The 114,967-nt window shown below is 64.4% G+C and carries 108 protein-coding genes, 1 tRNA gene and 1 pseudogene (1 of these 110 cut by a window edge); 38 read left to right on the top strand and 72 right to left on the bottom strand.

The features are described from left to right. The 4 genes from aat to SB749_RS08785 all read left to right on the top strand — a co-directional run. Window positions 1-666 carry the 3' portion of a leucyl/phenylalanyl-tRNA--protein transferase gene (gene aat, locus SB749_RS08800; RefSeq protein WP_410710023.1) on the top strand. The gene continues 12 nt to the left of window position 1, outside the view, so the window shows 666 of its 678 coding nt (coding positions 13-678); the start codon falls outside the window, past its left edge; its stop codon occupies window positions 664-666. 110 nt (window positions 667-776) lie between these two features. After that, window positions 777-1,649, top strand: a complete 873-nt coding sequence (coxB, locus tag SB749_RS08795) for a cytochrome c oxidase subunit II (RefSeq protein WP_139467187.1) — start codon at window positions 777-779, stop codon at window positions 1,647-1,649. After that, a complete protein-coding gene (ctaD, locus tag SB749_RS08790) occupies window positions 1,646-3,343 on the top strand; it encodes a cytochrome c oxidase subunit I (protein WP_139467188.1) in 1,698 nt (565 codons plus the stop codon). Before coxB ends, ctaD begins: the two co-directional genes overlap by 4 nt. Then, window positions 3,340-3,741, top strand: coding sequence for a cytochrome c oxidase subunit 4 (locus tag SB749_RS08785; RefSeq protein WP_264801688.1), 402 nt, complete (start codon window positions 3,340-3,342; stop codon window positions 3,739-3,741). Before ctaD ends, SB749_RS08785 begins: the two co-directional genes overlap by 4 nt. A gap of 1,130 nt (window positions 3,742-4,871) precedes the next feature. Here SB749_RS08785 and SB749_RS08780 read toward each other — a convergent pair. Genes SB749_RS08780 through SB749_RS08765 form a run of 4 tightly spaced genes read right to left on the bottom strand, consistent with a single transcriptional unit; the run spans window position 4,872 to window position 8,999 of the window. Continuing rightward, entirely contained in the window at window positions 4,872-6,497 is a 1,626-nt protein-coding gene (locus tag SB749_RS08780; RefSeq protein ID WP_410710022.1) for a cytochrome b, read from the bottom strand. Continuing rightward, on the bottom strand, window positions 6,494-7,537 hold the full coding sequence (locus SB749_RS08775; RefSeq protein ID WP_410710021.1) for a Rieske 2Fe-2S domain-containing protein: 1,044 nt from the start codon (window positions 7,535-7,537) through the stop codon (window positions 6,494-6,496). The genes SB749_RS08780 and SB749_RS08775 overlap by 4 nt, the downstream gene beginning before the upstream one ends. Window positions 7,538-7,586: 49 nt before the next feature. Further along, complete coding sequence (locus SB749_RS08770; protein ID WP_101544143.1) at window positions 7,587-8,372, bottom strand: c-type cytochrome; 786 nt, start codon at window positions 8,370-8,372, stop codon at window positions 7,587-7,589. Between the two features lie 57 nt (window positions 8,373-8,429). Beyond that, window positions 8,430-8,999 carry a heme-copper oxidase subunit III gene (locus SB749_RS08765; RefSeq protein ID WP_264801801.1) on the bottom strand — a complete coding sequence of 190 codons (570 nt, stop codon included), beginning with the start codon at window positions 8,997-8,999 and terminating at the stop codon, window positions 8,430-8,432. A gap of 302 nt (window positions 9,000-9,301) precedes the next feature. On the opposite strand from SB749_RS08765, the gene trpD reads away from it, so the two are divergent. Then, on the top strand, window positions 9,302-10,405 hold the full coding sequence (gene trpD, locus SB749_RS08760; protein ID WP_410710494.1) for an anthranilate phosphoribosyltransferase: 1,104 nt from the start codon (window positions 9,302-9,304) through the stop codon (window positions 10,403-10,405). On the opposite strand, the gene SB749_RS08755 is transcribed toward trpD, so the two are convergent. From SB749_RS08755 to SB749_RS08745, 3 genes are read right to left on the bottom strand one after another with little or no spacing between them, the layout of a single operon-like run. Beyond that, window positions 10,373-12,130, bottom strand: a complete 1,758-nt coding sequence (locus SB749_RS08755; protein WP_410710020.1) for a DEDD exonuclease domain-containing protein — start codon at window positions 12,128-12,130, stop codon at window positions 10,373-10,375. The two genes, trpD and SB749_RS08755, sit on opposite strands and share 33 nt — an antisense overlap. 47 nt (window positions 12,131-12,177) lie before the next feature. Beyond that, window positions 12,178-12,630, bottom strand: coding sequence for a hypothetical protein (locus tag SB749_RS08750; protein WP_173152169.1), 453 nt, complete (start codon window positions 12,628-12,630; stop codon window positions 12,178-12,180). Between the two features lie 45 nt (window positions 12,631-12,675). Beyond that, window positions 12,676-13,464, bottom strand: a complete 789-nt coding sequence (locus SB749_RS08745) for an alpha/beta hydrolase (protein ID WP_410710019.1) — start codon at window positions 13,462-13,464, stop codon at window positions 12,676-12,678. A gap of 106 nt (window positions 13,465-13,570) precedes the next feature. On the opposite strand from SB749_RS08745, the gene SB749_RS08740 reads away from it, so the two are divergent. Then, on the top strand, window positions 13,571-14,323 hold the full coding sequence (locus SB749_RS08740) for a lysophospholipid acyltransferase family protein (RefSeq protein ID WP_410710018.1): 753 nt from the start codon (window positions 13,571-13,573) through the stop codon (window positions 14,321-14,323). A 248-nt stretch (window positions 14,324-14,571) separates the two neighbouring features. Next, a complete protein-coding gene (locus SB749_RS08735) occupies window positions 14,572-15,153 on the top strand; it encodes a MerR family transcriptional regulator (RefSeq protein ID WP_101544153.1) in 582 nt (193 codons plus the stop codon). Between the two features lie 200 nt (window positions 15,154-15,353). Here SB749_RS08735 and SB749_RS08730 read toward each other — a convergent pair whose 3' ends face one another. Then, the gene (locus SB749_RS08730; protein ID WP_173152175.1) at window positions 15,354-16,199 is read right to left on the bottom strand and encodes an AAA family ATPase; all 846 of its coding nucleotides are present in this window, start codon (window positions 16,197-16,199) and stop codon (window positions 15,354-15,356) included. 176 nt (window positions 16,200-16,375) lie between these two features. Here SB749_RS08730 and SB749_RS08725 point away from each other — a divergent pair, with 176 nt between their 5' ends. The 3 genes from SB749_RS08725 to SB749_RS08715 are packed head-to-tail and all read left to right on the top strand — an operon-like array spanning window position 16,376 to window position 21,181. Then, the gene (locus tag SB749_RS08725; protein WP_410710017.1) at window positions 16,376-19,777 is read left to right on the top strand and encodes a pyruvate carboxylase; all 3,402 of its coding nucleotides are present in this window, start codon (window positions 16,376-16,378) and stop codon (window positions 19,775-19,777) included. Continuing rightward, complete coding sequence (locus SB749_RS08720) at window positions 19,770-20,276, top strand: peptide deformylase (protein WP_410710016.1); 507 nt, start codon at window positions 19,770-19,772, stop codon at window positions 20,274-20,276. Before SB749_RS08725 ends, SB749_RS08720 begins: the two co-directional genes overlap by 8 nt. 50 nt (window positions 20,277-20,326) lie before the next feature. Further along, window positions 20,327-21,181 (top strand): 3-hydroxybutyryl-CoA dehydrogenase, encoded by an 855-nt coding sequence (locus SB749_RS08715; RefSeq protein ID WP_410710015.1) that lies wholly within the window; start codon window positions 20,327-20,329, stop codon window positions 21,179-21,181. 84 nt (window positions 21,182-21,265) lie between these two features. Here SB749_RS08715 and SB749_RS08710 read toward each other — a convergent pair whose 3' ends face one another. Beyond that, on the bottom strand, window positions 21,266-22,525 hold the full coding sequence (locus SB749_RS08710) for an aminotransferase class I/II-fold pyridoxal phosphate-dependent enzyme (RefSeq protein WP_410710014.1): 1,260 nt from the start codon (window positions 22,523-22,525) through the stop codon (window positions 21,266-21,268). A gap of 129 nt (window positions 22,526-22,654) precedes the next feature. Between SB749_RS08710 and SB749_RS08705 the strand changes: the two genes are divergently transcribed. Next, window positions 22,655-23,389, top strand: coding sequence for a class I SAM-dependent methyltransferase (locus SB749_RS08705; RefSeq protein ID WP_410710013.1), 735 nt, complete (start codon window positions 22,655-22,657; stop codon window positions 23,387-23,389). 112 nt (window positions 23,390-23,501) lie between these two features. Here the strand turns inward: SB749_RS08705 and SB749_RS08700 are convergent, their stop codons facing one another. After that, complete coding sequence (locus tag SB749_RS08700; RefSeq protein ID WP_410710012.1) at window positions 23,502-23,972, bottom strand: Hsp20/alpha crystallin family protein; 471 nt, start codon at window positions 23,970-23,972, stop codon at window positions 23,502-23,504. A gap of 82 nt (window positions 23,973-24,054) precedes the next feature. Here SB749_RS08700 and SB749_RS08695 point away from each other — a divergent pair, with 82 nt between their 5' ends. Further along, complete coding sequence (locus tag SB749_RS08695; RefSeq protein ID WP_410710011.1) at window positions 24,055-24,987, top strand: AEC family transporter; 933 nt, start codon at window positions 24,055-24,057, stop codon at window positions 24,985-24,987. A 147-nt stretch (window positions 24,988-25,134) separates the two neighbouring features. On the opposite strand, the gene SB749_RS08690 is transcribed toward SB749_RS08695, so the two are convergent. The 14 genes from SB749_RS08690 to SB749_RS08625 form a co-directional block, all read right to left on the bottom strand. Next, entirely contained in the window at window positions 25,135-25,650 is a 516-nt protein-coding gene (locus SB749_RS08690) for a ferritin (RefSeq protein ID WP_410710010.1), read from the bottom strand. A 159-nt stretch (window positions 25,651-25,809) separates the two neighbouring features. After that, a complete protein-coding gene (locus SB749_RS08685; RefSeq protein ID WP_410710009.1) occupies window positions 25,810-27,243 on the bottom strand; it encodes an amidase in 1,434 nt (477 codons plus the stop codon). Next, entirely contained in the window at window positions 27,240-28,481 is a 1,242-nt protein-coding gene (locus SB749_RS08680) for an amidohydrolase (RefSeq protein WP_410710008.1), read from the bottom strand. Before SB749_RS08680 ends, SB749_RS08685 begins: the two co-directional genes overlap by 4 nt. A 94-nt stretch (window positions 28,482-28,575) precedes the next feature. Then, on the bottom strand, window positions 28,576-29,313 hold the full coding sequence (locus tag SB749_RS08675) for a hypothetical protein (protein ID WP_410710007.1): 738 nt from the start codon (window positions 29,311-29,313) through the stop codon (window positions 28,576-28,578). A gap of 9 nt (window positions 29,314-29,322) precedes the next feature. Beyond that, a complete protein-coding gene (locus SB749_RS08670; protein ID WP_410710006.1) occupies window positions 29,323-30,069 on the bottom strand; it encodes a DUF5058 family protein in 747 nt (248 codons plus the stop codon). A 360-nt stretch (window positions 30,070-30,429) separates the two neighbouring features. Further along, window positions 30,430-30,948, bottom strand: coding sequence for a hotdog fold domain-containing protein (locus tag SB749_RS08665; protein ID WP_410710005.1), 519 nt, complete (start codon window positions 30,946-30,948; stop codon window positions 30,430-30,432). A 48-nt stretch (window positions 30,949-30,996) separates the two neighbouring features. Continuing rightward, window positions 30,997-31,422 carry a DUF1801 domain-containing protein gene (locus SB749_RS08660; protein WP_410710004.1) on the bottom strand — a complete coding sequence of 142 codons (426 nt, stop codon included), beginning with the start codon at window positions 31,420-31,422 and terminating at the stop codon, window positions 30,997-30,999. A gap of 314 nt (window positions 31,423-31,736) precedes the next feature. Next, complete coding sequence (locus tag SB749_RS08655) at window positions 31,737-32,207, bottom strand: transglycosylase family protein (RefSeq protein ID WP_410710003.1); 471 nt, start codon at window positions 32,205-32,207, stop codon at window positions 31,737-31,739. Window positions 32,208-32,377: 170 nt separating this feature from the next. Continuing rightward, window positions 32,378-34,750, bottom strand: coding sequence for an ATP-binding cassette domain-containing protein (locus SB749_RS08650; protein WP_410710002.1), 2,373 nt, complete (start codon window positions 34,748-34,750; stop codon window positions 32,378-32,380). A gap of 5 nt (window positions 34,751-34,755) precedes the next feature. After that, complete coding sequence (locus SB749_RS08645; RefSeq protein ID WP_410710001.1) at window positions 34,756-35,166, bottom strand: VOC family protein; 411 nt, start codon at window positions 35,164-35,166, stop codon at window positions 34,756-34,758. A gap of 19 nt (window positions 35,167-35,185) precedes the next feature. Next, a complete protein-coding gene (locus tag SB749_RS08640; protein ID WP_410710000.1) occupies window positions 35,186-35,593 on the bottom strand; it encodes a helix-turn-helix transcriptional regulator in 408 nt (135 codons plus the stop codon). Further along, window positions 35,590-37,113: an APC family permease gene (locus SB749_RS08635; RefSeq protein WP_410709999.1), complete on the bottom strand. Its 1,524-nt coding sequence runs from the start codon at window positions 37,111-37,113 to the stop codon at window positions 35,590-35,592. The genes SB749_RS08640 and SB749_RS08635 overlap by 4 nt, the downstream gene beginning before the upstream one ends. Window position 37,114: 1 nt before the next feature. Next, window positions 37,115-38,473: a flavin monoamine oxidase family protein gene (locus SB749_RS08630; protein ID WP_410709998.1), complete on the bottom strand. Its 1,359-nt coding sequence runs from the start codon at window positions 38,471-38,473 to the stop codon at window positions 37,115-37,117. A gap of 104 nt (window positions 38,474-38,577) precedes the next feature. Beyond that, window positions 38,578-39,561 (bottom strand): SDR family oxidoreductase, encoded by a 984-nt coding sequence (locus SB749_RS08625; RefSeq protein ID WP_410709997.1) that lies wholly within the window; start codon window positions 39,559-39,561, stop codon window positions 38,578-38,580. A gap of 63 nt (window positions 39,562-39,624) precedes the next feature. On the opposite strand from SB749_RS08625, the gene SB749_RS08620 reads away from it, so the two are divergent. Next, window positions 39,625-40,560 carry a helix-turn-helix transcriptional regulator gene (locus SB749_RS08620; RefSeq protein WP_410709996.1) on the top strand — a complete coding sequence of 312 codons (936 nt, stop codon included), beginning with the start codon at window positions 39,625-39,627 and terminating at the stop codon, window positions 40,558-40,560. A 29-nt stretch (window positions 40,561-40,589) separates the two neighbouring features. On the opposite strand, the gene SB749_RS08615 is transcribed toward SB749_RS08620, so the two are convergent. Together SB749_RS08615 and SB749_RS08610 are read right to left on the bottom strand one after the other, a co-directional pair. Continuing rightward, on the bottom strand, window positions 40,590-41,390 hold the full coding sequence (locus tag SB749_RS08615) for a septal ring lytic transglycosylase RlpA family protein (protein ID WP_410709995.1): 801 nt from the start codon (window positions 41,388-41,390) through the stop codon (window positions 40,590-40,592). 242 nt (window positions 41,391-41,632) lie between these two features. Beyond that, window positions 41,633-41,956, bottom strand: coding sequence for a hypothetical protein (locus tag SB749_RS08610; protein WP_410709994.1), 324 nt, complete (start codon window positions 41,954-41,956; stop codon window positions 41,633-41,635). A 56-nt stretch (window positions 41,957-42,012) separates the two neighbouring features. On the opposite strand from SB749_RS08610, the gene SB749_RS08605 reads away from it, so the two are divergent. Then, window positions 42,013-42,777, top strand: a complete 765-nt coding sequence (locus SB749_RS08605) for a glycerophosphodiester phosphodiesterase family protein (RefSeq protein WP_410709993.1) — start codon at window positions 42,013-42,015, stop codon at window positions 42,775-42,777. A 185-nt stretch (window positions 42,778-42,962) separates the two neighbouring features. Then, complete coding sequence (locus SB749_RS08600) at window positions 42,963-43,304, top strand: RNA polymerase-binding protein RbpA (RefSeq protein WP_098731087.1); 342 nt, start codon at window positions 42,963-42,965, stop codon at window positions 43,302-43,304. A gap of 128 nt (window positions 43,305-43,432) precedes the next feature. On the opposite strand, the gene SB749_RS08595 is transcribed toward SB749_RS08600, so the two are convergent. Together SB749_RS08595 and SB749_RS08590 are read right to left on the bottom strand one after the other, a co-directional pair. After that, window positions 43,433-44,191: a polyprenol monophosphomannose synthase gene (locus tag SB749_RS08595; protein WP_410709992.1), complete on the bottom strand. Its 759-nt coding sequence runs from the start codon at window positions 44,189-44,191 to the stop codon at window positions 43,433-43,435. Window positions 44,192-44,468: 277 nt separating this feature from the next. Continuing rightward, window positions 44,469-45,395, bottom strand: coding sequence for a metal-dependent hydrolase (locus tag SB749_RS08590; RefSeq protein WP_410710493.1), 927 nt, complete (start codon window positions 45,393-45,395; stop codon window positions 44,469-44,471). A gap of 76 nt (window positions 45,396-45,471) precedes the next feature. Between SB749_RS08590 and SB749_RS08585 the strand changes: the two genes are divergently transcribed. Next, entirely contained in the window at window positions 45,472-47,184 is a 1,713-nt protein-coding gene (locus SB749_RS08585) for a 5'-3' exonuclease H3TH domain-containing protein (protein ID WP_410709991.1), read from the top strand. Between the two features lie 42 nt (window positions 47,185-47,226). Beyond that, complete coding sequence (gene secA2, locus SB749_RS08580; RefSeq protein WP_410709990.1) at window positions 47,227-49,488, top strand: accessory Sec system translocase SecA2; 2,262 nt, start codon at window positions 47,227-47,229, stop codon at window positions 49,486-49,488. A 54-nt stretch (window positions 49,489-49,542) separates the two neighbouring features. Here the strand turns inward: secA2 and SB749_RS08575 are convergent, their stop codons facing one another. The 5 genes from SB749_RS08575 to SB749_RS08555 form a co-directional block, all read right to left on the bottom strand. Continuing rightward, window positions 49,543-52,263: a DEAD/DEAH box helicase gene (locus SB749_RS08575; RefSeq protein WP_410709989.1), complete on the bottom strand. Its 2,721-nt coding sequence runs from the start codon at window positions 52,261-52,263 to the stop codon at window positions 49,543-49,545. Next, on the bottom strand, window positions 52,256-53,098 hold the full coding sequence (gene tatC / locus SB749_RS08570) for a twin-arginine translocase subunit TatC (protein WP_308423766.1): 843 nt from the start codon (window positions 53,096-53,098) through the stop codon (window positions 52,256-52,258). The genes SB749_RS08575 and tatC overlap by 8 nt, the downstream gene beginning before the upstream one ends. After that, window positions 53,095-53,379: a Sec-independent protein translocase subunit TatA gene (gene tatA, locus SB749_RS08565; protein WP_410709988.1), complete on the bottom strand. Its 285-nt coding sequence runs from the start codon at window positions 53,377-53,379 to the stop codon at window positions 53,095-53,097. The genes tatC and tatA overlap by 4 nt, the downstream gene beginning before the upstream one ends. A gap of 86 nt (window positions 53,380-53,465) precedes the next feature. Beyond that, a complete protein-coding gene (locus SB749_RS08560) occupies window positions 53,466-54,353 on the bottom strand; it encodes a WYL domain-containing protein (protein ID WP_410709987.1) in 888 nt (295 codons plus the stop codon). Beyond that, window positions 54,337-55,359 carry a helix-turn-helix transcriptional regulator gene (locus SB749_RS08555; RefSeq protein WP_410709986.1) on the bottom strand — a complete coding sequence of 341 codons (1,023 nt, stop codon included), beginning with the start codon at window positions 55,357-55,359 and terminating at the stop codon, window positions 54,337-54,339. The genes SB749_RS08560 and SB749_RS08555 overlap by 17 nt, the downstream gene beginning before the upstream one ends. A 40-nt stretch (window positions 55,360-55,399) precedes the next feature. Here SB749_RS08555 and SB749_RS08550 point away from each other — a divergent pair, with 40 nt between their 5' ends. Next, window positions 55,400-56,533, top strand: coding sequence for a DUF3866 family protein (locus SB749_RS08550; protein WP_410709985.1), 1,134 nt, complete (start codon window positions 55,400-55,402; stop codon window positions 56,531-56,533). A 139-nt stretch (window positions 56,534-56,672) separates the two neighbouring features. Here SB749_RS08550 and SB749_RS08545 read toward each other — a convergent pair whose 3' ends face one another. From SB749_RS08545 to dop, 7 genes are all read right to left on the bottom strand, one after another. Further along, a complete protein-coding gene (locus SB749_RS08545; RefSeq protein ID WP_025778366.1) occupies window positions 56,673-57,047 on the bottom strand; it encodes an FKBP-type peptidyl-prolyl cis-trans isomerase in 375 nt (124 codons plus the stop codon). Window positions 57,048-57,089: 42 nt separating this feature from the next. Then, window positions 57,090-58,046, bottom strand: coding sequence for an FKBP-type peptidyl-prolyl cis-trans isomerase (locus tag SB749_RS08540; protein WP_410709984.1), 957 nt, complete (start codon window positions 58,044-58,046; stop codon window positions 57,090-57,092). 64 nt (window positions 58,047-58,110) lie between these two features. After that, on the bottom strand, window positions 58,111-59,514 hold the full coding sequence (pafA, locus tag SB749_RS08535; RefSeq protein WP_410709983.1) for a Pup--protein ligase: 1,404 nt from the start codon (window positions 59,512-59,514) through the stop codon (window positions 58,111-58,113). Next, entirely contained in the window at window positions 59,515-60,204 is a 690-nt protein-coding gene (gene prcA, locus SB749_RS08530) for a proteasome subunit alpha (RefSeq protein WP_410709982.1), read from the bottom strand. Window positions 60,205-60,238: 34 nt separating this feature from the next. Continuing rightward, window positions 60,239-61,036: a proteasome subunit beta gene (gene prcB, locus SB749_RS08525; RefSeq protein ID WP_410709981.1), complete on the bottom strand. Its 798-nt coding sequence runs from the start codon at window positions 61,034-61,036 to the stop codon at window positions 60,239-60,241. Between the two features lies 1 nt (window position 61,037). Beyond that, the gene (locus SB749_RS08520) at window positions 61,038-61,229 is read right to left on the bottom strand and encodes a ubiquitin-like protein Pup (RefSeq protein ID WP_039207623.1); all 192 of its coding nucleotides are present in this window, start codon (window positions 61,227-61,229) and stop codon (window positions 61,038-61,040) included. 11 nt (window positions 61,230-61,240) lie between these two features. Continuing rightward, window positions 61,241-62,770, bottom strand: coding sequence for a depupylase/deamidase Dop (gene dop / locus SB749_RS08515; protein WP_410709980.1), 1,530 nt, complete (start codon window positions 62,768-62,770; stop codon window positions 61,241-61,243). Between the two features lie 32 nt (window positions 62,771-62,802). Here dop and SB749_RS08510 point away from each other — a divergent pair, with 32 nt between their 5' ends. Next, window positions 62,803-63,207, top strand: a complete 405-nt coding sequence (locus SB749_RS08510) for a DUF3054 domain-containing protein (RefSeq protein ID WP_410709979.1) — start codon at window positions 62,803-62,805, stop codon at window positions 63,205-63,207. 102 nt (window positions 63,208-63,309) lie between these two features. Here the strand turns inward: SB749_RS08510 and arc are convergent, their stop codons facing one another. From arc to SB749_RS08495, 3 genes are read right to left on the bottom strand one after another with little or no spacing between them, the layout of a single operon-like run. After that, window positions 63,310-64,962, bottom strand: a complete 1,653-nt coding sequence (gene arc / locus SB749_RS08505; protein ID WP_410709978.1) for a proteasome ATPase — start codon at window positions 64,960-64,962, stop codon at window positions 63,310-63,312. Further along, window positions 64,959-66,032 carry a tRNA (adenine-N1)-methyltransferase gene (locus tag SB749_RS08500; protein WP_410709977.1) on the bottom strand — a complete coding sequence of 358 codons (1,074 nt, stop codon included), beginning with the start codon at window positions 66,030-66,032 and terminating at the stop codon, window positions 64,959-64,961. Before SB749_RS08500 ends, arc begins: the two co-directional genes overlap by 4 nt. 45 nt (window positions 66,033-66,077) lie before the next feature. Beyond that, window positions 66,078-67,238 carry a site-2 protease family protein gene (locus SB749_RS08495; RefSeq protein WP_173152266.1) on the bottom strand — a complete coding sequence of 387 codons (1,161 nt, stop codon included), beginning with the start codon at window positions 67,236-67,238 and terminating at the stop codon, window positions 66,078-66,080. Window positions 67,239-67,365: 127 nt separating this feature from the next. On the opposite strand from SB749_RS08495, the gene SB749_RS08490 reads away from it, so the two are divergent. Beyond that, window positions 67,366-68,175 (top strand): RecB family exonuclease, encoded by an 810-nt coding sequence (locus SB749_RS08490; RefSeq protein WP_410709976.1) that lies wholly within the window; start codon window positions 67,366-67,368, stop codon window positions 68,173-68,175. 3 nt (window positions 68,176-68,178) lie between these two features. Here SB749_RS08490 and SB749_RS08485 read toward each other — a convergent pair whose 3' ends face one another. Then, complete coding sequence (locus tag SB749_RS08485) at window positions 68,179-68,853, bottom strand: HAD family hydrolase (RefSeq protein ID WP_410709975.1); 675 nt, start codon at window positions 68,851-68,853, stop codon at window positions 68,179-68,181. A 22-nt stretch (window positions 68,854-68,875) separates the two neighbouring features. Between SB749_RS08485 and SB749_RS08480 the strand changes: the two genes are divergently transcribed. Next, window positions 68,876-69,706, top strand: a complete 831-nt coding sequence (locus tag SB749_RS08480) for a proteasome assembly chaperone family protein (protein ID WP_139908044.1) — start codon at window positions 68,876-68,878, stop codon at window positions 69,704-69,706. A gap of 56 nt (window positions 69,707-69,762) precedes the next feature. Here the strand turns inward: SB749_RS08480 and mshC are convergent, their stop codons facing one another. Genes mshC through SB749_RS08465 form a run of 3 tightly spaced genes read right to left on the bottom strand, consistent with a single transcriptional unit; the run spans window position 69,763 to window position 72,465 of the window. Continuing rightward, window positions 69,763-71,022 (bottom strand): cysteine--1-D-myo-inosityl 2-amino-2-deoxy-alpha-D-glucopyranoside ligase, encoded by a 1,260-nt coding sequence (mshC, locus tag SB749_RS08475; protein ID WP_410709974.1) that lies wholly within the window; start codon window positions 71,020-71,022, stop codon window positions 69,763-69,765. Window positions 71,023-71,082: 60 nt separating this feature from the next. Then, window positions 71,083-71,895 carry an SCO1664 family protein gene (locus SB749_RS08470; RefSeq protein WP_410709973.1) on the bottom strand — a complete coding sequence of 271 codons (813 nt, stop codon included), beginning with the start codon at window positions 71,893-71,895 and terminating at the stop codon, window positions 71,083-71,085. Between the two features lie 6 nt (window positions 71,896-71,901). Further along, complete coding sequence (locus SB749_RS08465) at window positions 71,902-72,465, bottom strand: DUF3090 family protein (RefSeq protein WP_410709972.1); 564 nt, start codon at window positions 72,463-72,465, stop codon at window positions 71,902-71,904. A 57-nt stretch (window positions 72,466-72,522) separates the two neighbouring features. Here SB749_RS08465 and SB749_RS08460 point away from each other — a divergent pair, with 57 nt between their 5' ends. Next, complete coding sequence (locus tag SB749_RS08460; RefSeq protein WP_025778383.1) at window positions 72,523-72,783, top strand: hypothetical protein; 261 nt, start codon at window positions 72,523-72,525, stop codon at window positions 72,781-72,783. Between the two features lie 29 nt (window positions 72,784-72,812). On the opposite strand, the gene SB749_RS08455 is transcribed toward SB749_RS08460, so the two are convergent. Then, window positions 72,813-73,727, bottom strand: coding sequence for an aldo/keto reductase (locus SB749_RS08455; protein ID WP_410709971.1), 915 nt, complete (start codon window positions 73,725-73,727; stop codon window positions 72,813-72,815). Between the two features lie 69 nt (window positions 73,728-73,796). Between SB749_RS08455 and SB749_RS08450 the strand changes: the two genes are divergently transcribed. Beyond that, window positions 73,797-74,633, top strand: coding sequence for an undecaprenyl-diphosphate phosphatase (locus SB749_RS08450; protein ID WP_410709970.1), 837 nt, complete (start codon window positions 73,797-73,799; stop codon window positions 74,631-74,633). Between the two features lie 78 nt (window positions 74,634-74,711). Here the strand turns inward: SB749_RS08450 and SB749_RS08445 are convergent, their stop codons facing one another. After that, window positions 74,712-75,425, bottom strand: coding sequence for a histidine phosphatase family protein (locus SB749_RS08445; protein WP_410709969.1), 714 nt, complete (start codon window positions 75,423-75,425; stop codon window positions 74,712-74,714). Between the two features lie 58 nt (window positions 75,426-75,483). On the opposite strand from SB749_RS08445, the gene SB749_RS08440 reads away from it, so the two are divergent. Together SB749_RS08440 and SB749_RS08435 are read left to right on the top strand one after the other, a co-directional pair. Continuing rightward, window positions 75,484-75,666, top strand: coding sequence for a DUF5703 family protein (locus SB749_RS08440; protein WP_410709968.1), 183 nt, complete (start codon window positions 75,484-75,486; stop codon window positions 75,664-75,666). Between the two features lie 4 nt (window positions 75,667-75,670). Beyond that, window positions 75,671-76,678 (top strand): DMT family transporter, encoded by a 1,008-nt coding sequence (locus tag SB749_RS08435; RefSeq protein WP_410709967.1) that lies wholly within the window; start codon window positions 75,671-75,673, stop codon window positions 76,676-76,678. Here SB749_RS08435 and SB749_RS08430 read toward each other — a convergent pair. The 5 genes from SB749_RS08430 to SB749_RS08410 form a co-directional block, all read right to left on the bottom strand. Next, a complete protein-coding gene (locus SB749_RS08430; RefSeq protein ID WP_410709966.1) occupies window positions 76,632-77,939 on the bottom strand; it encodes a M20/M25/M40 family metallo-hydrolase in 1,308 nt (435 codons plus the stop codon). The genes SB749_RS08435 and SB749_RS08430 overlap by 47 nt on opposite strands. Before the next feature lie 145 nt (window positions 77,940-78,084). Next, window positions 78,085-78,172, bottom strand: a tRNA-Leu gene (locus SB749_RS08425). Window positions 78,173-78,256: 84 nt separating this feature from the next. After that, on the bottom strand, window positions 78,257-79,108 hold the full coding sequence (locus SB749_RS08420; protein ID WP_410709965.1) for a MaoC family dehydratase: 852 nt from the start codon (window positions 79,106-79,108) through the stop codon (window positions 78,257-78,259). Beyond that, a complete protein-coding gene (locus tag SB749_RS08415) occupies window positions 79,105-80,457 on the bottom strand; it encodes a 3-oxoacyl-ACP reductase (protein WP_410709964.1) in 1,353 nt (450 codons plus the stop codon). Before SB749_RS08415 ends, SB749_RS08420 begins: the two co-directional genes overlap by 4 nt. Then, window positions 80,454-81,743 (bottom strand): acetyl-CoA C-acetyltransferase, encoded by a 1,290-nt coding sequence (locus SB749_RS08410; RefSeq protein ID WP_410709963.1) that lies wholly within the window; start codon window positions 81,741-81,743, stop codon window positions 80,454-80,456. The genes SB749_RS08415 and SB749_RS08410 overlap by 4 nt, the downstream gene beginning before the upstream one ends. Window positions 81,744-81,801: 58 nt before the next feature. Here SB749_RS08410 and SB749_RS08405 point away from each other — a divergent pair, with 58 nt between their 5' ends. Both SB749_RS08405 and SB749_RS08400 read left to right on the top strand, forming a co-directional pair. Continuing rightward, window positions 81,802-82,413: a TetR/AcrR family transcriptional regulator gene (locus tag SB749_RS08405; RefSeq protein WP_410709962.1), complete on the top strand. Its 612-nt coding sequence runs from the start codon at window positions 81,802-81,804 to the stop codon at window positions 82,411-82,413. After that, complete coding sequence (locus tag SB749_RS08400) at window positions 82,410-84,449, top strand: acyl-CoA dehydrogenase family protein (RefSeq protein WP_410709961.1); 2,040 nt, start codon at window positions 82,410-82,412, stop codon at window positions 84,447-84,449. Before SB749_RS08405 ends, SB749_RS08400 begins: the two co-directional genes overlap by 4 nt. Window positions 84,450-84,578: 129 nt before the next feature. Here SB749_RS08400 and SB749_RS08395 read toward each other — a convergent pair whose 3' ends face one another. The 6 genes from SB749_RS08395 to SB749_RS08370 all read right to left on the bottom strand — a co-directional run bounded on the left by SB749_RS08395 (window position 84,579) and on the right by SB749_RS08370 (window position 94,685). Further along, window positions 84,579-85,613 (bottom strand): homoserine O-acetyltransferase, encoded by a 1,035-nt coding sequence (locus SB749_RS08395; protein WP_410709960.1) that lies wholly within the window; start codon window positions 85,611-85,613, stop codon window positions 84,579-84,581. A 1-nt stretch (window position 85,614) separates the two neighbouring features. Further along, entirely contained in the window at window positions 85,615-86,937 is a 1,323-nt protein-coding gene (locus SB749_RS08390; protein ID WP_410709959.1) for an O-acetylhomoserine aminocarboxypropyltransferase/cysteine synthase family protein, read from the bottom strand. A gap of 170 nt (window positions 86,938-87,107) precedes the next feature. Further along, the gene (locus tag SB749_RS08385; protein WP_410709958.1) at window positions 87,108-90,557 is read right to left on the bottom strand and encodes an error-prone DNA polymerase; all 3,450 of its coding nucleotides are present in this window, start codon (window positions 90,555-90,557) and stop codon (window positions 87,108-87,110) included. Window positions 90,558-90,604: 47 nt separating this feature from the next. Continuing rightward, entirely contained in the window at window positions 90,605-92,230 is a 1,626-nt protein-coding gene (locus tag SB749_RS08380; RefSeq protein ID WP_410709957.1) for a DNA polymerase Y family protein, read from the bottom strand. Next, entirely contained in the window at window positions 92,220-92,990 is a 771-nt protein-coding gene (locus tag SB749_RS08375) for a porin (protein ID WP_410709956.1), read from the bottom strand. The genes SB749_RS08380 and SB749_RS08375 overlap by 11 nt, the downstream gene beginning before the upstream one ends. Window positions 92,991-93,029: 39 nt before the next feature. Further along, entirely contained in the window at window positions 93,030-94,685 is a 1,656-nt protein-coding gene (locus tag SB749_RS08370; RefSeq protein ID WP_410709955.1) for an HNH endonuclease, read from the bottom strand. Between the two features lie 247 nt (window positions 94,686-94,932). Here SB749_RS08370 and SB749_RS08365 point away from each other — a divergent pair, with 247 nt between their 5' ends. Genes SB749_RS08365 through SB749_RS08355 form a run of 3 tightly spaced genes read left to right on the top strand, consistent with a single transcriptional unit; the run spans window position 94,933 to window position 96,956 of the window. Next, window positions 94,933-95,601 (top strand): class I SAM-dependent methyltransferase, encoded by a 669-nt coding sequence (locus SB749_RS08365; protein ID WP_410709954.1) that lies wholly within the window; start codon window positions 94,933-94,935, stop codon window positions 95,599-95,601. A 20-nt stretch (window positions 95,602-95,621) separates the two neighbouring features. Next, window positions 95,622-96,086: a tRNA (cytidine(34)-2'-O)-methyltransferase gene (locus tag SB749_RS08360; RefSeq protein ID WP_410709953.1), complete on the top strand. Its 465-nt coding sequence runs from the start codon at window positions 95,622-95,624 to the stop codon at window positions 96,084-96,086. Window positions 96,087-96,131: 45 nt separating this feature from the next. Next, the gene (locus SB749_RS08355) at window positions 96,132-96,956 is read left to right on the top strand and encodes a PfkB family carbohydrate kinase (protein ID WP_410709952.1); all 825 of its coding nucleotides are present in this window, start codon (window positions 96,132-96,134) and stop codon (window positions 96,954-96,956) included. 152 nt (window positions 96,957-97,108) lie between these two features. Here SB749_RS08355 and SB749_RS08350 read toward each other — a convergent pair whose 3' ends face one another. Next, a complete protein-coding gene (locus SB749_RS08350; protein WP_101544255.1) occupies window positions 97,109-97,363 on the bottom strand; it encodes a type B 50S ribosomal protein L31 in 255 nt (84 codons plus the stop codon). Between the two features lie 177 nt (window positions 97,364-97,540). Between SB749_RS08350 and SB749_RS08345 the strand changes: the two genes are divergently transcribed. Continuing rightward, on the top strand, window positions 97,541-98,092 hold the full coding sequence (locus SB749_RS08345; protein ID WP_410709951.1) for a YbaK/EbsC family protein: 552 nt from the start codon (window positions 97,541-97,543) through the stop codon (window positions 98,090-98,092). Between the two features lie 63 nt (window positions 98,093-98,155). On the opposite strand, the gene SB749_RS08340 is transcribed toward SB749_RS08345, so the two are convergent. Genes SB749_RS08340 through SB749_RS08325 form a run of 4 tightly spaced genes read right to left on the bottom strand, consistent with a single transcriptional unit; the run spans window position 98,156 to window position 101,556 of the window. Continuing rightward, a complete protein-coding gene (locus SB749_RS08340; RefSeq protein WP_410709950.1) occupies window positions 98,156-98,926 on the bottom strand; it encodes a phosphatase in 771 nt (256 codons plus the stop codon). Window positions 98,927-98,971: 45 nt separating this feature from the next. Further along, window positions 98,972-99,901 (bottom strand): TrmH family RNA methyltransferase, encoded by a 930-nt coding sequence (locus tag SB749_RS08335; protein WP_410709949.1) that lies wholly within the window; start codon window positions 99,899-99,901, stop codon window positions 98,972-98,974. Window positions 99,902-99,931: 30 nt separating this feature from the next. Further along, on the bottom strand, window positions 99,932-100,768 hold the full coding sequence (locus SB749_RS08330; RefSeq protein WP_410709948.1) for a sulfite exporter TauE/SafE family protein: 837 nt from the start codon (window positions 100,766-100,768) through the stop codon (window positions 99,932-99,934). A 2-nt stretch (window positions 100,769-100,770) separates the two neighbouring features. Continuing rightward, window positions 100,771-101,556: an ABC transporter ATP-binding protein gene (locus tag SB749_RS08325; protein WP_410709947.1), complete on the bottom strand. Its 786-nt coding sequence runs from the start codon at window positions 101,554-101,556 to the stop codon at window positions 100,771-100,773. A 44-nt stretch (window positions 101,557-101,600) separates the two neighbouring features. On the opposite strand from SB749_RS08325, the gene SB749_RS08320 reads away from it, so the two are divergent. After that, window positions 101,601-102,335, top strand: coding sequence for a hypothetical protein (locus SB749_RS08320; protein WP_410709946.1), 735 nt, complete (start codon window positions 101,601-101,603; stop codon window positions 102,333-102,335). Beyond that, window positions 102,332-103,009 carry a phosphoserine phosphatase SerB gene (gene serB, locus SB749_RS08315; protein WP_410709945.1) on the top strand — a complete coding sequence of 226 codons (678 nt, stop codon included), beginning with the start codon at window positions 102,332-102,334 and terminating at the stop codon, window positions 103,007-103,009. Before SB749_RS08320 ends, serB begins: the two co-directional genes overlap by 4 nt. A 124-nt stretch (window positions 103,010-103,133) precedes the next feature. Here serB and SB749_RS08310 read toward each other — a convergent pair whose 3' ends face one another. The 3 genes from SB749_RS08310 to SB749_RS08300 all read right to left on the bottom strand — a co-directional run bounded on the left by SB749_RS08310 (window position 103,134) and on the right by SB749_RS08300 (window position 105,265). After that, window positions 103,134-103,640 (bottom strand): SixA phosphatase family protein, encoded by a 507-nt coding sequence (locus tag SB749_RS08310; RefSeq protein WP_172169584.1) that lies wholly within the window; start codon window positions 103,638-103,640, stop codon window positions 103,134-103,136. Window positions 103,641-103,648: 8 nt separating this feature from the next. After that, window positions 103,649-104,407 carry an enoyl-ACP reductase FabI gene (gene fabI / locus SB749_RS08305; RefSeq protein WP_101544266.1) on the bottom strand — a complete coding sequence of 253 codons (759 nt, stop codon included), beginning with the start codon at window positions 104,405-104,407 and terminating at the stop codon, window positions 103,649-103,651. Window positions 104,408-104,554: 147 nt separating this feature from the next. Then, the gene (locus SB749_RS08300; protein ID WP_410709944.1) at window positions 104,555-105,265 is read right to left on the bottom strand and encodes a beta-ketoacyl-ACP reductase; all 711 of its coding nucleotides are present in this window, start codon (window positions 105,263-105,265) and stop codon (window positions 104,555-104,557) included. A gap of 100 nt (window positions 105,266-105,365) precedes the next feature. On the opposite strand from SB749_RS08300, the gene SB749_RS08295 reads away from it, so the two are divergent. From SB749_RS08295 to SB749_RS08285, 3 genes are read left to right on the top strand one after another with little or no spacing between them, the layout of a single operon-like run. Next, window positions 105,366-105,911 (top strand): DUF3099 domain-containing protein, encoded by a 546-nt coding sequence (locus SB749_RS08295; protein WP_410709943.1) that lies wholly within the window; start codon window positions 105,366-105,368, stop codon window positions 105,909-105,911. Beyond that, on the top strand, window positions 105,908-106,120 hold the full coding sequence (locus SB749_RS08290; protein ID WP_173152345.1) for a hypothetical protein: 213 nt from the start codon (window positions 105,908-105,910) through the stop codon (window positions 106,118-106,120). The genes SB749_RS08295 and SB749_RS08290 overlap by 4 nt, the downstream gene beginning before the upstream one ends. Next, window positions 106,117-107,019: an SURF1 family protein gene (locus tag SB749_RS08285; protein ID WP_410709942.1), complete on the top strand. Its 903-nt coding sequence runs from the start codon at window positions 106,117-106,119 to the stop codon at window positions 107,017-107,019. The genes SB749_RS08290 and SB749_RS08285 overlap by 4 nt, the downstream gene beginning before the upstream one ends. Before the next feature lie 51 nt (window positions 107,020-107,070). Here the strand turns inward: SB749_RS08285 and SB749_RS08280 are convergent, their stop codons facing one another. From SB749_RS08280 to SB749_RS08265, 4 genes and pseudogenes are all read right to left on the bottom strand, one after another. Next, window positions 107,071-108,669 carry an ABC-F family ATP-binding cassette domain-containing protein gene (locus SB749_RS08280; protein WP_410709941.1) on the bottom strand — a complete coding sequence of 533 codons (1,599 nt, stop codon included), beginning with the start codon at window positions 108,667-108,669 and terminating at the stop codon, window positions 107,071-107,073. Next, window positions 108,666-109,367, bottom strand: a complete 702-nt coding sequence (locus SB749_RS08275) for a ribonuclease H (protein WP_410709940.1) — start codon at window positions 109,365-109,367, stop codon at window positions 108,666-108,668. The genes SB749_RS08280 and SB749_RS08275 overlap by 4 nt, the downstream gene beginning before the upstream one ends. A 215-nt stretch (window positions 109,368-109,582) precedes the next feature. Then, window positions 109,583-109,669 (bottom strand): annotated as a pseudogene (locus SB749_RS08270) (metal-sulfur cluster biosynthetic enzyme); the annotation flags it as partial. Window positions 109,670-110,729: 1,060 nt separating this feature from the next. Beyond that, window positions 110,730-111,953, bottom strand: a complete 1,224-nt coding sequence (locus SB749_RS08265; protein WP_410709939.1) for a zinc-ribbon domain-containing protein — start codon at window positions 111,951-111,953, stop codon at window positions 110,730-110,732. A gap of 536 nt (window positions 111,954-112,489) precedes the next feature. Here SB749_RS08265 and SB749_RS08260 point away from each other — a divergent pair. Both SB749_RS08260 and SB749_RS08255 read left to right on the top strand, forming a co-directional pair. Further along, window positions 112,490-113,695: a hypothetical protein gene (locus SB749_RS08260; protein ID WP_410709938.1), complete on the top strand. Its 1,206-nt coding sequence runs from the start codon at window positions 112,490-112,492 to the stop codon at window positions 113,693-113,695. A 514-nt stretch (window positions 113,696-114,209) separates the two neighbouring features. After that, window positions 114,210-114,506 carry a nucleotidyltransferase domain-containing protein gene (locus SB749_RS08255; protein WP_410709937.1) on the top strand — a complete coding sequence of 99 codons (297 nt, stop codon included), beginning with the start codon at window positions 114,210-114,212 and terminating at the stop codon, window positions 114,504-114,506. Window positions 114,507-114,967 lie beyond the last annotated feature (461 nt).

The following is a 114,967-nucleotide window of genomic DNA, read 5'->3' as shown; positions in this document are numbered from 1 at the left end:
GATCTGCGTGCCGTGTCATATACGGCAACGCAGCCCCAGGTCCTTTTGTCGTATCGGGCCGGTCTCTTCCCGATGGGAGTCGGCCACGGGGGCACCGGTCGGATGGGATGGTGGGCTCCACGACGACGTGGAGTTCTGTTTCCCGGTGACCTGCGCGTGACGAAGAGCCTGCGCAAATCGATGAAGCACTTCACCTTCACCACCAACCGCGCCTTCATGCACGTCATCCGCTCGTGTGCCGACCCACGGCGGACGGGCAGCTGGATCACCGAGGAGATGATCGAGCTCTACCAGGGCCTCCACGACGACGGGTGGGCGCATTCGGTCGAGGTCTGGAACGACGATGAGCTCGTCGGCGGACTCTACGGAGTCGCCATCGGTTCGTTCTTCGCCGGCGAATCGATGTTCCACACTCAGCGGGACGCCTCGAAGGCCGCACTGGCCCACCTCGTCGGACTCTTCGACAGAACCGACGTTGTCAACGGAGAACGGCGGTCCACCTCGGAGGATGCGGATGCGGCACCGGGGGACTGGCTCATCGACACCCAGTGGCAGACATCACACCTTGCCACCCTCGGCGTGTCGGAGATCAGCGGCCTGGAGTACTCCGCGCACCTAGATTCCGCGCTCAGGGGCAGTGTCTGTCAGCATATTCTCAACAAATGAACATCTGCAGGTGAATTTCTACCGCGTGTAGCGGTAGTCTTATGAGTGACAGAGTAAGTACACGTCTCTCGGCCTGACCTGGAGACGCAGAACGTTGTGAAAGGCTGCACGTGGATTCTCCGAATCAGTCAGGACCGCAGCGGTCCTGGGCGAAGCGGCTCGGCATTCTGAGCGCCGTGTTGATACCGGCGTTGCTATCGGGTTGCACTAAAGAGCAGATCGCCACAGGATTTTTTCCCGTCGAATCGCAAGGCGCGACGAACCACACGGATGCCTATACAGCGCTGTGGAACGGCGGCTGGATCGCCCTTCTCATCGTGGGCCTCATCGTGTGGGGTCTCATCCTGTGGGCCATGGTCGCCTACCGCCGCCGCAAGAACGATCGCGGACTGCCGGTGCAGATGCGCTACAGCATGCCGATCGAAATCCTCTTCACGGTGACTCCGGTCGTCCTCGTCCTCGGCTTCTTCTTCCAGAACGTCCAGGTCATGGAGAAGACGACTGATGACTCGACCCCCGGCGAGCAGGTCATCGAGGTCGCTGCCAAGCAGTGGGCCTGGGACTTCAACTATGAGACCGAAGACGTCTACTACGCCGGCACTCAGGTAGCCCTCGACGGCACCGAAGCCCCCGAGAAGACCGCTCCCGTCCTCTACCTCCCCGTCGACACCGACCTGGAGATCCGCCTGCACTCCCGCGACGTCCTCCACTCCTTCTGGGTGCCCGCCTTCCTCGAGAAGCGCGATATGATCCCCGGCCACGATCAGAGCCTGCATCTGCGTGCCGAGAAGGAAGGCGAGTACGTCGGCAAGTGTGCCGAGCTGTGCGGTGAGTACCACTCGGAGATGCTTTTCAACGTCAAGGTCGTGTCCAAGGAAGAATTCCAGGAGTACACGCAGTCGCTTGCCGATCAGGGCAACACAGGCCAGCTGGGACCGGAGTACGATCGCAACTGGTACCCGAAAGAAGGTGCTGAGAAATGACCGCCACGATGGATCAGGCGGCTCTTGATGCTCCGGTAGTTCCACGGAGCAAGGGCAAGATCATCGTCGACTGGATCACGTCGACGGACCATAAGACGATCGGGTACATGTACCTCATCGGTTCGTTCTTCTTCTTCTGCGTCGGCGGTGTGATGGCGCTCATCATCCGCCTCGAGCTCTTCGAGCCCGGGATGCAGATCGTTGAGACCAAGGAACAGTACAACCAGCTGTTCACCATGCACGGCACATTGATGCTGCTGATGTTCGCCACCCCGCTGTTCGCCGGCTTCGCCAACGTCATCATGCCGTTGCAGATCGGCGCTCCGGACGTGGCATTCCCGCGACTGAACGCCTTCGCCTTCTGGATGTACCTCTTCGGCAGCCTCGTGGCCATCTCCGGATTCCTCACCCCGCAGGGTGCAGCATCCTTCGGCTGGACCGCGTACGCGCCATTGAGCAATACGACGTTCACGCCGGGCGCCGGTGGTAACTTGTGGGTCCTCGGACTCGCCCTGCAGGGATTCGGAACCATCCTCGGCTCCGTCAACTTCATCACCACTGTGATCACCATGCGCGCCCCGGGCATGACCATGTTCCGGATGCCGATCTTCACCTGGAACGTTCTGGTCACCGGCATCCTCGTGCTCATGGCCTTCCAGCCGCTGGCTGCTGCGCTGCTGGTGCTCGGTTCCGACCGTGTCCTCGGTTCCCATGTGTTCAGTCCGGGCAACGGCGGGCCGATACTCTGGCAGCACCTGTTCTGGTTCTTCGGCCACCCGGAGGTCTATGTCATCGCGTTGCCGTTCTTCGGCATCGTCACAGAGATCTTCCCGGTGTTCAGCCGCAAACCGGTCTTCGGCTACAAGGAACTCGTCTTCGCGACAGTCGCCATTGCTGCTCTGTCGGTGACCGTGTGGGCTCACCACATGTACGTCACAGGCGTCGTCGCACTGCCGTTCTTCGCGTTCATGACGATGCTCATCGCGATCCCGACGGGTGTGAAGTTCTTCAACTGGATCGGCACGATGTGGAGAGGCTCGATCACATTCGAGACGCCTATCGTATGGTCGATCGGCTTCCTCGCAACGTTCCTCTTCGGTGGTCTGACCGGAGTCATCCTGGCCAGCCCGGCTCTCGACCAGCATGTGTCCGACACCTACTTCGTCGTGGCCCACTTCCACTACGTCGTCTTCGGCACCGTCGTGTTCGCGATGTTCGCCGGATTCTACTTCTGGTGGCCGAAGTGGACGGGCAAGATGCTCAACGAGAAGCTCGGTCACATCCACTTCTGGATGCTGTTCATCGGCTTCCACGGAACCTTCCTCGTCCAGCACTGGCTGGGTGTCGACGGAATGCCGCGTCGTTACGCCGACTACCTGCCGCAGGACGGCTTCACCTGGATGAACCAGGTGTCGACGGTCGGCTCGCTGCTGCTGGGTCTGTCCATGGTTCCGTTCTTCTGGAACGTGTGGATCACCCACCGCAACGCACCCAAGGTGACTGTCGACGATCCGTGGGGCTACGGAGGATCGCTCGAATGGGCCACCTCGTGCCCGCCCCCGCGTCACAACTTCACCTCGCTGCCGCGGATCCGCTCCGAACGTCCTGCCTTCGACCTCAACCACCCAGAGCTGCTTGAGTACAGCGGACACGGTCAGGCAGAACCCCAGCTCACAGGAGACAACGCCAAATGAAGTCATCGATCTACGTCTTCAACCTCTGCGGCCTGTTCTTCATCGCAGTCGGGATCTTCTACGGCTTCTTCACCGACTTCACCGAGCTCGTCGGATTCCCGGCGCTGCTCCTCGTCGGACTGATGGCCCTGATGATCGGCGTCTACCTCTGGCTGACGGATCGACGTGTCGGTCGTCAGCCTCAGGACAACGATGACGCCGAGATCTCTGACGCCGATGCCGACTACGGTATGTTCAGCCCGTGGAGCTGGTGGCCGATCTTCAGCGCGGGCGCTGCCGCCGTCGCCTTCTATGGAATTGCGATGGGCTGGTGGATCTTCCCGTTCGGTGTCGTGCTCGGCATCATCGCGCTCGTCGGTCTCACCTACGAACATGATCGCGGGGATTTCGCCCACTGATTCAGTGATCTGATCGCCCAGCCACTGTGGCCCGGACTCAAATCGAGTCCGGGCCACAGTGCTATTCACAGCACTTCTGACGGCACGTATCGCCGGGATCTTCGCCGAGGTTGGTGACCGGTGTGAGGTCGACAATGGAGTTCGGTGGCAGGCTGCGCCGGTGCAGACGCATGATTGCGCCGCCATCGGAGCCTCTTGCTCACGAGGATCACCCTTTGGACAGTTCATCAGGTTCGAAACTGATGAACTGTTCCGGACGCAAGTATCGAAGGCTCCGAACCTGGTGACGATGGTCGGATACCGATGCGCTCAGCGAGGATACAGCGCGTCGGTTCCTGAACCGATTGAGCGGCGGTCCAACAATGTGGAAGCAGCGGAGTCGGGCTCTCCCGAAACAGCGCCGTGACTCAATCTGGCCGAGCGAGGGCGTCAGATGTATTGATAGGGTGCGCGGCATCCGATTTCGAATCAGGGGAGTGGGGCCGGGCCATCGACCGTCTCCTCGCCCGATTGCTCTTCCGTGCTGACGCCTCATTCGGGCCGGAGAGAACGGACTCTTTCAGAACCAGCGAAAATGGCTCTCCCTGGCTGTCGTAGGAGCCCAGACGCACTCGGAGTCGTCGAGAGTAGTCTCCGGCCGAGAAGGAGGGCTTCTGAACGCTGCCAGCGTCACAGAGAACACAGAGCAACGCCCCTCAACACTGGGGACCGGCGCAACCGCGGCAGGTTCCATCTGAGCAGATTGACGTGCTTGGACGAATCTCCCATTGCTGCTGGCAGTGACCCGTCCAGGTCGCCTGCATCGAGGGTCGTCCGATGCTTGTCACACCCGTCGGCGGTGGTCCGACGCTCGTGCGGGAACACTCCTGCGCATGCTCTCTGAGGCCGCATGGACCGGGGATCCTCCAGATGGGGGACTGGACCAGAAATGTCGGAGGCAGCTGCTGAGTGTCGAGTCCTGCGAAATGAGCAGGACAGGGTTGTGATGACCCGTGTCTGGAGAGGAGAGGGTAAGCCTGGGGAATCAGGCTGAGTCGGCGCTCCGGTGAAGAGCAGACTTCTTCTGTGAATAGAGCGAGGGGCTCAGCAGTTGAACTGCTGAGCCCCTCGAATCTGGCTTGTCGAACCTGTCAGTGTCCGAGTTCCTTGTTGTTCGAACCCTCGACAGCGCCGTGGTCGTGGTGCGAAGCTTCGAGCTCCTGCTTCGTCACCGGAGCCACACGATCTTCGAAGAAGAAGCGAGACAGACGTGCACGCAGCTTCTCCATTCCCGTGATCTTGCCCTCGGCGTTCGGCTCGGCCGGAATGTAGGTCGGCGACTCGAATGCGGTGATCTTCCACAGCTTGTGCGGGGGAAGAGCCTCGTGGCGTTCGAGGAACTCACCGTGGGGCAGACGGATGATATGAGCCGTCTCCCTTCCGTGCAGAGCGATCTCGCGGTCCTTGCGCTGAAGTGCGAGGCACATGCGCTTGGTGATGATGTAACCGATGATCGGTCCGAAGAAGAACAGGAATCGGAAGATGTAGATCATATCGTTGAGCGACATCTGGAAGAACACAGCGATGATGTCACCCGATGCAGCCGCCCACATGTTGCAGTAGAAGATGATTCCGGCAACGCCGATGGCGGTACGAGTCGGGTTGTTGCGCGGACGATCGAGGATGTGGTGCTCTCGATGGTCCTTCTGCAGCCACGCCTCGAAGAACGGATAGATGAACATGACAGCGAACACGCCGCCCATGACGAGCACGGCACTGTTGATGTTGAACGAGATCGGCCATCCGAAGATGTAGAACTCGAACCAGCCCGGAACGATGCGGAGGAAGCCGTCGGCCCAGCCGATGTACCAGTCAGGCTGGGTACCAGCCGAGACCGGGGAGGGGTCGTACGGACCGTAGTTCCAGATCGGGTTGATCGTGAACAGGGCCGAGATGAGCGAGAGCAGACCGAAGATGAGGAAGAAGAATCCTCCGCCCTTGGCCGCGAAGGTCGGCAGGACCGGTTCTCCGACGACGTTCTTCTCCGTATTTCCTGCACCCGGGTACTGGGTGTGCTTGTGCACGACGACGAACATCAGGTGGATGCCGATGAGCGCGATGAGCAGAGCCGGCACGATCATGATGTGCAGGGTGTACAGACGGGCCACGATGTCGATGCCCGGGAACTCTCCGCCGAAGAGGAAGAATGAGATATAGGTTCCCACGAGCGGCAGCGACTTCAGGATGCCGTCGATGATTCGCAGGCCGTTGCCCGAGAGCAGGTCATCGGGGAGCGAGTAGCCGGTGAAGCCGGCAGCCATGCCCATGATGACGAGCAGAACACCGACGACCCAGTTGAGCTCACGCGGACGACGGAAAGCGCCGGTGAAGAACACACGAAGCATGTGGACGCTCAATGCGGCGACGAAGAGCAGCGCACCCCAGTGGTGCATCTGTCGGATGAACAGACCGCCGCGGATCTCCAGGGAGATTGCCAGTGTCGAGTCATAGGCTTCGGAGATCTCGACTCCGCGCAGCGGCAGCCAGGGTCCGTCATAGTGAAGTTCACCCATGGCCGGCTGGAAGAAGAACGTGAGGAACGTTCCGGACAGGACGACGATGATGAAGCTGTAGAGAGCAACCTCGCCGAGCATGAACGACCAGTGGGAGGGGAAGATCTTGCGACCGAACTCGCGCACGAGGACAGATGCCCCGACGCGGGTTTCGGCGAAGTTCGCCGCCTTCCCGATGGTGGTGGTTGGCTGTGTAGTACTCATGGGTGGTTGATCTCCCAGAACGTAGGTCCGACAGGCTCAGGGAAGTCCGACTGGGCAACCAGGTAGCCTTCGCTGTCCACGGTGATGGGCAGCTGAGGAAGCGGTCGTTTAGCCGGGCCGAAGATGACCTTGCAGTGTTCCGTCACGTCGAAGGTCGACTGGTGGCAGGGGCACAGCAGGTGGTGCGTCTGGTGCTCGTACAGTGCGACGGGGCAGCCGACGTGGGTGCAGATCTTCGAGTAGGCGACGATACCGTCGTGCGACCAATCCTTGCGATCCGGATCCTCTTTGAGTTCCTTGGGATCGATGCGCATGAGAAGCACGGCCGCTTTGGCCTTCTCGTCCAGCGGGTGCTCGCTGACCTCCTCGTCGCCGATGCCCGAAGGCAGGACGTGGTAGGCCGAGCCGATTGTGACTTCGTCAGCCTTGATCGGACGTTCGGAATCGACCGAGGGGATTCCGCCGACATCGCGGATGAGACGAGTGCCCTTCTGCCAGAGCGTGTTGAACATCTTGTCGCCCGGCAGCGGACCGAGGTCGCGGAAGACGAGGACTGCGGGCAGCGGAGCGATCGCCAGCGCTGCGATGAGGGTGTTGCGCAGCAGCGGACGGCGGGCGATGCCCGACTCTTCCTTGGCCTGGTGGAGGATCTCGAGCGCAATCGCCTGATCCTCTTCGCTGCCGCCGATGTCATGGCGTTCGTCGATGCCCTCATGATCGCTCATGAGGTTCTTGGCCCAGAGCACTGCACCGAAGCCGATGGAGAACATCGCGACAGCGGCGCCGAGGCCGACGAACATGTTGTGGAGGCGGATGCTCTGCATGGATTCGCCCGGAGTGAACAGGAAGTACGCCACGATGAACCAGATGGTTCCGATCATCGAGAGGATGAACCAGGCGGCTACCTGTCGTTCGGCGACCTTCTCGGCACGTGGGTCCGAATCGGCCAAGCGCGGTTTGTGCTCGGGCAGACCTGGGTTCGTGAACCCGTTCAACTCCTCGAGCTGGCTGCCGCCGCCGGAGTGCTCTTTCGAGGTCATTGAATTCCCCGTCTATTCTCGTAATTGATGGTGAACGACACTGTCAGACTCACTTGGCCCTGGATGACAGCCACACTGTCAGACCGATGACGGCAGCAAGTCCGAAGAACCAGATGAACAGGCCCTCTGCCACTGGACCCAGCGATCCGAGCTTGAATCCGCCGGGGGAGGGGTTGTCCGAGACTTCCTTGACGTAGGCGATGACATCGCGCTTGTCTTCAGGAGTCAGGTTCGCGTCGTTGAAGATCGGCATGTTCTGCGGGCCGGTCTGCATCGCTTCGTAGAGGTGCTTCTCGGAGACTTCGGACAGGTTCGGTGCGTACTTGCCGCGGGTCAGAGCACCACCCGAGCCGACCACGTTGTGGCACATGGCGCAGTTGGTGCGGAACAGACCGCCGCCGGCAGCGGGGTCACCCTTCGAAGCATCGAGGTACTCGTCTTCGGGAACTGCCGGCCCGGGGCCGAGCGAAGCAACGTAGGCAGCGATCTGAGCAGTCTGCTCTTCGTCGAACTGCGGTTCCTTGACGCGAGCCTGCGGGCCGTTGGCCTGCAGCGGCATGCGTCCGGTGCCTACCTGGAAGTCCACAGCAGCAGCGCCGACGCCGATGAGACCGGGACCGGCCTTCGAGCCTTCGGCGTTCATGCCGTGACAGGTGGCACAGTTGGCCGCGAAGAGTTTCTTGCCTTCTTCGATATCAGAGGCGCTGGCTGTGTCCGCCTTGGCGCTCGAAGTCTGCGTGAAGAGTGCATAGGCTCCGCCGGTCAGCAGCAGTCCCACGAGAAGAAGCGCGACCAGCGCCATGGGATGTCTGCGGCGATCTGCTAGAAGCTTCACTTGATCGTCCTTTGCTTGAAGTGTTGTGAGTCCTGGGGGCCGAGCATCTCAGGCCGGCTACTGGAGCAGGTAGATGATGCCGAACAGACCGATCCAGACGACATCGACGAAGTGCCAGTAGTAGGACACGCAGATTGCGAATGTGGCTTCATGGTGACCGAACTTCTTCGCTCCGTAGGCGCGTCCGATGACGAGCAGGAAGCAGATGAGTCCGATGGTCACGTGAATGCCGTGGAAGCCCGTGGTCAGGTAGAAGACGGAGCCGTAGCCGTCGGAGCTGATCGAGATTCCCTCGCTGACGAGGGTCGCGTACTCCATGACCTGACCGGAGACGAAGATCGCGCCCAGGGCGAAGGTGAGGTAGAACCACTCGACCATTCCCCATTTGGCGATGTTGAACAGCGAGCCGGTCCGCCGAGGGCGGAACCGCTCGGCGGCGAACACACCGATCTGGCAGGTGAACGAAGACGACACCAGGATCAACGTGTTGCCGAGAGCGTAGGGGATGTCGAGGATCTGGGTCCTCGCCTCCCACAGCTCCGGAACAACGGACCGGACGGTGAAGTACATGGCGAAGAGCGCGGCAAAGAACATCAGGTCGCTCGCGAGGAACACGATGAAGCCCACCGTGGTCACATTCGGACGATTGACAACCGGATGTGCTGGCGCTGTTTGAGATGCAGTGGCAGTTGACACAACCCCATTATTACCCGTCTCGGGGTGAGTTTTCATCTTTTACCCAGGTTTCGAGAAAGAAATTTCTACACGACGTAGCAAAAACCGCGATCTGGTGCCTAAATCTCGTTTCGGAAGCCGCTTCCGCCCGCGTGTCGAAGTCGCGATAGTATGCCGCAGGTAAGGTCCGCCCTGTGCTTCGGGGCGGCGGCAGCCCCTAGTGAGAGTTCAGACGGATGACCGATTCCACGCCCTTGACCACCCCGGCAGCTCAGGCTTCCGAGGCCCGCACCACGGTTCCGGCGGCCGCTGAGAACTGGCCCGACCTGCTCATGGCTCTCATGCACCAGCAGGACCTCGATGGCGTTCAGGCTGCTTGGGCGATGGATCAGATCATGTCCGGCAAGACTCCGGATGTGACAATGGCCGCATTTCTCGCAGCACACCATACGAAGGGCGAGACGGTCGAGGAGATCGCCGGCCTCGTGGCGGCGATGATGGACCATGCCGTGCCCCTGCCGGGACTCGAGGACTCCGTCGACATCGTCGGCACCGGAGGCGACCGCGCGAAGACGGCGAACATCTCCTCGACCGCGGCCATGATCATCTCCGCCACCGGGCAGCGGGTCGTCAAGCACGGAAACCGTGCGACATCCTCGGCGTCGGGATCGGCCGATGTGCTCGAAGCGCTCGGCGTGCGGTTCGACATCACCCCCGAACAGACCGGTGAGATCGCCCAAGAGGTCGGACTGGCATTCTGCTTCGCCAATGTGTTCCACCCGTCGATGCAGTTCGTCGCTGCTGTGCGGCGTCAGATCAACGTCCCCACCGCGTTCAATATCCTCGGCCCCCTGACGAACCCGGCTCGGGCCAGGCATACGGCCATCGGCGTCGCCGATGCCCAGATGGCCCCGCTCGTCGTCGGCACGCTGGCCAAGCGCGGACACCAGGCCGTGGTGTTCCGGTCGCGTGACGGTCTCGACGAGCTGAGCAACACCGATGTCAACGATGTCTGGGAAGTCCGTCACGGCGAGATCGAACACACGACGTTCGACGCCCTCGACCTCGGCATCGAGCGGGCGACGAAGGACGATCTGCGCGGCGGCGGTCCGAATGAGAACGCGGCTATCACGCGCGCGGTCCTCGACGGCGAACGATCGGCAGTGCGCGACATCGTGGCCATCAACGCCGCGGCGGCTCTCGTCGCCGCCGACGAGTCAGCTGTGGGCACCTTCACTGAGCGTTTGGCCCTCAAGCTCGAGACTGCGGTGGAGACGATCGACAGCGGGGGCGGCGCGAACAAGCTTCAGCAGCTCATCGACGTCTCACACAGAGTCGCTGAGACGAACCGCTCCTGAGCTGTGTGCATGGCTGGTCGCTCCCTGTCGGGGCAGCGACCAGCCATGACCGCCTGAGGGAGTCACGGAGACGAGCTCGGCGGTCTCCAGCCAGCCGGCCAGCAAACGCGACTCCTCCGCGAGCGAGTCTGTCTCCTGCGGCAGCGCTCCGGGGGCAGGGACCCATTCGGCCGTCGAATGCAGCGCCGACAGGGAATCTCCCATGGCCTGCCTGGTCGACACATGGCCGGCACCGGCGAGTTTCCCGTGGCGGATGATCGCCAGGTCCCAGCCTGAGTCGAAACCGGGGGCCGCCGCAATCAGTTCGGGAACTCTCCGCAGTGCCGTGACCTGTTCGGCCCGCGCCGCGGTGGACACCGCCGAACGCATCGCGTCCCGGACCTCGGCGGCCGTTTCGAACCGGGCTTCTCCGGACAGTCGCTGCATCCGCTCAGCGGCCAAGCGCTGCAGTGAGGACAGGTCCCCACCGAGCAGGGCGAAGAGTTCGCGGATCGAACTCCGATAATCATCGACATCGGTGATCCCAGCGCAGGGACCGCCGCACTGACCCACCTGCGCACTTACACAGGGACGATGTTCGCCGAGGCTGCGCTGCGTGATCGTCGCCGTGCACCTCTTGACCGGGTAGAGGGTGTCGAGGAGTTCCTTGACAGCTTGTGCCGACTTCCGTGACCGGAACGGTCCCAGCGGCGGTGCGGGGGAGCGTTCGAGCGCCGAGTTCGCCCGAACCACCGACAGTCGGGGGAAGAGCTCATCGCTGAGCACGATCCACGAATTGCGTTCGGGGTTCTTCGACCGTCGGTTGTACGGCGGAGCCAGCTCTCCGATGAGACGGATCTCGCGGACTTCGGCTTCCAGCGCGTGGGCGCAGGGAAGACAGCTGACCTCCTGTGCCGCGGTGATCATCTCGGCCATGCGGCCACGGTTCTCCGAGGCGTTGAAGTACCCGCGCACTCGCCTGGCCATATTTCCGGACTTCCCGATGTAGAGCACACGGCGAGTGCCATCGAGGAACATGTAGACGCCGGGCTCCGGGGGGACGTCCTTGGCCAGATGGGATTTCGCCTGTCGCTTCGCCCACCCCGACTGTCTGACGGTCGACAGCTCCTCCAGCGTCGTCACACCGTAGCCGCCGAATCGTTCGAACAGGTGGTGGAGGAGCTCGCCGGTGGCCCGCGCGTCGGAGAGCGCACGGTGATCGGGCTCGACCTGGGTGCCGAAATGAGCGGCGAGCGTCGAGAGTTTGTGGTTGCGCACTTCATCGCGGCCGACGACGCGCCGGGACAGCGTGACGGTATCGAGGACTGTGGGCGCCGGCCAGTGGTAGTCGAGGCGTTCGCAGGCCGAGCGGAGGAATCCGATGTCGAAGGGCGCGTTGTGTGCCACCAGCACCGCACCGACGGAGAATTCCAGGAAGCTCGGCAGAACCGAGCTGATCGGGGGTGCATCATCGACCATTGCATGAGTGATGCCGGTGAGCCGGGCCACGAACGGGCTGATCACGGAGTGTTCCGGTTTGACCAGGGTCTGGAACTCGCCGATGACCTCGCCGCCGCGCGTCTTGACCGCGCCGATCTCGGTGATCTCCGACTGCCCGGCTCGGGTGCCTGTCGTTTCGAGGTCGACGATGACGAAGGTGACGTCGGACAGGGGAGTTCCGAGGCTGTCGAAGGAAAGCTGAGTGTTGTGCAGTGCGCTGGGTGCGCGGTCGAAGGGGACGGTCATGATGCCCAGTCTCTCAGGTGTCGCTGACACGAAGCGGTCAGCATCGCTCACACCGAGGATCCGTCGCCGTCGTCGGCGGAACGATGGCTCGGCAGATGGAAGAACAGACCGACCGCGCCGCCGATGCCGACGGCCAGACCGATGAGCAGGTACCACCCGGGCAGCGGCCTGAAGAAGATCACGCCGATGAGCAGGAGCACGACCGCGCCGAGAGCCGCGGCCCAGGACAGCACCAGGGTGGGCGAAGCGGTGCGCCACCCGATCGGCTCCGCCGGTTCGCGCTCCCAATGCTCGGTGTCCTCGAGGGCGTCGCGAACATCCTCGGCGGGCATATCACCCATCGTCGCCGAGGGTTCTGCGATCTGCCGGACGAGGTCGTCCCAGTCCTCGTCGCTGATGCGCGAGCGGTCGTGCCCGATCCTCTCCGGATCGGGAACGTCTCGTCGCCAGTCCTCCCGGCCCTCGTCGTCGGGAGTCGAAGCGGTGCCCTCGTCGTTCATACCTGAATCAGCAATTCCGCGGCCTCAGCTATTCCCCGGCCTCGGCTATTCCCCGGCCTCGGACTGACAGGGCACGGTCGTTTCGGTGGAGACCACCTGCAGGACCGCCTCGGCGATGGTGTTCGCATCGAAATCAAGAGTCGCCACATGGCGGGACCGGCGGAGGGCGACGATCTTCGGGGGGTGCGGAAGGTCCGATCGCAGCGCACGCAGCGTTCGCGGACTCACGACATTGTCCTCACCGGAGATCATGGCCGTGACGGGACAGGTGACTTTCCACAGATCGTCGCGCAGTGTCCGCAGCGCACGATGGAACGTCGCCAGGGGCGCCACCGGTGTCCGTTCATAGGCGTACTCATCGCGGTCCGGGTGGGCGATGTCGCCGCCGATCGACGGGATCGTGCGCACGACGTGCCTGAGCACCGGCAGCAGGGGAGCGAAGGGAGAGTCGATGTAGAGAGCAGGATTGACCACGACGATCTCGTCGGGTGCGCCCTCTGCCGCCGCCAGGGCAAGTGCCAGGGCCCCACCCATCGACAGACCGGCGACGACGACACGCTCGTGGTCGGCCTGGAGCCGACCCAGCTCTGTGCGCGCCTCGCCGAGCCAATCGGACCATCCCGTAGCGTCCATGTCCTGCCAAGAGGTGCCGTGACCGGGCAGTTGGGGGACGCTGACGTCGACGCCCGCCGCCGCGATCGCGCGGGCGATCGGCACCCAGGAGACGGGCGAACCGGTGAGTCCGTGCAGAAAGAGAACCGCCGAGGCTGAACCGCCGTCGAGGCTGCGATAGGCGGCCGTCGGATCCGCCCCGAGTGTGAAATCGATCTCCATGCTCCCAGCATGGCACGGATGAGTCCGCGACGGACTTCGCTGTTCACCGTTCGTGTCGATATATGATTGCCGAGGACGACAAAGAGTCGTAGTCGGAAGGGTGCGCGTGTTCTACTGGTTTCTCAAGCGAGTCCTCGCCGGACCCATCCTGCGGATCCTCTTCCGTCCGTGGGTGCGGGGCCTGGACAATCTGCCGTCCGAGGGCCCGGCGATCATCGCAGGAAATCACAACCACTTCATGGACTCGATCTTCGTTCCGCTGCTCGCTCCGCGTCCCGTCGTCTATCTGGCGAAGAAGGACTACTTCACCGGTCGCGGAATCAAGGGTGCGGTGACTCGGTGGTTCTTCAAGCTCAACAATCAGCTCCCAATGGATCGCGGAGGCGGATCGGGATCTCAGGCTTCGCTCGAGTCGGGTCTGAAGGTCCTCCGTGAGGGGAATTCACTGGGCATCTATCCTGAAGGCACGCGTTCGCCCGACGGAAAGCTCTATCGCGGACGCACCGGCATTGCGCGTCTCGTCCTCGAGTCCGGCGCGCCTGTGGTTCCCGTGGCGATCATCGGCACGGACAAGCTGCAGCCTGCCGGTCGCCTCGTTCCCAAGCTCCGGCGTGTCGGAGTCGTCTTCGGCGCACCGATGGACTTCTCGAAGTATGCAGGTCTTCCCGTCGACCGTTTCATGCTGCGGTCGGTCACCGACGAGATCATGTACGAGATCATGCGCCTGTCCGGGCAGGAATACGTCGACACCTATGCGTCGTCGGTCAAGACCAAGCTGCTGACGAGCGCCAAGCCGAAGAAGTCGGATCCTCCGAGCCGGGATGAGTCGAAATCTGACGGCGAAAGCTCGTCGAACTAGGCCTGACGGCCCCGACTCATCCTGCTCCTGGTCGCCTGAATGACATCCATGTGACATGTTCGAATACTGCGGTAACGGCGACACGCGGAAATTGTTACCTCGAGGTGTTTGTCCTGGCCGGGACGGCACAATAACTTGGAGTTGTTGAATCCCACTGTAGGTTCGCTGGGAAGAGGGCTAGAATGACTATGTTCTCGGTCCTTCCAAGCGACCTTCGCTTCCCCCAGGGACTTTAAGGAGGAGTCGGTGTGAACCGCTCAAGTCATGAAAGCGTCGACATGACGCCGATGCCGTCAGCAGCCCAAGGGCTGCTGTTCGATGATGATCTGCCCGTACTCGATGAAGAGGCCGGCTACCGCGGTCCCACCGTCTGCAAGGTCGTCGGCATCAGCTACCGTCGCCTCGACTACTGGGCGCGCACCGATCTGGTGACCCCGTCGATCCGCAATGCGACCGGATCCGGCAGCCAGCGGCTCTACAGCTTCCGTGACATCCTCGTCCTCAAGATCGTCAAGCGACTCCTCGACACCGGCGTCGGACTGCAGTCGATCCGCACAGCGGTTGAGCACCTGCGTTCCCGCGGCGTCGACGATCTCTCTCAGATCACTCTCATGTCCGATGGTGCCAGCGTCTTCGAATGCACCTCGCCCGATGAGGTTGTCGACCTCCTCCAGGGCGGACAGGGCGTCTTCGGCATCGCCGTCGGCCGCGTCTGGAACGAAGTCGAAGGCTCGCTGTCGGAGTTCCCGAGCGAACGAGTCCCCGAAGACGATGCGGCCCTTGAAGCCATGGATGAGCTCGCCGCCCGTCGCGCACGCAAGTCCGGCTGACAGCCCACAGAGTACTCACACCACCACCGAGGCGGTCCGCTCAGTTCGAGCGGACCGCCTCGGTGGTCGTATGGAACGGAAAGGCTCGGTGCAGAGTGGCCTCGAATGAGTCCGAGGTGCCCGAGAACAGAGAACTGCCGTCGCGAACCTGAGTCCGCGACGGCAGTCGACGTGATGCTGGGGGAGCGGCAGCTAGTCGTTCACTTCTTCTCGGGCTGCTGAGCGTCGTTCTTCGTCGGGGCGGCACCGCGCCGACCGCGGATGTTCTCCGAGCGGAGTGCACGTTCGAGCAGAGCGTCGAATGAGCCAGCGACTTCTTCGGCGGGTTTACCCGGCCAGGAGTGGATCGGACGTGCCGATCCCTGAGCCTGCTGCATGACGGCCCGTTCGGCCAAAGGCGGATTGAGGACGAGTGGACCGAACATCTCACGCATCTCCTGGATGCGATAGTCATGTTCGGTCGAACCGGCACGCACCCGATTGACGACCAGGCCGAGCGGCTGCAGATCGGAGGCGCCACGCTGCCGCAGTTCGTCCGTCGCCCGCAGGGCACGGTCGGCAGCTGCCACGGAGAATAGGCTGGGCTCGGTGACGACCGCGACTCGGTTGCTCGCTGTCCACGCCGTACGGGTGAGACCGTTGAGGCTGGGCGGACAGTCGATGAGGACGAGTCGGTAGCCTTTCGCGATGCGAGTCAGGGCATCTTCGAGCCGGCGCAGATAGCGCTCGGACAGCGAAGGCCGATCGAATTCCGCGGCACGCGGAGATCCGGAGATCACATCGAGGTGGCCGAGCCTGTCACCGACCCACCCGGAGGGGATGATCGCCTCGGACAGGATCTTCTGGGACTTCGGAGCAGCGAGCACATCGGCGATGTCGACACGCGTCGAGGTCGGCACATCGAGGCCGGTCGACGAGTCCGCTTGCGGGTCCATGTCGACGACCAGGGTGGGAATCCCCCTGTTGTAGGCCGCCGAGGCCAGACCGAGCGTCACGGATGTCTTACCGACTCCGCCTTTGAGGCTGCTGATACTTAGGACAAGCACCCTCCTACGTTAACGTATCGGCGGCTGCCGAGCCGTGCCGACCACGCCGAGACTCACGTCTCAGTCCAAAGTCGACCCCCCGGGCGCAGGGGTGTTCCAGGTCACTTGTAGAGTATGTTTCCGACAGCTTGTCGACCAGTCGCCCAGTGCGGCCGATACAGAAGTGAGAGACACCTATGTTCTCTAAAGTCCTTGTGGCCAACCGCGGAGAGATCGCCGTCCGTGCGTTCCGTGCCGCCTATGAGCTCGGAGCCTCCACCGTCGCAGTCTTCCCCTATGAGGACCGCAACTCCGAACACCGTATGAAGGCCGACGAGGCCTACATGATCGGTGAGGAGGGCCACCCCGTCCGCGCCTACCTCAGCGTCGAAGAGATGCTGCGGGTGGCGAAGGAGAGCGGCGCCGACGCCATCTACCCCGGATACGGCTTCCTCTCTGAGAACCCCGATCTGGCACGTGCCTGTGCCGAAGCGGGAATCACCTTCATCGGCCCCAAGGCCGATGTGCTCGAACTGGCCGGAAACAAGGTCCAGGCGCTGGCGGCCGCACGCAATGCGGGCATCCCGGTCCTCGACTCGACACGTCCCTCGGCCGATATCGCACAGCTGCTCGCCGATGCCGAATCGATGGAATACCCCCTCTTCGTCAAGGCCGTCGCCGGCGGCGGTGGTCGCGGAATGCGTCGCGTGGCTCAGGCCTCCGACCTCGAGGACGCTCTCAAGGCCGCCATGCGCGAAGCCGAAGGCGCCTTCGGCGATCCCACGGTCTTCATCGAGCAGGCGGTGCAGCGTCCCCGTCACATCGAGGTCCAGGTGCTGGCCGACAACGACTCGAACGCCATCCACCTCTTCGAACGCGACTGCTCCGTGCAGCGCCGCCACCAGAAGGTCGTGGAGATCGCTCCGGCCCCGAACCTCGATCCCGAGATCGCGGCCGCCCTGCACGCAGATGCCCTGAAGTTCGCAAAGGCACTGGGCTACCAGAACGCCGGCACCGTGGAATTCCTCCTCGAGACCGACGGACCGCGCGCCGGCAAGCACGTGTTCATCGAAATGAACCCGCGCGTCCAGGTCGAACACACTGTGACCGAAGAGATCACCGATGTCGACATCGTGGCTTCGCAGATGCGCATCGCCGCCGGAGCCACCCTCGAAGAGATCGGCCTGCGCCAGGACGAGATGCGGATCAAGGGCGCCGCACTCCAGTGCCGCATCACCACCGAGGATCCCGCGAACTCCTTCCGCCCCGACACCGGCACGATCACCGCCTACCGCTCTGCCGGTGGTGCAGGTGTGCGCCTCGACGGCGGAACCGTCCACGCCGGTGCTGCCGTCAGCCCCCACTTCGACTCGATGCTCGTGAAGCTCTCGTGCCGTGGCCGCGACTTCGCTCAGGCCGTCGGCCGTGCCAAACGCGCCCTCGCTGAGTTCCGCATCCGCGGCGTATCGTCGAACATCGGCTTCCTGCAGGCCGTCCTCGACGATCCCGCGTTCGTCGCCGGAGACCTGTCCACGTCCTTCATCGAAGAACGCCCGCAGCTCTTCGACGCTCGGGTGAGCGCCGACCGCGGATCGAAGCTGCTGGACTACCTCGCCGATGTCACGGTCAACCGCCCCCACGGCGAACCGGGTCTGCGCATCCGTCCGGGCGACAAGCTCCCGAGCATCGACCTCTCTGCGGCACCCGCAGCGGGCAGCCGCGACCGTCTCGCCGAGCTCGGACCGGAGGGCTTCGCCCGCGCCCTGCGTGAGCAGAGCTCCCTGGCCGTCACTGATACGACGTTCCGCGACGCCCACCAGTCCCTGCTGGCCACCCGCGTGCGCACCCGAGACCTGCTGGCCGTGGCCGGGCACGTCTCCCGGATGACACCCGAGCTGCTGAGCATCGAGGCCTGGGGCGGTGCGACCTATGACGTGGCTCTGCGCTTCCTCGGCGAGGATCCATGGGAACGTCTCGAAGCCCTGCGCACCGCGGTTCCCAACATCAACCTGCAGATGCTTCTGCGCGGACGCAACACGGTCGGCTACACCCCGTACCCGACCGAGGTCACCGACGCATTCGTCGATGAGGCGGCCCGCACGGGCATCGACATCTTCCGCATCTTCGACGCTCTCAACGACGTCGAGCAGATGCGTCCGGCGATCGAAGCCGTGCGCGGAACGAACACGGCACTGGCCGAGGTGGCCCTGTGCTACACCTCGGACATCCTCGATCCGAAGGAAGAGCTCTACACGCTCGACTACTACCTGCGCCTGGCCGAACAGATCGTCGACGCCGGTGCTCATGTGCTCGCCATCAAGGACATGGCCGGCCTGCTGCGCCCGGCAGCCACAGTCAGCCTCGTGACTGCTCTGCGGGAGAACTTCGACCTGCCCGTCCACGTCCACACCCACGACACTGCGGGCGGACAGCTAGCCACTCTCTATGCTGCTGCCGCCGCCGGTGCCGATGCCGTCGATGCCGCCTCTGCTGCGATGGCCGGAACCACCAGCCAGCCGAGTCTCTCCGCACTCGTCGCCGCATTCGAGAACACCGAGCGCGACACCGGCATCAGCCTCGACGCCGTCAGCGACCTCGAACCCTACTGGGAATCGGTGCGCAAGCTCTACGCACCGTTCGAGTCCGGGCTCGCCGGACCGACCGGCCGCGTCTACCGTCACGAGATCCCCGGCGGACAGTTGTCGAACCTGCGTCAGCAGGCCGTCGCACTGGGCCTGGGGGAGCGGTTCGAGGACATCGAACACATGTATGCGGCCGCCGATTCGATTCTCGGCCATCTCGTCAAGGTCACCCCGTCCTCGAAGGTCGTCGGCGATCTGGCGCTTCACCTCGTCGGCGCCGGAGTTGCGCCCGAGGAGTTCGCGGAGAACCCCGACAAGTTCGACATTCCGGATTCGGTGATCGGGTTCCTCAACGGCGACCTCGGTGATCCTCCGGGCGGATGGCCCGAGCCGTTCCGCACGAAGGCCCTCGCCGGCCGTTCCGCCAAGCCGCTCACCGAGCATCTCGAACCTGCGGATGCCGAAGCGCTGCAGACGCCGGGCCGGGACCGGAAGGACAAGCTCAACGAGCTGCTGTTCCCCGGTCCGACGAAGGAATTCCAGTCGATGCGCTCGAACTACGGCGACCTCTCGGTCGTCGAGACCTCCGAGTACCTCTACGGTCTCACCAGCGGCGAAGAGCATGCCGTCGAGCTGGCGAAGGGCAAGAACCTGCTCATCGGCGTCCAGGCCATCGGCGGCACTGACGAGCGCGGGATGCGTTCGGTCATGTTCACCCTCAACGGACAGCTGCGTCCGCTGCAGGTGCGTGACCGCTCCGTCGAAAGCGAAGTCAAGACTGCGGAGAAGGCCGATCCGAACAACAGCGGACATGTCGGCAGCCCGTTCGCCGGAGTTGTGACCATGCAGGTCCACGAGGGCGACAAGGTCTCCGTCGGCGACACCGTAGCCACCATCGAGGCGATGAAGATGGAAGCGACGATCACAACCCAGACGGCTGGAACCGTCTCCCGTGTGGCCATCGCCGATGTCCAGCAGCTCGAAGGCGGAGACCTCGTCGTGGTGATCGATGCCTGAACGCGAGATCCGACTGTGGGGCGACCCCGTGCTCCGCAGCAAGTGCGAACCGGTGACAGCCTTCGATGATCACGTCGAAGCTCTGGCAGCCGACCTCGTCGACACCGCACGGCCCGAGGGCCGTGCGGCCGTCGCCGCTCCGCAGATCGGGGTCGGACTGCGAGCATTCGGCTACGACCTCGACGGTCGCACGGGATATGTCATCAACCCGGAGATCGTCGAGCTCGGCGGGCAGCTGCGTGACATCGAAGAAGGCTGCCTGTCCGTCCCTGGGCTGTTCTTCCCCACCCCCCGCTACGAATTCGCTCGGGTACGAGGGGTGGATGCGAAGAATCAGCCGATCGAGATCGAAGGCACGGAAGTCTTCGCCCAGATGCTCCAACACGAGGTGGGGCACCTCGACGGACAGGTCTACATCCAGACTCTGCCCGGGGAACGCCGGCGGGAGGCCATGAAAGCCATCCGCTCGGCCGACTGGTTCCTCGCCCGAATGCCCTGAGCCGAGTCATTCGCACCCGACCGACCAGATAGACCAAGAAGGAGAAGTTTATGAGCATCCAGCGCACCGCCGTCATCGGCAGCGGACTCATGGGAGCCGGAATCGCCGAGGTGCTGGCGAAGTCCGGTCTCGACGTCATCGTCCGCGAGATCAACGAGGAGGCCTCGGCCGCCGGTCGTGCCCGCATAGAGAAATCCCTGGCTCGCGCAGTGGACAAGGGCAAACTCGATGCCGCCGCCCGCGACGAGGCGCTCGGCCGACTGCGGTTCACCACCGATATCAGCGATCTCGCCGATCGTCAGCTCGTCATCGAGGCAGCCAGTGAGAACGAGGACATCAAGAAATCGATCTTCGCCGAGCTCGACCAGGTTGTCACCGACCCGGAAGCGATCCTGGCCTCGAACACCTCGTCGATGCCGATCATCCGATTCGCGCAGGCGACTTCGCGGCCCGAGCGCGTGCTGGGAGTGCACTTCTTCAACCCCGCACCGGTCCAGCCGCTCCTCGAGATCGTCTCCTCGGTGCTCACCGCCGAGGATGTCCGCAACACGGTGACGTCCTTCGTCGCCGATGTGCTCGGAAAGAACCCGATCCAGGCCGATGACCGCCCCGGCTTCATCGTCAACGCCCTGCTCATCCCGTACCTGCTCAGTGCGGTCCGGATGCTCGAGGCCGGACTCGCGACGAAGGAGGACATCGACGCGGGAATGGTCGGCGGCTGCGCCCATCCGATGGGACCGATCAAGCTGGCCGACCTCGTCGGTCTCGACACCTGCCTCTATGCAGCAGAGAGCATGTATGAGGAGACCGGCGACCCGGCGAACAAGCCTCCGATCCTGCTGTCGCGCATGGTCGATGCCGGCCTACTCGGTGTGAAGTCCGGACGCGGATTCTACGAATACTGATCCGACGCCCCGGTACGGACAGGTCCGCCCCGAACCCTTCGGTTCGGGGCGGACCTGTCTTTGTCTTCAGGCAGCGTTCGGGTGTCAGCCGGCCAACAGCTTCTCATAGCTGGCCAGGCGCACACACGCCACGAGGCCCTGAGCGGCGAGTTCGACCTCATCGAGGGTCGGCATCGTCGGCGCGATGCGGATGATGTTGTTGTGCGGGTCGAGACCGTACGGGTGTGTGGCACCGGCAGGGGTCAGCTTCACTCCGGCTTCCCCTGCGAGTTTGACGACGCGATCGGCGATGCCCTCCATCGTCGTCAGAGTGATGAAGTACCCGCCGTCCGGTGAGGTCCACTGCGCCAGCTCTTCGGCTCCGAGTCCGTCCTCGAGCGCCTTGAGCACCGCGTCGAACTTCGGTGCGACGATCTCGGCATGCTTGCGCATATGCGCTTCGACCCCGGCCGGGTCGGAGAAGAACCGGACATGGCGCAGCTGGTTGATCTTGTCGGGGCCGATCGCGACCTTCCCGAGGTTCGCTCGCATCCAATCGACCGTGGCCGGGCCTCCGGCGAAGAACGACACACCGGCCCCGGCATGAGTGATCTTCGACGTCGAGGCGAAGACCCATGCACGTTCGGGATGACCCGCCTCTGCGCAGAGCGAGAGGATGTCGAGATTGTCCGGATGGTCCTCTCGCAGATGGTGCACCCCGTAGGCGTTGTCCCACAGCAGAGTGAAGTCGGGCGCCGCCGTCGGCATGGCAGCCAGCTCCCGTGCCCGCGCTTCGGTGACCGTGATTCCGGTCGGGTTGGAATACATCGGCACCAGCCACATGCCCTTGACCGCCGGGTCTTCGGCCAGACGCTGCGCCTCGGAGATGATCGGGCCCTCGTCGTCCATCGGAATGGTCAACAGCTCGAACCCGAGGGATTCGGCCAGGGTGAAATGGCGGTCGTAACCGGGCACGGGGCACAGCAGCTTGTGCGGACCCTGTCCCCACGGGCGATCATCGACGGCCGTGCCGTGCATGAGGGCGAAGGTCAGCGCTTGGGTCATGAATGTCAGCGAGGCATTGCCGCCGGCCAGCAGCTGGTCGGCGGGAACCTTGAGCAGCGGGGCGAAGATCTCCCGCAGTTCGATGAGTCCGTCGAGTCCGCCGTAGTTGCGGGTGTCGACGCCGCCGGGAGTGCGGAAGTCGTCGCCGCTGACCGCAGTGAGCAGATCGGCAGCGAGGTCGAGCTGTTCCGGAGCGGGCTTGCCCCGTGTGATGTCGAGCGAGAGACCGCGCGCGGCGAATTCCTCGTACGCGGCGGAGGCTTCGTCCAGTTTGGACGAGAGGTCGGACGGTGCGGACATGCTGGCTCCTTAGGGCTGGGAACGGGCCGTTGACTCCATCCTATCGACTCGGCGATTGCCGACGACGCTAGAGTGGTCTGCAGCGGCCGCCTGGACGACCGCCGACAATTCGATGAAAGGCAGACTCAGATGGTGCGACCACGTGCGCGGGCCGCCCACGGACGCAGTTTCGGCGCCCAGGCCGGAGTCTATGACGAGGTGCGGCCCGGATATCCCGACTCAGCCCTCGACCTCGCGCTGACCGGTTGGGAGCCGCAATGGTCTGGTCTGCGCGTGTGCGACCTCGGTGCGGGAACGGGGATCCTCAGCCGCCGGCTGCTCACACGCGGTGCCGACCTCATCGCCGTCGATCCCGACACGTCCGCGCTCGAACACAATCCAGCCCCCACCACGGTCGGCACCGCTGAGGACACCGGCCTGGAAGCAGAGAGCCTCGACCTCGTCACTGTCGCGCAGGCCTGGCATTGGTTCGACGAAGCGAAAGCAGCCGCCGAAGTCGCGCGCATCCTCCGCCCGGGAGGCCGGCTGCTCATCCTCATCAACCAACTCGATGTCCGGGTCGACTGGGTGCTGCGCCTGAGCCGGATCATGCACGCCGGCGACGTCTATCGACCGCAGTACCGACCCCAGCCCGGCAACGGCCTGGCTCTCACCGACCACAGGCTCGTCGAATTCACCACGGAGCTCGCCGTCGATGGAATCGTCGACCTCGCGCGCACCCGGTCGTATTGGCTGCGTTCGAACGAGAAGACTCGAGCTCGAGTCGAAACGAACCTGCGCGAGTACTTCAGTGTCGAGCATCCGGTGTCCGGCACGGTGGATCTGCCGTATATGTGCCTGGCATATCTCCTCGAACGGGGCTGAACGCACGAAGCGGGCCGCACCCGATGAAGGTGCGGCCCGCTGTCGGCAACCAGGAGACGCCTCGGCGTCCGAACCTCGGTCACCGTGATTCCGTTGGAATCCGGCGCCGATGTCAGCCGTCGAGGCCGGGGGACCGGGGTCCGTCGGACGAGGACGATTCAACCACCTCGGGGGAGGTCTGTCCGGCTGCATGGGAGACGGAGATCTTCCGGGGGCGGGCCTCCTCGGCGACGGGGATCGTCAGCGTGAGGACACCGTCGCTGTAGTCGGCGCGGATGCGATCCAGCGCCACCCGGTTGCCGAGCGTGAGCTGGCGGGCGTAGGTGCCGTTGGTGCGTTCCCGGGTCAGCCACTTCACGTCCTTGTCGGCGACCTCGGACTCGCGGCGAGCGCGCACCGTGAGCGTGCGGTCTTCGACATCGACATCAATGCTGCTCGGATCGACTCCGGGCATATCGATGAGGGCGATGAAGACTTCGCCGTCGCGGTAGAGGTCCATCGGCAGGGTGGTGGCGTTCGGGGTGCGGGTCACCTCGGAGAAGAATCGGTCGAGGTCGCGGATGGGGTCGAAACGTGTAGCCATGTGCTTCCTTTCGCTCGGGTCATACATTGAGTCAAACACACTCAACTTTGAAATGATTCCGAACTCATGAAATTCTCAGTTTGTGAGCCTGGTTCCCATACTCCTCGCCCTACTTCCCGTCACGGCGCTCATCGCCTTCGGTCTCGTACTGAAGAGACTGCCGGGATTTCGGAGTCCGGAATTCTGGTCGGGCGCGGAGAAGCTCGCGTACTACTGTCTCCTTCCGGTGCTCCTCTTCACCTCCGTCGCCGAGGTGGACGTGGCCCATGTCCCGCTCGCGCGCTTGGCAGCCGCGCTCGTCATCCCCACCGTGATCGTGTCCCTGGGCATCGTCCTCGCCCGCAGGGTCATCGCTCGCGATCTTCCGGCCTTCACCTCCGTGCTCCAAGGCGGGATCCGCTTCAACACCTATATCGGCCTGTCGTTGGCGGGCAGCCTGTTCGGTTCCGAAGGCAGCGCCGTGGCCGCGATCGTCGCGGCGATTCTCGTCCCCACGGTGAATGTCATCTCGAGCCTCGGCTTCGAGTTCCTGCGCACCGGACCGAGCTCGCTGCTCGCGCTGCTGCGGGCGATCGTGACGAATCCTCTCGTGCTCGGCTGCGCCACGGGAGCCGCGGCCAATCTCAGCGGTCTGGGTCTGCCGGACGTGGCGGCCACGGTCCTCGAACCCTTGGCGGCCGCCTCGCTGCCCATCGGGCTCCTCTGCGTCGGCGCCGGTCTGCAGGCATTCTCGATGCGTGACCACGCCCGGGCCATCATCGCCTCGACGTTCATCAAGCTGATCGTGCTGCCGGGGCTGTCCCTCGTCGCACTGTCTCTCTTCGCCGTCCCGGCGGTGCCCGCGCTGGTAGGGCTGCTCTTCCAGTCGATCGCCACGGCGAGCTCAGGTTATGTCATGGCCCGGCAGCTCGGGGGCGATGCGAAGCTCATGGCCGCACTCATCGCCGGACAGACCGTCGTCATGCTCGTGACTCTGCCGATCGTGCTGCTCATCGGCAAGTCGGTCCTCGGCTGAGGACGCACCGGTCTCCCCGCAAGCTCGGGCCTGAGAACGAGAGCGGCCGATCCCGTGCTGGGATCGGCCGCTGGAGTACTCGATTCGAGTTCACACTTGACTCATAGAGCTCACCCTGAGCGCTGAGCCGAAATGGTCATGCAGTTCTCACTCGCTGTCGGCAGTGATATCAGGGTGGCGTGAGCCGAGTTCGGAATCGATGCGCAGGACGCCGGCACCGTCGTTGCCGACGCGCTCGAGGCGACCAATGATCTCGGAGATGCTCGACTCCTCCTCGACCTGCTCGTCGATGAACCAGTGGAGCAGCGGCAGGACGTCGAGGTCGGCCTCGTCCTGAGCGGTGCGGTAGATGTTGCGGATGGACTCCGAGACCTTCTCCTCGTGGGCCAGTGCGGCCTTGAAGAAGTCGAGCGGCTGCGAACCGGAGACCTTCGGAGCGGCGATGTCGCCGATCTGAGGGGAGAATCCGCGGTCGAGGCAGTGCTGAGTGAACTTGGCGGCGTGAACCTGCTCTTCTTCGGACTGGGCGCGCATCCAGCGCGTCATTCCGGGCAGATCGAGATCATCGAGCTGGATGGAGAGCTGGAGGTAGACCAACGAGGCTTCGAGTTCGAGGGTGACCTGCTCGTTGAGGACCTTCTGCATGGCGGGGCTCAGGTGCATCTTTTACTCCTTTGCGGTTCGAGGCGGATCCGTTCCGCCTGCTTAGAGAATATCCTGACACCTTTTCTAGAACCGTTCCAGTGTGGAAAGGCTCGGCAAACTCTGCCCAGGTATGCCATACCTGCCTCGACCGACGCCGCGTCCTGCGAAGACTGCCGCTCAGAATTCCGGACGTCTGGAGTGATGTCCGGTAGCAGCTTCGAAGGCGTGAGCGACTCGCAGCAACTCGACATCCGCGCCCGGCTTCGCCACGATCTGCACACCCACCGGCAGACCGGAGGCCGAGAAGCCGGCCGGCACCGAGATCGCGGGGCAGCCGGTCGCCGAGATCAGGCACAGTGCTCGCATCCAATCGAGGTAGTTCTCCAGCTGCACACCGTTGATCTGTCTCGGATACTCGATGTCCGCGTCGAACGGCAGGACCTGGCACGTGGTGAGCACGAGGACGTCGTGTCCGGCGAAGTAGCTGTCGATCTCCGCGTGCAGACGGGTGCGCGCTGATTCGGCCGAAGCCACCTCGGCGCCCGAGAGGTCGAGCCCCATGCGGATGTTCCACCTGACCGATTCCTTGATTCTGTCCGGGTGCGCCTCATACAGGCCGCCCCAGGAGCCCACGAAGTCGAGGGCGCGGCGGACGTTGAACACCTCGTCGGCTTCCGTGAGATCCGGGATCTCCTCGTCCACATGTGCACCGAGGCTGCTGAATACCGGTGCGGCGGACGCGACGATCTCCTTCACCTCGGTTTCGACCGGAAGCAGTCCGTCCAGGTCGGGGTTGAAGCCGACCTGGAGTCCGGCAAGGTCGGGGGAGCGGTCGGAGGCGAGTGCGAACTCCGGGAGGTCGAAGACGCCGCCCGACTCGAGGATCGATCCCGGCGCCGAAGGATGTGGCCCTGAGGCCACCGACATGAGCAGCGCCACATCGGAGACCGTGCGTGCCATGAATCCGCTCTGGGACAGCCACGCAAAGGGGTTGCCCGGTCGAACATGGGGAATACGGCCGTTGCTCGGCCGCAGACCGACGACGTTGTTGAACGAGGCCGGCGACCGCAGCGATCCGCCCATATCGGAGCCGTCACCTGAGGCCTGGATCCCGGCTGCGAGCACCGCACCCACGCCACCGGAGGATCCCGAAGCCGATTTCGTCCGGTCGTAGGGGTTCACGGTTGTGCCGAACACCTCATTGAAGGTGTGGGAGCCGGCGGCGAACTCGGGCACGTTCGTCTTGCCTGTCGTCGTGATTCCGGCGGCTTTGAGACGGGCGATGATGAGCGCATCCGTTTCGGGCACGCGATCGGCCATGAGCGGTGAACCCCAGGTCGTGCGCAGACCTGCTGTGTCGTGGGTGTCCTTATGCGTCATCGGCACTCCGTGCAGGGCACCGAAGCTCTCACCGCGGGCGGTTGCTGCGTCTGCGGCATCGGCTTGAGCGAAGGCGGCTTCGTCGTCTCGGGTGACGACGGCGTTGAGAGCAGGGTTGACCTCATCGATGCGGTCGAGATGAACCTGCAGAGCCTCCCGGGCCGAGACCTCCTTGGCGGCGATTCGGCGGGCCAGCTCACGGGTCGACCACCACAGCATCGACTCGCTCATGCGCGGTCCTTTCCGACCTTGCTCAGCACCGCGGACAGCGCGGCTCTGATGCCGGTCTCGAGAGTGGTCTCGACATCGTCGGGAGCGAAGAACGGGGAGTGATTCCCGGGAGGGGTCTGACCATCGGCGAACTTCTCGGGGGAGTAGCCGCCGAAGAACCAGTACACGTACGGGACGCCGATGTCATCGCCGAACGCTCCGACGTCTTCGCTGCCGGTGGCCGGCTCGGACACGTGGACCCGTTCGGCGCCGAGTTCGGATCCGACATGGGTGAGGAACGAATCGGTCTCCTCGGGGTCGTTGTAGCACCGCGGGAACCGATACATCTCTTCGATCTCGGGTTCCGGAGCTCCGGAAGCAAGAGCCTCGGCTTCGATGATGCGGCGGACCCGGTCGAGGACGACCGCGCGGACCTCCTCGGTGAAGGTGCGGATATTGAGTTTGAATTCGGAGGAGTCGGGGATGATGTTCTCTTTGAGTCCGCCGTGGAAGGTGCCGACGGTGACGACCGACATGTCGCGGCCGGAGATCTCGCGTGACACGACCGATTGGAGCCGGGTGATCATATAGGCGCCGAGGACGATCGGGTCGATCGCGTTCTCCGGTTGGGATCCGTGTGCCTGCTTGCCCTTGACGGTCACGCGCAGGCAGTCGGACATCGCCATGGCGGTGCCGCTGCTGACGTAGAGGTGACCGGCGGCGCCGGGCCACACGTGTTGACCGAAGATGACCTCGGGGCGCACGATCTCATCCCAGAGCCCGTCATCGAGCATCGCGCGCGCACCTTGGCCGGTCTCCTCACCGGGCTGGAAGAGCATGACGACTGTTCCCGACCACAGGTCCCTGTGTGCGACGAGGTGCTTGGCGAGGTAGAGGCCGACGGTGATGTGAGTGTCGTGGCCGCAGCCGTGCATGACCTTCGTCGTCTCGCCGTCGGGAAGAGTGCCGTCCGCCGTGGAGGCATAGTCGAGTCCGGTGTCCTCGCTGATCGGCAGCCCGTCGATGTCGGCACGGTAGCCGATGACCGGACCGTCGCCGTTCTCGATCACGGCGACGACTCCGGTTCCGCCGAAAGTGTGCGTCTCCAGGCCGAGGGCCTGGAGCCGGGAGGCGATCTCCGCAGCAGTGTTCGTCTCCTGCATGGACAGCTCGGGAGTGCGGTGGAACTGCTTGTAGTCGGCGATAGTCTGGTCGAGATCGGCACTGATCGACGAGCGGAGGGCGGAGTTGAGTGACATGATGTCCTTTCAGCAGAGGTCTGGTGCCATCTTGGCAGGAATTGTCGGATGCGGGGGTCAGTCTCGGCAGACGAGCACCGACCCTTGTCGGCCGTCAGTTGATGCCGACGGTGTCGGTGCCGTCGCTGTCGGGTCTCTTGTCCGTGACCGCCTTGTTGCGGGTGAACCATGTGATGACGATGGTCAGGAACACGACGATGGCGACGTCGCCGGGCGCGAGCACGGGAACCAGCCGGACGAGGACGAGGATGACCAGCGCCGCCATGCCGAGGGCGATGAGCGTCGACTTCAGCTGTTTGAGCGACGCGATGAGCTGGACGGTGACACCGCCGAGGATGGCCGGGAGGATGTAGAGCTTCGCGACGAGGGTCACCGGCTCGGGAATGAGGGAGACGAGCCAGGTGCCGAGGATGCCGACGAAGATGACCATCGAGGCGACGTGGATGATCGCGGCTCCGCAGATGGCCATCGTCGCCGCGTATTCGCCCTTGCGAGTGCCGGGCTTCGCTCCGATCGTGTCCTGGGCGACGATCGCCGAGGGCAGCAGTTTGTTCGCGACGTTGCCGATCATGAAGGCCTGGTACATTCCGGCGGGTCCGAGGATCGGGAAGTAGGTGAGAGGTTCGACGATGTAGAAGACGCCGTAGACGGCGAACACGGCGAGGAATCCCTTGAGGATCTCTCCGAGGTCGATGTTCGCGTCGGCGACGAACAGAAGATAGAACGGCACCGAGGTGGCGATGAGGAATCCGATGAACAGCGTGATCGAGCCCCATCGGCTGGTGGTGCGCTCGAATGCCGCGTGCGAGGGTGATGTGATGATCGATGGCATGTTCTCTCCTCAGGCTTCGGGCATGCCGAGACCGGCATAGTGGGCGAAGTAGGCGGCGACGAGGCCGATGAGCAGGGAGATTCCCAATCCCCATTCCTTCAGCCAGTTCTGTTTGAGCGTCTTGGCGAGCAGCAGGCAGATGCTCATCACCACCGCCGAGACGATGACGGCGATGACGTGGGTCGGTGACTTCGGCAGCTCACGGAAGGTCAGCGCCGCGAAGGCCGCGAGCAGCGCCGCACCCGGGATGATCGACATGAGTGCGGGATTGACCTTCTCGAGCTTGTGAGAGCTGCGTTTAAAGATCGGGGTGAGGATGAGGGTGGAGATCATCCAGCCGGCGCCCGAGAGGCTCATCGCCAGCAGGGCGACGATGAACACGCCGCGAGTGAAGGTCTCATCACCAAGGTTGGCACCCATGGTGCCTGCCGCCAGGGACGCAGATGCGACCTCGGTGGCGGCGGACCCGATGAGTCCGACGCGGACGATGACCGGGGGAGTGCCGAACAGAGGCAACAGAGCGATGGCGACGAGGACCACCGACAGCGATGGCCCGATGGCGGCGACACCGCCGGCGCGGAAGGCCGAACGGACTTCCTGTTGGCTCATACCCGCGGACTCGGCGTTCTTCTTCACCGCGGTCATATAGATGAGCGATTGGACGACGACGACGCCCATCACCGCCAGCGCGAGTATCCAGAGAATCGGTGCGTTTGCGAGACCGATGTAGTCGGCCGAACCGCTGGCCACAGTCATGGTCAGCTCCTCACTTCATTATCGAGTTGCAGGGGCGCCGGATGGCGAGCCATATCGGTATACCATCGCGCAGTGCACAGGAACAACCTATACTGACCGATCGGTCAGGACCATGGTTTGACCAGAAGTTCTCAACACTCGAGATTTATCGGAGCGATTTCCGATGCCCGTCCCGCCTTGCAGAACGACGCCGCTCAGGCTCGGCAGACATCGGCTGAGGGCATGGATATCATCGGTCGCCCAACAGCCAGGGGAGCAGGCCACGACGGTGGCGGCATGTTGAAATATTCCGGGTGAACGAAACTGCGCCCCACGATCGCCTCCAGGGGAGTGCGATCGCAGGGCGCCGATCGAGGCCGCTCAGCGCTTCTTCGGTGAGATGTACATGGTGATGCGTGCGGTGACGAAGGCGATGCCGTTCGCGTCGAGGACATCGACAGGGACGACCAGGTCGAACTTCTCCTCGCCGAAACCGGGGATCTCCTCAAGCCGGGTGACGGCCGTGACCGGCCCCTTGCTGGCCTTGGCGTTGTATTCCACGGCCATTCCCGCCGGGATCCAGCGATGAGTGGGAGGCACGGTCGCTTCCGTCATGACTCCGGCGGCGACTTCGGCCATATTGCACGACGCGATCGCGTGGTAGGTACCGATATGGTTGTGCATTCCACGGCGGTTGGGGGCAGTGACGCGGCACAGACCGGGTCGCAGCTCTCTGATCTGCGGGCGCACAGTACGGAAGTAGGGTGCTTTGAAGCAGATGCCCTGAGAGAACAGCCAGGAACCGACAAGGCCGCCCAGAGGCATCTCCTGCATCTTCTTCCAGAGCTTGAAGGTGGACGCCGTTTCGGCGGTATGCACGGCTGTGGTGTCTGCGGTCATGGAGGCGCCCCTTACTGTGATCTGAATTACCGTTCAGTACACATGCTATCAGTCGGACCGTTCGGCGAGTGTGAGGTCACGAGTGCGCTTGAGGAGTTCACGCAGCACCGATTCGTCGACATCGATCAATCGAGTGAGATAGAGGCACGACGTGCCACTGCGGTACTTGCCGAGCCTGGAGGCAAGGTCGGGCCAACGGTCCTCATAGTCGCTCGTGAGATAGATCGTGTGCTGACGCGAGGCAGGGGAGTACGCGAGAACCGGCATCGTGCCGCCATGTCCTGATTCGTAGCGATACTCGACCTCGCCGAATCCGATGATCCGTGAGGCCCACACCACTGGTTCCTCGCCGGAGATCTCTGCGAGAATCTCACGCAGACGATCGGCCCCGGCACGCCTGGGAGCGCCTGCACGGTCGAGCACGTCATCGACGGGTTCACCTGTCGGTCGCATTGCCGGTTGCTTCGTCGCCATTTCGCCTCCTGATGTCGGACCGATGGATCACAGGCTCAGATCGCCGGATTCAACTGTAACTGCGCTCCGCGGGGAGCGGCTCAATGTCTTTACTTAACATAATGTATATTATCGGCGTTTTACCCATAGACGGAGATGAGTCTTAGATACCTCGAAAGAAACCGTCGCAGCGAAAACCCAATACACGGCAACGAGCGTCACCGACAGAAATGGCCGTGAGCGACGCACAGGTCACTCACGGCCATTTCGCGATCACGATCTCAAAGCACGTGTTCATGCCTGCAGATCGTCGATCGTCAGTTCATCGTGCGGTCTCAGCTGCCGACGGTGACGTTGCCGCCGAGGCCGACCTTACCGCTGTCGCCAGAGCCGCCGTCGTCCTTCTTGCCGCCATCGTCCTTCTTGCTGCCTCCGTCATCGGCAGCGCCATTGGACTTCGTCAGTCCGGCTTTCTCACCGCAGGTGGGCCATGCGCCCGGACCCTGCTCCTTGAGGACCTTCTGAGCGATACGGATCTGTTCCTGCTTGCTGTGCTCGTCCGCAGTGCCCGAGCCGCCGAAGCCGTTCCATGTCTGCTTGGAGAACTGCAGTCCACCGTAGTATCCGTTGCCGGTGTTGATGTGCCAGTCTCCGCCGGATTCACATTCGGCGACCTTGTCCCAGACGCCCTTCTCAGATGCCTGGGCCGGCTGCCCTGCGCTCATGCCGGTCAGTCCGGCGGCTGCGACAGCGCCGGCGCCGACGAGCAGGGCGACCTTGCGGAGGCTTGTGCTGTAGAGGTTCACTGTGTCTTCTCCAAAGTACGACTGCATTTCGGTTCTGTAACCCGGTCGTTACCGAGCCGTTATACACCGTAACGAATCAACTGCCGCATTTGAACCCGAGACCGTGAATTCAGCATCCGAATCGCCTCCGCGGAACCTGAGTGGGGCCTGAAGAGGAGCGGCTCCCCCAGTCAGGAGGTCACGTACTGTGCCAGATGCTCCGCGGTCAGCGATCCATTCGCCTTCGCGCCGGCGACCAGCTGAGCCGGGCTGCCCTCGAAGACGATCGAACCTCCGTCATGTCCGGCACCAGGCCCCAGGTCGATGATGTGATCGGCGTGAGCCATCACGGCCTGATGGTGTTCGATGACGATGACGGTCCGCCCCGAATCGACGAGCCCATCGAGGAGTTGCAGCAGGTTCTCCACATCGGCCAGGTGCAGCCCGGTCGTCGGTTCGTCGAGGATGATCACCTGCGCGGCATCCGCGGCCTTCGCCGACAGATGGACCGCCAACTTCAGTCGCTGCCGCTCGCCCCCTGACAGAGTCGTCAGCGGCTGCCCGAGGCTGACATAGCCGAGTCCCACCTCGGCGAGGATCTTGAGAATCTTCACGACCGCGGGAATACGCGACTCCCCCGCACCGAAATGCTCGATCGCCGCGTCCACCGGCAGGTCGAGGACCTCGCGGATGTTCAGTCCGCCCAAGGTGAACTCGAGCACTTCGGCTTGGAACCCTTTGCCCTCGCACTCGTCGCAAGGTGCGGACACGCCGCCCATGAGCGCCATATCCGAATAGATGATTCCGGCGCCGTTGCACACGGGACAGGCACCTTCGGAATTCGCGCTGAAGAGGGCGGGCTTGACCCCATTGGCCTTCGCGAACGCCTTCCGGATGGGCTCGAGCATTCCCGTATACGTGGCCGGGTTGCTGCGCCGGGATCCCTTGATCGGCGCCTGATCGATCATCACGACCCCATCACGTCCCCGCAGGGACCCCTCGATGAGGCTGCTCTTGCCGGATCCTGCGACGCCGGTGACGACGGTGAGCACGCCGAGGGGCACATCGACATCGACATCGCGCAGATTGTGCGACCCGGCACCGCGGATCTCGAGCGCTCCCGCCGGTTCCCGCACCGTTTCCTTGAGCGACGCCGTGTACCCGAGGTGGCGACCGGTGAGCGTATCGGATGCCCGGAGGCCGTCGACGGTGCCGGTGAAGGTGACCTCTCCCCCGTTGCTGCCGGCCCCGGGTCCGAGATCGACGATGTGATCGGCGATGAGGATCGTCTCGGGTTTGTGTTCGACGACGAGCACCGTATTGCCTTTGTCCCGCAGCGCCAACAGGAGTTCGTTCATCGATCGGATGTCATGCGGGTGCAGGCCGATCGTCGGTTCGTCGAAGACGTAGGTGACGTCCGTGAGCGAGGACCCGAGGTGGCGGACCAGTTTGATCCGTTGCGCCTCTCCCCCGGACAGCGATCCAGCCGATCTGTCCAAGGACAGATATCCGAGTCCGATGTCGTTGAAAGCGCGCACATCGGCGCGCAGGGAATCGAGCAGCGCCGAGGCGGCTCCCGGCTCGATCTGGTCCAACCAACCCGTGATGTCCGAGATCTGCAGAGCGCAGACATCGGCGATCGACTTCCCGGCGATCAGCGAGGACCGGGCGGCGGCGTTGAGCCGTGTCCCTGCGCATTCGGGGCAAGTGGTGAAGACGACGGCACGGTCGACGAATTCGCGGATGTGCTTCTGCATCGAATCCCGATCCTTAGACAGGAACGAGCGTTGGATCCGTGGGATCAGCCCGTCGAACGTGATGTTCGTGCCGTTGATCCTGACCTTCTCGCCTTCGGCATAGAGCAGGTAGTGCCGCTCGTTCTCATCGAAGTCGCCGACCGGCTTGTCGGGGTCGAAATACCCGGATTCGGAGAACATGCGCACCGACCAGCCGCCGGGTTTGTACCCGGGGACGGTGATGGCTCCGTCATTGAGGGATTTCGACTCATCGACCACCTCGGCGATGGAGATGTCCGTGGCTGTGCCCATGCCCTCGCAGTGCGGGCACATGCCGCCGTTGACGGAGAACGACCTCCGTTCGACCTGTTTGCCCTCGCCCTTGTCGATGGTCACCGCGCCCTTGCCGCTCAGGGTGGCGACGTTGAAGGAATACGCGTTCGTCGATCCGAGGTTCGGTTCTGCCAGACGCGCGAAGAGGGTGCGCAGCTTCGCATTGATGTCAGAGACCGTGCCCACCGTGGAGCGCGGGTTCGCCCCGATCCGCTCCTGGTCGACGAGGATGGCCGTCGTCAGTCCCTCGAGAACGTCGACTTCTGGTCGGGCCATCGCCGGCATGAAGCCTTGGACGAAGGCGGAGTAGGTCTCGTTGATCATCCGCTGGGACTCGGCGGCGATGGTGTGGAAGACGAGTGAGCTCTTGCCGGAGCCGGAGACGCCGGTGAAGACCGTGAGGCGGCGTTTGGGGATCTCGACGCTGACGTTCTTGAGGTTGTTCTCCCGGCCTCCGCTGACGCGGATGAGGTCGTGGCTGTCTGCAGTGTGCACCGGTGTCAGCCTCTCTGCTGGATGCGGATCATGTTCCCGGCGGGGTCCCGCAGGGCGCAGTCTCGCAGACCATAGGGCTGGTCCATCGGCTCCTGCACGATGTCGGCGCCTTTGGCCTCCACCTCGGCGAAGGCCTCATCGACGTTCGGCGTCGCGAGTACGATCGCGGCATAGCTGCCCTTGGCGATGAGACCTTCGATGGTCTCCCGTTCGGTGTCGCTGATCGTCGGGTCGGTCACGGGCGGGGTGAGCACGATCGATGTGTCGGGTTGGCCGACCGGTCCCACCGTCAGCCAGCGCATGCGTCCGGCACCGACGTCGAGGCGCAGCTCGAAGCCGAGGATGTCGCGGTAGAAGGTCAGGGATTCTTCTGCATCGGTGTGCGGCAGGAAGCTGGCGTTGATCGAGATGTCCATGTCAGCAATCGTAGACTGCTCAGCGCGGTGGGACTTCTCGATTCCTGACCGGTCGCAGTGCATTCTTCACCACGATCGTCGGCAGCCGGTGCTCGCCTGCGGCGACTCCGTCGCGGTAGCGGGTCGGTGAGAGTCCGACGAGTTCGCTGAAACGGGTGCTGAAGGTGCCCAAGGACGAGAAGCCGACGGTGAAGCAGATCTCGGTGATCGTGAGATCACCGCGGCGGATGAGGGCCATGGCCCGTTCGATCCTGCGCGTCATGAGATACGAATACGGCGATTCTCCGAAGGCCGATCTGAACTGACGGCTGAGGTGACCGGCGGACATGTGCACGCCAGAGGCCAGAGCCTCCACGCTCAAGGGCTGGTCGAATTCGCGGTCGATGCGGTCCCGGACTCGGCGCAGAGCCACCAGCTGCTCGATCACCCCGCGTCGACTCCCTGTTTCAGGGTGCGTCCGCGGAAGAAGTCGGGATGGCGGACGGATTGGATGATCATGATGACCACGCCCAGGGCCAGCACCCCGATGCCGAGGACGAAGACGAGTCCGACGCCGAAGACCGAGGATCCGGATCCGTAGTCGGGGTCGAGCGAGTCGATTGCGGTGGTGACGAAGATGACCAGCAGGGTCACTCCCCCGATGAGAGGGAACAGGAACCGGTAGAAGAACGTGCGGGTCGAGGCGAAGAGGCTGCGTCGGAAGTACCAGATGCAGGCCAGGCCCGTGATGCCGTAGTAGAAGCACACCATGAGGCCCAGCGCAGTGATCGTGTCCCACAGAGCGTTCTCCGAGAGCAGGCGCATGACGACATAGAAGATGATCGCGGCGCCCGCCGAGGTGACGGTGGCGACCGACGGGGACTTGTAGCGGGGAGAGACCCGGCCGTACTTCTCAGGCAGCGCCCCGTAGTGGCCCATCGCCAGGATCGTCCGCGAGGGCGAGACCATCGTCGCCTGCAGCGAGGACAGGGATGATGAGAGCACCGCAATGGACACGAGCACTGCGAAGGGCCCCATGACCGGGCCGGCGAGCGAGGCGAAGATCGATTCCTGGTTATCGGGGTTGCCCGCACCCAGGCCTTCGGTGCCGACTCCGGCGAAGGAGATGACGGCGATCGTGCAGGCGATGTAGATGATGACGATCGCGATGATCGTGAGCATGGCAGCGCGGCCCGGAGTCTTCTCCGGATCCTTCGCCTCCTCGTTCATCGTGATCACCGTGTCCCAGCCCCAGAACAGGAAGATCGACAGCGATACGGCTGCCGCGACGGTGGAGAAGTCGCCGGCGGACAGCGGATTGAACCAGTCGAGAGACACCGGGGTCGGATCATAGGAGGTGCCGTTGGAAGCCTGCACAATCGCGGCGACGACGAACCAGCCCAGGGCCAGCACCTGGAAGGCGACGAGCCACACCTGCAGCTTCTCGGTGGCTTCGACTCCCCGATAGGACACCCAGGCCGCAGCGGCGGTGAGGATGATCGTCACGGGGATGTTGATCCACAGCACTCGTGTGAGTTCGGCGATGGACGGATCGGAGAACACCTGGGACAGCAGGAGGAAGAGGAAGTCGACGGCCACGGCCGCGAGGTTGGACAGCACGAGGACGGTGGCGGCGACGAGCCCCCATCCGCCCATCCAGCCCAGCCAGGGCCCGAACGCTCTGGTCGCCCATGTGAAGGTCGTACCCGAGTCCGGCATCGCGGTATTCAGTTCGCGGTAGCCGAAGACGACGAGGAGCATCGGCACGAAGCCGATGAGCAGCACGGCCGGGGTGTGCACCCCGACCTCGGAGATCGTCGGGCCCAGTCCAGAGGTCAGCGTATAGGCCGGAGCGATGCAGGAGATGCCGATGACAGCTCCCCCGATGGCTCCGATCTTGCCGGCGGAGAGTCCTTTGGAGCTCAGTCCGCTCGTGTTCGTCGACGGTGACGGCTGTGTACTGCTCATCTCAGGACTTCTCGCCGAGGATCCTCTCGGCGGTGGCGGTGCCGATGCGCACCGCTCCGTCGACGTGCTGGTAGCCTTCGGCTGCGATATCGGAGCTGGCGAAGTGGATGGGCCCGACCGGGTCGTTCTGGAACGGTCCCCAGCGGTGCAGACCTCCCAGGTCGTAGCTCGTCGCATAGGCTCCGCGGGTCCATTCCTCCGCGCCGAAGTCGGAGAGGTAGAAGACTCGGGGGTCGAGTGCCTTCGGGCCGAGGAATTCGGCGAGGGCTTCGAGGATCTTCGTCCGGCGGGATTCTTCGTCCAGGGCCCACATGGCGTCGGCGTTGACATCGGAGATGAAGCCGACGAGGGTGCCCTGCTCTTCACCGTGGTTCGTGTTGTCGTAGACCTCTTGGACGAGACGGGAGGCGCCGAAACCGGTTCCGCACAGACCGTCTTCGCGCCAGAACGGGGTGTCGTAGGTGGCGTGGACCTTGATGACGAGACCCATCGACTGGTGTTGATGGAAGATCTGCTGGAGCCTCGGCAGAGGTGGGTCATAGCTGATGCGCGAGTAGAGGTTCGGCGGTACGGCGACGATCGCCTGGCCTGCGCTGACCGTCAGTTCGTCGGTCGAAACACTGACTCCGGTCTCCGACCATTCGATCCGGCGCACCGGCTGCTGCAGACGGACGATGTCATCGCCGAGCTCCTCGGCCATCTGCACCGAAACCGACTGCATCCCGCCGACGACGCGACGATCAAGGATGAAGTGATCGTCGACGAGATTCGTGAACGATCCCGCCGAGGCGGCCATGAGGATCGCTTGGAGTGCCGAGAAGGTGGTGGCGGGTTTGGTGAGCATGCCGCCGGCGACGAACAGTCCGATGTTCTCACAGGCGAGTTCGTCCTCGGACCGCTGACGCAGCCAGTGATGAAAGGAGATCGAGTCGAGTTCGGCTGCGTCTTCGGCATCCCAGGGGGCCTTCGGACCGATCCTGGCGGCGAGTTCGTCGAGGATGCCGATGAGGCGCTCCATCTCGGACTGGGTCGACTCCCCCACCGGGAACATCTCCCCCGAATAGACGGTGCGAGTTCCGTCGGGGGCGATGTAGACGCTGTCTCCGTCACGGTACCGCGGGTAGGTCTCTTTGCCGAGTTCGTCGACGAGGGCCAGCAGCGCGGTCTGGTCCGGGGAGATCCACTGTCCGCCGAGTTCGAACATCTGCCCGTCGATGTGTTCGGTCCAGGTGCGGCCGCCCACACGGTCACGGGCCTCGAGCACGATGACGCTGCGTCCGGCCTTGCGCAGCCGACGGGCGGCGCTCAGGCCCGATGGGCCTGCTCCGATGATAACGACGTCACGGGTCTCTGCGGACACGGCGAACTCCTCCTGAAGCGATTGGGGTGGCTTCAGACTAACGAGGTCCCGGGCCCGTGCCAAGACGGATTCGGCAAGTGCGGAATCCGCACTCGCCCGAGCGGTCAGCGGAACTCGCGGGGATCTGCCGCAGGGTCGTTCTCGAGGGCGGTGATGAAGCTCCACGAATCGGGTCGCGAACCGTCGAGATCATTGAATCCGTAGTAGGCGGCCAATCCGTGGGTGTCCTGCGTCGTCGAGTTGAAGCTGTGCCGGTCGGGATCGGCGGCCAGTGCGACAACGGAACGACCGAGCAGATGAGGCGTCTCGGAGATCGCAAAATCGCGTGGCGGTTCGGTGCGGGTTTCGTCGAGCGAGTCGCGCATCCAGTTGTCCTCGCTGGTTCCGAAGTGATCGAGCATCATCTCCGACCGCCAACCGGGGGTGATGGCGACCGCCGTCGCTTCCACCTTGTCGAGTTCGTGGCCGAGTCCGAAGGCCAGTCGGCTCACGGCCGTCTTCGTGAGGTCGAGGAAGACATTTTCCCGGTAATGGCTCGCGTTGAACTCTGCGGTGCCGTCGGTGATCTCGATGTGGAGACCGCCCGGATTCCGTGTGAGCAGGGGCAGGGCGGCATGTGCGGTGTGCAGGTGAGTGAGCAGACCCGCCCGGAACAGACGCATCTCGGTGTCGAGCTCGGTCTCCCAGAACGGTGTGCCCCACTCGACGTAGGCTTCTCCCCCGATGTCGTGGACGATGATGTCGAGACGGCCGTGGTCGGTGTCGATCTGGTCGATCACCTGTGAGATCCGGGCGGGATCGAGGTGATCACAGACGTGGGCTTCGGCTTGGCCGCCTTCGTCGGTGATGAGGGCGGCGGTGTCTTCGATCGTCTCTGTGCGTCCGTAGTCGGAGGGACGTCCGTGGGTCGATCGGCCGGTGCAGTGGACGAAGGCGCCGGCACGTGCGAGGTCACGGGCGATGGCGCGGCCGGCTCCTCGGGTGGCTCCGGCGACGAGTGCGACCTTGCCGTTCAGCGCACGTTGGGAGAACGGAGCGAAGTCGGCGGGGTCGGTGGCGTGAGCTGATTCCGGTGTCGGTGTGATCATGGGACCAGTCTCATCCGCTTCCACTGACATCTCGTGTCAGTGTCCTTCATTATTCTCAGAATTGTGAAAGCTGCTCGCCTCGTTTCGGAGATCGTCATCCTCGGTGCGCGTTCTCGGCCGATCACGGCAGCCGATCTCGCGCGACGTCTCGAGGTCACCGAGCGGACGATCTACCGTGACCTCGGTGAGCTGTCGCGGATGGGCGTTCCCGTCATCACCGAGGCGGGACCCGGCGGCGGGATCAGCCTCCTCGGCGACTGGGTCTCGCCTGTGACGGGTCTGACCCGGGACGAACTCGACTCCCTGCTCATCGGCTCCCCTGCCGCGGCCGATCTCGGCTTCTCGTCCGCGTTGGCCACGGCGCGAGCGAAAGTTCTCACCGAATCGTCATCGGTATTCTCGCAGCTCATCCTCGTCGACGGGCCGGACTGGTTCATGGCCAAGGAGGATCCCGAGCAGCTCGACACCATCGTCACCGCACTGCGCACTCAGCGGGGACTGCAAATCACGTATCGCGGACGGAACGGTCTGCGATCGCGCACGCTTCTGCCGCTGGGGCTCGTCATCAAGGCCGGTCGCTGGTATCTCGCGGCTCAGCCGCCGGGAGGCAGACCCCGCACCTATCGCGTCTCACGGATCGGCTCAGCCGAGCTGCGATTCCTCCGCTGCACTCCCCCACCGAATTTCGACCTCGCCGACTACTGGACAAATGCGCAGGCCGAATTCGACACCTCGATTCGCCGGACATGCGTGAGACTGCGACTGCCTGTGGACCAGGTCGCTGACCTTCTGCGCGCGGTGCCGGGCCGACTCACCGAGGATGCCGTCAACGCGGGGCGGACGGACCGCGACATCATCGAGATCAACCTTCCCATGGAACCCGACGAGGTGGCTGTCAGTCAGCTCGTCACCGTGCCCGGGGTCGAGGTCCTCTCACCAAAACAGCTCCGCCGCGACCTGCACGATCGTGCACGGGCCGCGGCGGAGCTCAATGAGTGAGGTGGGCAGTCAGCAGCTCACCGCTGGGGTCACTGCACTTCGTACTTGCCGTTGATCTGTCCTGCGCCGACACCGCCGACGGCCTCCATGGCGGCCTTGGACAGGTCGAAGCACCGATTGCCGTGGTAGGGGCCGCGGTCGTTGACGCGCACCGTCACGGACTTACCGTTCGCGCTGTTCGTGATCTTCACCTTGGAGCCGAACGGCAGGGTCTTGTGGGCCGCGGTGAGCTTGTTCGTATCGAAGATCTCGCCGTTGGCGGTCTGCTTCCCGTCGAATCCGTCACCGCCGCCGTAGTAGGACATGGGGCAGCTGCCGGATTCGCCGGCCGACTTGCCGGAGTTCGACGGTCCGTCGTTCTCATCCGCGGACCCGCCGGTCGAGGCCTCATCCTTTTTGTCTGCGGTCTTCGACGGCTCGGGGCTGGGGGTCTCGATATGAGTGTCGATCGTGACTTCTGCGGGCTTCTCCTTGGCCTGCTTCTTCGCCTTGGCGAGGAACTCATCCGCGGCCTTCGTCGGTTCGGAGACGGCAACCGCGGGAGCCTCGGCCGGCGCTTCGGCAACGACCTGGCCGCCCGCGGAGGCATCATTGGGCACCATGGCAAGGCTCGACGCGACGACGGCCGCCGTTGCGGCCGTCGGCACGATGAAGGCGGAGAGCACCGGACGGGTGCGGACTGCTGCCAGCACTCCCCCAGCGGTGTTCGGGCGGTCGGTCGGTGCGTGGCGTCCGGTCTTCTTCTTCGCCGCCAGCGCTGAGAAGATCGAGCCGGTCTTCTTGGTGCTCGGTGCTGAGTGTCTGCCCACAGTGGTGTTCCTCGTCGTCATCAGAGAGTGTCTCGGCAACTCGGAGATGCAATGGGAAGACCTCTCGCACCAGCGCGCTCGAGGAGAAACTCCAAGTTATCTGATCGTTATCTTCACAGATTCTAGTTAAGGAACTGTTACAAAAGCAATGTGGCACACCGAAACGGTGTGCCACATGGATGAGAGTCTGCTCACGACAGCAAGTCCGCGTGCCGCTGGTCCTCGGAACCTCGACGGGCGTGAGAGACCCGAGCCGGTGATGGTCAGCGGGACTTGCGCGTCACCAGCTTCCGGACACCTTCGGCTCCCGTCGTCACGGTCTCCTGCGCCCGGTCGAAGGCGCGTTCGATCTTGCCGCTGCGCACAGCATCATCGATCGCGTGCGAAACGGAACCCAGTGCACGGTTGACACCGTTCTCGGTGGCTTCGATGAGGCGGGAGGTCGAAGCCGCCTCACGCACGTTCTTCACACCTGTGCTCGCGACGCTGTATGCGCGTCCGGCGGCCCGGCGGGCACGTTCGGTCGGGGTCTTCGCGGTCGCGTCGATGACGTCGTCGGGTTCGATGGGTTCGCGGTGTGAGCTCATGGCTCCATCCTTGAACACAGCCTCGGCGAAATCAACACTCTGGTTAGGATTGGACCATGAATTCCCAGCGGGAGGTCATCGCGGACCCAGAGATCATCGCGCACCGAGGCGGCCTGTGGCCGGGAATGAGCGAAAACACCCTTGAGGCCTTCGCCGCTGCCGCGTCGGCCGGAGTCGAGTGGATGGAGACCGACGTCCACGCCTCCGCCGACGGAATCCTCTTCGCCGCGCACGATGCCGACCTCAATCGCATTGCCGGGCTGGACCACACCATTCGGGAACTGCCGGCAGCCGAGCTCGACCGAGTCGAACTCCCCGCAGGGGGTCGGCTCCCTCGCCTCGAGGCGTTGGTGGAAGCACTTCCGCAGGTGCGATGGAACATCGATGTCAAAGCCGCCCACAGCATCGGCCCGATGATCCGCTTCGTTCACAATTTCCATGCCGCCGACCGCATCCGCCTCGCTTCCTTCGATTCCACGACGCTCCGACGGCTGCGCATAGCTCTGCCCGGTGTGCGGACGTCGACGGGAACGACGGAGACCGCCCTCTTCGCCCTCGGTCGGATCCCGGGGGTCCCTGCACACGGTGCCGCGCCCCTGCCGCCCGGTGTCGACGCGCTGCAGGTCCCGGCAACGTTCAAGGGGATCCCCGTGGTCACAGCGGACTTCGTCGACCGGTCTCACCGGTCAGGTCTGCTCGTCCACGTCTGGACGATCAATGACGAGGCGACGATGCGGTCGCTGCTCGATCTCGGAGTCGACGGGATCGTCACCGATGATGTCGAGCTCGGCCTCGACGTGCTGGCCAGCCGACGCGGATAGACCGAGGATTCGGCCGCGAATGCAACACTTTCTCCTCGTGCAGCGACTGCCTTTCAGCGCAGTGGCGGCCCCGGAACACGGGCCGCTGCACGAATGCCGCCGTGGCCAGTCGGCGAGGAATATCCGAGCACGGTAGACTGTTACATTGCGTCCAAGGTGTGCAGTCGAGTCGGAAGGTCTTAGATATGAGCGAACGCAGTCTCCGCGGAACACAGTTGGGCTCGCGCAGCCTCGAAACCGAAGAGGGCGTCGAGCCGGCACCCCGCCAGATGGTCGAATTCGAATGCGAAGACGGGACCCGTTTCAAGGTGCCGTTCTCCATCGAAGCCGAAGTCCCCTCGACCTGGGATTCGGGAATCCACGGCATCGGTGTCCGCGTCGGAGTCAACGAACCCGATGGCGAGCCCGTCAAGCATGTGCGTTCCCACTGGGACATGCTCCTGGAACGCCGATCCTTCGACGAGCTCCAGGTGCTCCTCGACGAGCGCCTCGCAATCCGTCGCGGTGAGGTTCCGGCCCAGAGCTGATACAACCGCAACAAGCGCACATAAGGGGTGCAGGTCAACAGACCTGCACCCCTTATTGCTACCTGACGGCGGCCCAACAACCTGGCGCGAGGTTGCTGGGCCGCCGTCAGGTAGTAAGGGGGGGGTATTTAGGTGGTGGGGGTGGAGCGGGTCAGCAGGCGGCGCAGCTGACCGCGGCGGCGCGTCAGGCCCCAGCCGGCGACCTTCGTGAACGCCTCGGTGATGATCGAGCCGCTCATCTTCGATTCGCCGAGCTCGCGTTCGACGAAGACGATGGGCACCTCGGCGACGCGGAAGCCGGCCTCGACGGTGCGGTAGGTCATGTCGATCTGGAAGCAGTATCCCTGCGACTGCACACCGGAGAGATCGAGTGCCTCGAGCACAGAACGGTTGTACGCGCGGAAACCGGCAGTCGCATCTTTGACTCCCAGACCCATGACAGCGTTGACGTAGACATTCGCGCCGCGGGAGAGGAAGTATCTGGACTTCGGCCAGTCGACGATCTCGCCGCCGGGCACCCACCGTGAGCCGATGATGAGGTCCCCTCGCCCTTCTGCCGCGGCATCGAGCAGCTGTCCCAGGTCGAGTGAGCGGTGAGAACCGTCGGCATCGAACTCGCAGATGATCTCGTAGTCGCGTTCCAATGCCCATTCGAATCCAGCGATATAGGCCATTCCGAGGCCTGACTTCTCGCTGCGGTGGAGGACGTTGATGCGGGGGTCCTTCTCAGCCTGCTCATCGGCCCACTCGCCGGTTCCATCGGGAGAGCCGTCGTCGACGATGAGGACGTCGACTTCGGGCTGCTGCTCGAACAGTCCGGCCAGGGTCACGGGGAGGGCGAGACGTTCGTTGAAAGTGGGGATGACGACGAGAATCTTGGAAAGCACGGACTCCACGATACGCGGAAGTCGCCCCAGACAATGAGTCGACACCCCCGCCTTCGGACCACGCTGCCGCAGCAGCGAGTTATCTATTGACGGGAGTGCCGACTCCATCCCACATCAAGCGGAATGTTCACGTCGAATCTAGTGGCCGCCGGAAACTTTGCAAAATCGCTGTGACCTGGGCTGATGGCTGAAACTGCAGGTCAGAGGCTCAATTGAAGAACCGAAATGTTCAGTCCATCGGCGTGTCGGCTGGACAGGCCGAAGCGTCGGCGTCGGATCAGAGTTCCACCCGGGTGGGCAGAGCCACATCGGGAGACAGTTCGGGCAGCCCCGGTGTACCCGACCGCGGGTCGGTGCTCCAGGCTGCGACGCGCGGGTCGGCGACCTGCACGACGAGCCGTTCGACCTTCCAGCGCACGATATCGGCATCGGCACCGGGGGCGAGCACTCCGCCTTCGGGATTACCGGCCGCGCGGTGGGCGAAGCGGGTGGCAGCGTTGAAGGCCGCACGGGCGCCGATCCCTCCGTCGCCGACGACGGCATCCCGCACTCCTGCCCAAGGCGAGGTCTCGGAATGGCTGAAGGACACCTGCGCTCCGGCGGCGAGCAACTGAGCCAAGGGCTGCGGGCGAGCCGGGTCGACGGTGATGGCGATTCCGCTGCGACCAAGGGCTTGGACCCGATCGTCCGGAACGGCGAAGTCCAGGCGCAGACGGTACCCGTGGCGTTGGGCATGAGCGGCATCGGCTCGCAGGGTCTCGAGCACCTCGGTGAGCTGGTCGACCGAGGCGACGAGGATGAAGAGGCTCAGTGCCGGCAGCTCCTCGAGCCCGAGCAGGTCAGTGGCGGTGATCGAGGCGCGACGGTTCTCGGCGGAACCGGAGTCCAGCTGCGGGTAGTCGACGATCGACAGCGCTTCCGGAGCGCCGGCGGCGAACCGGCCGACCGCCTCGGCGCTGCCGATCGCGTGCACATGGGTGAACCCCTGTGCGTACAGGTCGGCGGCCGACGGGGCCGAGTCGTCCACGATCAGCCCGGCGTGGACGAAGCCCGGGGTGAGGAAGTCCTCACCGAGGTCGATCGCCTCCGGGTCCAGAGCCTTGGCCGCCTCATCGGAACCGATGAACGAGACCTTTCCGTCCGCATATCCCAGCGCCGTCGCAAATGGGTCGACACTGCTGTAAACATCTCCACCAAAGTACATAGTCACAGCCGACAGGCTACACCGTCGGCCGTTGCGGCTACACCTGTGTCAGGAGGGTCGGGTATCGTCACCTGATGTGAAGCCCTTGGTTCTGCTCGATACTCCAGCCCTGTACTACCGCGCCTTCTATTCGGTGCCGGATTCGATCGTCAATGCCGACGGTGACCCGGTCAACGCCGTTCGAGGGGTGCTCGACACCATCGCCCAGATGGTGCGCCGGTTCGACACCGATCGTGTGATCGCGACGATGGACGCGGATTGGCGCCCGGCCTTCCGCACCGCGATCATGCCCGAGTACAAGGCGGCGCGTGTCAAGGACGAAGAAGCCGGCACAGAGATCCCACCGGAGCTGGCCGTGCAGCTGCCGATCATGAACCGCGTCCTCACGGCCGCGGGGATTCCCATCGCCGAGGTGGACGGAACCGAAGCCGATGACGTCATCGCCACGATGGCCGCCCAGTCGAGAACCCCGGTGGTCATCGTCTCCCCCGACCGTGATCTGTTGGCTCTGCTCGACTCGTCCGCCGATGTCAGCGTACTGCGCCCTCGGAAAGGCGGCGAGTGGGAAGCCGTGGCACAGACCGACCTGCCGACCGCCTACGGCGTGCCCGACGGCACCCGCTATCGCGAGCTCGCCGCACTGCGCGGCGACCCGTCCGACGGGCTTCCCGGAGCACCCGGTATCGGGGAGAAGACCGCCGCGACCCTGCTGGAGAACTTCGGCTCCCTCGAGTCGATCGTCAAGGCCGCCAAGGCCGGGGTGAAGACCGGCGGGCTCAGTCCGAAGAGAGCCGCGACGATCATCGAGGTCGAAGAGACCCTGTACACGACCCTGGAGGTCATGCGCTGCCTGACCGACGTCGACCACGGCATCGACCTCGACACCGTCCCGAACAGCTTCGACCGCACCGCGGTCGAGAGCGCGGCAGAGGGGCAGAACATCCGCCGCTCCGTCGACAATCTCACCAGTGCTCTCGAATCCGTGTCGGGGTCCGCCGGTGCGGCATCCGCACGCACCGCGGCACCTGGGCGCACCGCAACGGCGTCCGCGTCACCCGTGTCTGCCGAGTCCGCCGAGTCCTCTGAGTCGCCAGCACGGAACGGGAGCGGCGGGCCGTGGGCTCAGTCGCGGCTCGTCGGCTTCGACCTCGAGACCACCGGAGTCGAACCGGCCACAGCTCGAATCGTCACCGCCGCCTTTGTCGACTCGGCGGATCAGGTGCGCACGTGGCTAGCCGATCCGGGGATCGAGATTCCCGAGTCAGCGCGGGCGGTCCACGGCATCACCACTGAATTCGCTCAGGCCAACGGAGCGGCCGCCGCTCAGGTCATCAGCGAGCTGTGCGCAGAATTCGCCGCACTGAGGGAAGAGGGCGCCGTCGTCGTGGGACACAACGTCGTCTACGACCTCAGTGTGATGGCCGCCGAGGTGGCCCGCCACCGCCCGGACATCGATTTTCCCGCGATCATCCCGACGATCGTCGACACCTTCGTCGTCGACAAGCACATCGATCCCTACCGCAAGGGCAAACGGACGCTCATCGAGACGGCGAAGACCTACCGCGTCGAACTCCTCGACGCCCATGATGCTGCCGCCGACGCTCTGGCCGCTCTGGACATTTCCCGAGCATTGTCCGAAAAGTCGACGGAAATCTCAGCGATGAGCAACGATGAGATCATGGCCGCACAGGCCGATTGGAAGCGCTCACAGGCGGCAGGACTGCAGGCCTGGCTGCGGAAGAAGGGCAACGCCGAGGCCGTCGTCGACGGTTCGTGGCCCATGTCCTGAACGCTAGACTCGACATCGACGTACAAACGACGAAGGACGACAATGGGATTCTTTTCTCGCCTGCTCAACCGACCCGGCTCTCATGCGGAGAAGACGACAGGTTGGTTCGAGCGCGCCGTCGCCGATCTGGACGCGGCCGGGCGCGAATTCTCCGAGCTCAGCGATGCCGAGCTCACGGAAGCCGCCGGCGAGGTCTTCGGTTCGGGCACACATCAGCAGACGCTCATCCGCTACTGTGCTCTGGCGCGCGAGGCCGGTGAGCGTGTTCTGGACGAACGCGCCTATGACACACAGCTTCGCGGACTCGTCGGGCTGCTGCAGGGCAGCATCGTGCAGATGGCCACCGGTGAGGGCAAGACCCTCGTCGGTGCGCTGGCCGCAGCCGGCTACGCACTGCAGGGACGACGCGTGCACGTCGTCAGCGTCAACGACTACCTGGCCGTCCGTGACCGCAACTGGATGAAGCCCCTCTTCGACCTCCTCGGAGTGAAGTCAGCCGCGATCTCCGGCGCGCAGGGCGACGACGAACGCCGTGAAGCCTACCGCTCCGAGGTCGTCTACGCCTCGGTCACCGAGGTCGGCTTCGATGTCCTCCGTGACCGGTTCCTCACCGAGGATGCCGATCAACGGGTTCCCGAACGCGATGTCGTCATCGTCGATGAGGCCGACTCCGTGCTCATCGACGAGGCGCGTGTGCCGCTCGTCCTCGCCGGTTCTTCGAGTGTCCAGGACACCGACGCCGCGATCGCAGCGCTCGTGTCCCAGCTCAGCCCGGACACCGACTATGAGGTCAGCGCCGACAGGCATGCCGTCTCACTCACCGACGCCGGAGTCGACCGGGTCGAGGAGGAACTCGACGTCGAACTCTTCGGAGAGGACTCCGAGACTCTCGCCGCCGTCAACCTGGCCCTCCACGCTAGGGCGCTGGTCAAACGCGACGTCGACTATCTCGTCGTGGATGGACGGATCAAACTCATCTCCTCGTCCCGAGGCCGCGTCGCCGAACTCCAGCGCTGGCCGGACGGACTCCAAGCCGCGGTCGAAGCCAAGGAGAGCCTCGACGCCACCGACAGCGGTGAGATCCTCGATCAGATGACGGTCGAAGAGCTCATCCACGGATATCAGACCGTCTGCGGAATGACCGGCACCGCACTGGCCGTCGGGGACGATCTGCGCGAATTCTATGGGCTGGAGATCGTGCCCATCGACACGCACCTGCCCGTGGTCCGCGTGGACGAACCCGACCGCCTGTTCACCTATCAGGAGTCGAAGGAACGAGCGATCGTCGAAGAGGTCGCCGACCATCATGCCCGCAGCCGTCCCGTTCTCATCGGAACCTCCTCGGTGGCCGAGAGCGAGTCGCTGGCCGAACGGCTGACCGAACGCGGAATCGACGTCGCCGTCCTCAACGCCAAGGACGATTCCCGGGAAGCGGAGATCATCGCGAAAGCCGGTGCCCCCGGTGCGGTGACGGTGTCGACGCAGATGGCCGGACGCGGAACGGACATCCGTCTGGCCGACGACGAGGTCGCTGACGCCGGGGGCCTCCTCGTCATCGGTGCCGGTCGCTATCCGTCGTCCCGACTCGATGACCAGCTGCGCGGTCGCGCGGGTCGTCAGGGCGATCCCGGCACGTCCGTGTTCTTCACCAGCCTCGAAGACGAACTGGTCACCAGGGTTCCCGAGATCCAACGCTTCGTCTCCGAAGGTGATGAGACGGGCCACATCGAATCCAAGCGCGCACTCGGCCTCGTCGAACACGCTCAGCGCATCGCCGAAGGACAGAACACCGCGCTGCATCGTGACACCTGGCGCTTCAATGAGCTCATGGCCAAACAGCGCGAGCTCGTCCTCGAGCGCCGAGCCGAGATCCGCAAGGACGACGAGCCCGTCGAGCAGCTGCGCAAGGAGCTCGGCGACCGTGCCGATGAGATCGTGGAGGACCACTCCGAGGAGCTGCTGGACTCGGTGCTGCGCGAGGTCATGCTCTTCCACCTCGACGCGCGTTGGGTCGATCACCTCGCCTTCCTCAACGATCTGCGTGAGGGCATCCACCTGCGCACCTTCGCCAGGGAGAAGCCGCACGAGGCATTCAACACCGAGTCGATCCGCGTCTTCTCATCGTTCTGGTCCGATGTCATCGACGATTCGAAGTCGACGATCGAGGAAGCGACGATCACCGATGAGGGAATCGACCTCGAGTCGCACGGACTCAAACGTCCGTCGTCGACGTGGACCTACCTGACGACGGAGAACGCGTTCGGCTCCGATATCGAGAACATCGTCAAGAAGGTCCGTCGCTGAGACGATGACGCTGCGTCTGCGCTCCCCCGCCGGAGAGCGCAGACGCGGTGACGTTCAGGAGTCGGCGACGACTCCGCGACGAATGGATTCGATGGTGCGCCGAACGCGCACTGCGGTCTCCGCATCGATGACCTCAGCGACCTGACCGAGCAGATCGAGGCTCTGTTTGGCCCATCTGACGAAGTCACCGGCGGCGATATCGCTGCCCCGAAGTGATTCCGACAGGGTTTTGCCTTCTGTCCACCGGTACATCGGTCGGATCAGCCCACGGTCCGGTTCGTCAGTCGTGGTCAGGGCATGCTGTTCTTCGAGGTGGAAGAGCCGACGCCAGATCGTCTCCGATTCATCACAGACAGCCTTGAGGTCGGCGCTCGGTGCCCGATGCGCGGTCAGGGTGTCCCTGCGCGACTGGAAGACGAAGATCGATGCGAAGGCCGCGAGTTCCGGCTCATTGAGTCTGTCCCACAATCCGGCGCGGATCGTCAGCGCCACCAGGAGATCCCGTTCGCCGTAGATCCGACGCAGCATCGTCGAGTGCTCGGGGTCGAACCCGAGCCCGCGCAGCACATCCTGGACCCGGTCGAACACGAGAGCGATCGAGGTGGTGCGGCCTTCGATGCGGGCGATGAGCGAGTCGTTTTCCCGGATGAGCTTGTCCGCACGGTTGGCCCAACGAGCGTGGAGTTCCCGGTCCGGGCAGTCGTGGCAGGGATGTGCCCGCATCTGTGCCTGAAGTTCGGCGACAGTGGTGCTCTCCCCCTGATGCTGTCGGGTCGATTCCCAGTGGGCTTCCGCATCGACCCTGCCGTCGGCAACAGCGGCTTCGAGGATGGACAGCAGCTGCCTGCGGTCGCCTGCCTGCCGGTGGTTGAACTTCTTCGGCACGCGGACGCGCCCCTGGGAGGCGACGGGTTCGGTCACCTCATGGGGTCGCAGATGCCACACCTTCCCCTGTTCGGTGAGAACGGTGGGAAGCCGCGACACTCCGTCCTTGTTGCTCATCGGAGAGATGATCACTGCGCGACCGCCGACCCGTTTCGCCGGCATCGTGACGACATCGCCGATCTTGAGGGCGGTGAGGGATTCGACGATGTCGCGCTGCTTATTCCGCGACTTCGTCCGGGTCTCCTGCTTCTGGGTGTCCGAGATCGCCCGGCGCAGTCCGGCATATTCGGAGAAGTCACCGCGGTCGCAGTGCATGGACTTCTCGTACGCCTCGATCGTCGCTTCGTTCTTGCGCACCTTCCGCGCCAGGCCGACGACGGCCTTATCGGCCTGGAACTGAGCGAAGGAGGTCTCGAGCACCTTGGCGGCCTCGTCCGAACTCATTCGCGACAGCAGATTCGCCGTCATGTTGTAGGTCGGCCCGAACGCCGAATTCAGTGCGTAGGAGCGGTTCGAGGCCAAGGCTGCCAGCTCGCTGACCTCGATGGTCGGGTGCCAGACCACGACCGAATGGCCGATGCGGTCGATCCCGCGGCGACCGGCTCGTCCGGTCAGCTGGGTGTACTCACCCGGGGTGATCATCACATGTGCTTCGCCGTTGAACTTCACGAGCTTTTCGAGCACGACAGTGCGCGCAGGCATGTTGATGCCCAGAGCCAGCGTCTCCGTGGCGAAGACGACCTTGATGATTCCCTGCGAGAACAGCTCCTCGACGAGCTGCTTGAACTGTGGAATCATCCCCGCATGGTGCGCGGCAACTCCGAGCAGCAGACCCTCACGGAAGGTGTGGTAGCCGAGGATGCCGAGGTCTTCGTCGGCGAGATCGTCGCGCAGCGATTCGAGGGCGGCATTGACGATCGTCTTCTCCTCCCGAGAGTTCAGATCGGTGCCCGTGCTCAGATACTGTTCGACGGCTTCATCACAGCCATTGCGGGAGAAGATGAACATGATCGCCGGGAGCATGGCCGCCTCGGCGAGAGATGCCACCACCTGAGTGCGGCTGGGACGGCGGAACCGGGCACGGGTGGCACGTGCGCGCTTCGATCGCGGTCCCCCGTGTGTGCGAGTGGCGTGATTGAGTGCCGGATCGATGCGATCGGAATCGCTGTGCGTGAACAGGTCGTACATCCGGTGTCCGACCAGGACGTGGTTGACCAGCGGCACCGGCCGGTGGCTCGTCGAAACGATCGTCGTCGGTCCCCGGACTTCACGCAGCCAGGCCCCGAACTCCTCCACATTCGACACCGTCGCCGACAGAGACACCATCTGCACACGATCCGGCAGGTGGATGATGACCTCTTCCCACACCGGCCCGCGGAACCGGTCGGCGAGGTAGTGGACTTCGTCGAGGACGACGAATCCGAGGTCCGAGAGACCAGACACGTCGTTGTAGAGCATGTTGCGCAGCACTTCGGTGGTCATCACGATGATCGGCGCATCGCGGCGGATCGACGTGTCGCCGGTGAGAAGCCCGACGTTCTCCACCCCGTGGACCTCTGCGAGGTCGTTGAACTTCTGATTGCTCAGCGCCTTGATCGGGGTCGTGTAGAAGACCCGTTTGCCCTCCCCGCGGGCCAACTCCACAGCGAACTCCGCGATGAGCGTCTTGCCGGCACCGGTCGGCGCGGTGACCAGCACGTCCTCACCGTCCTGCAGATGGCTGCAGGCTTCGACCTGGAAGTCATCGAGGGCGAACTCGGTGCGCTCCATGAACTGTCCCAAGGGAGTGCGGGCGAACTCCGCACGCGCCTTGAAATCGGCGTAGGCAGCCGAGGGGCTCAGCGGTTTCTCGGCAGAAGTGTCGGTCGAAAGCGGCGTAGGGTCAGTCATTCTTCTCTTCGTCGGTCAGTTCGTCCTCGTCGACCCACAGGCCTTGCGCGATGAGGCGCTTCTTACGTCGGCGATCATTGAATACACAGATCACCCACGCCAGACAGAACAAGGTCATCATGGGGATGACGAGGAAGAACATGGACATGGCGTCCGGAGTCGGGGTGGCGATCGCGGCGAACAGGAAGACGAGCATGACGATGATGCGCCACGACTTCTTGATCCTCTCCGCCGACAGGATTCCGAGCATGTTGAGTCCCACCATGAGCACGGGAAGGACGAATGCGAGTCCGAAGACGACGATGATGATCATCACGAAGCTCAGGTAGTCCTGTGCCGGGATGATGTTCGTGCCGCCCTCGGGAGTGAACGAGGTCAGTGCCTTCACCGCATTGGGCAGAGCGAAGAACGCCATGGTCGACCCGGCCAGGAACAGCGGAATCGCTGCCCCGAGGAATCCGAGCGAGTACAGCTTCTCCTTGCGTTTCAGTCCCGGGACGATGAAGGCCCAGACCTCGTAGAGCCAGATGGGGCAGGAGAGAAAGAGACCGATGAAGAACGAGAGTTTGATCTTCAGGTCGAAAGGAGAGGCGACTCCGGCGAAGTTGATCTCGGCCATCCGTCCGCCGTTGTCACGGATCGTCCGGATCGGCTCTTGGAGGATGTCGAGGACAGGGTCGTAGAGGAACCAGCCTGCCACCGCACCCAGGGCGATGGCGATGGCGGAGATGATGACGCGATTGCGCAACTCGACGAGGTGCCCGACGACGGGCATCTTCTTCTCAGGATTGCTCTTCCGTGATCGAGATGGCTTCCGCTGACTGTTCTCTTTCACTTCTCGTGAGACTGCGGGTCCTGCTTCTCTCGCCGCGACTCCTCGGGCCCGGTGGTCTCACCGGTCGCCGTGGTGGAATCGGTCGAGGAGTTCTGGTTGAGCGCTCCCGGCTCCGTGGTCTTGCCGGATTCGTCCTCGTCGCCGCGAAGGTCCTTGACTTCGGACTTGAAGATCTTCATCGACTGTCCCAGGCTTCGGGCCAGCTGCGGCAGTTTGGGTGCGCCGAAGATGATCACGATGATGAGGATCACGATCGCGATCTGCACGAAACTTGGTCTCATGGGGAGCTCCTTGGATTGTTGATGCTGTGGATGATTCTACGCGTTGCGGCTGTGCCTTTCATCCACATCCGGGCGCGGTCTTCGTCTCAGCCGAGCCTGCGCAGGGCGGCCGCAACGGCTTCGGTGTCGTCGATCTCGGTGATGACATCGGCATGGCAGAGCAGGAACCGGCTGAGCCAATCCACCGAATGCACGAGCAGGCGGATGCGCACGCTGGTGTCACCGCCGTCGAGGTACTCGCGATTCGTCACGTCGAGTTCATCTGCCAGCCATGCTCCCGCGGCCGCGAGACCGAGGGTGACTTCGTAGGAGGTGGTCCTCGACTCGCTGACCGCCATCGGCGGATGCGCTGCCGGTTCCCAGGAGCGGATGCGCCCCAGGGCGAAGCGGCGGGGTGCTCCGGCCGAGTAGCACCAGGCATCGACGTACCAGTCGGCACCGGGCACGAGCCGGGTCGGGGCGATGGTCCGGGTCGTGAGTTCGTCGCGGGAGCCGACGTAGTAGTCGATGCTCACCGCCGTTCCTTCTTCGACCGCCTGTCGCAGTGCGGTCAGCAGCTCTTCGTCGGCATCGATGGGGCTGACGTCGACGGCGGTGCGCAGGTTCTCTCCTGCTGCCACACGCAGTTTCGACGCTGCGGTGGCCACTGCTTCGGAATCGAGTCCGGGCAGGGATGAGAGCATGTCGAGTGCGAGCACGAGGACGCCGGCTTCCTCGGCGCTGAGCCGCACGGGAACGGAGACCTCTTCGGCGTTGGAGATGAAGATCTGCCCGCCTTCCCATGAGGCGTCGATGAGATCATCGGGCATATGTCCGGGACGACCGGTGACGAAGAGCAGCTGCAGATCGTCGATGAGGGTGTCGGAGTCGATGCCGAAATAGGCGGCGGTCTCTTCGAGGTCCGCTCCCGGATGCGCATCGAGGTACGGGACGAGGCTGAGCAGCCGGGTGAGGCGTTCACGCGCTGAGGACACTGGTGCCTCCCAAGCGGTTGAGCGAGTCCCGAATCGTTTGGCGTCGGCGGTCGACGGCACGCACGAGGTCGGGCGGATCGACCACCTCGACGGCGTCCCCGAAACCGACGATCTCAGCGGCGAGGCCCTCGACATCGGAAAACCCGATGATCGTCTCGTCTCCGTCGCTGCGGATCTGTCGACGGCGCAGCGGATCGGCCCGGTGGGCACGGATGCGCAGCGTCGCCTCGGCGACGACGGCCATCTCGGAACTCGACTGCAGCGCCAGCTGCGGGGAGAAGTCCTCGGGGATCTCATAGTCTCCGGGTTCACGGCCGCTGAGCTTCGCGATCCCTCCCTCCACGCGGGAGAGCCGGAAGGTGCGGCGAGCTTCGCGATCGAGATCGAAGCCGAAGAGGTAGACGCGGTCACCGCGGCTGAGCAGAGCATAGGGTTCCAGACGCACTTTCCTCACGCTCTGGCCGGGTTTGTGGTAGCGGAAGCCGACGGCCTCGCGGGCGTTGATGTGGTGGAGAGCTGTGGCGAAGTTCGCGCTGGCCAGCCGGTGCGCGGCGGTGCCCGGGTCGACGCTTCCCGGTCCGGCGGCGGACGGGCCGAGGTCGATGCCGAGAGCACGCAGCTTCGTCAGCGCCTGAGCCGAGGACTCCCCGAGTTCGGTCTCCGACCAGAACGCGGCGGCCACGGTTACGGCAGCCACCTCGGCGGGGGTGAGATCGACGTCGCCCATCGCATAGTCGGCGGTGGAGATCCGATACCCCGTCTCCCCCACATCACCGTAGGCATCGTGTTCGGCCCGGGTCGCGATGGTGATGCCCATGTGCCGCAGCAGCTCTTTGTCGCGAGAGAATTTGCGATCGAAGGCGACCTCGTCGAGTCCGGAATAGCCGTCGATGGCGCTCATCAGCGTTTTGCGCGACACCCAGCCGCGGGAAGCGCGCAGGGCGATCAGCAGATTCATCAGACGTTCGGTCTGCTGTCTCTGTCTGCTGGTGCGGGGTGTATTCACGATTCCACCGTAACCTAAGCCGGGCGATAGTCTTGGGACCATGATTCATTGGCGCAAAGGAATCGTCGCAGCGATTCGCTCCACCCGGCCAGGATACACAGAGGTCGAGGTCGAACTGGACGAGGCCGTGCCCGGCACCGATGTGAGATCCATCCGAGCGGTCGCCTACACCGATGCCGTCGGGCAACCGCAGGACCAGGACACCGTCATCGTCAATGTCTCGGCCCTTGCGAAGCGCCTGGGCACCGGAGGCTTCGGTCTCATCGTCGCTCTACCCGATGCGCTTCCTGCCGATCCCCCGGACGGCCCCGGTCATCTGGTCAAGGACCGCTATTCGCCGTTGCAGACGATGGTCCTCGGCGTCGACGATCAGGAGTCGCAGCACCATTCGACCCTCGCCGAGGCGGACAGCCTCGACGGCATGCCGGTGGTCGTGGCCGACCTGCATTCGGCTCTGCCCGCGGTGATCGCCGGAATCCGCGCCGTCGACCCGTCGATGTCGGTGGCCTATGTGCTCAGCGATGGTGCGGCTCTGCCGGCACCGTTCTCCCAAGCCGTCGCCGGCCTCAAGGACGCCTCCTGGCTGTCGGGTGTGATCAGCACCGGTCAGGCCTGGGGCGGAGATCTCGAAGCGGTGACCATCCACACGGGACTGCTCGCAGCCAAACACGTGATGGATGCCGATATCACCATCGTCGCTCAGGGCCCTGGAAACCTGGGCACGGGTACGAAGTACGGCTATTCGGGACTGGTCACCGGAGAGCACCTCAATGCCGCCGCTCTGCTCGACGGGCATCCGATCGGTCTGCTGCGGATGTCGAACGCCGATGCCCGCGGCCGTCATTTCGGGATCTCCCATCATTCGCTGACGCCCTTGAGTGAGATCGCACGACCGGGGATGACCGTACCGGTGCCCGATTTCTCCACCCTCACCGAGGTGGAGCGAGCCGAGATGGACCCGGATCCCGCTGTCGTCGCCGAGACCATGGCCGAACAGCTGCTTCGACTCCAGGCGCATGATCTCGTCGACATCGATCTGACGGGGCTGTGGGATGCCCTGCGCACTTCACCTGTGCGTCTGTCGACGATGGGCAGAAAGCTGCCCGCCGATGCTGCGTCGTTCCTCTCAGCGGCCGCCGCTGGACGCTGCGCCGCCGGGCTCGTCCGCCGCTGACCGCGTCGAACTCAGGTCACCGCCTCATCTCCGCAGAATCCCCCTCCGCGTCGGGGAAGACAGATGTGGCCGGGTTCCGAAGAACCCGGCCACAGTCGTCTCTGGCAGGATCAGCGCGTGCTGATCATCAAGCTGATTCTCAGCGCACGTTCTCGAGGTCGCAGACGAAGATCAGGGACTCTCCGGGCTGGATGACTCCGCCCGCGCCCTGATCACCGTACGCCAGGTGCGGTGGGATCTGCAGGGTGCGGCGTCCGCCGACCTTCATGCCCTGGATGCCCTGGTCCCAGCCCGAGATGACCATGCCGGATCCGAGGCGGAATTCCAGCGGGGTGCCGCGGTTGTACGAGGCGTCGAATTCCTCGCCCGTGGAATGGGCGACTCCGACGTAGTGCACGCTCACGGTGTCGCCGGGTCCCGCCTCGGCGCCGGTGCCGATCACATCATCGGTGATGATGAGCTCGGTCGGGGCGTCTCCGCCGGGGAAATCGACTTCGGGCTTCTGCTTGCTCATATGTTCCTCCTGGTGTCGGTTCTGTTGGGATATCGGACGTTCTCAGCCCTGGGCCGAGAGGATGTCGACGACGAAGATCAGGGTCGCATCACCCGGGATGGACGGTTCGCTGCCCTGTTTGCCGTACCCCTTGTCCGGCGGGACGACGAGGACGACCTGGTCGCCGACCTTCTTGCCGACGAGCCCCTCGTTCCAGCCGTCGATGACCTGAGCCTCGCCGACCGGGGCGACGACGAAGGGCTGTCCGTCCTTCTTCCAGTTCGAGTCGAAGGTCTTCGACGTGTCGTCCCAGAGCCAGCCGGAGTACTTCACGGCGACGCTCTGGCCCTTCTTGACCTCGTCGCCTTTGCCTTCGATGGTCGTGTACGACTCGAGCTCGGTCGGTTTCTTGCCCTTCGGCTTCGAGATCGAGGGGGCACCGTCGTCGGCCCACTTCACGGTCACGGGGTTGTCCGACTGATCGGCTTTCTCCCCCTCGGCGCGAGTCAGCGGCTTCTTCGTGTCCTCGATGTCGATGACGTAGACGAGCGTCTGTGACGCCTCCCCCTGCTGGGCGCTGCCGTTGAGTGACATCATCACGCGGGATCCGACTTTGACGTCGATGAGCGCGTTGTAGAGGTCTTCGGAGATCTGGGACTTGTCCATGGGGAATCCGGCGGCGGAATCCGAATCGTAGCTGGATTCGACGGTCTTGCCAGTCGTCCCGGAGACCAGCGTCATCTGTGCCGTGACCTGCTCGCCGTCGGCGACCTTGTCGCCGGTGCCCTCTTCGAGCACCTTCTTCTCGGTCTTGTCCATGACCAGCGGTGCCTCGAAGCTGACCTTGGGCTTCTTCCCCATCTTGCCGTCGACGGTGATGTCGTCGAGGCTGGTCGACTTCGCGTCCTGAGCGGCTACCGATGGCGGAGGTGTGGTCGAGTCCTCTGACTCATCACCCTGCCCGCAGGCCGAGAGCAGCAACAGGCCCGCCGCGATGGCGCTGAGCACTTTGGTGCGCACTGGTTTCCTTTCGTCACGCCGAGGCCGCGCCCGAGTAGGGGCTCGACCGAATCACAGGGCGATCTTACAGGCCCGCGATGAGTGTTTCCGCCTGCGGGTGAGTCGTGGCGAACGGGTCCTTGAGTGCGACTGCTCGACCGGATTCGTCGTTGAGGCGCAGGTGCACCCAGTCGACGGTGTAGTCGCGACGGGCCGCATGGGCTGCGCGGACGAATTCGCCGCGGATCGCCGCCCGTGTGCTTGCCGGCGGTACGTCCTTCGCTCGTTCGGCCGTCTCGGCGGGGACGAGGCTCTTCGCCATCCCCGCGGCCTCGAGCTTGGGAAACAGTCCCGTAGCCGGCGTGATGTCGTGGAAGGCGATGTCGAGGCGGTGGATGCGCGCATCGGCGATATCCGTGATTCCACGCTGCATCGACCGTTCGATGAGGGTGCGTTTCATCACCCAGTCGATCTCCGTGTCCACGGTCGAGAAGTCCTGCGACTCGACGGCGGTGAGCATCCGCGTCCACAGGTCGATGACGTAGTGGGCCAGATCATCATCGCCGAGGCTGTGCTCCCCGGACTCCACGATCCGCTGAGCCCGGTCCCGGTAGTCGCCGAGCAGACCCAGCGGAGTCGTCGTGGATCCATCGGTGCGTTCGAGCACGACCCGCCCCGTGAGATCACGGGCGACGAGCCGGATATCGCGCACTGGGTGGCGCAGCCCGTTCTCCGGGATCCGCGCCCCCTGTTCGATGAGGTCGAGCATGAGCACCGCGGATCCGATCTTCAGCGCCGAGGTGGCCGTCGACATCGAGGAGTCACCGACGATCACGTGCAGCCGCCGGTACTTCTCCGCATCGGCGTGCGGTTCGTCGCGGGCGTTGATGATCGGACGCGACCGTGTCGTCGCCGATGACAGTCCTTCCCACATGACATCGGACCGCGCGGAGAGGCCGAACACCATCTCCGAGCGGTCGGCTTCCTCGTCGGGGGTGAAGGCCGAACGGCGCGGGACCACGGCCCCGGCGCCGACGAGCAGCTGCCGCGAGACGAGGAAGGGCAGGAGGACCGTGGTCAGCCGATTGAAGTCGAGGGTGCGGCGGATGAGGAAGTTCTCGTGGGACCCGTACGAGTTGCCTGCCGCGTCCGTGTTGTTCTTGACCATGTGCACGCGTCCGCCGATGCCGTCGGCGTCGAGTGCGGCCTGTGCCTTGTCCAGCAGGTCGATCATCAGGCCTTCGCCGGCTCGGTCCTGGGCGAGCAGGTCGCCCAGGTCATCGCATTCGGCCGTCGCGTATTCCGGGTGGGATCCGACGTCGAGATAGAGGCGCGACCCGTTGGGCAGGAACACGTTCGACGACCTGCCCCATTCGACGACGGGGCGGAAGAGATACCGGGCGATCTCCTCGGGGCCGATGCGGCGTCCGTCGGGGTCGGCGGTGTGGGCGAGTCCGTATTCGGTTTCGAGCCCGTAGATGCGTGCCATTCAGTCCTCCCGCAGTGCGCTCATCGCCGCATCGTCGAGGCGGCGGAAGGTCCGCTGCTTCGTCGTCGTGCGGTCGAGGACGGCTGCCTCGAGTGCGTCGGTGGCCAAGATCGCCTGGGTTGCGGCTCCCAATGCGGTCACACCGTGGTTGAATACTTCGCGCAGAGTCATCTGCGAGCTGCGCACCCCTGCCAGGGACGCTGTGATCGCATCGGCCTGACCGCCGATGGCCACATGTTCGGTCTCGTCGATGACGGAACCGTCATAGCTGAGTCGGTAGAGCTGGTCGGTCTCCGGTGTGAGTCCGAGTTCGGCGACGACGAGTTCGACCTCGAAGGGCTTCGACTCGGTGGTGAAGACTCCGGCCAGCGTCTGCGCGTATGCGTTCGTCAGTCCGCGAGCGGTGACGTCGGTGCGGTCGTAGGAGTACCCGCGCAGATCGGCGTAGCGGACGCCGGCTTGGCGCAGGGTCTCGAATTCGTTGTACTTGCCGACGGCGGCGAAGCCGATCCGGTCGTAGATCTCAGCGATCTTGTGCAGCGTCGGCGACGGGTTCTCCGCCAGCAGCAGAATGCCGGCGTCGAAGCGCATGACGACGACGGATCGGCCGCGGGCGATGCCCTTGCGGGCGAAGTCGGCCCGGTCCTTCATCAGCTGTTCGGGTGAGACGTAGAACGGTGCCTGACTCATCGACGATCCTTTCGCGGTAACGGTGCCGCAGTCATCACCGGGCGGTGGCCGTGCGGCGGGCGACGACCTCGGTGGCGGTGTCCAAGACGGTGGCCGAATCGACCTCGGTGACCCCGTTCTCGAGGTCGACGGTGAAGATCGTCGGGGCGATCTGCCGGACGAAATCCGGTCCGCCCGTCGCCGAGTCGTCGTCTGAGGCGTCGAAGAGGGCTTCGACGGCAACCCCAATCGCCTGCTCGTGGTCGAGGTCGGCCCGCCACAGCTTCTTCAGCGCCCCGCGGGCGAAACCGGAACCGGAGCCGATGGAATGGAATCGGTGCTCTTCGTACTTTCCGCCGGTGACGTCGAAGCTGAAGATCTGGCCCTGCGGCTTGGATTCGTCGACTCCGGCGAACAGCGGGACGACGGTGAGTCCCTGCATCGCCAGGCCGAGGTTTCCACGCAGCATCGCGGCCAAGCGGTTGGCTTTGCCGTTGAGCGACAGACGGGCGCCTTCGATCTTCTCGTAGTGTTCGAGTTCGAGTTGGAAGAGCCGGATGAGGTCGAGTGCGACCCCGGCGGTGCCGGCGATGCCGATGACGGAGTAGTCGTCGGCGGCTTTGACCTTCTCCATCGAGTGCGAGGCGATGAGGTTGCCGATCGTCGCTCTCCGGTCACCGGCCATGAGGATGCCCGAGGCGGTGCGGAAGCAGATGATCGTCGTGCCCTCCGGGGACTGTTCGGCCAGATCCCGGACACTGGGGTGCGGCAGCGCTTCGGGCGCCAGGGAGCGGGCGAGTTCGACGAACGAGTTGCTCGTCGAACTCAAGAATGCAGGAGGGAATCCTGCCATCTCATTGGCCGCCCTTCTGCACGAAGTTCTTGACGAACTCCTCCGCGTTCGATTCGAGCACACCGTCGATCTCGTCGAGGATGGAATCGACGTTCTGAGTGTTGATCTGTCCCTGCACGGCCTCCGGCGGATCGACGGGGACGTCTCCTCCGCCGGACGATTTGTCTCTCTGGACCTGTTCCTGCGAGCTCATCTCACACTCCTTCAGTCGTTCTTCGAACTCAGTCTATCCACTCCGAGTGCCTTGAGCAGGCCCTCGGCGGTCTCGATTCCCTCCACCCGATCGGCAAGCAGCTCACGGGTGCCTTTGAGCGGTTCGTGCATGGGCAGACGCACCACGCCGAGGGTTCCCGCGTTGACCACGAGAGAGTCCCAGCTGGCGGCGACCAGATCCTCGCCGAGGCGGCTGACCGCCACGGAACGCAGGAACGCGCGGGTCCCGTCCGGGGCGTTGACCACGGCGGCTTCGACCTCCGCGTCGGTCGTCATCCGGCGGATGCGGCCGGCTCGTTCGAGCTTGTGGAACAGGCCCTTCTCCGGGCGCACATCGTGGTACTGGATATCGATGAGCGCCAGCTTCGGATGGTCCCAGTCGATTCCCTCACGAGAACGGTAGCTCTCGAGCAGCACCCATTTGGCGACCCAGTCGATGGAATCTGCGAGAGTCTTCGGATCGGTCGAGAGGCCGTCGAGGAATCGGCGCCATTCGGCGAGCACCTCGGCGGTTTCGGCGTCCTCGGCATCGGCGTGCTCGAGGCACGCGGAGTAGAAGGCTTCTTGGATCTCCAGCGCCGTTGTCGTCGTGCCGTCGCTCAGCGCCAGCGGAGCGCTGAGGGTGAGGTCGTGGCTGACGTCCCACAGTGCCTGCAGGGCATCGGCGAGTTCGATCTGCGGTGCCAGTCCGGCCTCGATGAGTCCGAGGACGAGGGAGGTCGAACCGAAGCGGACGAACGTCGCAGGCTCCGCCAGGGTGGCGTCGCCGATGATCACGTGCAGCCGGCGGTATTTCGCGGGATCGGCATGCGGTTCGTCCCGGGTGTTGACGATGGGACGGCGCAGAGTGGTCTCGAGTCCCACTTCGGCTTCGAAGAAGTCGGCCCGGGACGAGATCTGGAAACCCTTGCCCTCGCCTCCACGGCCGATGCCGACCCGTCCGGAACCGCACAGGATCTGCCGAGTGACGAAGAACGGGACGAGGCCGGCGACGATGTCGTCGAAGTCCGTGGACCGGTCGACGAGGTAGTTCTCATGGGTGCCGTAGGAGGCTCCCTTGGAGTCCGTGTTGTTCTTGTACAGATTGACAGGTTCCGCGCTCTTCTCGAGAGTCCGCACCGATTCGAGGGCGACGAGGTCGCCCGCCCGGTCGAAGGTGACGATATCGCGTGGAGTGAGGACTTCCGGGGACGAGTATTCGGGATGAGCGTGGTCGACGTAGTACCGGGCGCCGTTCTCCGTGACGACGTTCGCCAGGTACTGGGCTTCGAGGTCGTCCTGCGGAATATGGGTCAGCTGCGAGGAGTCGGCGTCGGCGATGCTCATGAAGAAGCCGCGGGCGTCGGCCAATGGAGACTCTGTGGCGAAGTCCCAGAAGTTCTGGGATGACTTCAGTCCGCGCGGTCCGGCATAGGCGTCGACGACACGCGCCGAGTCCCGCATCGGGTTCGCTCGCGGATTGCCCGGCTGGCTGAGGCCGAACTCCGTCTCGGCTCCCATGACGCGCCTGACTCTGAGCATCTGATTCTCCTCCAAGGTCTAGACTCGGGGACGTGGCAACGAAGAAATCTCATCTCCCCATCGCACTGATCGTCGACCTCATCCTCGTGGTTCTGTTCACGATCGTCGGTCATTACACACATTCTCACAATTTCGATCCGCAGGGGCTGATGACCACAGCGTGGCCGTTCGTCGCAGCCCTCGTCGTCGCCTGGCTGCTCACGGCCGTCTGGGATCGGCCGATCGCTCCGCTGGCCACGGGAACCGGTGTCTGGGCGATCACCGTCCTTCTCGGACTCGTCCTGCGCGGAATCGCTGGTCAGGGCGAAGACCCCGGAAATGTCGCAGTGACTTTCATGATCGTCGCGACGTCGCTCAACCTCGTCACTCTCGTCGGTTGGCGTCTCATCGCCACGGCCGTCTCCGGCGGTTCGGGCCGCCGCAAGCGCAGCCGCTGAGCATCCTGCCCTTCGGCCCAGGCCCTGGCCGCGAACGAGTCGAGCCCGCCGCTTCCGTCAGCTGACGGAAACGGCGGGCTCGTCGTTCTTACCGGACCCGGCTCAGACGAGGTCGGAGTTGGGCCGCACCTCGGCGATGTCGGTCTCGTACGGCACGGTCGCGGCTCCCCTGGTCGTGTCGAGGTGCATCATCCGCAGATGAGTGACCCGTTCGCCCTTGCGCCCGGAGATCCGTGCCCATTCGTCGGGGTTCGTCGTGTTCGGCAGGTCTTCGTGTTCGCTGAACTCTTCGGCGATCGCATCCTCGAAGTGACCGGGGCGCAGACCGCGCTCGCCGGTGTCGAGCAGCGACTTGATCGCCGCCTTCTTCGCGCGGTCGACGATGTTGTGGATCATCGCGCCGGAGGCGAAGGCGGAGAAGTGGAGGACTTCCTTCGACCCGTCGGCGTAGCTGACCTCGACGAATTCGTTCTCCGGAGTCTCTGCGAACATCCGCTCGACACAGCTGTCGATGAGTGCCGAGACCGCCTCGGCGGGGGTGTCGTGGCCGGCGAGCACGCTCGAGTGCAGGGGCAGCTCCGCGGTGAGGTACTTCTCGAAGATGTCTCGGGCCGCTTCGGCGTCGGGGCGTTCGATGCGGATCTTCACATCGAGTCGGCCGGGGCGCAGGATCGCGGGGTCGATGAGGTCTTCACGGTTCGAGGCGCCGATGACGATGACGTTGTCGAGCTGTTCGACACCGTCGATCTCGGTGAGCAGCTGCGGCACGATCGTCGTCTCCACGTCCGACGATTTGCCGGTGCCGCGGGTCCGGAACAGTGATTCCATCTCGTCGAAGAACACCACGACGGGGAAGCCTGCCGAAGCCTTCTCGCGGGCCCGGGCGAAGATCAGGCGCAGCTGACGTTCGGTTTCGCCGACGTACTTGTCGAGCAGCTCCGGACCTTTGATGTTGAGGAAGTAGGTCTTGCTCGTGCGCACCTTTCCGGTGCGATCGGCCAGGGAGTTCGCCACGGCCTTCGCGATGAGCGTCTTTCCGCAGCCGGGAGGGCCGTAGAGCAGGATGCCCTTGGGCGGTTTGAGACCGTGCTCGGTATAGAGTTCGGGATGTTCGAAGGGCAGTTCGACGGCATCTTTGATCTGTTCGATCTGGTCAGCCAGTCCGCCGATGTCCTGGTAGGTGATGTCGGGGACCTCTTCGAGCAGCAGCGAGGAGACCTCGGGCTTCTCGACGACCTGCAGCGCGTAGTGGGTCCGGGTGTCGACGACGACGGCGTCGCCGACGCGCAGTCCTGCGTCGACGAGGTCGGCGGCGAGGGTGAAGACCTGCTCGTCATCGCCGGGAGCTCCGACGAGGATGCGCTGGGAGTCGACGAACTCACGGACGTTGACGACCGATCCCACGGGTGGGAACTCGCCGGTGCCGATGATGACGAGGCCCTCGGACAGGAGCACATCGGCTCCGGCTCGCAGGGTCTCGGGTTCGATTTCGGGGGCGACGGCCACGCGCATGCGTCGTCCGCCGACGATGACATCGGCGGTCAATGCGTTCTCGCCCAGCGCGACGAGTGTTCCCCAGTTGTTCGGCGGTTCGGTCAGGCGCCGAGCCTCTTCCTTGATCCGGTTGAGCTCATCACGGGCCGTGCGCAGAGTCTTCGACAGTGCTTCATTGCGTTTGCCCGCCGTGTAGAGCTGCTGGCGCAGGGACGCGGTGTCCTCGCGCAGCTTCTTCACTTCGGTCGTGGACTCTGTCATCGATCCTCCTTCGGCCCAGTGCTGTTGCTGGTCGGGCTGTCTGTGACATCTGTGGGTCGCGCATTCTCGGAGCCTTCGGGTTCGGTGCGCAGGCGCCTGCCGGCGTCTCGCATCACCCGGCGCAGCTTCTTGCCGTGCGCGGTCCGGGTGCCGATCGCCGCCTCGGTGACTTCGGGCTCCGTCCACGCCGCGACATCCTCGGCGGCCGCGGTGGCTCCCTGAGGCCGTTTCTTCTTCTCCAGCGGACTGATGCCGTCGGCCATTCGGCGGGCCATGATGAGGAACCCGGTGTGGGCGATCATCCGGTGGTCGGGCCGGACGGCGAGTCCGTCGGCGTGCCAGCCGCGGACCATGGCCTCCATGGGCTCGGGTTCGGCGAACTTGCCGGAAGCGCGCAGGGCTTCGACGAAGCGGGAGAGCTGCGGAACCGTGGCGACATACGCGATGACGATTCCCCCGGGTGTCAGCGCTTCGCTGACTGCCTCGAGCGTGTTCCAGGGGGTGAGCATGTCGAGGACGACACGGTCGACGCTGCCGGGCCCGAAGGTCTGCGGCAGCGTATCGGCGAGGTCGCCGACGGTGACGGACCAGTTCTCCGGTTCGCCGTCGAAGAAGTCGGCGATGTTTCCGGCTGCGATCGTAGCGAATTCCTCACGCAGTTCGAACGAGTGCACGGATCCCGTCGCGCCCACGGCCCGCAGCAGGGCCATCGACAGAGCTCCGGATCCGACGCCGGCTTCGACGACGGTGGCCCCGGGGAAGATATCGCCGAGGGTGACGATGAGTCCCGAATCCTTCGGGTAGACGACTGCGGCGCCGCGGGGCATGGAGAGCACAAAGTCCTCATAGCGTGGGCGGAAGACCTGGAAGTCGACTCCCCCGGTGTTCGCGACGATGATTCCTTCTGTGCGCCCGATGATGTCGTCGTGGCTGATGAGGCCCTTGTTCGTGTGGAAGTGCTCACCCGGGGCGAGCACGAAGGTGTGCATCCGCCCCTTGGGGTCGGTGAGTTGGACCTTCTCTCCGCGGCTCAGAACGCGCGGGGGCCGGGAATGCAGTGGCTGAGTCATGATGAGTCCACTCTACGCTGGTGAGGATTGCCTCACACAACCGGCTCAGGCGGCGAGGAGTTCGTCGAAGAATTCCTGCAGGTCGATGACTCCGACCAGGGTGTTGCCGTCCATCACCAGGCTGAACTGTGCTTTGGGACGGTGGGTGAGCGATTCGAGCAGGTGCGGGGCCGTGATGTCCTTCGGCACTCCGATCCACCCGGCCAGGGGGCGGGCGACCTCGCCGGCGGGAACGGCTTCGAGGGTTTCGGCGAGACGACCGGCTGCGGCGTGCCGGTCGACGAGACCGTACGGCAGTCCCTTCTGATCGAGGACGACGATGAGGGTGCGTTCCTTCGCGTTCCCGAGCGTGTTCGCATAGTCGAGGGTGTCGGCCAGGTCGGCGTCCCAGGTGGCGGCGATCGCGGGCTGGATGACCTGGGAGAGGTCGTAGGTCTCCATCTTCCGGGCCCGTTTGGCGTGGGTGGCGGCGTCTCCGGCGGAGAACCACAGCATAATCGCGATGAGCGACATCCAGGCCACGGTCAGCGGATCGGGTCGTTCGCCGGCCAACAACGGGGTGATGACCGACCAGCCGATGAAGCCGACGGCGATGATCCGGCCGACCCAGCTGGCCACGATCGTGCCCAGGAACTGGGATCCGGTGATGCGCCACATGATCGCCTGCAGCGCCCAGCCGCCGTCGAGCGGAATGCCCGGCAACAGGTTGATCGCACCGAGGGCGACGTTGGCGAAGGTGACGGCGATGAGCAGCAGCCACGGCACCGAGGTGGGGCTTGCGGCGCTGAGACACCACCATCCCAGCAGGGCGAGCACGATGTTGACGATGGGGCCGACGATGGAGATGACGAAGCTCGTCATCGCCGCTTTGTCGCGAGGGTTGTCCATCTGCGGCTCGAAGCGGGTGAACCCACCCCAGATGTTCAGCTCGATCGCGGCGACCTTCTGCCCGTAGAACTGGCCGGCGACTCCGTGCGCGAGTTCGTGGAGGAACACGGAGGCAAAGAGAAGGACCGCATAGGCGAAGGCCACGAACCAGGCGCCGATGCCCAGATCCGGGCGGACCTGGTTGAGCCACGGGGTGAAGAGGATGGTGATCACGATGGCGGCGAGGAACCACGACCACGCCAGAATCACCGGAGCGCCGAGGACGGTGCCCAAGCGCAGACCCGATGACGCACCGGGGTGGTGGTTTTTCGCGGCCATTGAAGGGGTTCCTCCGGTCGATGTCGTGGTCAGCGGACCACTGAGGGTCGGTTACTCAGCCTAACAGCGACGACGCACTCACCGCTGGTCGCCACGTCGTGTCCGTGCAGGTCGTTACAGTGGAGTTATGGCCGAGCTCACCAGTCTGTCGCCCTCGCGGGCCAACGACTTCATCCAGTGTCCTCTGAAGTTCCGTTTCCGCAGCATCGACAAGCTGCCGGAACCGCCTTCCCAGGCGGCGTTCCGAGGCACGGTGGTCCATGCGGTGCTCGAGAAGCTGTTCACCGCGCCGGCGGCCGAACGCACGGCCGAACTCGCGCAGACGATGCTCATGCCAGCGTGGGATGAGCTCGTCGAGAAGGACCCAGATGTGCTCGAGATCTTCGAGGGCGAATCGGAGAAGGAGACGTTCTTCACATCGGCGCGTCGGCTCATCGATTCCTACTTCGTGCTCGAATATCCCGAGCATCTCGAACCGGAGGAGACGGAGAAATTCGTCCGCACGACGCTGGACAACGGTCTCGAGCTGCGCGGGTTCATCGACCGGGTCGACGTCGCCCCAGGTGGAGAGCGGCGCCTCGTCGACTACAAGACGGGAAAGCAGCCGAAACCCCAGTACGGACGAGAAGCCAAGTTCCAGATGGGCTTCTACGCTCTCGTCGTCTACCGACTCTCAGGCGAGCTCGTCCACACTCTGCAGCTGATGTACCTGGGTTCGCGCAGCGTGCTGAAGTCTCATCCGACGATGGCGGAAGTCGAACAGACCCAATTCGAGATCGATGCCATCTGGAAGGACATCATCTCCTCGGCCGAGTCGGACCGGTGGCGGCCGAAGAAGTCACCGCTGTGCAACTGGTGCACGTTCAAGCCGCTGTGCCCGGCGTGGGGCAACACCGCTCCCCCGACCCCGGAGATCACGAAGATCGTGGGAGCGTAGAGCTCAGGCGCTCCGCTGCGCACGAAGACGTCGCAGGTCGGCGACACTGCGGCCTTCGAGGCTCTCCCACAGGATCCGACCCGGACGGGGTTCGAGGTCGATGAAATGCGGGATACCGATCGCCAGGGTGCCGGCCGCCTCGGCGCTGGCCAGACCCGGCTTCGAATCCTCCAGTGCCGCACAATCGGCCGGGTCGAGGTCGAGCAGCGCAGCCCCCCGCAGGTAGGGCTCGGGATCCGGTTTGCCGGCGGTCACCTCATCGCCGGAGACGAGACCGGCGAAGCTGTCGGGCGGACAGTTGGCGATGACCGCCTCGGCCAGCGGCCGGTACGACATCGTGACCATGACGCTCGGGATGCCTTCGGTCTTCAGCTCGGCCAGCAGCTCCAGCGCACCGGGCCGGAACGGCACGGACTCTCGGATCTGTCCGATGACGTTGCCCATCAGGGTCTCGACGATCTCCTCGGCGGGCAAGTCGAGGCCGGCCTCACGCATCATTCGGGCGGAGACGATCAGCTCGTTGCCGACGAATTCGAGCCCCTGCTCTTCCGACCAGGACAGCCCGTGGGTGTTCATGAGCTCGGTCTCTGCGCGGATCCAATACGGCTCGGTGTCGACGAGGGTTCCGTCCATGTCCCACAGGACGGCGGCAGGGTCGGCTGATGCATGGTTCGTCATACGCCCAGCGTAGTCTGGAACCATGAGTATTCTTCCATCCGGGTCCGGGGCACTCGTCTTCATCGCCTTCGAAGGTCAGGATGCCGATGCTTCCGAAGCGGCGAGCTCGCTGGTCAAGGATCTCATCGAGGTCTGGCACTTAGACGACTCCGAGATCCTCGACACCGATGGGTTCTACGAATTCCGCTTCTCCGAACCCGAGATCATCCGCGACGAGGACGGGACGGCGTCGATCGCCTGGCCGGGCGTCGCGGTCCATCGAGGTCTCCTCGGCGAGCAGCCGATCACGGTCATCCACGGTCACGAACCGGGATTGAAATGGCGGGAGTTCCTCTCCCTCGTCCTCGCTCACGTCGGCGACGACGATACCGTCATCCTCCTGGGCGGTCTCCATGCCGAGGTTCCGCATACGCGTCCGCTGCCGGTGGTGGCCAATACGGAGGACGCAGAGCTTGCGTCCGAGCTCGGCATCGACGCCAACGGCTATGAGGGCCCCATCGGCATTCTCGGTCTCCTCGGCGTCGCCTGCCGGTGGCGCGGGGTCCGCGCCATCAACCTGTGGGTGGGAGTGCCGGACTATCTGGCCGAGTCGCCGTCGCCGAAAGCCGAACTCGCGTTGGCGAAGGCGGTAGAACGCTATGCCGGCATCGAAATCGATATCCACGTGCTCGAAGAGGAGAGCCGGGCATGGGAGCTCGGCGCCGATGAACTCGTCTCCTTCAACCCGCGGCTGGCAGAGCTCGTCCAAGCACTGGAGAAGCAGAACGATTCGACGGAGCTTCCCGAAGCCAGCGGAGATGCCATCGCGGCCGAGTTCGAACGCTATCTGCGCAAACGCGGCCGCGATAAGTGAATCGGCGACTCCCGGCGGTCAGGCGGTGAAAGCCGAGAGTTGTCGGTCGAGCGATATCAGTCGAGCAGGCGGATGCCCAGGAGGGCATCGACGGCGTCGGCGACTCGGTCGCCGGTGATGGCCGCTGTCTCCGAGGGTTCGGAGTCGGCATAGTGTTCGGCCCATTCGTCGAGGATCCCGAGGGCCCGCGGGCTGTCGAGGTCATCGGTGAGTGCTTCGCGCAGCAGGCCGATGATGTGCTCGCGCAGACCCTGGCGACATTCTGATTCGCATTTGGCCGCATGCTTCCATGCCTGCAGCCGTGCTTCGGCGATGGACAGCTGCTCCTCGGTGAAGCTCCAGTCGCTGCGGTAGTGGTTGGACAGGATCACGGTGCGGATGGCCATGGGATCGACTCCGCGCTCGCGCAGCTTCGAGACGAGGACGAGGTTGCCCTTGGACTTGCTCATCTTCTCGCCGTCGAGACCCACCATTCCGGTGTGCATATAGGTCTTCGCCATCGGTGTGTCCCGCCAGGCAGCAGCATGGGCGGCGCTCATCTCATGGTGCGGGAAGATGAGGTCGCTGCCGCCTCCCTGCACGTCGACGGGGAAGCCGAGATACCGATCGGCGATGACAGTGCATTCGACGTGCCAGCCCGGTCGTCCCCGGCCCAGTGTGCCTCCGTCCCAGGACGGTTCGCCTTCGCGTTCGGCCCGCCACAGCAGCGGATCGATGGGGTTCTTCTTGCCCGGAGTCTCGGGGTCACCGCCGCGTTCGGCCGAGAGCGCTGCCATGGTCTCGGCGTCGTCATGGCTGACCGTGCCGAACGGCGGGGTGATCTGCGTCGACACACGGTAGTAGACGTCACCGCTGTCGAGAGTGTAGGCGGCCCCCTTGTCCACGAGATCGCGGACGCCGGCGGCGATATCGTCGACGGATTCGACGACGCCGATGAAGTTCGCCGGCGGGATCACCCGCAGGGCTTCCATATCCTCTCGGAACAGATCGATCTGCGACGAGGCGAGTTCGCGCCAGTCGACTCCCGTGGCATCGGCCCTCTCCAGCAGCGGATCGTCGACGTCAGTGGTGTTCTGTGCGTACTCGACCTCGAGCCCCGCATCGCGCCAGATCCGGTTGAGCAGGTCGAATGCCACATAAGTGGAGGCGTGCCCGAGGTGCGTCGCATCGTAGGGGGTGATGCCGCAGACGTAGAGTCGAGCGGTCTGCTTGGATCCGCGCAGCCTGCGCGGGCTGCGTGTGCTCGTATCGAAAACCGTAGGCACCTTGCCGGTGCTGGTCAGACGGGGCAGTTGAGGTTCGGGCCATGACTTCACGGCACCCAGCCTAACCGAGAGGCAGGCGTTCGGCACTTCCGAGGCGAAGTGATGCCGGTTTCAGATCGGCGGCCAGGGAATGACGGTGCGATCGTCCGGTGCTTCGGGGAAGAACTCGCCGGCGAGAAGCCGGTCGGCCCGGTCTTTCAGAGCCTCGATCTCGTCTGCCGACAGGCAATCGCTCAGCTGCGTCCGCAGGGTTTCGTCCATAGCGGTGACGTCCTGAAGCGCATCGATCTCTTCGGCACAGAACGAGGTGCGAGAGAAACCCCACAGAACGGTGCGCAGCTTCTCCTCACTGTGGAAGGTCAGTCCGTTGTCGATGCCGAAGACGCCGATGTCGGCTGCGGCAGTGCTCGGCAGGCAGCTGCCGGTGATGACATGACCGGCTTTGCGGTCGGCGTTGTTCGCCAGGAGGTCGAAGAAGGCGATGGAACGCAGGCCCTCGTCGACGGAATGGGAGAGTACGAGGTCACGTCCGTCCTCGGTGCGCAGAGCGAAGATCGGAGTGTGATCGACGGGGATCGCGTTGACCGTCGACAGGGTCACGGCTTCGTCATCGTCGGAGGCTTCGACATAGGCCTGCAGGGATCCGCGGCCGGCGGGCAGATCATCGCGCAGCACCGTCGGCGGAACGACCCCCAGGTCGAGCGCGGCAGAGAGTCGATACGCCGCCACCTCGCGCAGACCCAGCGTCTCCGGGGGAAAATCGCTGAGGGGCCGTTCGCCGGAGATGGGCTTGTAGACGGCCTTGATCGCCCGGCCCTCGTGTTCGAGCACGAGCAGTCGGGTGTCGTTGCTGGCGCGTGGGATCGAACCCATCTCCGTCCACTCCCCCGCAGCCAGCGCGTCGAGGAGAATCCCGTGGTCCATCACGGTTCAGGCGCGCGGGATCCCGTTGGCCCGGGGACACAGATGACCATCGGGTTCGAGCGGGAGGGAGCAGAACGGGCAGTCTCCGCGTCCGGCGCTGACGACCTGTTCGCCGCGGCGGGCGAATTCTCGGGCGGCGGCGGCGTCGAGGACGATGCGCAGGACTTCGCGTTCAACCTCGTCGTCAGCGGGGTCGGCGGAGGTTCCGGCCTGGGCGTCCGCCTCGGTGAGTTCGAAGCATTCGATGACGAGTTCGTGCTTGACGGTGTCCCAGCCCAGACTCATCGTGCCGACGCGGAACTCCGGTTCGATGGGGACGTTGAGCCCGGCGTTATCGATGAGATCGTCGAGCGCCGTCTGCGGCACCCGCGCCGCCGGATCCTTGATCATCACCATGTCGAGCAGCTCGGTGATCCGGTCGGAGAGGATCTCGACCTGTTCCTTCTCGACGACCACGGTCGTCAGAGCGTTGCCGGACTTCGCCTGGAGGAGGAACGTCCTCTCGCCGGGAAGTCCGATTGTGCCGACGACGAAACGATCGGGTGTGGGGTGGTCGTACAGAGCTGCCATGTCTTCAGCCTAGTTCAAAGACTTACATGTCGGTCCGGCCTGGGATACATTTGAGTCATGAGCACTGATCCTCGTGAGGCCCTGGACGCATTCCTCGAAGCAGTGAGAGAGCACTACGCTGCATCCGCGCACCGCAACGGTGACCAAGACCCCCGAGTCGAAGCCGCTTATATGGCTTTGGCCGATGCCTTCGAAATCTACGAAGACGCGATCTACACCGCGTTCGACGAAGTCACCCCATTCGAACTCTTCGATGATGTCGAGGATGCCAAGGACGATGACGAGTTCCTCCTCGACGATGACGACGAGGACGACTGAGAGATTCGCAGAGGGTCGGACCTGCAGCTCTAGTCCGACGGACCCCAGGAGATCTGGTCGAGCACCTCGGCGATCTCATCGGCCAAGTCGACCTCGCTGGCGGCGACCTCGGCCAGCTGCGCCGGGGTGCGAGGCGAGACCAAGGTGCTCGCGATTCCGTGCTGGCGGTTGAAGGCCAGGGCGATGTCCAGGGGTGAGACTCCCAGTGCGGTCGCGGCGCGCCGGACGCCGGCGAGCACCCGGTTCGACCGCTCGTCGAGGTAGGCACCGGCGTATTCGCTCAACTCCCCCGCCAGGCGCGAATCCTGCGGAGTCGCGTTCCGGTACTTGTCGGTGAGCACACCTCGACCCAATCCAGCTCCGGCGATGAGGGAGACGCCCGCATAGTCGGCGGCCGGGACAAGCTCTGCCTCCGCCTCGCGATTGAGCAGCGAGTATTCGGCGACGGCACAGGCAACCGGAATTCCGGCACCGCGCATCTCCGCCAGCTGCCAACCGGTGTGGTGGGACACGCCCACGTAGCGGATCTTCCCGAGGGTGAGCAGTGTCTCAACCGCCGAGGCTGTTTCGGCACGGTCGACCGCGGCATCGAAGACGTCGAGGACGAGCACGTCGAGGTGGTCGCGACCGACTGTGCGCAGCAGGGAATCGACCTGGCTGAGGATTCTGGAGCGCCCGAGCCCGGCCTCGATGTGGCCGGGTTCACTGATGGACACGCCCACTCTGGCCAGCAGCAGAATCTCTTCGGGAAGTCTCAGCCGCCCGAGCACCTCCGCGGACATCGTGGCCGAGCTGGGCAGCTCGATGAGGTTGCCACCTGCATCTTTGTACTCATCGACGAGGCGCTGGGCGACCTGGTCATCGACCCGATGCCCCCACTCGAAGGTTCCGAGACCCACATCGCTGACGTCCAGACCGGTAGTGCCGAGGCGTTGGTGCTTCATGCTTCTTGAGGTTACCCGATGCTGCGACTACCGTGGTTTCGTTCCCACCTCATATTCTCAAGGAGTCGTATGTACGACTGGCTGGTCGCTGCCGTGCTCGGAATCGTGCAGGCACTCACCGAGTTCCTCCCGATCTCCTCTTCGGCGCATGTGCGCATCGTCGGCGAACTCATGCTGCCCGGTTCGGATCCGGGCGCGTTCTTCACCGCCATCATCCAGATCGGCACCGAGGCGGCCGTCGTCGTCTACTTCTGGCGCGATATCGTCACAATCATCTCCAAATGGTGCAAGGCGCTCGTCGGCAAGCACGATCGCAAGGACCCCGAGGTGCGCCTGGGTTGGCTCATCATCGTCGGTTCGATTCCCATCGTCATCATCGGCCTGCTCTTCCAGGACTACATCGAGGGTGCTCTGCGCAGCCTGTGGATCACCGCGACGATGCTCATCGTCTTCGGTCTCATCATCGGCATCGCCGACTGGGCCGGGAAGCGCGAACGCACCCTCGAGGACATGAACTGGGGTCAGGGCATTCTGTTCGGCTTCGCACAGGCGCTCGCCGTCATTCCCGGCGTGTCACGCTCGGGCGGCACGATCATGGCCGGCCGTTTCATGGGCTTCGATCGTCCTGCGGCGGCTCGCTACTCGTTCCTGCTCGCCATTCCCGCCGTCGTCGGTTCCGGCCTCTACGGTGTGGCGCAGACGCTCGGTCGCAGTGAAGCCATGGTCCTCGGCTGGGGACCGACGATCCTCGCCACAGTGATTTCGTTCGCTCTCGGCCTCGTCGTCATCCACTGGTTCCTCAAGTACGTGGAGACGAAGTCCTTCGCCGTCTTCGTCTGGTACCGCGTGGCCCTGGGCATCGTCCTCTACATCCTGCTCGGCACCGGAGTCCTCGCAGCAGCCTGAGCCCGCGCCTTTCGAGTCGGGCTGACCTCCGACACTCCAGCATCACTTGATCCCGGCATTCGCTTACGAGTGCCGGGATCAGCGCATTCCGCCGCCTCCGACGGCGGCCGATTGGGCGAGTCCGGCGGCGGTCACCGACATCGCCGCGAGCACGGGTACCGACCCTGAATAGTCGATGACCGTGAACGATCCGGGAGCGACGCTCAGCCGTTGGAAATCATCCAGCGGCATGCCCAGAGCGTCGGCGATGATCGCCTTGATGATGTCTCCGTGGGAGATGATCATCGCCCACCGAGGCGGGCCCGACTTCCCGGCATCGGCCGTGGGTTCTGCCTCGGTTCGGGATTCGACATCGGCACGTTCGTCCTCACGCAGCTGGGCCACGAGGTCACGGACTCGGGCCGTGCAACGGTCGGCCGCCTCGGTGAAGGATTCCCCTCCGGGGAACCGGGCCTGCGACGCCGACGTCACTACGGTCGCCCACAGGGGTTCCTGGCCAAGTTCCTTGAGAGGTCGGCCCGTCCATTCGCCGTAGTCGAGCTCGATGACGGCCTCGTCGACGTCGATGCGATCGAAGTCCGCCGCTTCGGCCGCGATCGATGCGGTCTGTGCGCAGCGCTGCAGGGGCGAATGCAGCAGGTGGGTGAAGTGCCGGTGCGGCAGAAGTTCGAGATTAGCCCTCAGCGCCCGGATGCCCTCGTCGGTGAGGGACACGCCGGGGGCGCGTCCGGCCAGGATTCCGGAGACGTTGGCGCTGGAGAGGCCGTGCCGCAGCAGAACGATGACGGGCATACCCTCAAGATTAGCCCAGATCGTCTAGGGTGAGGCTATGAAACGTCAGCGTCCACGTATGACATACGAGTTCCGCAAGGTCTCGTTCTCTCGTGATGTGCCGCGGTCGGTCAGCCTGCAGGAACTCAACGACCAGGCGGAATACGGCCAATGGGAGCTCGCCCACACCCGGATCTCCGTCGGCGGAGTCCGCACCGTGTGGCTGCGCCGGAAGATCATGCCCCTGGCTATGACCACCTGATGGTGTGAGATCGCCTGCCCTCGTTCCTGTTCTCACAGCCGGTCTCGTCACGATCGCTGCTGGAGCTGCGATGTCTCTGCAGGGACGAGCGAACGGTCTGCTCGGTCAGGTGCTCGGACACGCCGTCTTCGCCGCGCTCGTCTCGTTCTTCGTCGGGCTCCTCTGCGTCGGTATCGCCTTGGCCGTCTCGGCCCGATCCCGTTCTGCCGGCCGACGTCTCATCGCCCTGCTGCGGGACCGTTCGCTGCCCTGGTGGATGCTGCTCGGGGGTTTGAGCGGCTGTCTCGTCGTCATCGCACAGGCCACGACCATTCCGCGGATCGGCGTGGCCATGTTCACAATGGCCTTCGTCTCCGGCCAGGTCACCGGCGGACTCATCGTCGATGCCACCGAGCTGCCGCCGGGCGGCCGTCAGCGTTTGGGCGTCCTGCGCAACCTCGGCGTTCTCATCGTCCTCGCTTCCCTCGCCTTCGCCGCCGGTGATCGCCTGCAGTCGGGGCTTCCACTGTGGACTCCCCTGCTGCCGTTCGTCTCCGGGGCACTGACGAGTGTGCAGCAGGCGTTCAACGGCCATATCCGGGCTGCCACCGAATCGGCGGTGGTCGCGACGACGGTGAACTTCACCGTCGGCTTCGCAGCACTGGTCATCGGCACATCCGTCCTGCTCGTGACCGGACATCCCTGGCGGGGATTCCCGACCGCGCCGGATCAGTGGTGGATCCTCCTCGGCGGGGCCTTCGGGGTGGTCTTCATCGCCCTGACGACGGTCACCGTAGCCAGGCTGGGCGTGCTGCTGCTCAGTCTGTTCGCGCTCTTCGGCAACCTCGTCGGGGCGTTGGCTCTCGATGTGCTGCTGCCGATTCCCGGCTCCGATGTCACGGTGACCACGGTGCTCAGCGCCGTCGGAGTGCTCGTCGGTATCGTCGTGACGATTCTGCCGGTGCCGGGCGGGCCTTCCGCAGCGGTCAGGCCTGCATCAGGAAGTCGCCGAGGACCCGCGTCCCGAACTTGAGCGCCGAGATCGGCACCCTCTCGTCGACGCCGTGGAACATTGCCGGGAAGTCGAGGTCGCCGGTGAGCTGGAGCGGAGCGAAGCCGTAGCCCGTGATGCCGAGCTCGGCCATCGACTTGTTGTCCGTGCCTCCCGACAGCGTGTAGGGCAGGACGTTCGCGCTCGGATCGTCGGCGAGCAGGCTCTTCTGCATCTGTGCGACCAACGGAGTGTCGTACGGAGACTCGAGCGCCTCGCCTTCATCCTCGGCGGTGATGTCGATCCCCTCCCCCGCGAGTTCCTTGATCTTGAGCATGACGTCCTCGTGCTGTCCCGGCAGGGTGCGGCAGTCGACGTAGGCGGTTGCAGTGCCGGGAATGACGTTGTGTTTGTATCCGGCTTCGAGGAACGAGGGATTGGAGGTGTTCTGCAGGGTCGGTGCCACGAACTTCTCGACTGAACCCAACTCGGCGAGAAGCTGCGGAATCGTCTCTGCCGTGATTTCGATTCCCGTGAGCTCCGAGACGCCTTCGAGCAGCTTCCGTGTGGCCAGGGGGATCTCCTGCGGCCACGGGTGGTTGCCGATCCTGGTGATCGCGGCGGCGAGCCGCGTGACAGGGTTGTCGTCGTTGCGCTGAGATCCGTGTCCGGCGGTGCCGTGGGCGACGAGGTTGAGCCAGGCCAACCCCTTCTCGGCGGTCTGGATGAGGTAGACACGTTGCCCGCGGACGTCGACGGAGTAGCCGCCGACCTCAGAGATCGCCTCGGTGGCTCCGGAGAACAGCTCGGGACGGTTGCGCACCATATGCCGGGCACCGTAGTTTCCGCCGGCCTCCTCGTCTGCGAAGAACGCGATGACGAGGTCCCGACGCGGAGTGAGTCCCTGGCGGAGCATGGCGCGGACGGACGCGACGATCATTGCGTCCATGTCCTTCATGTCCACCGCTCCGCGGCCCCACAGCAGACCGTCCTTGACGACTCCTTCGAAGGGGTCGACGCTCCAGTCCTCCGCGGCCGCCGGAACGACGTCGGTGTGGCCGTGGACGACGAGTGCCGGAGCTTCCGGGTCGGAGCCCTTCACACGGGCGACGAGGTTGGCCCGGCCCGGGGAGGATTCGACGATTTCGGACTTCAGGTCCACCTCGGCGAGCCAGGACGCGATGAGTTCGGCGGCCGGCAGCTCCGGGTTGGCTCTGTTCCCGCCCCAGTTCTGGGTGTCGATGCGGATGAGCTGACGGCACAGTTCGGTGACTTCGTCCTCTGCGGCGCTGAAATCAAACACGGAGACTCCCCTCGATGGTGGTTCGATCACACGGCAGTGCTGTGATCGGCCTGACAGTCCCCACCGTATCCCACCTGCGCGCGAGGCTGGTGCGCGAAGACGAAAATGGCCTCCGGATCGAAATCCGGAGGCCATCTCCTCGTTGTGCGCGAAGGGGGACTTGAACCCCCACGCCCGATAAGTTGGGCACTAGCACCTCAAGCTAGCGCGTCTACCAATTCCGCCACTCGCGCTGGCAACAGAGATAACTTTACATGCGCGAAACGGCGTCGACAAATCGAAATCGGCTTTTGTGACGCACTGCACTTTTCGGGCCATCATTCGAGGTGTGCCACCCGCGAGAGGACGTGCGGTTTGCCGTTCTTCAGGTCGAAGACGGCCGACTGCGCAGCCTCGTGACGACGGCCCTCGGTCAGTGCATAGCCGACCGTTCCGGGCAGCAGGATCGGCTTCGCGAAGGACACATCCCAGCGGTAGGACTCGAGCCGGGGATCCATCGCCGAGAACGCTCGGGAGGCGCTGTACATCCCGTGGGCGATCTGCCGCGGGAATCCGAATCCCTTCGCGGCCAGACCGTTGAGGTGGATCGGGTTGTAGTCACCGGAGACCTTCGCATAGCGCTGACCGATGATCGGATCCAGACGCCACAGGGCACTGGGCTGCGGCGCCGTGAACTCGAGGTGGGGCACCTGTGCCTTCGGCTTGGCTCCGGAGAGCTTCCGCCCCTTGGCCAGGTAGGTCGAGACCTCATCCATCACGGGACGACCGTCGACCTTCGCCTCGAGCCGAACCTCGATCGTGGTGCCCTTCGTGTGCTCGAAGGGACCGGCGAGCTCGAGGTGGAAGTCCACGACCTCGCCGAGGCGGGCCTGCGAATGCATATCGACGCGATTGTGGATGTGGACCATCCCCATCATCGGCAGCGGCACTTCGGGGTCGGCCAGCAGCTGCATACTCAGCGGGAAGCCGAGGATGTGCAGATAGCCGGGGTGGACGATATCGTCCAGACCGTGGCCGACGACGTGGGCGAATCCTGCGTAGGCGACCGGTTCGAGCGGAATGCTGCGGTCGATGGCATGTTCCGGCAGCTCCGGACCGGTGCGCGGGCCCACCGGCAGGGTCTTGAGCAGGGCACGGGCATAGATGGGAAGCATCGAATCCGCCATCATGCACCCACCATGTTCTGACCGCATACGCGCAGGGTCTGCCCGTTGATGCCGCGGGCACCGCTGGAAGCGAGGAAGCCGATGGCTTCGGCGACGTCGACCGGCTGGCCGCCCTGCTGCAGGCTCGAGAGGCGGCGCGCGACCTGTCGTGTGAGAGTCGGCATCTTCGCGGTCATATCCGTTTCGATGAAGCCGGGTGCGACAGCGTTGATCGCTCCCCCGCGGGCTGCGAAGTCCTCCGCCGAGGCGGCCGTGAGCCCGATGACTCCGGCTTTCGAGGTTGCGTAGTTCGTCTGACCGCGGTTTCCGGCGATTCCCGACGTCGAGGCCAGGGAGACGACCTGGGCGCCGTCGGCGAAGAGTCCCTTCTCCGCCAGGCGCGCATTGATCATCGTCTGCGCGGCGATGTTGACCGCGATGACCGAATCCCATTTGGCCGCGTCCATGTTCGCCAGCATCTTGTCGCGGGTGATGCCGGCGTTGTGGACGAGGATGTCCACGGGTGCTCCGAGCGCCTCGGTGATCTTGTCCGGGGCGTCTGCCGCGGTGATGTCGAGCTGCAGCGACTTGCCGCCGATCCGGTTCATCACCTGGGCCAGCGCCTGACCGGCCTGCGGCATGTCCACGCCGATGACGTAGGCGCCGTCACGGGCGAGATTCTCGGCGATCGCAGCTCCGATTCCGCGTGCGGCACCGGTGACCACGGCGGTGCGTCCGGCCAGCGGGCCGGCGTCACCGGTGGACATGAATTCGTCCAGGCTCAGTCGCTGCCCGGCGTCCGAGGACACCGTGAGGAACTGGCCGGAGACATAGGCGGATTTGCCCGAGAGCAGGAACCACAGGGCCGCAGACACCGAAGGGGCGGTGAGGTCGACGCCGTCGAGGAGGATTCCGTTGGCCGTCGCACCGGCGCGCATCTCGTGGGCGACCGACCGGGTGAAGCCGGTGATGCCCTGGGCTGTGGCGGCCTGCTCCGGTGTCTGGTTCTGCGCATCCGGTGCCGTCGAGATGGTGATCACGCGACCGCAGGCGTCCAGTGAACGCAGAGCGGCGCCGATCTCGAGGACGACGGGTGACAGGTCGGCCGGGGACTGTGCATCGTCGAGGACGGCGATGACGGCCCGCAGCTTCTCACCCGTCTGAGCGTTGCGACGGACCTCGAGTCCGTTCTCCAGCAGCTGATCGGCCAAGCCCTGGGCTCCGGATCCGGTGCCGAGGACGAGGACCGGCTTGTTCTCATACGACGCCGGGGTGGAGCCGAAGCGGTTGAGTTCGACCGGCTGCGGCAGACCGAGGGTCTTGGCGACCTGCTTCAGCGGTCCGTTGACGAGGGAGAGATAGGTGTCTTTCATGCTGCCTCCACGATCGCGGTGAGTCCCTGTCCGCCTGCAGCGCAGATCGAGACCAGGGAACGCTTCTTGCCGGTGGTCTTCAGGTGCTTGGCGGTGCTGGCGATGATGCGTCCGCCGGTGGCGGCGAAGGGGTGTCCGGCGGCCAGGCTCGAACCCAAGGGGTTGAGCTTGTCACGGTCGATGGTGCCCAGTGCCGCATCGAGTCCGACCTTGTCCTTGCAGAACTCTTCGGATTCCCAGGCGGCCAGGTGCGAGAGCACGGTGGAGGCGAAGGCTTCGTGGATCTCGAAGACATCGAAGTCATCGAAGGTCAGGCCGTTGCGTGCCAGCAGCCGCGGAACCGCGTAGGCAGGAGCCATGAGCAGGCCTTCGTCGCCGTCGACGAAATCGACGGCGGCGGCTTCGGCATCGACGAGGCGAGCCAGCGGGGTGAACCCGTGTTCGGCGGCCCAGTCCTCACTGCCCAACAGCACCGAGGAGGCGCCGTCGGTCAGCGGAGTCGAGTTGCCGGCGGTCATGGTCGCCTCGGCAGCGAGCTTCCTGCCGAAGACGGGGTTGAGCTTCGCCAGGGATTCCACGGTCGAGTCGGCACGCATGTTCGTATCGCGGCTGACCCCGAGGTACGGGGTGGTGAGGTCATCGAAGAAGCCCGATTCCCATGCCGCGGCGAGGTTCTTATGCGAGGCCACGGCCAGTTCGTCCTGAGCCTGTCGGCTGATGCCCCAGGCGGCGGTGGTGATCGCCTGGTGCTCGCCCATGCTCAAGCCCGTGCGCGGTTCGCCCGTGCTCGGAGCCTGCGGTGCGAGGTAGGCGGGGCGGATCTGGGAAGCGATCTTCGCTTTCTGCACCATCGTCTTCGCACGGGTGAGTTCGAGCAGGATCTCGCGCATCGAATCGTTGACGACGATCGGCGCGTCGGATGTCGAATCGACGCCCGAGGCGATTCCGGATTCGATCTGCCCGGCATTGATCTTGTTGTTGAGGCTGACCACGGCTTCCAGGCCGGTGGCGCAGGCCTGTCCGAGATCGAAGGCGGGGGTCGTCGGTGCCAGGGCGGAGCCGAGCACGGCTTCCCGGGTGAGGTTGAAGTCCTTCGAGTGCTTGAGGACTGCACCTCCGGCGACCTCGCCGATGTTCTCTCCGGCCAGTCCGAAGCGGGCGACGAGCCCGTCGATGGCCGAGGTGAGCATATCGAGGTTCGTGGCCTTCGCATACTGCTTGTTCGAGCGGGCGAAGGGAATTCGGTTGCCGCCGAGGATGACGGCGCGGTTGTTGGGAGCGGACATGTGCACCTCCGAGTGGTTGATTTAGCCGATACCGACAGTACCTGATACTGTCGGTTACATGAAATCGATCACAGACGGTCGCTCGACGAGGTGGCAGAAGCATCGCGACGAGCGTCGTCGCGAACTTCTGCGCTCCGTGCGGCTCGTCGTCGACGAATACGGCGACGATATGTCGATGGAGCAGATCTCGGACGCCACCGGGACGTCGAAGTCGGTGCTCTACCGATACTTCACCGACCGGGCGGGACTCCAGGCGGCCATGGGCGAATGGGCGATGGGCGTCATCGTCCGGTCTCTCGACGAGGCCGCGGCCGCCTCGGCGAAGGGCAAGAGCTCACCCGCGGCGGAGGACTCCCTGGCCGCGATGATCCGAGCCTTCGTCACCCTCGCAGCGAACTCCCCGAACGTGTATCGCTTCTGCGACACCGCGGTCAACCGGTTCGCGCCCGAGGAGACCGGAGGTTTCTTCAATTCCGTTGCCGGGCAGCTGGCCGAACGCCTCGACCTGAGCGGGGAGCAGGCTCGGCTGTGGTCGGCCGGAGCGATCGGTTTCGTCCGCGCCGCCACCGAGACGTGGCTGTCCCGACCGGACCGGCCCGAGGAATTCGCCACCACCATCACCCATTGGCTCTGGGCAACCCTGCCCGAACAACGAGGAGTAGAACAATGAAGCTGTCTCTTGACCCGAAAGCCATCAACGACGTCCTCGACGGACATTGGGCAGAAGCTCGCCGACTCGGGCGGACCCTGGCCGAAGCGTCGTCGACCCATGACGATCCGGCCGATGATCTCGACACCGCACGGGCGAAGACCCTCGATGGGGTCATGATGATGGGCGAGACCGGACTGCCGATGACAGGGCTGTCACCGGAGATGGGCGGAAAGAACGAACACGCCACGAACGTCGCCGGGTTCGAAGAGACCGTGACCGCAAACCCCAGCCTCCAGATCAAGGCTGGCGTCCAGTTCGGACTCTTCGGCGGCGCGATCCTCCACCTCGGGAATAAGGAGCAGCATCAGAAATGGCTGCTCGACGCTCAGTCCGGCCGGCTGCTGGGTTCGTTCGCGATGACGGAGATCGGGCACGGCTCCGATGTGGCGAACGTGGCGACCACCGCCACCTACGATGAGGCGACCGAAGAGTTCGTCATCGAGACCCCCTTCCGGGCCGCAACGAAGGAGTACATCGGCAACGCCGCCCGCGATGCCCGGGCCGCCGTCGTCTTCGCTCAGCTCATCACCAAGGGTGTCAAGCACGGGGTGCATGCCTTCTTCGTGCCCGTCCGCGACGAGGCCGGTGAGCCGATGCCGGGAGTCTCGATCGAAGACGACGGCTACAAGGGCGGGCTCAAGGGAGTTGACAATGGTCGCCTCGCCTTCGACTCCGTGCGGATCCCCCGCACCAACCTGCTCAATCGCTATGGAGACGTCACCGCCGACGGCACGTACTCCTCCCCCATCGAATCGCCGGGACGCCGCTTCTTCACGATGCTCGGCACCCTGGTCCAGGGCCGGGTCTCGCTCGACGGCGCCTCTGTGGTCGCGTCGAAGATCGCCCTCGACATCGCCGTGCGCTATGGACTCGAGCGCAAGCAGTTCACGGCCGGCGATGAATACGCCGAGACGACTCTGCTCGACTACGGCCAGCATCAGCGTCGCCTCATGCCGGCCCTCGCCGCCGTCTACGCCTCGGCGTTCGCGCACGAGAAGCTGCTGACCTCCTTCGAAGAGGTCTTCGCCGGAGCCGATGACTCCGAGGAGAACCGGGCTCTGCTCGAGACCCGGGCGGCTGCGTTCAAGGCCGACTCGACCTGGATGGCGCTCGACGTCATCCAGGAATGCCGTGAAGCCTGCGGCGGTGCCGGATTCATGGCGGAGAACCGCCTCGTGGGGCTGCGCGCCGACCTCGACGTCTACGTCACCTTCGAAGGCGACAATACGGTGCTGCTGCAGCTCGTGGCCAAGCGCCTCCTCGGCGACTATGCCAAGGAATTCGCGAACCTCGACGTCGGCGGAGCCGCCCGCTTCATCGGCACCCAGGCCGCCGAACATACGCTCTACCGCACCGGTCTGGCCAATGCCGGACGGGCGATCTCGGATGCGCTGACCCCGAACCTCGGCGACAAGCGGATCAGGTCGGGACGCCTGCAGCGAACCCTGCTCGAAACGCGTCTGGAGGTCATGGTCGCCGGAGTCGCTCAGGCGCTGCGGCCTGCGACGAAGATGCCGGCCGCGCAGGCGGCCGATCTGTTCAACGTCCACCAGCATGAGCTCATCGAGATGGCACGCGCCTATGTCGAGCTCGAGAAGTGGAAGGCGCTGGACGAGAAGATGAAGGAGCAGACCGACGCCGATCAGGCCAAGGCCTTCCGTCGTCTGCGTGACACCTACGGTCTCGGACTGATCGAGAAGCATATGGCATGGCACCTCATGTACGGTCGCCTGCCGATGTCGCGTGCACGCCAGATCAACGAGACGCTGAACCGGCTGTGCACGAAGCTCGCGGCCAATGCCCTCGACCTCGTCGAGGCATTCGGCTACTCGGATGTCCACCGTCGGGCCACCATCGCCTCCGGCGTCGAAGCCGAGCGTCAGGCCGAGGCCGCCGACTACTACCGTCGGGCGCGGGCTCGTCAGGACTTCCCGGTCGACGAGAAGCAGCTGCGCAAGGCCGCGAAGAAGAAGGCGAAGGCCGCCGCAAGGTGACCGCAGGCCCGTGATTCGGGCACACCAGAAGACCCCCGCAGCGAACGGTCTGCGGGGGTCTTCTGGTGCTTGGGGCGATTCGGGTCGTCGGCAGGCGACTGTGATCGCTGCCGGAGGGTCCTGACGGATTCAGTCGGCGAGGAAGTCGGCGAGCACCGCCGAGATCTTCTCCGTCTCGGTGAGGAACCCGTCGTGACCGACCGGGGAGTCGATGATGTGGTGCCGGACTCTCCCCGGCAGCGCCTCGGCGAGGGTGCCCACCTGTTCCGGCGGGAACAGCCGATCCGAGGATACGGAGACCACGAGGTTGTCGGTGCAGGCATCGGCCAGGGCGACCGTGAGGTCAGAGGAGCGGCCTCGGCGCACATCATGGTCGCGCAGGGCGCGTGTGAGCACGATATAGCTGTGCGGATCGAACCGGGCGGTGAGCTTCTTGGCCTGATGGTCCAGGTACGAGGTCACCTCGTAGTAGTCCTCCGACCGCAGCCGACGGGAGAAGCGTTCGTTGAGGTCGGCATCGTTGCGATACGTCAGGTGCGCGATCTGCCGAGCCAGGCCGAGACCATGACTGGGGAAGCTTCCGACGGCCGAATAGTCACCGGAATAGTAGTCGGCGTCGAGTTCGATCGCGCGTTCCTGCATCATCGCCCAGGCGATCTGGTCGGCTTCGCAGAAGGCCGGTGCGGCGATGACCGCGCATTTGCGGACCTTCCTGGAATCCAGCAGAGCGAACTCGAGCGCTCGCGCACCTCCCATGGATCCGCCGATGACGGCGACCCAGGAGTCGATGCCGAGGATCTGGGTGAGATTGTGCTCCAGACGTGCCATGTCGCGGATCGAGACCCGAGGGAAACGGGAGCCGTAGGCCAGGCCGTCTTCATAGGACGACTGCGGCCCGGTCGTTCCCGAGCAGCCTCCGAGGGAGTTGGCACACACCACGAAGTACTTGTCGGTGTCGACGGCTTCCCCGGGTCCGACGACACCCGCCCACCATTCGGTGACGCGGGTGTCGCCGGTCAGAGCATGCTCGATGAGGATCGCATTGGACCGGTCGGCGTTGAGGGTGCCGAAGGTCTCATACGCGATCTCGACCGTGCCGAAGGTGTGTCCCGAGTCCGTGCCGAAGCCGAGGATCCGTTCGACGGAAGTGCTCTGGGTGGTCATCTCAGGCCGCGGTCTGCGCCTTCGCCGCAGCTGCCGCGAAGCCCTTGTCGAGGTCGCCGATGATGTCGTCGATGCCTTCGATGCCCACGGACAGGCGGACCAGGGCCGGGTTGACGCCGGCAGCCTTCTGGGCTTCTTCGTCGAGCTGTGCGTGCGTGGTCGAGGCCGGGTGGATGACGAGCGAGCGGACGTCGCCGATGTTCGCCACCAGCGAGTGCAGTTCGAGGGCGTCGACGAAGGCCACAGCAGCGTCGTATCCGCCGGCGATGTCGAAGGCGAGCACCGAACCCACGCCGTTCGGCAGGTACTTCTTGGCCAGGCCGTTCCAGGGGCTCGACTCGAGTCCGGCGTAGGCGACGCGGTCGACCTGGTCGTGGGCTTCGAGGTAGGCGGCGACCTTGTTCGCGTTCTCCACGTGGCGCTCGATGCGCAGGCTCAGGGTCTCGATGCCCTGGGCCAGCAGGAATGCGTTCGTCGGGCTGAGCGAGGGTCCGAGGTCGCGCAGACCCTGCACGCGAGCCTTGAGTCCAAAGGACACGTTTGCTCCGAAGGGTCCGTCGGCGCCGAGGTCGCGGGCGAAGACGAGTCCGTTGTAGGAAGCGTCGGGTTCGTTGAAGCCGGGGAACTTCTCCGGCTGTGCGCCGTAGTCGAAGTTGCCGCTGTCGACGAGGACTCCGGCAACGGAGTTGCCGTGGCCGCCGAGGTACTTCGTGGCGGAATGGAGGACGACGTCGGCGCCGTGTTCGATCGGACGCACGAGGTAGGGGCTGGCCAGGGTGTTGTCGACGAAGAGCGGCACACCGGCTTCATGGGCGATTCCGGCGATCGCTTCGATGTCGAGGATGTCCGAGCGCGGGTTCGACACGACCTCGCCGAAGAGGATCTTGGTGTTGTCCTGGATCGCGTTCTTCCATGCCTCGTGGTCGTCGACGTCGACGAAGGTGGTGTCGATGCCGAGCTTGCGCAGGGTGACGTCGAGGAGGTTGACGGTTCCGCCGTAGAGGCTGGAGCTGGCGACGATGTGGTCGCCGGCTCCGGCGACGTTCGTGATGGCGAGGAAGGCCGCAGACTGGCCAGAGGCGGTGAGCACAGCGTGGACGCCGCCTTCGAGATCGGCGATGCGGTTCTCGACGACCTCGTTCGTCGGGTTCGTCAGGCGGCTGTAGACGGGGCCGACATCGGTCAGCGCAAAGCGCGCTGCGGCGTGGTTCGCGTCGTTGAACACGAACGAGGTGGTCTGGTGGATGGGCAGGGCGCGCGAACCGGTGGTCGGATCGGGAACCTGTCCGGCATGGATCTGGCGAGTTTCGAATGCCTGGGTCATGGTGACTCTCCTGTGTGAGTGCGGTGGCGGTGTCGTTGGTTGAGGCGATGTGATGTGTCTACTGTCATCGACTTCGCCGGCTAGCGCCCGCCTGTGTGTCATGTTGGCGTCATCGTGTGTCATGTTTCGTCACACCGTGTGGTGCAGCTGTCATCTGGCAGTGCCGACGATCACCGGAAGTTCCGCGCCTTCGTCGGCAGCTGCACTTCCAGGGGGATGAGTTTGTGCGCATACAGGCTGACCACGTCTCCCCCGCGTTGGATGAGGCCGGTGACGACGAGTGCGTTGCGGGAGGTAGCGACCGTGCGGAAGCGCTTCATCAGCCCGGCCGTGGCCACCACATTGAGCATCCCGAATTCGTCTTCGAGGTTGATGAAGGTGATCCCCGAGGCGGTGGCCGGGCGCTGCCGGTGGGTGACGATCGCGGCCACCGTCATCCGGGTTCCGTCCGCCGCACTCGCGGCATCCGCCGTCGATGAGTATCCGCGGGCGCTCAGCGTCTCGCGCATCATCTCCGTGGGGTAGCCGTCGACGGTGATCCCGGTGGAGAAGAGTTCGGCCAGGGTCACGTCGAAGGCGTCCATGGTCGGCAGTCTCGGGGCCGAGTCCACGCTCGCCGTTCCCGGCAGCAGCCCGGGATGGGCACCGGCGACTCCCCCGGCCAGCCACAGCGCCTGCCGTCTGTCGAGGTCGAATCCGGACAGGGCTCCGGCCGTGGCCAGCGATTCCAGGGCCTGCTTGCCGATCCCGGTACGTTCGGCCAGATCCGCCACCGAGGTGAAGGGTGCGTTGTCGCGTTCGCCCACGATCACCTCGGCGAAGGAGCCGACATGGGCGACCGTGTCCAGTCCCAAGCGGATCCCCAGCTCCCCCGCCGAGGCTGCGCCCCCGTTCCCGGGCGCCGCCTCGGTGAGGGTGTGCCCCGGTTTTCCGGGGTAGACCCGTTCGAGGTCCGTGGCCGCTTGGGACCGGCGGATGTCGACGGGCAGGATCGGCACTCCGTGCCGGCGGGCGTCGGCGATGAGCGACTGCGGGGAGTAGAAGCCCATCGGCTGGCTGCGCAGCAGTCCGGCGGTGAAGGCCGCATGGTGGTGGTATTTGAACCAGGCGGACTGATAGACGAGGTTCGCGAAGCTGATGGCGTGCGATTCGGGGAACCCGTAGTTCGCGAAGGCGGCGATGGTGGCAAAGATCGCCTCGGCGGTCTCCGCGTCGACTCCGCGCTCAAACGCTCCGGTGCGGAACTTCTCGGCGAGTTCGGCCATCCGCTTCTCCGAGCGGCGCGAGCCCATGGCCTGCCGCAGCCGGTCGGCATCGGCCCCGGTGAACCCGCCGACGTCGATGGCCATCTGCATGAGCTGCTCTTGGAACAGAGGGACCCCGCAGGTCTTAGCCAGGGACTTCTCGAGCAGCGGGTGGAGGTATTCGACCTTGTCCAGGCCCTGCCGTCTGCGGATATAGGGGTGGACGGAGCCGCCTTGGATCGGCCCCGGTCGGATGAGGGCGACCTGGACGGCCAGGTCGTAGAACGTCTCCGGACGCAGCCGGGGCAGAGTGGCCAGCTGGGCACGGGATTCGACCTGGAAGACCCCGACCGCGTCGGCGCGGCAGAGCATCTCGTAGACGGCTTCATCATCGTCATCGATCTCCGCCCGGTCGATGAGGACCCCGGTGTGACGGTGGACGAGCCCGACCATCTCATGCAGGGCGGTGAGCATACCCAGGCCGAGCAGATCGAACTTGACCAGGTCCATGGCCGCGCAGTCGTCCTTGTCCCATTGGACGACGGTGCGGTGGCCCATCGTCGCCTTCTCGATCGGCACGACTTCGCCGATGGCACGGTCGGCCAGGATCATCCCACCGGAGTGGATGCCCAGATGGCGCGGTGAGCCGAGGAGATCCTCGGCGACCTTGAGCACCGGGGCGGGCACCGGTGAGTCCTCGGCATCGGGCAGGCTCGACCACCGGTTGCTCGACTTCGAGAACGCATCCTGCTGGCCGGGGGCATAGCCGAGGCTGAAGGCGGCGTCCCGGATGGCCGATTTCGCACGGTAGGTGATGACATTGGCGACTTGGGCGGCCCGGTCGCGGCCGAAATGGTCGTAGACGTATTGGATGACCTCTTCGCGGCGGCCGGATTCGATGTCGATGTCGATGTCCGGGTACCCCTTGCGGTCCGGGGACAGGAACCGGTCGAAGAGCAGTCCGTGTTTGACGGCGTCGACGGCGGTGATGCCCAGGACGTAGCAGACCGCGGAGTTCGCCGCCGATCCCCTCCCCTGGCAGAAGATGCCCATATGGCGGCAGAATTCGGTGATGTCGAAGACGATGAGGAAGTATCCGCAGAACCCCAGCTGCGCGATCATGTCCATCTCCCGGTCCAGCTGTTCCCAGGCTCGGGGGTTCTCGGCTCTCGTTCCGTAGCGGGTGCGACCGCGTTCGGCGATGAGGCCGCGCAGATAGGTCTCCCCCTCGGTCTCATCGGGCATCGGCGCCTTCGGCAGGTCGGGGCGGGCCGAGGAGAGGACGAAGGAGGCGTCCCGACCGATCCGCACCGCGTTGTCCACAGCTTGCCGAGGGAAGCGTGCGAGCATCTCCTCACCGGTGTGGATGCGTGCGCTCGCCGTCGCCGGCAGCCATCCGGCCAGTTCGTCCAGGGACTTCCGCGACCGCACCGAGGCACGCACCTGAGCCGACTTCCACTCGGCCCGGGTGGCGAAGTGGACGGCGTTGCTGGCGATGATCGGCAGACCCGTCCGCTGGGCCAGATCGCCGAGGTGGCGCAGCCTCTCGTCGTCATCCGGGGTTCCGTCCCGGCTGAGTTCGACGGCGACCCGGTCGGGTCCGAAGAGTGCGGTGAGTTCGCGCAGAGCGCTGAGTCCGCCGTCATCGTCGCCCAACGCTCGTCGCAGCGGTCCTTTGCGACAGCCGGTGAGGATCATCCAGTCTCCGTCTTCAGCTGCGAGTTCTTCGAGGTCGAAGAGCGGACGGTTCTTCTCACCGCGCAGGTTCGCCGCGGTGATGATCTGAGAGAGCTGGTGGTAGCCCTCGACGCTGCGGGCGAGGACGAGCAGGTGGGTGGCATCGGGGTCGGTCTGGCCGGGGATCTTCTCCTGCAATCCCACGGACAGCTCGGAGCCGAACACGGTGTCCAGCCCCACCTCGGCGGCGGCATGGGCGAAGCGGACGGCGCCGTAGAGTCCGTTGTGGTCGGTCAGCGCCAGGGAGCTCAGCCCGGCGGCGGCACCGGCGGCGACGAGCTCTTCGGGGTCGGAGGCTCCGTCGAGGAAGCTGAACTGGGAGTGCACATGCAGCTCCGCCCAGTCGACCTGTTTCCGCAGCAGTCCCGGTCCGCGGTTCGGCTCCTGAGCGCTGCCGGCGCCTGTCGGCTCCTGATAGCGGCTGCGTCCGTCCGAACCGCCGGGGCCGACCGAGACTTGGTAGCGGTCGGGGCGGGAGAACGCTGGGGCGTCGGAGCCGTCGGCGTGTTTGTCGACAGGCTGTTTTCCTGCCGGGCTCTCGCCAGCAGGCTGTTTGTCCGCCGGGGAGGACGGGATGTCCTTGCCTTCGAGGCGGTGCGCCAGCTTCGACCACGGTGTGCGTGGGTTCGAGAATCCCATCGGGACCTCCTCCTCTCAGATGGGGTCGTTGGTCAGCAGGTTGCCGGTCAGCGGTAACGGCCGGTGAGGTACCACTGACCGCGCTCTTTGCTCAGCAGAAGGGCACGGCCGGCATCGGTGACCACCTGCAGCCGGGTGCGGTAGACGGCTCGGTTCGGGTCCCACCACCCGGATTCGATGGGCCAGGAACCGGAGTAGTCGGTGATGGCCTCGGTCTGCCCGGTGGGGAATCTGATCGTCGCCGGGGCCGCGCCCAGACCCGAGGGGCGTGCCTCCACCGGTGAGCCGTCCGCGGCGAGCACGTCGACGGCGGAGTGTTCGACGGTCGTCGGACGGGGTGCGTGCAGAGCACCGGGCCAGGGAGCGGCAGGGCTGCGTTCGGGAACGGCCGCCTGCTGCCACGGGGTCCACAGGTTCGTCTCGGCAGGATCCCACCCGCCTTGGATGCCCGGAACCAGGACGGCATCTGGGCCGAACAGTCCCTGCAGACGCTCGAGCGTATGGGTGATCTGCCCGGTGTTCTCGTCGAACAGGCTGCGTGTGGCACCGATCGGGGTGGTCAGTTCGGCCGCGATGAGGCGCAGCGCGATGATGCCGTCGTCGGCGAAGTCCTCGGCGTCGGGCGCCGGCTCGTCGACGATGTCGAGTTCCTGCGGGTCAGCCTGTGCCGTGCGGGGATTCTGTCCCGGAGGCGAACCCCGGCCCGCTCCCGCCAGCCAGCCTTCGGCCTGCCACCGCAGGCGGTCGGCGATCGCATTCTCCTGCATGTCCTCGATCCGCCAGGTCCGAGACGAGGACTGGCCGCCCGCGGCATCGAGTTCGATCGTGATCTGGGTGCAGACCAGCCCCTGTCTGCGCACCTTGGCCAGCAGGTCGGCACCGAGCTGGCGGGCGAGGAAGCCGAGGGTGTCGCTGCGGGTCGTCGGGGCATCGAGATCGAGTTCGACGTCGAGCTGTTCGCCGCGGACATGATCGGCGAGCGGGGCTCCTGCCCGCCCGGAGGCCAGGTCGTGCAGATGCCGACCGAAGGCGCCGAAGCGTGCGTTGACGTCTGTGGTCGCAAGGCGGGCGAGGTCACCGAGGGTGCGCAGCCCCAGCTGCAGGAAGACCTCGATCAGCGCGGTCGCCTCGGCGCCGGCGTATTCCAGGGTGGTGATCGGCTGGGCGGAGAGGAAGTCCACGGTCTGTCCGGGTTCGACGCGGCGCGCCTGCCCGGCGGCGAGGACCGCGGCGAAGACGGTGTCGGCGATCCCGGGGAAGAACTCCCATCCGGTGTCATCGACGAGTGCTGAGACCAGTGTCTCGACCGCATCGGCTTCGTCGGCGTAGCCGTGTCTGAGCGAGTCGAGAGGGATTGCCAATGTTCCCGGGCTGAGCAGGGTGAACCGTGCGACGAGGTTGTCGAGGGCACCGACTCCGGCACTGAAATGACGGTTGTCGGCCTCTTCGTCCCAGACTGCGATGTGAGCTTCCGGACAGCGGTATCCCACGGCGCGTTTGTTGTTCCCGGCGGCGATTCCGGCGGCACGGGCCGGAGCATCGGCGGCGATGACCTTGCCGGCGTGGAGGACCGCGACAGGGCGGCCCGGTGCGATGTCGTGCTCGACCGCTGCGGCCACCGCCGGCCAGTCGGGAACGGTGAGCACGAGGGTGCGGCCGGACTCATCCGACATGGCTGATCACCTGCCGCAGCTGTGTGATCGTCGACCACCGAGGATCGTCGGTCGTGTCCGTGGCCGGATCTGCGCCCAGGCCCGTTGTCGAGGCGATGGACGCTCCACTGTCTGCCACCGCTTCCAGCGTCCCCGCGGGGACGCTGGCGGGAGTCCCGGACGGCCCGGGCAGCAGGAACCGGTGGGTTCCCGTCTGTGAACGGGCACGGACGAGGCAGGACTGCAGACGTCCGCGACCGTGTTCGGCACCCGACCAGCGGGTGTCGGTGATCTCGATCTGTTCCGTGCTGCCGGAAAGAGGTCGGAGGCTGATGAGGCTCATTCGTCGCTCCCGGATCTTCGCCAGGAGTCGGGCCCGTTCCGAAGCGCTCGGGGCGAAGCCGGGGTCGACGAGGATGATGTCGAAGGATTCGATGAGGATCGACGCCACCCGCAGCCAGTCCTCGCCGGGGGTCGCGAGGTTGACGAAATGGTCGAGATCGACACCGAGGTCGGCGATCGAGGACACGGACGGTTCGCCGAGCCCGATGCCGGCACACCACTTCTGCTCCCGGGTCGCCGCAGCGATCGTCGCCAGACCGCAGCTCAGCGACAGCTCACCGGTGACGGTGACGAGTTCCCCACGCGGCAGACCGCCGCGACGGAACAGCGGAGAGAGCACAGGATCCACCGGATGTGGTGGGATCTTGTCGAACAGCGCCGCAGCCGTGGAGATCCCCGTCTCCCGACTGAGCTGTTCGATGACCGGTGCTGCTGACATGACATCCATTATCGAACTGGTGTTCTAAATTGGCAAGATTCAGACAACAGCTTTGCCTTCCCGGGCGTGTCGCCATCCGGCTTCGAACATCCATGCGACACAGAGGCCGAGGTCAAAGCCGTAACCACCGCCGACCGTGCCGGGATCGGCCGCTTTCGTGATCTGCTTGACCTCGGCAACACGAACCGCCGTATTGAACATCATCCGCCCCCTCACCCGGCTTTCCAGAGGAAGCAGCTGGGAGCCGTCGGGCAGGTAGAAGGCAAAGGCGGCGGGACCGCGCATCGCTCCAGCGAAGTCCGCTCCGGTGCGTTCGATGCGCAGCTGATATTTGTGCACCACGGTGTGATGCCGACGACAGAGCAGGATGAGATTGTCCAAATCGGTCCTCCCACCCTGTGACCAGGGACGGATATGGTGCGCATCGCATCGCCTGCGGGCGCGGCAGCCGGGGAATTGGCAGCAGACATCACGCACACTCAGCGCCATTCGCTGTCGTCTGCTCACCAGACGCTTCGAGCGCCCGAGCATGAGGACGTCGCCTCCGGCATCCTTGATCGCCCCGCTGATCAGCGCCTCACAGCTCAGGCGCTCTGCCGTCGCCGCAGTGATTCCGCCGAACCCTTCGATCCGACAGGTCGTATCCGCGCGTCCGCTCGACGTCCCCGCGGGGACGTTTCCCTCGACTCCTGCCGGACGGGCCGGCTCAATCCCCTCTTCCGCCGGACGGTTCGTTTCGCCTTTCATCCCCGCGGGGACGCCTGCGTCGGCTGCCGGCCTTGCGGGGATACTGAGCAGAGGGGGCTTGAACGCGGGCGCGGCTTCCACCGTGGCGCCGCTGCGAGTGATCACCTCGGCGGAGGCATGGACGAGCAGCCGGGCACGATCGGCGTCGATCGAACCCGCGGGCTCGGCACGGGGGAAGGCGTGGATGATCTCCATCAGGCACATGACCTGGGAGACCGGCTCATTAGGAGCCTCGTCCACTGTGCCGCCTTCGCCCGCAGCCCTCTCCTCATCGGAACCGCCGTCATGGACGGGACGCTCGAGAACCTGGCGGGCGGCGTCGAGCATCGCGGCGATCTCTGCGGCATCGTCCTCCTCGAGTTCGATCGTGATCCGGGTCCGACCGGGTGCCACCTGACGCATGCTCACACTGTCCTGAGCCAGGTACAGCGGGAACGGGCCGTTGTCGATCTTGTCGGCCAGCTGCTGGTAGTTCTGCGAGATCCGGCTGATCTGGCTGCCGGTGGCAAGGGTGGCCAGACGCAGTGCCTCATCGTCACCGATCCGCTCACCCAGCCGGGTCACTTCCCTCACCTTTGAGAAGCTGACATCACCGCCCGCCAGACTCTTCTTCACCTTCGGCATCTCCCGCAGCGCCCTCATCACGCGCACATACTCGCGAGCCGTGTGCATGCTCACCGACGCCACATGCATCACCCACTCGGTCAGGGTCTTCACCCCGACCCACTCAGCCCACAATCCTCGCCTCTCGACCTCGTCGATGAGGGTGATGACGCGGGCATGGCAGAAGGAGATGCATGAGATGTTGCGCCGGATATCCGTCACGATCTGCTCACAGGTGAGGGTGCTGGGGTCCACATCGGCGTCAGCTCCTCCATAGTCCTTCGGATCGACGCTCAGCCCTTCGAGGTCGGCCGCCTCCGCTGCAATCGGCTCATCGTCTCTCATGGTGCTCCCCTCCCGCGGCCTCGTCGGCCCTCCGGTCCGGCGATCCCCATGACCACCAACCGTGCCTCCACTCTAGGATTCGGCACTGACACGAGAATTCGAGCGAAGACAGTCTGCAGCAATCGATCATGGCCGAGATTCGATTGAGTTTCGTTTCTGCAGATGGCCGGACTCAGCCATATGCGTCTGGCCGACGGCCGAACTTGCCCTTACCTGCCGTGTCAGCGCCGACGGGTAGGGTGACGTCATGACTGACGAAGCCCGCACCCGCGAAGCGGCCACGCGTGATTCCTATGATGCGATCGCCCGGACCTACACGGACTGGGTCGCCGATGAACTCACCGCCAAACCGCACGACCGTGCCGTCCTCGGGGCCTTCTCCGAGCTCGTCCTCGGCACCGGGTCAGCGGAGGTCCTCGACATGGGCTGCGGACCCGGTCGCATCACGACATTCCTCGCCGCCCTCGGACTTCAACCGCGCGGACTCGACCTCTCCCCGGCCATGCTCGAACTCGCTCAGGGCCTCTATCCGACTCATCAGTTCGACGTCGGGTCGATGACCGCCCTGCCCTATGCCGATGAGTCCTTCTCCGGTCTCGTTGCCTGGTACTCGACGATCCATGTCCCGGACGACGAGCTTGTCCTCGCCTTCGCCGAGGCGGCCCGTGTCCTTCGCCCGGGCGGCTGGTTCCAGCTGGCGTTCCAGCTCGGGGACCGGGTCGATCATTTCTCCGATCTCGCCGGCTTCGACGTCGATCTCGACTTCCACCGCCGCTCGATCGCTGACGTGCTCACCGCGCTCGAACCGCACGGCTTCATTCCTGCCACCCGCCTCGAACGCGAACCCGACCGAATCGGTCGCTTCCCGGAGGCGACCAGGCAGGGGTACCTCCTCGTTCGTAAGGCCGGCCTCTGAGGTGAGAAGATGAAGGTGATATGAACATCGACATCGTCTTCCACACTCCCGAGATCCCCGGCAACACCGGAAACGCCATTCGGCTCGCCGCGGTCACCGGAGCTCATCTGCATCTCGTCGAGCCCCTCGGCTTCGACCTCTCCGACGCGAAGCTGCGCCGAGCCGGTCTCGACTATCACGACCTCGCCCATGTCACCGTCCATCGTTCGATCGACGAACTCTGGGGCCACCTCGGTGAACGTCGGGTGATCGCGTTCAGCACGCATACGGACAATTCCTTCGCCGAGGTGGACTACCAAGACGGTGATGTCCTCCTCTTCGGGCGCGAGTCGACGGGACTGCCCGACGAAGTCGTCAACGACGAGCATGTGGATATGACGGTGCGGATTCCGATGCTGCCGGCACGCCGTTCGCTCAACTTGGCGAACTCGGCATCCATCGCCATCTACGAAGCCTGGCGTCAGCACGGCTACGCAGGGGCATGAACCCGCGTAGACTTCTTCGCGAACGCTTTACCTGAAAGGACCACTATGACCGCCAAGGTGCTCACTGTCGCCGGATCCGATGTCTCCGGAGGAGCCGGACTCGAAGCCGATCTGAAGATGTTCGACGAATACGGGGCCTTCGGCACTGCCGTCGTCACCTGCATCGTCACTTTCGATCCCAATGACGGGTTCGCCCACGTCCTCGAGTTCATCGAGCCCGAGGTCGTCACCCGTCAGCTCGAATCGACGCTGGCCGTGCACGAGTTCACCGCCATCAAGTCTGGAATGCTCGGCTCCGTCGACTCGGCACTGGTCCTCGCCGAAGAGCTGAAGACCAATGATCTGCCGTACGTCTTCGATCCTGTGCTCGTGTGCAAGGGCGCAGGCACTATGGTCGATCTCAAGGATCTCTTCGTCGAGAACCTCGTGCCTCTGGCCACCGTCGTCACCCCGAACCTCGAAGAGGCCGCGACACTGGCCGGGGTCGAACCCATCGACTCCGTCGAGGGCATGATCGAGGCCGCGAAGATCATCCACGGGCAGGGCGCGAAGAACGTCGTCGTCAAGGGCGGAGCCCGCCTCGCCGGGGACGATGCCATCGACATCCTCTTCGACGGTGAGACCGTGACGACTCTGCGCTCGCGCAAGGTCAACAACAAGCTCGTCAATGGTGCAGGATGCTCCTTCGCCTCCTCGATCGCGGCAGGAATCGCCACCGGTCTCGACATCAAGGACGCCGTCGTCTCCGCCAAGGAGAAGGTCGCTCACGGAATCGCGAACTGCCTCGACAATGCCACCGGCGTCGCCTCGCTCTACCATCCGGCGGCACGGGTGAGCCCCTCGCTCGAGGTCTCAGTCACCGTCGACTGATCATCGGTGCTTCGGCTGCGTCCCCGCGGGGACGCAGCCAGTCACGGTCGGGACGTCGCAGCAGAGTCAGTCGACCTGCAGACAGCAGATCGCCCCGCACACCATTCCGGTGTGCGGGGCGATCTGTATGAAGCTGTTGGAAACGCCCGAGATCAGCGCTTGCCGAAGCCCTTGTAGCGGTCCTTGAACTTCTCCACGCGGCCGGCGGAGTCGAGGATGCGCTGCTTGCCCGTGTAGAACGGGTGCGAAGCGGACGAGATCTCGACGTCGATCACGGGGTAGGTGTTGCCGTCTTCCCACTCGATGGTCTTCTCGCTCTTGGCGGTGGAGCGGGTGAGGAACTTGGTGCCGGAAGCCAGGTCGTTGAACACGATCGGCGCGTATTCCGGGTGGATGTCCTTCTTCATTTTCTTACCTCTGCTGAATTCTTTCAGGCGCCTGATATGAGTTGAACTCATCTGCCAGTGCCCGAATTCGTCTGCTGGACACGCTCCGAACCGTAGGAACCGGACACAGAGCGACAATCGATTCTAACTGATGAGCCCGGACAAAGCGATTCGACACGGATCTCCTAAACTGTGGCCATGACCACGAAGGAACGCCTCTCCACTCAGTTCACCCTCCGACCCGCCGCCACCGCCCCCGAACTCATGGCCGAATCGACGGCCGCCGCATTGTCCACGGTCTCCGGCGATGTCGACGTCTTCGACATCGATCCGCAGATCGCCGATACCGCTGCTCTCCTCGATGCGACGGATCTGCCTCCGGCCACTTCGGCGAACTGCGTTCTCGTCGCCGGGTCGCGGGGTGGTGAGGAGCGGATCGCCGCCTGCATGGTGCTGGCGAACACCCGCGCCGACGTCAACAAGCGGGTCAAGAAGCTCCTCGATGTCCGCAAGGCCTCGTTCCTGCCGCTCGAACGCGCTGTGAACGAATCTGGGATGGAGTACGGCGGCATCGGTCCGATCGGCCTGCCGGAGAATTATCGGGTGCTCATCGACTCCCGCGTCGCCGAGGCCGACGAACTCATCATCGGTTCCGGTATCCGCGGTTCAAAGCTGCTTCTCTCCGGTTCCACTCTCGCGTCCCTGCCCGGCGCCGAGGTGATCGAGGACCTCGCGAACGAGATCGGCTGACCGTGGCGCTCAAGCCGGCACCATGCGTCGGTTGGGTGCCGCCCGTCAGTCCTATTGCGTCCGTTAGCTCAGTCCCGCTCGTTCGATGACGTAGTCGATGAGCGGGGCGTAGAGGTTGGGCACGACGTCGTCGTCGAGTGGGATGGTCGCTTCGATCTGCCCTTGCGCCTCGGCAACGAAGAGGGCCGGGTCGTTGCAGTCGGCATAGCCGATCGTTCGCAGTCCTCTGCTCGAGGCGGCTCCGGCCCACCCGTGGTCGGCGACGACGAGGTCGGGGGCTGGTCCGCCGCGGGCGGCGATATCATCGAGCAGCGCATGCATGGGTTCGGCCAGGTGCGTGTGTGGACTGCCGCCGTGCAGGTGCCAGGTCCACACGTTGTTGATCTGTCTGACGTCCCCGCCGATCTCCGGAACCGGGATGAAATGATCACGGGTGTCGATGACGGCGCCGGCGTCTTTCGCCGCGGCGGCAATTGCCATATGCACGGGCAGGAGTCCGGCTGGGTGGCCGGTGGCGAAGAGGATCTGGCCTCCGGCGCGCGCGACCTCGCCGATGACCTCGGCGAGGCTCTCCAGAGCGTCGATGCACCGATCGGTGGAAATCGTGTCCACGCCTTCGACGAAATCGGGATCGGGCCGCAGGCCACAGCGCTCGACCATGAGCGCGAACACCGCGTCGTAGTCCCAGTCACGGGTGAGCTCGACTCCGAAGTCGAATTGGCGTTCCTGGTCGAGGAACCGGTAGATGTGCGAGAGGTTGTTCTCTCTCGGTGTGGCGACCTCCCCGGTGATCCGTCCGGCTTCAAGAGCAAGGGCTAGGGTGCTGCGGTCCACTGGGGTCCTCTCTGTAGCTTGCGGGGAATAGGGCACTGGAACAGCTCAATCTTCCTGCAGGGCGAAGCAGGTCACCGCCGAGGCGGCCGCGACGTTGAGGGAGTCCACTCCCCCGCTCATGGGGATCATCACGGTCGAGTCGCAGGCGGAGATCGTCGATCTCTTCAGTCCGTCGCCTTCGGTGCCAAAGACCACGGCCGTACGTTCCGGTGCGGTGGCGGCGAACTGGCGCAGGCTCACCGATTCATCATCGAGTGCCAGTGCCGCGACATGGAACCCGGCTTCCTGGAGCTCTGCGATCCCGTCTGGCCAGGATTCGATGCGAGTCCACGGCACCTGGAATACCGTGCCCATCGACACGCGGATCGATCGGCGATAGAGCGGATCGGCACAGCGCGGGGTCACGAGTACGGCATCGGCGCCGAATGCGGCGGCAGAGCGGAAGATGGCGCCGACGTTCGTATGGTCGACGATGTCTTCGATGACGACGAGTCGCCTGGCATCGGCGATCAAGGAGGCGACCGGAGCCGGAGCGGGTCGGCCCATGGCCGCCAGCGCTCCTCGGTGGAGGTGGAATCCGGTCAGGGACTCCACTGCGGCATCCGTGCCGATGAAGATCGGCACATCGCTCTCGGAGATGATGTCGGCCAGGTCGAACAGCCATTTCGGGCTGGTGAGGAACGACCGAGGTGAGAGGTCGGCGGCATGAGCGCGGCGGATGATCTTCGAGGATTCGGCGATGAACAGCCCCTCGGCGGGTTCGCGGACGCTGCGCAGGGCGACATCGGTCAGCTGCGTGTAGTCGCGCATGCCCTCGAGACGCCCGTGCAGGGCATCGCTGGAATCATCGACCTGGCTCCCAGCAGTCAGGTCCGCCTCGTCGAAGAAGCGCAGACGCTCGACGGCGATCTCGAGCTCAGCGGACCGATCGATGACCTGCTGCCGGGTCAAGGGTGCCTTGGCGGGAGTGTTCACAGCGCGCTTCCCTTCACAGCGGAATTCCGTTCACAGCGTGAGGATCCTCCAGATCGCGACGAGTCCGAGGGCCACGATGACGGCGCGCAGCAGCACGGGCGAGAACTTCCGCCCGATACGGGCACCGAAGTACCCGCCGATGAGTGAGCCGATGGCGATGCAGACAACGGCGATCCAGTTGATCCGGTCGTGACCGACGATGATGTACGTGCTCGCCGAGACCGTATTGACGACGAGGACGAGGACGTTCTTCAGCCCGTTGAGTCGCTGCAGATCATCGGGCAGCAGCAGACCGAGCAGGGCGATGAGGATGATGCCCTGGGCGGCGGCGAAGTAGCCGCCGTAGATTGCGGTGAGGAAGACGACGATGAGCACGGCGATGTACCGGCCCGTGGACAGGCGATCCCCCGCCTCGGCGGCCCGATGCTCGACGCCGGCGGCCTCGGCCCGGCGCAGGGACCGGTTCTTCAGATACCGGGAGAGGTACGGCTGGCCGACCACCATGATCAAGGCCACGACGAGGAGGACCGGCACGATCGTCTCGAATGCGTCCTCGGGCAGGTGCAGCAGCAGATACGCACCGGTCAGCGACCCGAGCAGAGAGGCGGGAACGTATCCGAGAATCCGTTTCCACTGCCCTCGCAGCTCTTCGCGGTATCCGAACGAGGAGGCGATATTGCCGGGGATGAGACCGACGGCGTTGCTCATCGTCGACACCACCGGCGGCACTCCGAAGGCGACGAGCGCAGGGAAAGTGATGAGCGTTCCGGAGCCGACGACGGCGTTGATGCCTCCTGCCGCGATTCCGGCGACGATGACGAGGCCGATCTGCCACGGTTCGAGGCTCAGGTGCGCCAGGAACTCCATGCTCAGAGGGCGGAACGTGCGTGGTAGCGCTGACCGTCCCGGGTGAGCTTGACGTCGATGCCGAAGGTCGCCGCGAGGTTCTCCGCCGTCAGGGTCTCCTCGATCGGACCGGCGGCCAGATCGGTGCCCTCGGACAGCAGCAGCACATGCGTGATGCCCTCCGGGATCTCCTCGACATGATGGGTGACCATGATCGTGGCCGGCGCCCACTTCGACGAGAGGATCTCCGAGAGTGCGCCGAGCAGCTCCTCACGCCCACCGAAGTCGAGTCCGGACGCCGGCTCGTCGAGCAGCAGCAGCTCGGGGTCGGTCATGAGCGCACGCGCGATCTGCACACGCTTGCGCTCGCCCTCGGACAGCGTGCCGAAGCTGCGATCGGCCAAGTGAGTGATGTGGAACGCGGCCAGCAGATCGTGGGCACGCTCGATATCGTCCTGCTCGTACTCCTCCACCCAGCGTCCGGTGACGCCGTAGGCGGCGGTGAGCACGGTGTCGAGGACCGCTTCGGAACTCGGAATGCGGTTGGCCAGAATCGTCGAGGCATACCCGATGCGCGGACGCAGTTCGAACACATCGACGCGGCCGAGCTGCTCCTCGAGGATGTTGACCGTTCCCGTCGTCGGATGCATGCGACCGGCCGCGATTTCGAGCAGGGTCGTCTTGCCCGCACCATTGGGTCCGAGCACTGCCCAATGCTCGCCTTCGGCGACGGTCAGCGAGAAATCGTCGAGGAGGAAATTCGTCCCCCGGCGCACGGACACAGAATCCAGATTCAGGACTTCACTCATATCTTCAGACTCTATCGCAGACGAGCCGTCTATCCTGGTTCGACATGGACCTCACGACCGACTCACTGCTGCTGACCCTGGCCCTCAACCACCGTCTGCGCTCGACCCTGCCCCCTGACGAGGTGACCTCTGCCTTCCTCGACGATGATCGTGATGTTCCTCTCATCGTCTCCGATGAGGTCTTCGACTCGGTCGTTCCCACCGGTCTGCTGCTTTTCGCAGCCGAGGCGGACGCCGCCGGAATCACTCATGCCCGCTTGGCACTGCACCACCCGTCCCTGCCGCATACGACTCCCCCGGTCGATCGCACCGCCCGGACGAAGGTCGGACGCCACACCGCGCCCGTCGTCCTTCATCGCGGCGATGAGCAGGCGGCGATCGCCCTCATCGGCGCCGAGGCGAACGTGGAGATCATCGCCTGTGCGCCCACCGTCTTCCGCCCCGTCACGGTCGGGTCCGCCCCCGAGGCGCTGCGGCGTCTGCGCCTGCTGGTGATGGAGGGCCTGCGCCTCGTCGAGACCATCGACGTCCCCGAGGACTGGAGGCAGGGGCCGTGGCGTGACTGGCAGGAGGAGCTGTCGACGATGCATCCGATCTCCCGGCTCATCCCCACCGAGGCGGATTCTCGCGCGATCTACGCCGCCCTCGACATCCACCACCGGATGCGCACGGTGCTCGCCCCTGCGACGGTCGCCCCACCCGAGTTCGGTGCGTTGCTGTCTCAACTGCACCCCGCCGCCGCGGACTACATCATGGCGGTGGCTACGATGAAGGGGTGAATGAGACGCCTCAGGCCACCGCCTCCCAGATCCCCGTCCAACTGCTCGTCATGGACGTCGATTCGACGTTCATCAACGAAGAGGTCATCGACCTCATCGCCGCCCATGCCGGAGTCGGAGACAAGGTCGCCGACATCACCGAACGTGCCATGGCCGGTGAGCTCGACTTCGCCGAATCCCTGGCCGAACGGGTCGCCCTGCTGAGCGGGCTGCCGGAGACCGTGCTCGATGAGGTGCGAGAGCAGATCACCCTCACCGAGGGGGCCGCCGACCTGGTCTCGGCCGTGCACTCCTCCGGCGGCCAGGTGGCGCTGGTCTCCGGCGGCTTCACCGCCATCATCGCTCCCGTCGCCGCACAGCTGGGTATCACCGACGTCTTCGCCAACGGTCTCGACATCGCTGACGGGCTGTTGACCGGACGGACGAACGGCCGTGTCATCGACCCGAGCGCCAAGGCCGAGATCTTCGAGGATCTGCTCGCTGCCGGCGGATACGATCGTGCCGCCTCGGTGGCGATCGGTGACGGCGCCAATGACATCGGCATGATCGAAGCCGCCGGTCTGGGAGTCGCCTTCTGTGCGAAGCCGGCCCTTGTGGCCGCGGCGGACGCATCCGTGGAGACACGCGACCTGCGAGCCGTCATCGACCTCGTCGCTGCCCGTGCGGACGTGTGAGCGATCCCTCGGACGGTGTGGCACCTGTGCCATTGACCGCTGACTGACCGAAGACGCCTGTGGCGCTGACGAATGTCTCGTCAGCGCCACAGGCGTCTTAGATCGCGTCGGTCGGGCGGAGCGTTCAGACTCCGTGGAAGACCCGGATCTGCGGGGCCGGGTAGTGTCCCGGCTCCACGTCCCAGCTCTCGAGGTCGAAGACCGCGATCGACGAGGGACGGAACGTGTCGGGAACCCCGCCTTCCGGATTGAGGTGGCCGACCACCTCGGCGACGGTCGGCTGGTGGCCCACGATATACGCGCACTGCGCATCCGCGGGGATCGAGTTGATCGCATCCAGCCAGTCGTCGACGGACCCGGAGTACAGCGAGGGATCCTCGCGCAGGGTCAGGTCACCCGGTTCGTCGAGGGTTCCTCCGTGAGCACGGTTGACGGCTTCGACGACAGCCTGTCCGGTCTGCACGGTGCGCCTGGCCGCCGAGGCGATGGCCACATCGGGTGACCAGCGCTCGGCGATCTCGGCACCGGCCTCGACCGCTTGAGCCAGACCCTTCGCATCCAGTGACCGTTCGAAGTCGGTCGGACCGTGCGCTTCCGCCTTGGCGTGGCGGGCGAGGATGAGCACAGGCATGAGCTGTCTCAGGCGCCGGTCGAGTGGAATCCGCCGTCGACGTGGATCATCTCGCCGGTGGTGGCGGGGAACCAGTCGGAGAGCAGGGCGACGATGGCCTTGCCGGCAGGAGTGGTGTCCTTCTGATCCCAGCCCAGGGGTGCGCGGTCGCCCCACATGTCTTCGAGCGTGCCGAAGCCGGGGATGGAGGTTGCGGCGGTGGTCTTCAGCGGTCCGGCCGAGACGAGATTGACGCGCACTCCGTCTTCGCCGACGTACTTGGCGAGGTAGCGGGCGGTCGATTCGAAGGCGGCCTTGGCCACACCCATCCAGTCGTAGACCGGCCAGGAGATGGTCGCGTCGAAGGTCAGTCCGACGATTCCGGCGCCCTTGTTCAGCACGGGCTTCGCGGCCACAGCAATGGCCTTGAGCGAGTATGCGGAGACGTGGATGGCCGCAGATACGGAGTCCCACGGGGTGTCGAGGAAGACTCCGCCGAGGGCGTCCTTCGGTGCGAAGGCGATGGCGTGGACGATTCCGTCGATGTTGCCGCCGAGGCGCTCGGGCAGGGCTGCGAGATCCTCTTCGTTCGTGGCGTCGAGTTCGATGACCTGCGGGGTCTCGGGCAGGCGTTCGGCGATGACCTGAGTGATCTTCATCTGGCGGCCGAAGCTCGAGAGGATGACCTCGGCTCCCTGCTCCTGTGCGATGCGAGCAGCGGCGAAGGCGATCGACGCCTCGGTGAGCACGCCGGTGACGAGAATGCGCTTTCCGTCAAGAATTCCCATGGTGGTCCTTTCGAAAGGAAGGTGGTTGCGTGTGCATGACGCCGCTTCGGGCGGTGTCTCTGTATCGAAGTCTACGGGCTGTGGCCCGGCCGGGCCGCATCGTCTGCGGCCCAGGATCCGGTGGTGGCCGGCCCAGCGCCGTCTGGGTCAGTGGCCCATGCCCAGTCCGCCGTCGACGGGGATGACGGCACCGGAGATGTACGCGGCTTCGTCGGACGCCATCCAGCGGACGACCTTGGCGACCTCACCGGGTTCGGCGAATCGTTTCGCCGGGATCGTCGACAGGTATTCCTTCTGCTGCTTCTCGCTGAGTTCATCGGTCATATCCGTGCGGATGAAGCCGGGGGCGACGACATTGGCGGTGATTCCGCGGGAGCCGACCTCACGGGTGATGGAACGGGCGAAGCCGACGAGACCGGCCTTCGACGCGGAGTAGTTCGCCTGACCGGGCACCCCGTAGAGACCCGACACCGAGGAGATGAGGACGATGCGGCCCTTCTTCGCGCGGATCATCCCGGTGATTCCGCGCTTGACGGTGCGGAAGGCACCGGTGAGGTTCGTGTTGATGACGGATTCGAATTCGTCATCGTTCATCCGCATGAGCAGGTTGTCGGCGGTGATTCCGGCATTGGCCACGACGACCTCGACGGGACCGAGCTTCTCCTCGATCTCGGTGAACGCCCGATCGATCGATTCGCTGTCGGTGACATCGGCGGCCACGGCCAGCGCTCCCTCCGGGGCCTGACCGTTGCGGGAGGTGACTGCCACCTTGTCCCCCTGGGCGAGGAATTCCTCGGCGATGGTGCGACCGATTCCGCGGTTGCCGCCGGTGACGAGGACTGTGCGTGGTTCTGACACGTTGGTCTCCTGTTGATCGACTGTGTTCTTCAAATCTATCGTGGACAAACCTATCCTGTCCTTTGGCCGATGGATACGACTCTCACAAAGGACGAGTATCATGTTTGGCAGTCATCGATCGAAGAAGGATATGGTCAGGCACGCTCAGCAGATCACCACGGCAGACACCGCCCTTGATGACGATATGCGGTCTCGGATCATCAAGTATTCGATCACCATGGGCATCAGGACGGTCTGCTTCGTGGCCGCCTATTTCGCTTTCGTCGCCGACATACACATCCTCATGTGGATCTGCGTGGCAGGTGCGGTCGTCCTCCCCTACCCTGCGGTGATCTTCGCCAATGCGGGCCGCGAACGCACCCGAGACGATCGTTCCGCCCTGCTCGAACATGCCCCGCTGACAGAGCTGCCGCCGGCGCGCGGTGAGACGATCTCCGGCGACACCCTCGGCGGAGAGACGATCGATGACGAGACGGACGACAATGCAGATCCCCGAGGCGGCGCCCCTGACGCGACCGATCCAGGCGAGGATCACCAGAGCGAAACGATCCGGGGCGAAACGATCCGGGGCGACACGGTCCCGGGCGAAACCGTCCAAGGTGAGACCGTCGACGACAACGACCAAGACAGGAAGGACCAGGCTTGAGCGAGCAGCTGCAGTGTTCCGCGAAGGAATGCCGGGCGTTCGCGACCCGCGCCCTGCTGTGGAACAATCCCCGCGTCCACACTCCCGAACGGAAGAAGACGTGGTTGGCCTGTGATGAGCACCTCGACTATCTGCGTGACTTCCTGACTCTGCGCGACTTCTTCATCAGCGACGTCTCCGTCGACGAGATTCCGGAGGACGCAGGTTGAGCCGCTATTCCTTCCTCTTCTCCGCACGCTGGCTCAAATACATCGCCATGGCGATCATCGTCATCATCGCCTGCGTGTTCCTCGCCCTGTGGCAGAAGGACCGCCGCGACCAGCGGGAGCAGGAGATCGCGACGATCACCGCGAACTACTCCGCCGACCCCGTCGACATCGCCTCGGTGCTCTCGACACCGAATTCGACGCTGGAGACCGCCGATGAGTGGACACAGGTGGAGCTGAGCGGAGAGTTCTCCGACGAGGACACCGTCCTCGCACGCAACCGCACGGTCGAAGACAAGCCCGGCTTCTATGTGGTGACTCCGTTCGAGATCAGCGGCGGTTCGACGATTGCCGTCGTCCGCGGCTTCACCGCCGAACAGGATTCCGTGCCGCCGGCTCCCCAGGGTGAGCAGACCGTGGTCGCTCATCTGCGTCCCGCTCAGGACGGGTCCGAGGATGAGAACCCGAAGGGACTCATCAAGGCCATCGATCCCGCACGGATTCCCGGTATGGACGATGCCTATTCGCATGTCTACGTCGAGGCCTCACCGGCCGAGACGGGCGGCTCCCCGGAAGAAGGGCTGACCCCGATGCCGATGCCCGAGCTCGATCCGGGCAACCACCTGTCCTATATGCTCCAGTGGTTCGCGTTCGGGATCATGATCATCATCGCCGTGGTCATCTCGGCCCGTCGGGAACGCAAAGCCGCCGCCGAGGCGGTCGACCACGGCTCTGCCGAGAACGAAATGGTCGTCATCGACAAGGCCGCCCTCGACGCGGGTGCGAAGATCAGTCAGCCCGGCAGCCGCTATGGCCGCAACCGCTGGGCATCGCCCACCGTGCGCGGGCAGGCCGAAGCCGATGAGGATGCCCTGTTCGAGGAGCGCTTCCGCTCTCAGTGAGCCGATCAGCCGAGTCAGGCCGACCGGCTCAACCGAGTGCGATGAGCCGGCTCAGGCGAGCGTGACGAGGTCGAGGTACGTGTCGTTCCACAGATCCTCGTCGCCGTCGGGCAGCAGGAGCACACGGTCGGGATCGAGCGCGGACACCGCACCCTCATCGTGGGTGACGAGCACGATCGCGCCTTCGTAACGGCGGATCGCCGAGAGGATCTCCTCGCGGGAGGCCGGATCGAGGTTGTTCGTCGGCTCGTCGAGCAGCAGCACATTCGCGCTCGAGACCACGAGGGTCGCCAGTGCCAGACGTGTCTTCTCGCCTCCGGAGAGGACCCCGGCGGGTTTGTGTACATCGTCGCCGCTGAAGAGGAACGAACCGAGCACGTTGCGCACCGCGGTGTCATCGAGGTGCGGGGAGTTCCGCGACATGTTCTCCAGCACTGTGCGCTCGAGGTCGAGGGTCTCATGCTCCTGCGCATAGTAGCCGAGCTTGAGGCCGTGTCCGGGCACGACTTCTCCGTAGTCGGGTTCGTCGAGTCCGGCGAGCAGACGCAGCAGCGTCGTCTTGCCGGCACCGTTGTAGCCGAGTACGACGACTCGTGTGCCCTTGTCGATTGCGAGATCGACACCGGTGAACACCTCCGTCGAACCGAAGCTGCGAGAAAGCCCTTCGGCTGTCAGCGGCACACGTCCGCAGTCGGCCGGAGCCGGGAAGCGCAGATTCGCGACCTTCTCCGTGGCGCGTTCGTCCTCGAGCCCGGCGAGCAGCCGGTCGGCGCGCTTGGCCATCTGCTGGGCGGCGACGGTCTTCGTCGCCTTCGCCATCATCTTGTTCGCCTGGGCGTTGAGCGCAGCGGCCTTCTTCTCGGCGTTGGCACGTTCGCGGCGGCGACGCCGCTCGTCGTCCTCACGCTGTTTGAGATAGAGCCGGTAGCCCATCGAATAGATGTCGATGGTCTGACGGGTGGCGTCGAGGAAGAAGACCTTGTTGACCACTTCGTCGATGAGATCGAGGTCGTGGCTGATGATGATCAGACCACCGGAGTAGGCCTTGAGGTGGTCGCGCAGCCACAGCACGGATTCGGCGTCGAGGTGGTTCGTCGGCTCGTCGAGGATCATCGTATCCGGAGCCGAGAACAGGATCCGGGCGAGCTCCACACGGCGGCGCTGACCGCCGGAGAGCGTCCCGATCTCCTGGCTGATCAGTGCTTCGTCGAGGCCGAGGTTCGCGGCGATGGCGAAGGCTTCGGATTCGGCGGCATAGCCGCCGGCGGCGATGAACTCCGCTTCGATGCGCGGGTAGCGGTCGATGGCCTTCGTCGCCACCTTCTCGTCCGGTGAGGCCATCTGCCGTTCGGCCTTGCGCAGACGCTTGACGAGGACGTCGAGGTCGCGCACCGAGAGGATGCGTTCCATTCCGGTGGCAGTGAGGTCGCCGCTGCGCGGATCCTGCGGCAGATAGCCGACGGTGCCGGAGATCGACACGGATCCGGATTGAGCCGGGTGTCCGCCCATGATCACCTTGGTCAGAGTCGTCTTGCCGGCGCCGTTGCGACCGACGAGACCGACCCGGTCGCCCTTGTCGACGCGGAAGGACACCTCGGACATGAGGGTGCGGGCGCCGACGGCGACTTCGAGGCCGGAGGCCTGAATCATTCTGTCTCCAAACTGCGGCCGATGAGCTCGGCCAGAAATTCTTGGGGGTGGATGCCGCGGGCCTGGGCCCGGGCGACGAGTTCATCTGCGACTGAGGACGGCACACGGCAGGACACGACAGTGGAGTCCGGCCCGGCCGCTGTGGTCACGGGCTCGACGGAAACGTCGTCCTGAGCAACAGGTTCCGTCGGGTTGTCTGCCTGATCATCGTCGGCTGTCGTGGTCGACGTCCCCGCGGGGACGTATCCGGGGCCTTCCGGCACGGGCGTGCCCTTCTGGAAGGCGGTGGCTGCCGCGCGGGCGCGAACGTCGGCGGCCTCATTGAGTTCGTGGTGGTTGTGTCCCTTGACCCACTCGAACTCGACCGTCCGCCCGTTCAGTGCCTCATCGAGAGACGCTAAGAGGTCCTTGTTGAGGACTTCTTTTCCATCGGCTTTCTTCCACCCTTTGCGTTTCCACCCCGGCATCCATTTGGTCAGGGCGTTGATGACGTACTGCGAATCACAGTATATCTTCAGCTCGTCGTCGCTGTCCGCGGTCGACCGGAGCAGGTCGAGGACGGCCATGAGCTCACCGCGGTTGTTCGTCGCGTTCTTCCACCCACCGGCGTGCCAGGAGGTGTCGTCAATGTACCAGGCCCACCCGGCCGGTCCGGGATTGCCGAGCGCTGATCCGTCTGCGGCAGCGATGATCGTCAATGGTTCTCCTTGGAAAGTCGGATTCCATTCTTTCACGCCGCTGCCTGGTTCTCGGTCCGCGGGGCGGTGATCTCCGCGACCCTGCCCAGCGACGAAGGCCGGATCGGACGACAATCGCCGAGGCGGGGCTGACCTTCTCAGGTCGCCCCGCCTCGGCGATGGTGTTCGTCTGCGTTCCCGAGGGACGCGGACAACCGAACGTCGTCGGTGTCGGATCAGATATTGAATCCGAGGGCGCGCATCTGTTCGCGGCCGTCCTCGGTGATCTTCTCCGGACCCCATGGCGGCATCCAGACCCAGTTGTGAAGCCTACCCTCTTCGTGGAAACGCATCTTGACCAGGCCTTATACGATTCATGCCTAACACTTTCACGCCGTTTCACGCACAAAACCCCGCACAATGACCGGACACTATTTGAGTGAGGATCGGGCGGAGGATGGAGGATGCTGAAGGGTGCTCGCAGGCACGAAGCTGGTCTTGCAGATGCTGCTTCAACACACTCATGCCGAAGTGAATTCTCGAACGTAGCTACGACGTGATTCGGTGTGCACCTCGTCCACACATGTGCATCAGGACGCTGCAGAGACTAGACGCAGACGCTTTGGCCGAAGTGCTTGCGATGCGTGTCGAGCAACGCGTGCGAGCAGTACTCGTTCGAGGTCGTCGCCGACGGATCCAACCTTCTTCAAGTACCTCGGCGCAGCCTTCTTCACGAAACGGATCGCCTTCGCGTCGATGGCCGACTCCATCGACGGTCCCAGAGTTGCCCCATCCTGGACATGCGCGTAAGCGACTGGTTCGCTCCTCACGTTGCTGGGAAGAGAGCCATCTGCCCGTCGCCGCGTTCCAGTCGAGACTATTGCCGTTATCTCGCCCTGATCAACTCGTGAAATGCCCCTTTCGACCGGACGCGAGCCCAGGTCGAACTGGCGATCTTCGATTAGACGCGAGACCGGCCCGAAGCGGCTCCACGGCCCTCGTGACGAAGCGATGATCGAGAGTCTCGAACTTCTGGTAGCGACGGCGCACCAGGTGCCGGTGGCACGACTCCGGTCTTGCGTCCGGTTCGTCGTCGCGATTGTTCGCGCCGGACCTTCCCTCGAGAAGACTGTCGCCCCGGGAGTCCAGGCCGTGAGGCCCGAATGGTCACCGGGGCGTTACACGAGACAGAATACCGAAACCGTGCCCTCGGCGCGAGACGAACCCGCTCTCGTAAGGAGCGATGATGAGCTGAGCGCGTTCGCGGGCATTAACGGCGATGGATACAGCCATGATGGAGTATTCATCGGTATAGCGGATCTTAGATGATCCCTTTCTGTTGCCCGCACAGCGAAACCATGCGGGCACAATCGAACACGCGATTCAGGCGGAGCGCTTTCTACCCGCGTTCTTGCGACGGTGGCTCATGCGTTCAAGCAGACCGGACGCCTCGTCTTGCAGTCCCTGGGTCAGGGCGAAGTGATCAGCCTCCAGGGATTCCGGAGGGACGGGCACACCCCACTCGATCAGGGCCCGAAGTAGATTGGGCAGAGTGGCATGAATTTTGCCGCTGCGCGGCGTTTCCACGCTCCGCACCTTCTGGTGCAACACTGGCGGCAGGCCGATCATACGCAGGCGAATGGTCTTCCAACCCAGATGGTAGGTGGCGCGGTCCTTGCGAAGTTCCGAGTCGCCTTTCTTGGCATGCAGGTCACCGTCGTACTCCACGATGATGCGATGTCCCGGAATCGTCACGTCCGAGGCGGAATATCCAGTCACTCCTTCTCCGTGGCGCACCTCGATACCCGGCAGTAGTTGTTTCAGGGCCAACCACAACGTGATTTCTGACTTTGACGTGTTGGACTGGCAAGAAGGGCAATTGCTTCTGTTGTTACGGCTGCGCAGATCGATAGGGATGCACCAGCGGTTGGCACAGACTGGGCACTCCCAAATGATGTCGAACTTGGACGTGGCCCGGAACATGTCGGGGCGCAGTCCGAGATTGAGTTCGGAGAATTGCGATGAGAGACGAGAATTGTCGACGTTCAGAAATTTGCTCTTTCGTCCGGAGTTATCTGCCTGCAAGCACGTCCAACACCTGCTGCCAAATTGCATGAGGGTACGAACAGGAATGGCGCAGGGACCATGCTTCCGACAGCGTATAAGTACCACATCGGAGTAGCTGGTCAGGTAGGTGGCAGGGTCCCCGTTCTCTCGCATCCAGCAGTCGGGGGCCAGAAAATTGCGCTTGTCCCCCTTGGGGTCAACGTAGCCATCACAGATCCGGTACTGATGGGAGGCGAGCATCCGATGTCCGCGGTTTCGCTCCAGCTGCCATCCTTCACTGATCCATCGGTCGAAAGACTGAGCCGGTTGACCTCCGTCTTCAAAGGTTCGGCGCGCGGCTTCCCGCGTGCTCTGTTTCAGGGCGAACCACGAATCGACGCCGAAGAGGTCGCGGGCCGAGATGTCGACCAGACCAGGGATCCCGTCACGGGTCTGGGCGACAAGGTGCGGATGATCAACTTCGTGGATGCTGTCGAAGGCGAAGCCCTCCCACTTGCCGGAGCGGTGGACTCGTTCGCTGCTGTCTTCAATCACGGTCATTCCTCATTGCCTCTCACCTTGTGCGGCGTGTGCTGGGGACCTCACCGTCCGCCAGCCCGAATCACACCAGAGTTAAGATCCATCGGACCGAGAACTATAAGAGCCTGCACGGTCCTGCTCGTTAAGGACACTAGCGAACAGTCCTGACACAATCGGCTCGGTTCGTGGGCATACAAGGCCAACGGGACAGAAGCATGTCGGTCGGCCGTGTCGATCGAAGGCAAATCAAGAAGGCTCGGAGTACACTCCAGTTAGGCACTGGTTGTCTACGCTATTTGCAGCAAGAATCTCGCCATTTAGTTTGTACCGCAGGTAACCGAGCTTTCATCAATGCATCGGGATCAAAACGACTATCGTTTGTCTCGACAAATCCTATCTGGCACTCCGACTTCTGAGACCGGGCTTCTAAGACCTGGACGCCCACGCGTAACCAATAGGCGTGGGCGTCTCGTTCAAGTGGACATTGTTGAAGCAGGAGGCAGCAGGCATCGTCTAACATGCCATCATGAGCCCAAAAGCACATGGGAGGACTGGCGGTGTTCGAAGAAGCTCCGGCGAAGCCCGATGCAGAGGTGCTGGATGACTATCAGCTTGCGCTCACGGGTTCCAAGAAGCGTACCTACCAGGTTGTTACGAATTGGCTGCACAGAATCATCGACGACCACCCCGACTGGTCGGCCCAGAGAACTATCACAAAGCACGTCAACATGTTCGGCCTGTCTAGTTTCGGATCACTGGTGCGAATCCTTAGCCGAAATCCCGGGATCAGCCTACCGGTCTATGTCCGACTTGCAGTGATCAAGCTCTATCGTGAGTGTGTAGACACGGCCGCAGTGAGAGGCCTTCTTCGCGCGGCGGGGGTGCCTGGCGACGAAGTCGTGGCTTGGGTAGTTGAGTCGGGTCCTGCCAGATCGCCGGAACGAGACTCAGCGATCGTGCGTGCCATCGTCGCGACATGCGCAAAGAAAGAACTATCGGGCCGGCCAGTCGATTGGGATGCACCAATCTTCGCGCTCGAGTTTCTCGAAGAGACAGAACTCGCTTCGCGGGTTCTCGATGCGTTCACCACCGACGACTCGCCCTCGGCGCGTCCGATAGAACTCCAACCAATTGGCGTTGGAGGGCGTGCGGCCGTGGTTGTTCGAACTGAAGAAGTTGCTGAACTGCAGCGCAGCATAGACCAAAGTCGAAGAAGTTCTCTGAGCCTCGACGCGATCTACTTAGCTATGGGACTGTCGAGACATAACATGTGGGATTTAGTACTAGAACGCCCTGTTCGACTTGGATCCGCCACGGTGGCTCGACATGGTTTCGCCCGCACGTTGCCGTCCGGCCTAGTTGTGAAATGGACCCCAATGAATGAGGCTGGACGAGCCATGACGGTGGAGGTCAAGCGATCGATATACTCGTCAACAAGGGTTGAAAAGCTAGGCCCGGCCGAACAATCTACGTTCGCCGTACTCGCAAGCATGTTCTCGAATATCGAGGCATTAACGAAATCACACGCGTCCAGGGACGAAGAGATACTGCTTAATCAGATGATCGACGCTGAAGGAATGTCAGCGATCTACCGATTCGAAAATGCACAGTGGTGGAACGGGGCCAGTCGGATCGCACAGGTCACTCCGCCGACGCAGTCTGTCACTGGCTCACCGCATTCCAAGCATGACGTTAGGGGCCATTGGCGGTACTACTCATCGGGGTCAATTGTGTGGATACGTCCGCATACCCGCGGTCGTTGAATTCCCTCACCGAAATGTCGTGTGGTCGTACTTCGCGTTCGTCCACATCGCGACATCGAGAATACACAGTGAGTCGCCGTAACCTATCGGGCGGCCGTCGTGATCAGCGCGATCCTGACGTGGCTCCGTCGATAAAGGAGATATGCCCTATCACCTCTGGCTAGATTCGCTCTTTGCAGTGGTCGCCGGGTTCGGTGCCGGCACATTTACTGTTCGATCGGCAGCGGCACTTTTACGCGATACGCCAGAAGAATCTACATCACAGATACATGCAGCTGCTCTGCTTGCACAGACACTCCCTTTCCTCGTCACGAACAACATCTTCGGACCGTTCTCTGACATTTTCGCTCCCACCGCCGTAACTCTTGGGTGCGGGGTAGTCGCATCACTCATAGGGGTAATAGCACTTATGATGCGTCCGACGCGGAGTATTGGTTAGGGCATGCATCCTGAATACGAACGCACAATCTGACGTAGCCGCGCGAATACAGATAACAGTCCTAGGATTGACGACGTGGGTGCCAGGTTTCGCGCGCGTCGGCGTGCAGTGGATGAAGTCACGCATCGTGCATCTCAGTGGGCAGAGGCCAGTCCGGACGTATGCTCACTAATTCTTGTCGGTTCCTACGCCTACGGGAAGCCGCAGATAGACAGCGACGTGGATTTGGTCATTCTCAGCGACCAAGCAGATCGGCACCTCGCCAGCCTTGCGTTCATCGATAGCATCACCCCCGGCGGACAGATCATCCGGCACGAGCAGTGGGGGCCGATGCACGAGCGGGATGCACGAGCGGCGAGTGCGCCTCGATGACGGTTTGGTGGTGGAGTTCGGCGTAAGTACACCTGCGTGGGCCGGTCTCCCTGTCGATGTGGGTACGGCCAGGGTGCTCTCCGACGGGTGCAAGATCATCTTCGATGATGGCACTGTGACTGCTGCACTTAGCACGTTAGGGATCCGAGCTGTCGAGTACCGCGCTGATAAAGAAGACACTTCCTAGGTCCCGATCTGTCCAATTCGCTGGACTTGCTTTTCGAATTGCGGTTGGGGCGGCTGATTGCTCTTCGCATCTTCGCCACCTCCCGGGCTGGGTTCATAAGTTCCGGCAGTAAGAGACACACTCGTTAGTCAACGGTAGTCAGCGGAGCTGTTCGGTGAGTACTGGCGGGTGCGACACGTAGCTATTCCTTCTTGTAGGACCTGAGTTGCACAACTTTAGTTACCCACCGCTGACAGCCGAATTTACGACTTTTCTAGCGCCTGGAGCATGTTCT

Source organism: Brevibacterium sp. SIMBA_078 (genome assembly GCF_046534565.1).
Classification (GTDB): domain Bacteria; phylum Actinomycetota; class Actinomycetes; order Actinomycetales; family Brevibacteriaceae; genus Brevibacterium.
This window is presented reverse-complemented; position numbering and strand designations above follow the sequence as displayed.

Coding starts and splice junctions, on each gene's coding strand:
- ctaD (WP_139467188.1), top strand. CDS start 1,646: ATGACCGCCACGATGGATCAGGCGGCTCTTGATGCTCCGGTAGTTCCA.
- SB749_RS08785 (WP_264801688.1), top strand. CDS start 3,340: ATGAAGTCATCGATCTACGTCTTCAACCTCTGCGGCCTGTTCTTCATC.
- SB749_RS08780 (WP_410710022.1), bottom strand. CDS start 6,497: ATGAGTACTACACAGCCAACCACCACCATCGGGAAGGCGGCGAACTTC.
- SB749_RS08775 (WP_410710021.1), bottom strand. CDS start 7,537: ATGACCTCGAAAGAGCACTCCGGCGGCGGCAGCCAGCTCGAGGAGTTG.
- SB749_RS08755 (WP_410710020.1), bottom strand. CDS start 12,130: ATGACCGTCCCCTTCGACCGCGCACCCAGCGCACTGCACAACACTCAG.
- SB749_RS08750 (WP_173152169.1), bottom strand. CDS start 12,630: ATGAACGACGAGGGCACCGCTTCGACTCCCGACGACGAGGGCCGGGAG.
- SB749_RS08745 (WP_410710019.1), bottom strand. CDS start 13,464: ATGGAGATCGATTTCACACTCGGGGCGGATCCGACGGCCGCCTATCGC.
- SB749_RS08725 (WP_410710017.1), top strand. CDS start 16,376: ATGTTCTCTAAAGTCCTTGTGGCCAACCGCGGAGAGATCGCCGTCCGT.
- SB749_RS08720 (WP_410710016.1), top strand. CDS start 19,770: ATGCCTGAACGCGAGATCCGACTGTGGGGCGACCCCGTGCTCCGCAGC.
- SB749_RS08715 (WP_410710015.1), top strand. CDS start 20,327: ATGAGCATCCAGCGCACCGCCGTCATCGGCAGCGGACTCATGGGAGCC.
- SB749_RS08710 (WP_410710014.1), bottom strand. CDS start 22,525: ATGTCCGCACCGTCCGACCTCTCGTCCAAACTGGACGAAGCCTCCGCC.
- SB749_RS08705 (WP_410710013.1), top strand. CDS start 22,655: ATGGTGCGACCACGTGCGCGGGCCGCCCACGGACGCAGTTTCGGCGCC.
- SB749_RS08700 (WP_410710012.1), bottom strand. CDS start 23,972: ATGGCTACACGTTTCGACCCCATCCGCGACCTCGACCGATTCTTCTCC.
- SB749_RS08690 (WP_410710010.1), bottom strand. CDS start 25,650: ATGCACCTGAGCCCCGCCATGCAGAAGGTCCTCAACGAGCAGGTCACC.
- SB749_RS08685 (WP_410710009.1), bottom strand. CDS start 27,243: ATGAGCGAGTCGATGCTGTGGTGGTCGACCCGTGAGCTGGCCCGCCGA.
- SB749_RS08680 (WP_410710008.1), bottom strand. CDS start 28,481: ATGTCACTCAACTCCGCCCTCCGCTCGTCGATCAGTGCCGATCTCGAC.
- SB749_RS08675 (WP_410710007.1), bottom strand. CDS start 29,313: ATGCCATCGATCATCACATCACCCTCGCACGCGGCATTCGAGCGCACC.
- SB749_RS08670 (WP_410710006.1), bottom strand. CDS start 30,069: ATGACTGTGGCCAGCGGTTCGGCCGACTACATCGGTCTCGCAAACGCA.
- SB749_RS08665 (WP_410710005.1), bottom strand. CDS start 30,948: ATGACCGCAGACACCACAGCCGTGCATACCGCCGAAACGGCGTCCACC.
- SB749_RS08660 (WP_410710004.1), bottom strand. CDS start 31,422: ATGGCGACGAAGCAACCGGCAATGCGACCGACAGGTGAACCCGTCGAT.
- SB749_RS08645 (WP_410710001.1), bottom strand. CDS start 35,166: ATGGACATCTCGATCAACGCCAGCTTCCTGCCGCACACCGATGCAGAA.
- SB749_RS08635 (WP_410709999.1), bottom strand. CDS start 37,113: ATGAGCAGTACACAGCCGTCACCGTCGACGAACACGAGCGGACTGAGC.
- SB749_RS08625 (WP_410709997.1), bottom strand. CDS start 39,561: ATGATCACACCGACACCGGAATCAGCTCACGCCACCGACCCCGCCGAC.
- SB749_RS08615 (WP_410709995.1), bottom strand. CDS start 41,390: ATGACGACGAGGAACACCACTGTGGGCAGACACTCAGCACCGAGCACC.
- SB749_RS08610 (WP_410709994.1), bottom strand. CDS start 41,956: ATGAGCTCACACCGCGAACCCATCGAACCCGACGACGTCATCGACGCG.
- SB749_RS08605 (WP_410709993.1), top strand. CDS start 42,013: ATGAATTCCCAGCGGGAGGTCATCGCGGACCCAGAGATCATCGCGCAC.
- SB749_RS08600 (WP_098731087.1), top strand. CDS start 42,963: ATGAGCGAACGCAGTCTCCGCGGAACACAGTTGGGCTCGCGCAGCCTC.
- SB749_RS08590 (WP_410710493.1), bottom strand. CDS start 45,395: ATGTACTTTGGTGGAGATGTTTACAGCAGTGTCGACCCATTTGCGACG.
- secA2 (WP_410709990.1), top strand. CDS start 47,227: ATGGGATTCTTTTCTCGCCTGCTCAACCGACCCGGCTCTCATGCGGAG.
- SB749_RS08575 (WP_410709989.1), bottom strand. CDS start 52,263: ATGACTGACCCTACGCCGCTTTCGACCGACACTTCTGCCGAGAAACCG.
- tatA (WP_410709988.1), bottom strand. CDS start 53,379: ATGAGACCAAGTTTCGTGCAGATCGCGATCGTGATCCTCATCATCGTG.
- SB749_RS08550 (WP_410709985.1), top strand. CDS start 55,400: ATGATTCATTGGCGCAAAGGAATCGTCGCAGCGATTCGCTCCACCCGG.
- SB749_RS08545 (WP_025778366.1), bottom strand. CDS start 57,047: ATGAGCAAGCAGAAGCCCGAAGTCGATTTCCCCGGCGGAGACGCCCCG.
- pafA (WP_410709983.1), bottom strand. CDS start 59,514: ATGGCACGCATCTACGGGCTCGAAACCGAATACGGACTCGCCCACACC.
- prcA (WP_410709982.1), bottom strand. CDS start 60,204: ATGAGTCAGGCACCGTTCTACGTCTCACCCGAACAGCTGATGAAGGAC.
- prcB (WP_410709981.1), bottom strand. CDS start 61,036: ATGGCAGGATTCCCTCCTGCATTCTTGAGTTCGACGAGCAACTCGTTC.
- SB749_RS08520 (WP_039207623.1), bottom strand. CDS start 61,229: ATGAGCTCGCAGGAACAGGTCCAGAGAGACAAATCGTCCGGCGGAGGA.
- dop (WP_410709980.1), bottom strand. CDS start 62,770: ATGCTCAGAGTCAGGCGCGTCATGGGAGCCGAGACGGAGTTCGGCCTC.
- arc (WP_410709978.1), bottom strand. CDS start 64,962: ATGACAGAGTCCACGACCGAAGTGAAGAAGCTGCGCGAGGACACCGCG.
- SB749_RS08500 (WP_410709977.1), bottom strand. CDS start 66,032: ATGACTCAGCCACTGCATTCCCGGCCCCCGCGCGTTCTGAGCCGCGGA.
- SB749_RS08495 (WP_173152266.1), bottom strand. CDS start 67,238: ATGGCCGCGAAAAACCACCACCCCGGTGCGTCATCGGGTCTGCGCTTG.
- SB749_RS08490 (WP_410709976.1), top strand. CDS start 67,366: ATGGCCGAGCTCACCAGTCTGTCGCCCTCGCGGGCCAACGACTTCATC.
- SB749_RS08485 (WP_410709975.1), bottom strand. CDS start 68,853: ATGACGAACCATGCATCAGCCGACCCTGCCGCCGTCCTGTGGGACATG.
- SB749_RS08480 (WP_139908044.1), top strand. CDS start 68,876: ATGAGTATTCTTCCATCCGGGTCCGGGGCACTCGTCTTCATCGCCTTC.
- SB749_RS08470 (WP_410709973.1), bottom strand. CDS start 71,895: ATGGACCACGGGATTCTCCTCGACGCGCTGGCTGCGGGGGAGTGGACG.
- SB749_RS08465 (WP_410709972.1), bottom strand. CDS start 72,465: ATGGCAGCTCTGTACGACCACCCCACACCCGATCGTTTCGTCGTCGGC.
- SB749_RS08460 (WP_025778383.1), top strand. CDS start 72,523: ATGAGCACTGATCCTCGTGAGGCCCTGGACGCATTCCTCGAAGCAGTG.
- SB749_RS08455 (WP_410709971.1), bottom strand. CDS start 73,727: ATGAAGCACCAACGCCTCGGCACTACCGGTCTGGACGTCAGCGATGTG.
- SB749_RS08450 (WP_410709970.1), top strand. CDS start 73,797: ATGTACGACTGGCTGGTCGCTGCCGTGCTCGGAATCGTGCAGGCACTC.
- SB749_RS08445 (WP_410709969.1), bottom strand. CDS start 75,425: ATGCCCGTCATCGTTCTGCTGCGGCACGGCCTCTCCAGCGCCAACGTC.
- SB749_RS08440 (WP_410709968.1), top strand. CDS start 75,484: ATGACATACGAGTTCCGCAAGGTCTCGTTCTCTCGTGATGTGCCGCGG.
- SB749_RS08420 (WP_410709965.1), bottom strand. CDS start 79,108: ATGATGGCGGATTCGATGCTTCCCATCTATGCCCGTGCCCTGCTCAAG.
- SB749_RS08415 (WP_410709964.1), bottom strand. CDS start 80,457: ATGAAAGACACCTATCTCTCCCTCGTCAACGGACCGCTGAAGCAGGTC.
- SB749_RS08410 (WP_410709963.1), bottom strand. CDS start 81,743: ATGTCCGCTCCCAACAACCGCGCCGTCATCCTCGGCGGCAACCGAATT.
- SB749_RS08405 (WP_410709962.1), top strand. CDS start 81,802: ATGAAATCGATCACAGACGGTCGCTCGACGAGGTGGCAGAAGCATCGC.
- SB749_RS08400 (WP_410709961.1), top strand. CDS start 82,410: ATGAAGCTGTCTCTTGACCCGAAAGCCATCAACGACGTCCTCGACGGA.
- SB749_RS08395 (WP_410709960.1), bottom strand. CDS start 85,613: ATGACCACCCAGAGCACTTCCGTCGAACGGATCCTCGGCTTCGGCACG.
- SB749_RS08390 (WP_410709959.1), bottom strand. CDS start 86,937: ATGACCCAGGCATTCGAAACTCGCCAGATCCATGCCGGACAGGTTCCC.
- SB749_RS08385 (WP_410709958.1), bottom strand. CDS start 90,557: ATGGGATTCTCGAACCCACGCACACCGTGGTCGAAGCTGGCGCACCGC.
- SB749_RS08380 (WP_410709957.1), bottom strand. CDS start 92,230: ATGTCGGATGAGTCCGGCCGCACCCTCGTGCTCACCGTTCCCGACTGG.
- SB749_RS08375 (WP_410709956.1), bottom strand. CDS start 92,990: ATGTCAGCAGCACCGGTCATCGAACAGCTCAGTCGGGAGACGGGGATC.
- SB749_RS08370 (WP_410709955.1), bottom strand. CDS start 94,685: ATGAGAGACGATGAGCCGATTGCAGCGGAGGCGGCCGACCTCGAAGGG.
- SB749_RS08365 (WP_410709954.1), top strand. CDS start 94,933: ATGACTGACGAAGCCCGCACCCGCGAAGCGGCCACGCGTGATTCCTAT.
- SB749_RS08360 (WP_410709953.1), top strand. CDS start 95,622: ATGAACATCGACATCGTCTTCCACACTCCCGAGATCCCCGGCAACACC.
- SB749_RS08355 (WP_410709952.1), top strand. CDS start 96,132: ATGACCGCCAAGGTGCTCACTGTCGCCGGATCCGATGTCTCCGGAGGA.
- SB749_RS08350 (WP_101544255.1), bottom strand. CDS start 97,363: ATGAAGAAGGACATCCACCCGGAATACGCGCCGATCGTGTTCAACGAC.
- SB749_RS08345 (WP_410709951.1), top strand. CDS start 97,541: ATGACCACGAAGGAACGCCTCTCCACTCAGTTCACCCTCCGACCCGCC.
- SB749_RS08330 (WP_410709948.1), bottom strand. CDS start 100,768: ATGGAGTTCCTGGCGCACCTGAGCCTCGAACCGTGGCAGATCGGCCTC.
- SB749_RS08325 (WP_410709947.1), bottom strand. CDS start 101,556: ATGAGTGAAGTCCTGAATCTGGATTCTGTGTCCGTGCGCCGGGGGACG.
- SB749_RS08320 (WP_410709946.1), top strand. CDS start 101,601: ATGGACCTCACGACCGACTCACTGCTGCTGACCCTGGCCCTCAACCAC.
- SB749_RS08310 (WP_172169584.1), bottom strand. CDS start 103,640: ATGCCTGTGCTCATCCTCGCCCGCCACGCCAAGGCGGAAGCGCACGGT.
- fabI (WP_101544266.1), bottom strand. CDS start 104,407: ATGGGAATTCTTGACGGAAAGCGCATTCTCGTCACCGGCGTGCTCACC.
- SB749_RS08295 (WP_410709943.1), top strand. CDS start 105,366: ATGTTTGGCAGTCATCGATCGAAGAAGGATATGGTCAGGCACGCTCAG.
- SB749_RS08280 (WP_410709941.1), bottom strand. CDS start 108,669: ATGATTCAGGCCTCCGGCCTCGAAGTCGCCGTCGGCGCCCGCACCCTC.
- SB749_RS08265 (WP_410709939.1), bottom strand. CDS start 111,953: ATGACCGTGATTGAAGACAGCAGCGAACGAGTCCACCGCTCCGGCAAG.